Source organism: Micromonospora sp. URMC 103 (genome assembly GCF_051386435.1).
Lineage (GTDB): Bacteria > Actinomycetota > Actinomycetes > Mycobacteriales > Micromonosporaceae > Micromonospora.
In genome coordinates, this window is sequence record NZ_JBPQTR010000004.1 from 624948 (window position 1) to 737561 (window position 112614).

General features: G+C 72.9%; 109 protein-coding genes, 1 tRNA gene, 1 other RNA gene and 3 pseudogenes (2 of these 114 running past the window's edge). 57 read left to right on the plus strand and 57 right to left on the minus strand.

Features of this window, described 5'->3' with window-relative positions; all coding sequences use genetic code 11:
- Positions 1-783, plus strand: partial view of a stage II sporulation protein M gene (locus ACSNOA_RS06480; protein WP_436657015.1) — the 3' portion only. It extends 237 nt beyond the left edge of the window; 783 of the gene's 1020 nt are visible here — the last part of the coding sequence; its start codon lies beyond the left edge, outside the window; the stop codon is at positions 781-783.
- Positions 784-828: 45 nt separating this feature from the next.
- Here ACSNOA_RS06480 and ACSNOA_RS06485 read toward each other — a convergent pair whose 3' ends face one another.
- The 5 genes from ACSNOA_RS06485 to ACSNOA_RS06505 are packed head-to-tail and all read right to left on the minus strand — an operon-like array spanning position 829 to position 6167.
- Positions 829-2139: a DUF58 domain-containing protein gene (locus tag ACSNOA_RS06485; RefSeq protein WP_436657016.1), complete on the minus strand. Its 1311-nt coding sequence runs from the start codon at positions 2137-2139 to the stop codon at positions 829-831.
- On the minus strand, positions 2136-3092 hold the full coding sequence (locus ACSNOA_RS06490) for an AAA family ATPase (protein WP_436658334.1): 957 nt from the start codon (positions 3090-3092) through the stop codon (positions 2136-2138). Before ACSNOA_RS06490 ends, ACSNOA_RS06485 begins: the two co-directional genes overlap by 4 nt.
- A 32-nt stretch (positions 3093-3124) precedes the next feature.
- On the minus strand, positions 3125-4546 hold the full coding sequence (locus ACSNOA_RS06495) for a DUF4350 domain-containing protein (RefSeq protein WP_436657017.1): 1422 nt from the start codon (positions 4544-4546) through the stop codon (positions 3125-3127).
- A complete protein-coding gene (locus tag ACSNOA_RS06500) occupies positions 4543-5328 on the minus strand; it encodes a DUF4129 domain-containing protein (protein ID WP_436657018.1) in 786 nt (261 codons plus the stop codon). Before ACSNOA_RS06500 ends, ACSNOA_RS06495 begins: the two co-directional genes overlap by 4 nt.
- On the minus strand, positions 5325-6167 hold the full coding sequence (locus ACSNOA_RS06505) for a hypothetical protein (protein ID WP_436657019.1): 843 nt from the start codon (positions 6165-6167) through the stop codon (positions 5325-5327). Before ACSNOA_RS06505 ends, ACSNOA_RS06500 begins: the two co-directional genes overlap by 4 nt.
- Positions 6168-6378: 211 nt before the next feature.
- Between ACSNOA_RS06505 and mtrA the strand changes: the two genes are divergently transcribed.
- From mtrA to hpf, 5 genes are all read left to right on the plus strand, one after another.
- Positions 6379-7068: an MtrAB system response regulator MtrA gene (mtrA, locus tag ACSNOA_RS06510; RefSeq protein WP_120330083.1), complete on the plus strand. Its 690-nt coding sequence runs from the start codon at positions 6379-6381 to the stop codon at positions 7066-7068.
- Positions 7069-7081: 13 nt separating this feature from the next.
- On the plus strand, positions 7082-8842 hold the full coding sequence (gene mtrB, locus ACSNOA_RS06515; protein WP_436657020.1) for an MtrAB system histidine kinase MtrB: 1761 nt from the start codon (positions 7082-7084) through the stop codon (positions 8840-8842).
- Positions 8842-10650: an LpqB family beta-propeller domain-containing protein gene (locus tag ACSNOA_RS06520; RefSeq protein ID WP_436657021.1), complete on the plus strand. Its 1809-nt coding sequence runs from the start codon at positions 8842-8844 to the stop codon at positions 10648-10650. Before mtrB ends, ACSNOA_RS06520 begins: the two co-directional genes overlap by 1 nt.
- Positions 10651-10654: 4 nt before the next feature.
- On the plus strand, positions 10655-11368 hold the full coding sequence (locus ACSNOA_RS06525) for a ComF family protein (RefSeq protein ID WP_436657022.1): 714 nt from the start codon (positions 10655-10657) through the stop codon (positions 11366-11368).
- A 249-nt stretch (positions 11369-11617) separates the two neighbouring features.
- Positions 11618-12259 (plus strand): ribosome hibernation-promoting factor, HPF/YfiA family, encoded by a 642-nt coding sequence (gene hpf / locus ACSNOA_RS06530; RefSeq protein ID WP_436657023.1) that lies wholly within the window; start codon positions 11618-11620, stop codon positions 12257-12259.
- Between the two features lie 42 nt (positions 12260-12301).
- Here hpf and ACSNOA_RS06535 read toward each other — a convergent pair whose 3' ends face one another.
- On the minus strand, positions 12302-13411 hold the full coding sequence (locus ACSNOA_RS06535; RefSeq protein WP_436657024.1) for a GNAT family N-acetyltransferase: 1110 nt from the start codon (positions 13409-13411) through the stop codon (positions 12302-12304).
- Positions 13408-14583 (minus strand): GNAT family N-acetyltransferase, encoded by a 1176-nt coding sequence (locus tag ACSNOA_RS06540; RefSeq protein WP_436657025.1) that lies wholly within the window; start codon positions 14581-14583, stop codon positions 13408-13410. The genes ACSNOA_RS06535 and ACSNOA_RS06540 overlap by 4 nt, the downstream gene beginning before the upstream one ends.
- A gap of 168 nt (positions 14584-14751) precedes the next feature.
- Here ACSNOA_RS06540 and secA point away from each other — a divergent pair, with 168 nt between their 5' ends.
- Entirely contained in the window at positions 14752-17676 is a 2925-nt protein-coding gene (gene secA / locus ACSNOA_RS06545; protein WP_436657026.1) for a preprotein translocase subunit SecA, read from the plus strand.
- Positions 17677-17913: 237 nt separating this feature from the next.
- On the opposite strand, the pseudogene ACSNOA_RS06550 reads toward secA, so the two are convergent.
- Both ACSNOA_RS06550 and ACSNOA_RS06555 read right to left on the minus strand, forming a co-directional pair.
- Positions 17914-18522 (minus strand): annotated as a pseudogene (locus tag ACSNOA_RS06550) (Rv3235 family protein).
- A gap of 101 nt (positions 18523-18623) precedes the next feature.
- Complete coding sequence (locus ACSNOA_RS06555) at positions 18624-18851, minus strand: helix-turn-helix domain-containing protein (RefSeq protein WP_436657027.1); 228 nt, start codon at positions 18849-18851, stop codon at positions 18624-18626.
- A gap of 237 nt (positions 18852-19088) precedes the next feature.
- On the opposite strand from ACSNOA_RS06555, the gene ACSNOA_RS06560 reads away from it, so the two are divergent.
- Positions 19089-19598: a DUF6912 family protein gene (locus tag ACSNOA_RS06560; protein ID WP_436657028.1), complete on the plus strand. Its 510-nt coding sequence runs from the start codon at positions 19089-19091 to the stop codon at positions 19596-19598.
- Between the two features lie 21 nt (positions 19599-19619).
- On the opposite strand, the gene ACSNOA_RS06565 is transcribed toward ACSNOA_RS06560, so the two are convergent.
- On the minus strand, positions 19620-20795 hold the full coding sequence (locus ACSNOA_RS06565; RefSeq protein WP_436657029.1) for a hypothetical protein: 1176 nt from the start codon (positions 20793-20795) through the stop codon (positions 19620-19622).
- A gap of 674 nt (positions 20796-21469) precedes the next feature.
- Here ACSNOA_RS06565 and pruA point away from each other — a divergent pair.
- From pruA to ACSNOA_RS06610, 9 genes are all read left to right on the plus strand, one after another.
- Positions 21470-23098, plus strand: coding sequence for an L-glutamate gamma-semialdehyde dehydrogenase (pruA, locus tag ACSNOA_RS06570; protein WP_436657030.1), 1629 nt, complete (start codon positions 21470-21472; stop codon positions 23096-23098).
- A gap of 157 nt (positions 23099-23255) precedes the next feature.
- Positions 23256-23774 (plus strand): PadR family transcriptional regulator, encoded by a 519-nt coding sequence (locus ACSNOA_RS06575; protein ID WP_436657031.1) that lies wholly within the window; start codon positions 23256-23258, stop codon positions 23772-23774.
- Between the two features lie 81 nt (positions 23775-23855).
- On the plus strand, positions 23856-24977 hold the full coding sequence (prfB, locus tag ACSNOA_RS06580) for a peptide chain release factor 2 (RefSeq protein ID WP_436657032.1): 1122 nt from the start codon (positions 23856-23858) through the stop codon (positions 24975-24977).
- A 118-nt stretch (positions 24978-25095) separates the two neighbouring features.
- Entirely contained in the window at positions 25096-25776 is a 681-nt protein-coding gene (ftsE, locus tag ACSNOA_RS06585; RefSeq protein WP_091083937.1) for a cell division ATP-binding protein FtsE, read from the plus strand.
- 71 nt (positions 25777-25847) lie between these two features.
- Entirely contained in the window at positions 25848-26723 is an 876-nt protein-coding gene (gene ftsX, locus ACSNOA_RS06590; protein WP_436657033.1) for a permease-like cell division protein FtsX, read from the plus strand.
- Positions 26724-26873: 150 nt separating this feature from the next.
- Positions 26874-27353, plus strand: coding sequence for an SsrA-binding protein SmpB (smpB, locus tag ACSNOA_RS06595; RefSeq protein WP_436657034.1), 480 nt, complete (start codon positions 26874-26876; stop codon positions 27351-27353).
- Between the two features lie 105 nt (positions 27354-27458).
- Positions 27459-27834, plus strand: a transfer-messenger RNA (tmRNA) gene (gene ssrA / locus ACSNOA_RS06600).
- Positions 27835-28045: 211 nt separating this feature from the next.
- Positions 28046-28516 carry a hypothetical protein gene (locus ACSNOA_RS06605; protein WP_436657035.1) on the plus strand — a complete coding sequence of 157 codons (471 nt, stop codon included), beginning with the start codon at positions 28046-28048 and terminating at the stop codon, positions 28514-28516.
- Positions 28517-28568: 52 nt separating this feature from the next.
- A complete protein-coding gene (locus tag ACSNOA_RS06610; RefSeq protein ID WP_436657036.1) occupies positions 28569-29537 on the plus strand; it encodes a hypothetical protein in 969 nt (322 codons plus the stop codon).
- Positions 29538-29577: 40 nt separating this feature from the next.
- Here the strand turns inward: ACSNOA_RS06610 and mdlC are convergent, their stop codons facing one another.
- Both mdlC and ACSNOA_RS06620 read right to left on the minus strand, forming a co-directional pair.
- Positions 29578-31173, minus strand: coding sequence for a benzoylformate decarboxylase (gene mdlC, locus ACSNOA_RS06615; RefSeq protein ID WP_436657037.1), 1596 nt, complete (start codon positions 31171-31173; stop codon positions 29578-29580).
- 120 nt (positions 31174-31293) lie between these two features.
- Positions 31294-32097, minus strand: coding sequence for an S-methyl-5'-thioadenosine phosphorylase (locus ACSNOA_RS06620; RefSeq protein WP_436657038.1), 804 nt, complete (start codon positions 32095-32097; stop codon positions 31294-31296).
- 159 nt (positions 32098-32256) lie between these two features.
- Between ACSNOA_RS06620 and ACSNOA_RS06625 the strand changes: the two genes are divergently transcribed.
- Both ACSNOA_RS06625 and ACSNOA_RS06630 read left to right on the plus strand, forming a co-directional pair.
- Positions 32257-32847: a YqgE/AlgH family protein gene (locus ACSNOA_RS06625; protein ID WP_120779302.1), complete on the plus strand. Its 591-nt coding sequence runs from the start codon at positions 32257-32259 to the stop codon at positions 32845-32847.
- A 100-nt stretch (positions 32848-32947) separates the two neighbouring features.
- Positions 32948-33020, plus strand: a tRNA-Ala gene (locus ACSNOA_RS06630).
- Positions 33021-33104: 84 nt separating this feature from the next.
- On the opposite strand, the gene ACSNOA_RS06635 is transcribed toward ACSNOA_RS06630, so the two are convergent.
- The 13 genes and pseudogenes from ACSNOA_RS06635 to ACSNOA_RS06695 all read right to left on the minus strand — a co-directional run bounded on the left by ACSNOA_RS06635 (position 33105) and on the right by ACSNOA_RS06695 (position 41461).
- Positions 33105-34301, minus strand: coding sequence for a site-specific integrase (locus tag ACSNOA_RS06635; RefSeq protein ID WP_436657039.1), 1197 nt, complete (start codon positions 34299-34301; stop codon positions 33105-33107).
- A complete protein-coding gene (locus tag ACSNOA_RS06640; protein WP_436657040.1) occupies positions 34298-34480 on the minus strand; it encodes a helix-turn-helix domain-containing protein in 183 nt (60 codons plus the stop codon). The genes ACSNOA_RS06635 and ACSNOA_RS06640 overlap by 4 nt, the downstream gene beginning before the upstream one ends.
- A 36-nt stretch (positions 34481-34516) precedes the next feature.
- Positions 34517-36295, minus strand: coding sequence for a replication initiator (locus ACSNOA_RS06645; protein ID WP_436657041.1), 1779 nt, complete (start codon positions 36293-36295; stop codon positions 34517-34519).
- Positions 36295-36561 (minus strand): hypothetical protein, encoded by a 267-nt coding sequence (locus tag ACSNOA_RS06650; protein ID WP_436657042.1) that lies wholly within the window; start codon positions 36559-36561, stop codon positions 36295-36297. The genes ACSNOA_RS06645 and ACSNOA_RS06650 overlap by 1 nt, the downstream gene beginning before the upstream one ends.
- On the minus strand, positions 36558-37295 hold the full coding sequence (locus tag ACSNOA_RS06655) for a hypothetical protein (RefSeq protein WP_436657043.1): 738 nt from the start codon (positions 37293-37295) through the stop codon (positions 36558-36560). The genes ACSNOA_RS06650 and ACSNOA_RS06655 overlap by 4 nt, the downstream gene beginning before the upstream one ends.
- Entirely contained in the window at positions 37282-37572 is a 291-nt protein-coding gene (locus ACSNOA_RS06660; protein ID WP_436657044.1) for a hypothetical protein, read from the minus strand. The genes ACSNOA_RS06655 and ACSNOA_RS06660 overlap by 14 nt, the downstream gene beginning before the upstream one ends.
- Positions 37569-37927, minus strand: a pseudogene (locus tag ACSNOA_RS06665) (RRQRL motif-containing zinc-binding protein). Before ACSNOA_RS06665 ends, ACSNOA_RS06660 begins: the two are co-directional and overlap by 4 nt.
- A 47-nt stretch (positions 37928-37974) precedes the next feature.
- On the minus strand, positions 37975-38277 hold the full coding sequence (locus tag ACSNOA_RS06670; RefSeq protein WP_436657045.1) for a hypothetical protein: 303 nt from the start codon (positions 38275-38277) through the stop codon (positions 37975-37977).
- Positions 38277-38717 (minus strand): DUF6197 family protein, encoded by a 441-nt coding sequence (locus tag ACSNOA_RS06675; RefSeq protein WP_436657046.1) that lies wholly within the window; start codon positions 38715-38717, stop codon positions 38277-38279. The genes ACSNOA_RS06670 and ACSNOA_RS06675 overlap by 1 nt, the downstream gene beginning before the upstream one ends.
- Positions 38718-38804: 87 nt before the next feature.
- Positions 38805-39014, minus strand: a complete 210-nt coding sequence (locus tag ACSNOA_RS06680) for a hypothetical protein (protein ID WP_436657047.1) — start codon at positions 39012-39014, stop codon at positions 38805-38807.
- The gene (locus ACSNOA_RS06685) at positions 39011-39877 is read right to left on the minus strand and encodes an FtsK/SpoIIIE domain-containing protein (protein WP_436657048.1); all 867 of its coding nucleotides are present in this window, start codon (positions 39875-39877) and stop codon (positions 39011-39013) included. The genes ACSNOA_RS06680 and ACSNOA_RS06685 overlap by 4 nt, the downstream gene beginning before the upstream one ends.
- An 88-nt stretch (positions 39878-39965) precedes the next feature.
- Positions 39966-40904: a hypothetical protein gene (locus ACSNOA_RS06690; RefSeq protein WP_436657049.1), complete on the minus strand. Its 939-nt coding sequence runs from the start codon at positions 40902-40904 to the stop codon at positions 39966-39968.
- 239 nt (positions 40905-41143) lie between these two features.
- Complete coding sequence (locus ACSNOA_RS06695) at positions 41144-41461, minus strand: hypothetical protein (protein WP_436657050.1); 318 nt, start codon at positions 41459-41461, stop codon at positions 41144-41146.
- 324 nt (positions 41462-41785) lie between these two features.
- Between ACSNOA_RS06695 and ACSNOA_RS06700 the strand changes: the two genes are divergently transcribed.
- The gene (locus tag ACSNOA_RS06700; protein WP_436657051.1) at positions 41786-42928 is read left to right on the plus strand and encodes an XRE family transcriptional regulator; all 1143 of its coding nucleotides are present in this window, start codon (positions 41786-41788) and stop codon (positions 42926-42928) included.
- 348 nt (positions 42929-43276) lie between these two features.
- A complete protein-coding gene (locus ACSNOA_RS06705; protein ID WP_436657052.1) occupies positions 43277-43528 on the plus strand; it encodes a hypothetical protein in 252 nt (83 codons plus the stop codon).
- 688 nt (positions 43529-44216) lie between these two features.
- Here ACSNOA_RS06705 and ACSNOA_RS06710 read toward each other — a convergent pair.
- Positions 44217-44936, minus strand: a complete 720-nt coding sequence (locus ACSNOA_RS06710; RefSeq protein ID WP_436657053.1) for a hypothetical protein — start codon at positions 44934-44936, stop codon at positions 44217-44219.
- Between the two features lie 852 nt (positions 44937-45788).
- Here ACSNOA_RS06710 and ACSNOA_RS06715 point away from each other — a divergent pair.
- A complete protein-coding gene (locus ACSNOA_RS06715; protein WP_436657054.1) occupies positions 45789-46724 on the plus strand; it encodes an RNA polymerase sigma-70 factor in 936 nt (311 codons plus the stop codon).
- Positions 46725-46912: 188 nt separating this feature from the next.
- Here ACSNOA_RS06715 and ACSNOA_RS06720 read toward each other — a convergent pair whose 3' ends face one another.
- Both ACSNOA_RS06720 and mgrA read right to left on the minus strand, forming a co-directional pair.
- Positions 46913-47035, minus strand: a complete 123-nt coding sequence (locus ACSNOA_RS06720) for a 50S ribosomal protein L36 (RefSeq protein WP_436657055.1) — start codon at positions 47033-47035, stop codon at positions 46913-46915.
- 78 nt (positions 47036-47113) lie between these two features.
- Complete coding sequence (gene mgrA, locus ACSNOA_RS06725) at positions 47114-48109, minus strand: L-glyceraldehyde 3-phosphate reductase (protein ID WP_436657056.1); 996 nt, start codon at positions 48107-48109, stop codon at positions 47114-47116.
- Between the two features lie 99 nt (positions 48110-48208).
- Here mgrA and ACSNOA_RS06730 point away from each other — a divergent pair, with 99 nt between their 5' ends.
- The 7 genes from ACSNOA_RS06730 (at position 48209) to ACSNOA_RS06760 (ending at position 55877) form a co-directional block, all read left to right on the plus strand.
- Entirely contained in the window at positions 48209-48706 is a 498-nt protein-coding gene (locus ACSNOA_RS06730; RefSeq protein WP_436657057.1) for a hemerythrin domain-containing protein, read from the plus strand.
- A gap of 54 nt (positions 48707-48760) precedes the next feature.
- Complete coding sequence (locus tag ACSNOA_RS06735) at positions 48761-50005, plus strand: sensor histidine kinase (protein WP_436657058.1); 1245 nt, start codon at positions 48761-48763, stop codon at positions 50003-50005.
- Positions 50002-50652: a response regulator transcription factor gene (locus ACSNOA_RS06740; RefSeq protein ID WP_436657059.1), complete on the plus strand. Its 651-nt coding sequence runs from the start codon at positions 50002-50004 to the stop codon at positions 50650-50652. The genes ACSNOA_RS06735 and ACSNOA_RS06740 overlap by 4 nt, the downstream gene beginning before the upstream one ends.
- Positions 50653-50728: 76 nt before the next feature.
- Positions 50729-51805: a hypothetical protein gene (locus ACSNOA_RS06745; RefSeq protein ID WP_436657060.1), complete on the plus strand. Its 1077-nt coding sequence runs from the start codon at positions 50729-50731 to the stop codon at positions 51803-51805.
- Positions 51806-51866: 61 nt separating this feature from the next.
- Positions 51867-53342: a magnesium chelatase gene (locus ACSNOA_RS06750; protein WP_436657061.1), complete on the plus strand. Its 1476-nt coding sequence runs from the start codon at positions 51867-51869 to the stop codon at positions 53340-53342.
- A 2-nt stretch (positions 53343-53344) separates the two neighbouring features.
- Positions 53345-55294: a VWA domain-containing protein gene (locus tag ACSNOA_RS06755; protein ID WP_436657062.1), complete on the plus strand. Its 1950-nt coding sequence runs from the start codon at positions 53345-53347 to the stop codon at positions 55292-55294.
- Positions 55295-55412: 118 nt separating this feature from the next.
- On the plus strand, positions 55413-55877 hold the full coding sequence (locus ACSNOA_RS06760; RefSeq protein ID WP_436657063.1) for a hypothetical protein: 465 nt from the start codon (positions 55413-55415) through the stop codon (positions 55875-55877).
- A 109-nt stretch (positions 55878-55986) separates the two neighbouring features.
- On the opposite strand, the gene ACSNOA_RS06765 is transcribed toward ACSNOA_RS06760, so the two are convergent.
- The gene (locus ACSNOA_RS06765) at positions 55987-56976 is read right to left on the minus strand and encodes a GlxA family transcriptional regulator (RefSeq protein WP_436657064.1); all 990 of its coding nucleotides are present in this window, start codon (positions 56974-56976) and stop codon (positions 55987-55989) included.
- Between the two features lie 52 nt (positions 56977-57028).
- Here ACSNOA_RS06765 and ACSNOA_RS06770 point away from each other — a divergent pair, with 52 nt between their 5' ends.
- Positions 57029-58339 (plus strand): MFS transporter, encoded by a 1311-nt coding sequence (locus ACSNOA_RS06770; protein WP_436657065.1) that lies wholly within the window; start codon positions 57029-57031, stop codon positions 58337-58339.
- Positions 58340-58379: 40 nt separating this feature from the next.
- Here ACSNOA_RS06770 and ACSNOA_RS06775 read toward each other — a convergent pair whose 3' ends face one another.
- Positions 58380-58664, minus strand: coding sequence for a DUF427 domain-containing protein (locus tag ACSNOA_RS06775; protein ID WP_436657066.1), 285 nt, complete (start codon positions 58662-58664; stop codon positions 58380-58382).
- Positions 58665-58800: 136 nt separating this feature from the next.
- On the minus strand, positions 58801-59271 hold the full coding sequence (locus ACSNOA_RS06780; RefSeq protein WP_436657067.1) for an aminoacyl-tRNA deacylase: 471 nt from the start codon (positions 59269-59271) through the stop codon (positions 58801-58803).
- A 95-nt stretch (positions 59272-59366) separates the two neighbouring features.
- Here ACSNOA_RS06780 and ACSNOA_RS06785 point away from each other — a divergent pair, with 95 nt between their 5' ends.
- The 4 genes from ACSNOA_RS06785 to ACSNOA_RS06800 all read left to right on the plus strand — a co-directional run bounded on the left by ACSNOA_RS06785 (position 59367) and on the right by ACSNOA_RS06800 (position 63625).
- A complete protein-coding gene (locus ACSNOA_RS06785) occupies positions 59367-60767 on the plus strand; it encodes an FAD-binding oxidoreductase (protein WP_436657068.1) in 1401 nt (466 codons plus the stop codon).
- Positions 60764-62107 (plus strand): class I SAM-dependent methyltransferase, encoded by a 1344-nt coding sequence (locus tag ACSNOA_RS06790; RefSeq protein ID WP_436657069.1) that lies wholly within the window; start codon positions 60764-60766, stop codon positions 62105-62107. Before ACSNOA_RS06785 ends, ACSNOA_RS06790 begins: the two co-directional genes overlap by 4 nt.
- Before the next feature lie 89 nt (positions 62108-62196).
- Positions 62197-62754 carry a helix-turn-helix domain-containing protein gene (locus ACSNOA_RS06795; protein WP_436657070.1) on the plus strand — a complete coding sequence of 186 codons (558 nt, stop codon included), beginning with the start codon at positions 62197-62199 and terminating at the stop codon, positions 62752-62754.
- The gene (locus ACSNOA_RS06800; protein ID WP_436657071.1) at positions 62747-63625 is read left to right on the plus strand and encodes an SRPBCC family protein; all 879 of its coding nucleotides are present in this window, start codon (positions 62747-62749) and stop codon (positions 63623-63625) included. Before ACSNOA_RS06795 ends, ACSNOA_RS06800 begins: the two co-directional genes overlap by 8 nt.
- 89 nt (positions 63626-63714) lie before the next feature.
- Here the strand turns inward: ACSNOA_RS06800 and ACSNOA_RS06805 are convergent, their stop codons facing one another.
- Both ACSNOA_RS06805 and ACSNOA_RS06810 read right to left on the minus strand, forming a co-directional pair.
- On the minus strand, positions 63715-64032 hold the full coding sequence (locus ACSNOA_RS06805) for a helix-turn-helix domain-containing protein (protein ID WP_436657072.1): 318 nt from the start codon (positions 64030-64032) through the stop codon (positions 63715-63717).
- The gene (locus ACSNOA_RS06810; RefSeq protein ID WP_436657073.1) at positions 64029-64394 is read right to left on the minus strand and encodes a type II toxin-antitoxin system RelE/ParE family toxin; all 366 of its coding nucleotides are present in this window, start codon (positions 64392-64394) and stop codon (positions 64029-64031) included. The genes ACSNOA_RS06805 and ACSNOA_RS06810 overlap by 4 nt, the downstream gene beginning before the upstream one ends.
- A 108-nt stretch (positions 64395-64502) precedes the next feature.
- On the opposite strand from ACSNOA_RS06810, the gene ACSNOA_RS06815 reads away from it, so the two are divergent.
- From ACSNOA_RS06815 to ACSNOA_RS06830, 4 genes are all read left to right on the plus strand, one after another.
- Positions 64503-64736 (plus strand): zinc-ribbon domain-containing protein, encoded by a 234-nt coding sequence (locus ACSNOA_RS06815; protein ID WP_436657074.1) that lies wholly within the window; start codon positions 64503-64505, stop codon positions 64734-64736.
- A 266-nt stretch (positions 64737-65002) separates the two neighbouring features.
- Positions 65003-66403 (plus strand): MFS transporter, encoded by a 1401-nt coding sequence (locus ACSNOA_RS06820; protein WP_436657075.1) that lies wholly within the window; start codon positions 65003-65005, stop codon positions 66401-66403.
- Between the two features lie 89 nt (positions 66404-66492).
- Entirely contained in the window at positions 66493-67593 is a 1101-nt protein-coding gene (locus ACSNOA_RS06825) for a hypothetical protein (protein WP_436657076.1), read from the plus strand.
- Entirely contained in the window at positions 67590-69086 is a 1497-nt protein-coding gene (locus ACSNOA_RS06830) for a hypothetical protein (RefSeq protein WP_436657077.1), read from the plus strand. Before ACSNOA_RS06825 ends, ACSNOA_RS06830 begins: the two co-directional genes overlap by 4 nt.
- Before the next feature lie 77 nt (positions 69087-69163).
- Here ACSNOA_RS06830 and ACSNOA_RS06835 read toward each other — a convergent pair whose 3' ends face one another.
- On the minus strand, positions 69164-70084 hold the full coding sequence (locus ACSNOA_RS06835) for a S41 family peptidase (RefSeq protein ID WP_436657078.1): 921 nt from the start codon (positions 70082-70084) through the stop codon (positions 69164-69166).
- A gap of 87 nt (positions 70085-70171) precedes the next feature.
- Here ACSNOA_RS06835 and ACSNOA_RS06840 point away from each other — a divergent pair, with 87 nt between their 5' ends.
- Entirely contained in the window at positions 70172-70699 is a 528-nt protein-coding gene (locus ACSNOA_RS06840) for an ArsR/SmtB family transcription factor (RefSeq protein WP_436657079.1), read from the plus strand.
- Between the two features lie 83 nt (positions 70700-70782).
- Positions 70783-71541, plus strand: a complete 759-nt coding sequence (locus tag ACSNOA_RS06845) for a MerR family transcriptional regulator (protein ID WP_436657080.1) — start codon at positions 70783-70785, stop codon at positions 71539-71541.
- Between the two features lie 43 nt (positions 71542-71584).
- Here ACSNOA_RS06845 and ACSNOA_RS06850 read toward each other — a convergent pair whose 3' ends face one another.
- Entirely contained in the window at positions 71585-72871 is a 1287-nt protein-coding gene (locus ACSNOA_RS06850; protein WP_436657081.1) for a serine hydrolase, read from the minus strand.
- A gap of 92 nt (positions 72872-72963) precedes the next feature.
- On the opposite strand from ACSNOA_RS06850, the gene ACSNOA_RS06855 reads away from it, so the two are divergent.
- The gene (locus ACSNOA_RS06855; protein ID WP_436657082.1) at positions 72964-73281 is read left to right on the plus strand and encodes a putative quinol monooxygenase; all 318 of its coding nucleotides are present in this window, start codon (positions 72964-72966) and stop codon (positions 73279-73281) included.
- A 19-nt stretch (positions 73282-73300) separates the two neighbouring features.
- Here the strand turns inward: ACSNOA_RS06855 and ACSNOA_RS06860 are convergent, their stop codons facing one another.
- Positions 73301-74854 (minus strand): gluconokinase, encoded by a 1554-nt coding sequence (locus ACSNOA_RS06860; protein WP_436657083.1) that lies wholly within the window; start codon positions 74852-74854, stop codon positions 73301-73303.
- A 220-nt stretch (positions 74855-75074) separates the two neighbouring features.
- Here ACSNOA_RS06860 and ACSNOA_RS06865 point away from each other — a divergent pair, with 220 nt between their 5' ends.
- A complete protein-coding gene (locus ACSNOA_RS06865; protein ID WP_436657084.1) occupies positions 75075-77453 on the plus strand; it encodes an acylase in 2379 nt (792 codons plus the stop codon).
- Between the two features lie 211 nt (positions 77454-77664).
- Positions 77665-78840: a hypothetical protein gene (locus ACSNOA_RS06870; RefSeq protein WP_436657085.1), complete on the plus strand. Its 1176-nt coding sequence runs from the start codon at positions 77665-77667 to the stop codon at positions 78838-78840.
- 36 nt (positions 78841-78876) lie between these two features.
- Here the strand turns inward: ACSNOA_RS06870 and ACSNOA_RS06875 are convergent, their stop codons facing one another.
- Both ACSNOA_RS06875 and ACSNOA_RS06880 read right to left on the minus strand, forming a co-directional pair.
- Positions 78877-79569, minus strand: coding sequence for an alpha/beta fold hydrolase (locus ACSNOA_RS06875; RefSeq protein ID WP_436657086.1), 693 nt, complete (start codon positions 79567-79569; stop codon positions 78877-78879).
- Positions 79570-79690: 121 nt separating this feature from the next.
- The gene (locus tag ACSNOA_RS06880) at positions 79691-80296 is read right to left on the minus strand and encodes a hypothetical protein (RefSeq protein WP_436657087.1); all 606 of its coding nucleotides are present in this window, start codon (positions 80294-80296) and stop codon (positions 79691-79693) included.
- A 233-nt stretch (positions 80297-80529) separates the two neighbouring features.
- On the opposite strand from ACSNOA_RS06880, the gene ACSNOA_RS06885 reads away from it, so the two are divergent.
- Both ACSNOA_RS06885 and ACSNOA_RS06890 read left to right on the plus strand, forming a co-directional pair.
- The gene (locus ACSNOA_RS06885; RefSeq protein WP_436657088.1) at positions 80530-81015 is read left to right on the plus strand and encodes a WapI family immunity protein; all 486 of its coding nucleotides are present in this window, start codon (positions 80530-80532) and stop codon (positions 81013-81015) included.
- A gap of 103 nt (positions 81016-81118) precedes the next feature.
- A complete protein-coding gene (locus tag ACSNOA_RS06890; protein ID WP_436657089.1) occupies positions 81119-82450 on the plus strand; it encodes a hypothetical protein in 1332 nt (443 codons plus the stop codon).
- A gap of 17 nt (positions 82451-82467) precedes the next feature.
- Here ACSNOA_RS06890 and ACSNOA_RS06895 read toward each other — a convergent pair whose 3' ends face one another.
- The gene (locus tag ACSNOA_RS06895) at positions 82468-82905 is read right to left on the minus strand and encodes a VOC family protein (protein WP_436657090.1); all 438 of its coding nucleotides are present in this window, start codon (positions 82903-82905) and stop codon (positions 82468-82470) included.
- Between the two features lie 14 nt (positions 82906-82919).
- Positions 82920-83288, minus strand: a complete 369-nt coding sequence (locus tag ACSNOA_RS06900; protein WP_436657091.1) for a VOC family protein — start codon at positions 83286-83288, stop codon at positions 82920-82922.
- 97 nt (positions 83289-83385) lie between these two features.
- Between ACSNOA_RS06900 and ACSNOA_RS06905 the strand changes: the two genes are divergently transcribed.
- Positions 83386-84159, plus strand: a complete 774-nt coding sequence (locus ACSNOA_RS06905) for a PPOX class F420-dependent oxidoreductase (protein WP_436657092.1) — start codon at positions 83386-83388, stop codon at positions 84157-84159.
- A 138-nt stretch (positions 84160-84297) separates the two neighbouring features.
- On the opposite strand, the gene ACSNOA_RS06910 is transcribed toward ACSNOA_RS06905, so the two are convergent.
- From ACSNOA_RS06910 to ACSNOA_RS06920, 3 genes are all read right to left on the minus strand, one after another.
- Positions 84298-85233 carry a hypothetical protein gene (locus ACSNOA_RS06910; protein WP_436657093.1) on the minus strand — a complete coding sequence of 312 codons (936 nt, stop codon included), beginning with the start codon at positions 85231-85233 and terminating at the stop codon, positions 84298-84300.
- A 344-nt stretch (positions 85234-85577) separates the two neighbouring features.
- The gene (locus ACSNOA_RS06915) at positions 85578-86420 is read right to left on the minus strand and encodes a PhzF family phenazine biosynthesis protein (RefSeq protein WP_436657094.1); all 843 of its coding nucleotides are present in this window, start codon (positions 86418-86420) and stop codon (positions 85578-85580) included.
- A gap of 147 nt (positions 86421-86567) precedes the next feature.
- Positions 86568-88571, minus strand: coding sequence for an FG-GAP-like repeat-containing protein (locus tag ACSNOA_RS06920; RefSeq protein ID WP_436657095.1), 2004 nt, complete (start codon positions 88569-88571; stop codon positions 86568-86570).
- Between the two features lie 157 nt (positions 88572-88728).
- Here ACSNOA_RS06920 and ACSNOA_RS06925 point away from each other — a divergent pair, with 157 nt between their 5' ends.
- Entirely contained in the window at positions 88729-89538 is an 810-nt protein-coding gene (locus tag ACSNOA_RS06925; protein ID WP_436657096.1) for an SAM-dependent methyltransferase, read from the plus strand.
- A 9-nt stretch (positions 89539-89547) separates the two neighbouring features.
- On the opposite strand, the gene ACSNOA_RS06930 is transcribed toward ACSNOA_RS06925, so the two are convergent.
- The 4 genes and pseudogenes from ACSNOA_RS06930 to ACSNOA_RS06945 all read right to left on the minus strand — a co-directional run bounded on the left by ACSNOA_RS06930 (position 89548) and on the right by ACSNOA_RS06945 (position 92463).
- Positions 89548-89985: a hypothetical protein gene (locus tag ACSNOA_RS06930; RefSeq protein WP_436657097.1), complete on the minus strand. Its 438-nt coding sequence runs from the start codon at positions 89983-89985 to the stop codon at positions 89548-89550.
- Between the two features lie 74 nt (positions 89986-90059).
- A pseudogene (locus ACSNOA_RS06935) lies at positions 90060-90347 on the minus strand (DUF3427 domain-containing protein); the annotation flags it as partial.
- Positions 90348-90724: 377 nt separating this feature from the next.
- Entirely contained in the window at positions 90725-91219 is a 495-nt protein-coding gene (locus ACSNOA_RS06940) for a flavoprotein (RefSeq protein ID WP_436657098.1), read from the minus strand.
- Positions 91216-92463: a helix-turn-helix transcriptional regulator gene (locus ACSNOA_RS06945; RefSeq protein ID WP_436657099.1), complete on the minus strand. Its 1248-nt coding sequence runs from the start codon at positions 92461-92463 to the stop codon at positions 91216-91218. Before ACSNOA_RS06945 ends, ACSNOA_RS06940 begins: the two co-directional genes overlap by 4 nt.
- A gap of 290 nt (positions 92464-92753) precedes the next feature.
- Between ACSNOA_RS06945 and ACSNOA_RS06950 the strand changes: the two genes are divergently transcribed.
- From ACSNOA_RS06950 to ACSNOA_RS06960, 3 genes are read left to right on the plus strand one after another with little or no spacing between them, the layout of a single operon-like run.
- Positions 92754-93017: a DivIVA domain-containing protein gene (locus ACSNOA_RS06950; protein ID WP_436657100.1), complete on the plus strand. Its 264-nt coding sequence runs from the start codon at positions 92754-92756 to the stop codon at positions 93015-93017.
- Complete coding sequence (locus ACSNOA_RS06955) at positions 93014-93277, plus strand: hypothetical protein (RefSeq protein WP_436657101.1); 264 nt, start codon at positions 93014-93016, stop codon at positions 93275-93277. Before ACSNOA_RS06950 ends, ACSNOA_RS06955 begins: the two co-directional genes overlap by 4 nt.
- Before the next feature lie 9 nt (positions 93278-93286).
- Complete coding sequence (locus ACSNOA_RS06960) at positions 93287-93676, plus strand: GIY-YIG nuclease family protein (protein ID WP_436657102.1); 390 nt, start codon at positions 93287-93289, stop codon at positions 93674-93676.
- Between the two features lie 122 nt (positions 93677-93798).
- Here the strand turns inward: ACSNOA_RS06960 and ACSNOA_RS06965 are convergent, their stop codons facing one another.
- The 3 genes from ACSNOA_RS06965 to ACSNOA_RS06975 form a co-directional block, all read right to left on the minus strand.
- Positions 93799-95007 carry a hypothetical protein gene (locus tag ACSNOA_RS06965; protein WP_436657103.1) on the minus strand — a complete coding sequence of 403 codons (1209 nt, stop codon included), beginning with the start codon at positions 95005-95007 and terminating at the stop codon, positions 93799-93801.
- On the minus strand, positions 94994-95533 hold the full coding sequence (locus ACSNOA_RS06970) for a SigE family RNA polymerase sigma factor (protein WP_436657104.1): 540 nt from the start codon (positions 95531-95533) through the stop codon (positions 94994-94996). The genes ACSNOA_RS06965 and ACSNOA_RS06970 overlap by 14 nt, the downstream gene beginning before the upstream one ends.
- 243 nt (positions 95534-95776) lie before the next feature.
- On the minus strand, positions 95777-96496 hold the full coding sequence (locus tag ACSNOA_RS06975; protein ID WP_436657105.1) for an SDR family oxidoreductase: 720 nt from the start codon (positions 96494-96496) through the stop codon (positions 95777-95779).
- Between the two features lie 177 nt (positions 96497-96673).
- On the opposite strand from ACSNOA_RS06975, the gene ACSNOA_RS06980 reads away from it, so the two are divergent.
- From ACSNOA_RS06980 to ACSNOA_RS06990, 3 genes are all read left to right on the plus strand, one after another.
- Positions 96674-97570, plus strand: a complete 897-nt coding sequence (locus ACSNOA_RS06980; protein WP_436657106.1) for a LysR family transcriptional regulator — start codon at positions 96674-96676, stop codon at positions 97568-97570.
- A gap of 306 nt (positions 97571-97876) precedes the next feature.
- Positions 97877-99196: a phosphodiester glycosidase family protein gene (locus ACSNOA_RS06985; protein WP_436657107.1), complete on the plus strand. Its 1320-nt coding sequence runs from the start codon at positions 97877-97879 to the stop codon at positions 99194-99196.
- A 161-nt stretch (positions 99197-99357) separates the two neighbouring features.
- Positions 99358-100119, plus strand: coding sequence for a hypothetical protein (locus tag ACSNOA_RS06990; RefSeq protein WP_436657108.1), 762 nt, complete (start codon positions 99358-99360; stop codon positions 100117-100119).
- A 150-nt stretch (positions 100120-100269) separates the two neighbouring features.
- Here ACSNOA_RS06990 and ACSNOA_RS06995 read toward each other — a convergent pair whose 3' ends face one another.
- A complete protein-coding gene (locus tag ACSNOA_RS06995; RefSeq protein ID WP_436657109.1) occupies positions 100270-100590 on the minus strand; it encodes a GYD domain-containing protein in 321 nt (106 codons plus the stop codon).
- Between the two features lie 78 nt (positions 100591-100668).
- The gene (locus ACSNOA_RS07000; RefSeq protein WP_436657110.1) at positions 100669-100887 is read right to left on the minus strand and encodes a hypothetical protein; all 219 of its coding nucleotides are present in this window, start codon (positions 100885-100887) and stop codon (positions 100669-100671) included.
- 116 nt (positions 100888-101003) lie between these two features.
- Here ACSNOA_RS07000 and ACSNOA_RS07005 point away from each other — a divergent pair, with 116 nt between their 5' ends.
- The gene (locus ACSNOA_RS07005) at positions 101004-102329 is read left to right on the plus strand and encodes an AAA domain-containing protein (protein WP_436658335.1); all 1326 of its coding nucleotides are present in this window, start codon (positions 101004-101006) and stop codon (positions 102327-102329) included.
- Between the two features lie 37 nt (positions 102330-102366).
- On the opposite strand, the gene ACSNOA_RS07010 is transcribed toward ACSNOA_RS07005, so the two are convergent.
- Together ACSNOA_RS07010 and ACSNOA_RS07015 are read right to left on the minus strand one after the other, a co-directional pair.
- The gene (locus ACSNOA_RS07010) at positions 102367-103614 is read right to left on the minus strand and encodes a phosphodiester glycosidase family protein (protein ID WP_436657111.1); all 1248 of its coding nucleotides are present in this window, start codon (positions 103612-103614) and stop codon (positions 102367-102369) included.
- Positions 103615-103758: 144 nt separating this feature from the next.
- The gene (locus tag ACSNOA_RS07015) at positions 103759-105492 is read right to left on the minus strand and encodes a DUF6194 family protein (protein WP_436657112.1); all 1734 of its coding nucleotides are present in this window, start codon (positions 105490-105492) and stop codon (positions 103759-103761) included.
- Positions 105493-105557: 65 nt separating this feature from the next.
- Between ACSNOA_RS07015 and ACSNOA_RS07020 the strand changes: the two genes are divergently transcribed.
- On the plus strand, positions 105558-106274 hold the full coding sequence (locus tag ACSNOA_RS07020) for a TioE family transcriptional regulator (protein WP_436658336.1): 717 nt from the start codon (positions 105558-105560) through the stop codon (positions 106272-106274).
- Positions 106275-106468: 194 nt separating this feature from the next.
- On the plus strand, positions 106469-109786 hold the full coding sequence (locus ACSNOA_RS07025) for an ATP-binding protein (RefSeq protein WP_436657113.1): 3318 nt from the start codon (positions 106469-106471) through the stop codon (positions 109784-109786).
- A gap of 59 nt (positions 109787-109845) precedes the next feature.
- Here ACSNOA_RS07025 and ACSNOA_RS07030 read toward each other — a convergent pair whose 3' ends face one another.
- Genes ACSNOA_RS07030 through ACSNOA_RS07040 form a run of 3 tightly spaced genes read right to left on the minus strand, consistent with a single transcriptional unit; the run spans position 109846 to position 112288 of the window.
- A complete protein-coding gene (locus tag ACSNOA_RS07030; protein ID WP_436657114.1) occupies positions 109846-110700 on the minus strand; it encodes an ABC transporter permease in 855 nt (284 codons plus the stop codon).
- The gene (locus tag ACSNOA_RS07035) at positions 110697-111710 is read right to left on the minus strand and encodes an ATP-binding cassette domain-containing protein (RefSeq protein WP_436657115.1); all 1014 of its coding nucleotides are present in this window, start codon (positions 111708-111710) and stop codon (positions 110697-110699) included. The genes ACSNOA_RS07030 and ACSNOA_RS07035 overlap by 4 nt, the downstream gene beginning before the upstream one ends.
- Before the next feature lie 23 nt (positions 111711-111733).
- Positions 111734-112288 (minus strand): NADPH-dependent FMN reductase, encoded by a 555-nt coding sequence (locus tag ACSNOA_RS07040; RefSeq protein WP_436657116.1) that lies wholly within the window; start codon positions 112286-112288, stop codon positions 111734-111736.
- Between the two features lie 160 nt (positions 112289-112448).
- Between ACSNOA_RS07040 and ACSNOA_RS07045 the strand changes: the two genes are divergently transcribed.
- Positions 112449-112614 carry the 5' end (the start) of a GNAT family N-acetyltransferase gene (locus tag ACSNOA_RS07045; protein WP_436657117.1) on the plus strand. 395 nt of this gene lie beyond the right edge of the window, so the window shows 166 of its 561 coding nt (coding positions 1-166); it begins with the start codon at positions 112449-112451; its stop codon lies beyond the right edge, outside the window.

Sequence of the window (112614 nt, forward strand, 5' to 3'; positions counted from 1 at the left end):
CCGTCGTGGGCGGCGGTCACCCGCTTCCTGGTCGCCGATTTCCCGGGCGCTGTCTACCGGGCGTGGCCCTGGTGGTGCGGGGTGGCGACCGGCTTCAGCCTGCTCAGCTTCTTCCTGATCTGGTTCGTCGCCAACAACCCCGACACGGCGGCCGCGTTCGTGGGCGAGGACGCGGCGGCCGACCTTGTCCAGTCCGGTTTCGCCGGGTACTACACGGAGTTCTCCGCGCCGACCTTCGCGTTCCACCTCTGGACGCACAACGCCTGGCTGGCGGCCCAGTGCCTCGCGTCCGGTGTGCTCGTCGTGCCGGTGTTCTACCTGCTCTGGCAGAACGCGCTGAACATCGGCGTCACCGGCGGCGTGATGGTCTCGTACGGCCGCGCGGACGTCTTCTTCGGCCTGATCACCCCGCACGGCCTGCTGGAACTGACCGGGGTCTTCGTGGCCGCCGGGCTGGGGTTGCGGGTCGCCTGGGCGTGGATCTCACCGCCCCCGGAGCTGACGCGGGGGCAGGCCGTGGCCCGGGCCGGCCGGTCGGCCATCCTGGTGGCCGTCGGCCTCGTCGGGGTGTTCGCGCTCTCGGCGCTCGTCGAGGCGTTCGTCACGCCGGCCCCCGTGCCGGTCCCGCTGCGCGTCGCCGTGGGCGCCGCCGTCTGGATCGCCTTCCTGGCGTACGTGTTCGTTCTCGGCCGCCGCGCCACCCACCCGGCGCCGGCGCCGCCCCCGCCGACCCTGGTTGATCATGAAGTTGTTGCCCCGACACGCCGTGCCGGTGGGCAATAACTTCATGATCAACGTGGCGGAAGCGGACGGGCGCCGGGGGTGGGGTCAGAGCTGGCCTTGGGACTTCAGGCGTAGGTAGGTGTCGGCCAGGGTGGTGGCGAGCGCACCAGCGGGGGCGTCCACGACCAGCACGCCGTAGCGGGTGAGCGCCGCGCGGACGCGGTCCCGCTCGGCAAGCGCGCGCCAACCGGCCGCCGCCGCGTAGGCGTCCTCGGGCCGGGACGGCGTGCCTGTGGTCATCGCGGAGAGCACCGGGTCGTGAGTCGCCGCGATCATCACCCGGTGCCGGGCGGCCAGCCGGGGCAGCACCGGCAGGAGGCCCTCGCCCAGCGCGCCCGCCTCCAGCGCCGTGAAGAGCACCACGAGGCTGCGCTGGCGCTGCCGGCGCAGGACCTCGCCGGCCACCAGCTCGAAGTCCGTCTCGACGAGGGCCGGCTGCAACGGGGCGAGCGCGTGCACGAGCCGCGGCAGCAGGGCGGCCCGACCCGTGCCGGTGACCGTGGCCCGCACCGCGGTGTCGGCGGCCAGCAGGTCGACGCGGTCGCCGGCCCGGGAGGCGAGCGCGGTGAGCAGCAGCGCCGCGTCGATGGCGGTGTCCAGGCGAGGCTCGTCACCGATCCGTACGGCCGAGGTGCGGCCGGTGTCGAGCACGCAGACGAGCCGCCGGTCCCGCTCCGGTCGCCAGGTGCGCACCAGCACGTCCGCCTGCCGGGCACTGGCCCGCCAGTCGATCGACCGGACGTCGTCGCCCACCACGTACTCGCGCAGCGTGTCGAACTCGGTGCCCTGGCCGCGTCCCCGGCTGACCTGGGTGCCGTCGATCACCCGCAGCCGGGCCAGCTTCTCGGGCAGGTGCCGGCGGGAGTCGAAGCGGGGCAGCACCCGCAGCGTCCACGGTGGTGTGGCGGGTCGGCCGGACCGCTGGCGGAACGCGAGCCGCAGCGGGCCGAGCGAGCGTACGGTCAGCGCCACCGCGGGCCGGTCGCCGCGGCGGGTCGGGGTGAGCCGGGTGGGCAGCACCGCCGTCTCGCCGGGCGCCACGGTGACGACCCGCCGCGGCGGCACGTCGGGACGCGCCCCGACCGACGGCACCCAGGCGTCGCGGATCTGGGCGCGCAGCGTACGGCCAGAGGTGTTCTCGACCCGGAGCGCGACGGTGGCCGTGCCGCCGAGCCGCACCGTCCGGTCGCCCTCCCGGCGCACGGTGAGCGCGGCGGGAGGGACCGCGAGCAGCCGGTCCACGACGACCAGGAGCAGCACGGCGCCGGTCATGACCGACACACCGACGAACGGCGACGGCCAGAGCGGCAGGGTCGGCGCCCCGGCCGCCAGCAGCAGCGCCGCCCGCCAGGTCATCGCGGCGTCGGCACGGTGGCGAGCACCGTGTCCAGCACCGCGTCGACGGCCACGCCCTCCAGCTCGACCTCCGGGCGCAGCCGCAGCCGGTGCCGCAGGGTGGGCCGGGCCACCGCCTTCACGTCGTCCGGGACGACGTGGTCCCGCCCGCCCAGCCAGGCCCACGCCTTGGCCGTGCTGAGCAGCGCGGTCGCGCCGCGGGGCGAGGCGCCCAGCTCCAGCGCGGGGGTGGTGCGGGTGGCCCGGCAGAGGTCGACGAGGTAGCCGAGGAGCGGATCGGCCACGTGCACCCGACCGACCGCGCTCCGCGCCGCCGCGAGGTCCGCGGCGGTCGCCACGGGCCGTACGCCGGCCGCCGCGAGGTCGCGTGGGTCGAAACCGGCGTGGTGGGCGCGGAGCACCCCCAGCTCCTCCTCCCGGCTGGGCAGGGGCACGGTGAGCTTGAGCAGGAACCGGTCGAGCTGCGCCTCGGGCAGCGGGTAGGTGCCCTCGTACTCGACCGGGTTCTGGGTCGCGGCCACGATGAACGGGTCGGGCAGCGGGCGGCGGGCGCCCTCCACCGAGACCTGCCGCTCCTCCATCACCTCGAGCAGCGCCGACTGGGTCTTCGGCGGCGTCCGGTTGATCTCGTCGGCGAGCAGCAGGTTGGTGAAGACCGGTCCCTCGCGGAAGGTGAACGCCGCGGTGTGCGGGTCGAAGATCAGGGAGCCGGTGACGTCGCCGGGCATCAGGTCGGGCGTGAACTGCACGCGCTTGGAATCCAGGTCGAGCGCGGTGGCCACGGTGCGGATGAGCAGCGTCTTGGCCACACCCGGTACGCCCTCGAGCAGCACGTGCCCCCGGCAGAGCAGGGCGATCACCAAGCCGGTGACGACCGCGTCCTGGCCGACGACCGCCTTGGCCACCTCGGCGCGCAGCCGGTGCAGGGCGGCGCGGGCGTCGTCGGGGCCGATGGTCGGCGGCTCGGCGGTTCCGGCGGGTCGGGTCACCGGGGTCCTCCTTCGGTGGGGTCGGGGCCGGTCGGGTCGGCGGGGCGTGCGCGATCGGGCGGGACGGCCGCGACGGTACGCGTGAGGTCGTCCAGCGACCGCGCGAGGTCCAGCAGGTCCGCGTCGGTGGCCGGGTCGTCGCCGTACAGCAGCTCCTCGACCTGCTCCGGGTCGTGGCCGGTGCGCGCGGCGACGGCCGCGGACACCCGCTCCGGCGGCACGCCCGCCGGAAGGTTCAGCCAGGGCAGCAGGCGGGCGAGGGCGGCGGTCCGCAGTGTGCGTCCCGCCGGGCCCCGGGCGCCGGCCCGCTGGTACAGCCGGGCGCGCCCGAGGGTCGTCTCGGCGGAGCGTACGGTCACCGGCAGCGGCTCGGGTGCCGGCGGCCCGAGGCGGCGGGCCCGCCAGAGCGCGACGAGCAGCAGCGCCAGCGCGAGCTGCACCAGCAGTGCCCAGAACCAGACGGGGAAGGCGTCCCACAGCGGGTTGCCGGCGTCCTGGCGGTCGTCGGCCGAACTCTGCGGGCGCCCTCCCCTCGGGGAGCCGTCGCCGCCGGGCATCGGGCCGGGCCGGCCGTCGGCCGTGCCGTGTGGACCGTCGGAACCGTCGCCGCCGGGCTCCTCGGAGTAGGGAACGGTGTCCGGATGCGGCGGGCTGCTGCTGGACGGCGGGGGCGGCTCGGGACGGCGCAGGTCGAGCCAGACGACCCGGCCCCGCAGCCCGAGCAGGCCGGTGGCCAGCGCCTGGTTGTCCCACTCGGCGATCCGGTCGTTGCGGAACGGGTCGTCGGCCCCCACCACCACGACCTCCGTCGCTCCGGGCAGCCGGGCCAGGCCGGCCGAGAAGCAGAGGTCGGCGACGTCGTCGGCCTCGTACCGCTGGAGCTGCGCGGCGGCCCGGCGTACCGGGCCGAGCTCGGGCAAGGGGCAGGGCCGGCCGTCGGACCGCGGGTCCCCGACCTTCGCGGCCCAGCGCCGGTCCCTTGGTGTGAGCGGCAGGCCGGCGTCCACGAGCGAGCGGCGGGACGGGTCGACCAGCACGAGCCGGCTGCCGGGGGCCAGGCGGGTGATCCGGGCCAGGGTGTCCGGCTGGAGCAGGTCGGGCGCCGGCACGAAGACGGTGGCCGGTCCGGTGCGGGCGGCGCGCAGGGCCGGTGCCGGCTCGGTCTCCCGCTGCACGGTCACACCGCCGCGGCGCAGGGCCTCGGCGAGCCGGCTCCCGCCGTGTCCGCCGGTCTCCACCGGGGAGAGGAAACCCGGGTCGGTGGGGTCGGGACGGTCCACCGCGTACGTGACGAGGGTGGTGGTCACGAGCGCCGCGGCCAGCCCGAGAGGGACGGCCAGGCGGTGCCAGCGGCGCCGGGGCGGCCGCTTCGCCGTCTCGTCACGGGCCGGGGCCGGGATCGGTGGGGCGGCGGTCACGGTCGCTCCTCCCGTGCGGCGGCCGGCTCGTCACCCGGTCCGGCCGGCGCGGGTACGACCCGCTCGGGAGCGACGCCGGTCGGCGACGGGACGGTCCCGGCGGGAGCCGGTCCGCCGGCGTCGACCGGCGCGGGTACGACGCCACCGGCCATCGCGCCGGGGGACGGCGGGGTGGTGAGCACCCGGTGCAGCTCGGCCGCGAGATCGCGCATTCGCCGGTCGTGCTCGGGCGAGGCGGGCCGCTGCGCGTACCAGACCTCGGAGAAGATCGCCCCGGCCGCCACCACCGCGGGGCCGGCGGGTGGCCGGTTCCGGGCGGCCGTGGCACCGACCTCGAGCACGGTCAGGCCGGGCTGCGGGGGCACCACCCGCCGGAACACCAGCTCGCCGACCATGTCGCGGAGCCGTTCGCGGACGGCCTCGGCGTACCGGCCCTCGGCCGCGAGCCGGTCGGCGAGCGAGAGCTGCCCGGTGGCCGGCGCGACCGGTTCCTCCGGCGGCGCGGGTGTGGCGTCGATCGCGGGGGCGGCCTCGTCGGCCCGTCGACGGCGCCGCAGCCGCAGCCGGGGCCACCGCAGGCGGGGCCACCGGAGCCGGGGCCGCCGGAGCCGGGGAAGGCGCAGCCGCACCCGCGGCAGGCGGCGGGGCACCCACGCGGGAAACGTGTACCAGCCCAGAGCCACCAGCGCCGCCACGACGACGAGCAGCAACGCGGCCAGCGGCAGCGGCACGTGGTCGCCGAGCGCCGCGACGGTCTCCGTCCACCACCGGCTGAAGCTCATCGGTCCGCCGCCAGGAGGACCCGTTCCGGCATGCCGGCCGGCGACCGGGCGAGCAGGATGTCCAGGCCCTCGCTGCGCATCCGGGTCTCGAGGTGGAGCACGGCGTCCAGGCAGGCCAGCGCCGGGTACGCCACGGTGTTCACGGCGGCCCACACCACCAGCGCGACCGGCACCGCCCACTCGGCGGGGACGAGGCCGAGCCCCGGAAGCGTGAGGAGGATCCCGGACGCGAGGCCGACCCGGAGGATCCACCAGCCGAGGTAGCCGAGCAGCCGGACGAGACCGGCCCGCAGCCCACCGCGGGCGGCCAGCGCGACGGCGCGGGGGAGTGCGCGCAGCAGGGGCGTCCGGTCGGTGACGAGCACCGGCGTGAGGGCGCCGAGCAGTGCGAACCCGACGAACCAGCCCGGTCCGCACAGCGCGGCCACGAACATCACGGCGCCGGCGACGAGCGCGAGCAGCAGGGTGGCGCCCCACCGCGCGCCGGCGGGGCGGAGCAGCTCGCCGGCGCGCGCGGTACGGCCGAGCAGCGCGGGCCCGGCGGCCCGGGCGGCCGGGCTGCCGAGCAGGGCGATGACCACCCCTTCGGTGGCGGCGCCGACGGCCAGCAGCAGCCAGTACGCGGACACCCGGCCGTCGGCGTACCACCAGATCGGGGGCACGCTGCCGGCCAGGGTTCGCAGCGGAGCCAGGAGGAGCTGCTCGCCCGCGGCGAGCAGGGCCGCGAACGGCAGGAGCACGGAGGCGTGGTCGCGCAGCAGCAGGACCGCCGAGTCCAGCAGCTCGCCCACGGTGAGGGGTCGGCGCGGGAGGACGGCGGTAGGGCCGGCGTCGGGCACGCGGACTCCTGGGGGACGGGCGACGGTGGCGCGCGGCGGCGCACGCAGGGATCATGGTGACACGCCCGGCCCGAACCGGTGGACCCGCAGGTCGCGCGACGCGCGCGGTCGACCGCCGGCGCGGATCTCTGTGGCAAGCTTGCCGGCGGCGGTACCGTGCCGGGTGACGCCGGTCCCACCGACATTGGAACGGGGATGGAAAATTAACCCCATGAGAGCCCGGGTACTGGTGGTCGACGACGACCCCGCGCTCGCCGAGATGCTCGGCATCGTGCTGCGCAGCGAAGGTTTCCTGCCTTCCTTCGTGGCCGACGGGGAACGCGCCCTGGCCGCGTTCCGCGACAACCGGCCCGACATCGTCCTGCTCGACCTCATGCTGCCCGGGATGAGCGGCATCGACGTGGCGCGGGCGATCCGGGCAGAATCCGGCGTGCCAATCGTCATGCTGACCGCGAAGAGCGACACGGTCGACGTGGTGCTCGGGCTGGAGTCCGGCGCCGACGACTACGTGGTCAAGCCGTTCAAGCCCAAGGAGCTGGTGGCCCGCATGCGGGCCCGGCTGCGCCGCGGCGAGGACGTGGCCCCGGAGATGCTGACGATCGGGCCGCCCGGCAACCAGATCAGCATCGACGTGCCGGCGCACACCGTGAGCCGCAACGGCGAGGAGGTGAAGCTGACGCCGCTGGAGTTCGACCTGCTGGTCGCGCTCGCCCGCAAGCCGCGGCAGGTCTTCACCCGCGAGGTGCTGCTCGAGCAGGTCTGGGGCTACCGGCACGCCGCGGACACCCGGCTGGTGAACGTGCACGTGCAGCGGCTGCGCGCCAAGATCGAGCCGGATCCGGAGCGGCCGGAAATCATCCTCACCGTGCGGGGCGTGGGCTACAAGGCGGGCACCGGATAGCCTGGGGCGCACTGTGGCCTCCTCCGCGCTTCCGCCCCCCGACACCGCGACCGCCCGGCGGCTCGGCGCCGTCGGCGAGCTGTGGCGTGGGCTCGTCGCGCGGGGTGCGCGGCTGGTCGCCGGGGCGCACCGCACGTGGCGGCGGTCGTTGCACGTCCGGGTGGTCACCATCACGCTCGTCGCGTCCAGCCTGCTCGTCGGCGGGTTCGCGTATCTGATCGCTGACAAGATCACAAACATCCTGCTGGAGAACGCCGAGACCGACGTCCGCCAGCGGTTGGAGAGCGGCGCGGACTACGCGGCCAAGCAGGTCTACCTCTACGGCCAGCCGCAGGAGGCCCAGCTCCAGGAGACCATCGAGGGCACTGTCAACTACCTGGCCGGCGCCGACCCGCAGCAGACCAGCGGGATGGTCGTGACGATCACCGCGGACGGCTTCCCGGGCGCGATCCAGAGCCGGACGGCCCCGGCCGTCAACGTGCAGCCGCTGATCAGCCCGGAGCTGCGGGCCGCCGTCGCCTCCGGCAACGTGGCCAGCCAGATCGGCACGGGCGTGCTCACCGGGGACCGGACGAAGTACCTGGCGTACGGCTCGCCGGTGCCGACCCGGTTCGGCCAGATCGAGCTGTACTACCTGATGCCGCTGGACCGGCAGGACGCCACGGCGGCCGACGCCCGTGCCACCGTGGTGGCCACCGGCGCCGCCCTCGTGGTGCTGCTCGGGCTGCTCGCGGCGCTGGTCACCCGTCTCGTGGTCAACCCGGTACGGGTGGCCGCGCGCACGGCCCAGCGGCTCTCCGCGGGTCTGCTCGACCAGCGGATGGTGGTCAACGGGGAGGACGACCTGGCGTTGCTCGCCGCCTCGTTCAACCAGATGGCCACCAACCTCCAACGGCAGATCCTGCGGCTGGAGGAGATGTCGCGGTTGCAGCGCCGGTTCACCTCCGACGTGTCGCACGAGCTGCGCACGCCGCTCACCACGGTCCGGATGGCGGCCGACCTGATCTTCGCCGAGCGCGACGGCTTCGACCCGGCGGTGGCCCGCAGCGCCGAGCTGCTCCAGGCCGAGCTGGACCGGTTCGAGGAGTTGCTCACCGACCTGCTGGAGATCAGCCGCTTCGACGCCGGCTTCGCGATGCTGGACGCCGAGCCCACCGACCTCGTGCCGATCGTGCACCGGGTGGTGGAACGGCTGACCGGCCTGGCCGAGCGGGTCGGCGTACCGATCGAGCTGGACCTGCCGGAGACCGAGGTGATCGCCGAGGTGGATCCACGCCGGGTCGAGCGGGTGCTGCGCAACCTCGTCGGCAACGCGGTCGAGCACGGGGAGGGCCGGCCGGTGCTGATCCGGCTCGGCATGGACGACACGGCGGTGGCGATCACCGTCCGGGACCACGGGGTGGGGTTGAAACCGGGCGAGGAGAAGCTGGTGTTCAACCGCTTCTGGCGGGCCGACCCGTCGCGGGCGCGGCAGACCGGCGGCACCGGCCTCGGCCTGTCGATCAGCCTGGAGGACGCGCGCCTGCACGGCGGCTGGCTGGAGGCGTGGGGCGCGCCGGGGCAGGGCGCCCAGTTCCGGCTCACCCTGCCGTCCCGCGCCGGGGACCGGCTCACCACCTCGCCGCTGCGTCTGGTGCCTGAGGACGCCCGGCTGCCGTTCGGCGGGCCGCGCGACGGCAACCAACTGGCCATCGGCCCGGGCACCGGCGGGACGCTGGCGATCGGCCCGGCGCCGGCCGGCGATCCGGCGACGGCACGGGCGGAGGTGCGGTAGTGAGAAACCGTCTCGTGGCCGGGGCGCTCTGCGGCACCCTGGCGGTCGCCGGGTTCACCGGCTGCGGCATTCCGGAGCGCTCGGAGGTGCGGGTCGACGGGCGGCGGCAGCCGGCCACGGAGTCCGGCGCGGTCAACGCCTGGCGCAAGGAACCGCCGCCCCGGTCGATGAGCGGCACGGACCCGGAGGAGTTCGTCCGCAACTTCCTCTCGGCCGCGGCCGGTGAGCCGGACCGGGCGTACTACCGGGTCAAGCAGTTCATCGCCCAGGAGGACGACCACCGCCTCCAGGAGAAGCAGGGCAGCGAGGTCGAGCTCACCGTCGTCCGGCTGGTCGACAAGCCGGTGATCACGCCGGACATCGACAGCACCCGGGTCACCATCGCGGTGCAGCAGGTCGGTGTCCTCCGCACCGACGGCAAGCTCGCCCCGCCGGTCTCCACCGACACGCGGTACGAGTTCGGGCTGCGCAGCGCGTCCCCGGCCGGCTCGGTGGACGACGGGGCCGGGTTCTACGTGATCGACCCGCCGAACGTGCTGCTGCTGAGCGACGTCGCGTTGCGGGACTACTACGAGAGCCAGACGATCTACTTCTGGAACTCGGAGCGGACGCGGCTCGTGCCGGACCTGCGGTACCTCCCGCTCACCGTGCCCAACGAGCGGCGCCTCAACGAGGTGGTGAAGTGGCTGGTCGGCGGCCCGTCCGACTGGCTGCGCCCGGGCGTGGTGGGCCTGCCCGACCGCACCGAGCTGATCAACAATGCCACCGGTGGCAACGGCCGCTGGGAGGTCAACCTGGACATGTCCGGCGACGACCGGACCCGGGCCGACCAGCTCCTCACGCAGATCGCGTGGTCGCTGCCCGAGTTCGACGGCCAGCTCGAGCTGAAGGTCCGCAACAACTCGGTGCTCACCGAGGACCTGGGCGAGCGCCGGTCGGCCCGGGCGCTCTACCAGGGCCTCGACGCGCCGGTGCGGTACTGCGTGTACGAGGGGTCGATCCACCCGCTCGGCATCGCGGGCGAGTCCCCCGGCGCCGTGCCGCTGGACCCCGGGGCGAACCGGAACGTCGTGTCGGCCGGGTTCACCCGCGCCGACAAGCAGGTGTTCGCGGCCCTCGTGACCGCGTCCGCGGGGCGGCAACGGCTCAGCGTGGGCACGGGGCCGGCCCCGGTGACGACCTTCACGAAGGGCCCGGAGCACACCGCGATCGGCCGGCCGGTCTGGCTGCGCGCCACCGATCCGCACCAGCCGCAGGGGCTCGTGGTCGCCGACGGCCGGCTCTACCGGTTCGACCAGAACGCGCGGATGTCCCAGATCGTGCTCAACCTGCCCCCGGGCTCGGTGACCGCGGTCGCCGCCTCCCTGGACGGGCGGCGGATCGCCCTGATCGCCGGCGGCGCCCTCTACGTGGCGGCGCTCAACCTGGACGGCGGCACCGTGGCCGTCGGGCCGCCGCGACGGGTGGCCACCTCGCTGACCAGCCTCTCCGCGGTCGACTGGGGCGACGAGGAACGGCTCATCGTGGCCGGTGCGGCCGGCCGCCCGGCGATCTACGAGATCAGCGTGGACGGCGCGTTGCAGACCCCGCTCAAGGACGACACGGGCGCGCGGGTGACGCACCTGACCGCGTTCCCCACCAACCCCGCCACGAAGCTGCCCTCCGGGGCCTTCATGTACGAGGCGAACAACGTGTCGTACCGCAGCAGCCCGGTCGAGCGGATCCAGCGGGAGCAGGTGCTCGACGTGACGCCGCCCCCGACCGGGGTCCGCCCCGGCTCCCCGTCCGCCCCGTTCTTCCTGTTCTGACGCCGTGCGCGGCCTCGGCGGGCTCTGGGCGGACCTCGGCGACCTCGTGCTGCCCACGGACTGCGCGGGCTGCCGGCAGCGCCGGCCGGGCCTGCGGCACGGCGTCTGCCCGCAGTGCGTGGCGGCGCTGGAGGCGTTGCGTCCCCGGTCGGTACGCCCCACACCCGCCCCGGCCGGCCTGCCGCCGTGCGTCGCCCTCGGTCCGTACGCGGGACCGCTGCGCGAGGCGCTCCTCGCGTACAAGGAACACGGGCGGCACGGGCTGGCCCGGCCGCTGGGCGCCCTGCTCGCCGAGGTGGTCGCCGCGGCCGTGGGCGCGGCCCGCCCGGTGGCCCTGGTCCCGGTGCCGGACACCGCGGCGGCCGCCCGCGCACGCTACGGCGACCACCTGGACCGGCTCACCCGGCACTGCGCCGACCGGCTGGGCCGGGCCGGGTGGCCGGTGCGGGTCCTGCGGCCGCTGCGGGCGCTGCCGCGACCGGATTCGGTGACGCTCGACAGCGCCGGCCGTGCCGCCGCCGCGGAGGCCGCGTTCCGGGCCCGCCCGCCGCGTCCGGGCAGCCGGGACGGGTCCGCCGCGGCGACGCTCGTGGTGCTCGACGACATCCTCACCACCGGGGCGACGCTCGCCGCCGTGAGTCGGACGCTCACCGCGACCGGCCGGGTACCCGCCGTCGCCGCGGTGCTCGCGGCGACCGAGAAACGGCAACAGTCGTAACCCTTCGTGTTCCCGTTTCACCCGATGGTGTATGAGCTGTGAAAAATCATGGCGGTCTTGGCAACCAGGGGTGACTGCCCGAAGAACAGGAGTTAGCGTCATCGTGTCGGGGGTAGGAGGTTTTCCCACCCGCCCCCGGCGGTGAAAGGAGGCGTAGCCGCACTGACCGGTCGACGCCGAACAGGGCCTCATCCCTAGGGGCGAACGACCGGGTTACCGATCGAAGACCGTCCGAGCCAGGGAGGTCACGTGGACATCGTGGTCAAGGGCCGTAACGTCGAAGTGCCGGACCATTACCGGGTACACGTAGCTGAGAAACTCGCCAAGATCGAACGCTACGATCACAAACTCATTCGCGTGGACGTGGAACTGTTCCACGAGCGCAATCCCCGTCAGGCGGACCACTGCCAGCGGGTGGAGATCACCTGCGTGTCGCGGGGCCCGGTGATCCGTGCCGAGGCCTGCACGAACGACTTCTACAGCGCCCTCGACGCCGCCATCGCCAAGCTCGACACCCGGCTGCGCCGGGCAGCCGACCGCCGCCGGGTGCACCGCGGCCGGCACGCGCCGCTCTCCGTGGCGGCCGCCACCGCGGGCCTGCCGGTGGCCGACCTGGGCGCCGACCCACTCGGCGCGCTGAGCGACAACGGACGCACCGCCACCGCCCTCGCGGAGCGAATCGGCGTCGAGGAGCAGCACGACGACCAGCCGTGGCACATCGCGCGGGAGAAGGTGCACCCCGCCGAGCCCATGACCATCGACGACGCCCTGTTCCAGATGGAACTGGTCGGGCACGACTTCTACCTGTTCCTCGACAAGGAGTCCGGCCGGCCCAGCGTGGTCTACCGGCGCCGCGCCTACGACTACGGCATCATCTCGCTGGCCACCTGACCACGGCGGTGCGATCGGGGAGCCGTGACGGCTCCCTGATCGTCAGCGGAGTTCGCCGGGCAGCAGCCCCAACACCAGGTCGTCGACCCGGGTGCCGGCGAGGCCGGGCAGCCGGCCGCGGAGGAGTCCCTCCCGGCGGAAGCCGACCTTCTCCAGCACCCGATGCGACGCGACGTTGTCGGGCATCGTGCCCGCGGCGAGCCGCGCGAGGCGGGCCGGCCCGAAGGCCCAGCCGGCGAGGAGCCGGACGGCCCGGGTGGCGCGCCCTCCGCCGCGCCAGCGGGGGAGCAGCGCGTACCCGAGGGTGCCCTCCCCGGCGCCGGGATCGCTCACGGAGAGCCCGCAGCTGCCGACCGGTGCGCCGCTGTCCGCGTCCAGGATCAGCATCCGCGCGATGTCACCGGTGAGCCACTGGGTCTCCGCGAGCCGGCACCGCCGCTCGATCGCGGCGCGCTCCGGCGGCACCGGCGGCGCCTGGTTCGCCACCACCTCCGGCAGGGTGTGCAGCCCGTACATCAGGTCCGCGTCGTCCGGGCCCAGTCGGCGCAGCGTCACCACACCGTCGGTGAGGTGGCCCTCGGGCAGGTCGGGCAGGGGGCGAGGAGCGGGCCCGGGCGGGTCGTCGGCGAGGCGTACCCAGGCCAGCAGATCCTGTCGCCCGCCGCCCCGCGACGGGTTGGCCGCGCGGCGTACGCCCTCGAACTGGAAGCCGGCGGCCAGCGCCACCCGCTGGCTCGCCGTGTTCTCCTCGTGGGTGAGCAGTTCGACGCGGGCGGTGCCGGTGGCGAAGGCGCGCTCGGTCAGCGCGCGGGTGGCCGCCAGGGCCACCCCGCGCCCGCGCGCCCGCGGCGTCACCCAGTAGCCGATCTCCGCCTGGCCGCGGTAGGGCACCACCTGGCTGAGCCCTACGGCGCCGAGCAGCCGGTCGGTGGCCGGGTCGGCGACCGCGTACGCGGCACCGCCGCCGGCCCACGCCGCGGGAGCGCCCTCGGTGATCCACCAGTGCGCGTCCGCCTCGGTGTACGGCGCGGGCAGGCCGGAGATGAAGCGCCCGGTCAGCGGGTCGGCGCAGCCGTCGACCACGTCGGCCGAGTCGTCGAGCCGGAACGGCCGCAGCCGCACGCCGTACGCCTCGACGACCTCGGGAGTCACGCCAGGTCCCCGGCGAGCAGGGCGCCCACCCAGACGTCCACGCGCTGACCGCGGTGTGTGAGCCCGCCGCGGGCCGTGCCCTCGACGGTGAAGCCGGCCTTCTCGGCGGCCCGCCGGGAGGCCGTGTTGCCGACGTTCGCCCGCCACTCGATGCGGGCCAGGCCCAGCGTCGTGAAGCCCCAGGCGCAGAGCGCGGCCAGCGCCGCCGGCAGGAAGCCGCGGCCCCGGGCGGCCGGGGCGGTCATGAAGCCGACGTCGGCCAGCAGCGGGTCGACGGGGGAGAGCCGCAGGTCGATGGAGCCGGCGTACCGGTCGTCGGGGCCGGCGAAGACGTAGCAGGCGCTCGTGCCGGCCGCCCAGGTGCCCTGCGTGACGTCGAGGAAGGACTCCGCGTCCGCCCGCTCGTACGGGTCGGGGACGCTGGTCCAGCGGATGGTCTCCGGGTCGCGGCAGGTGGCCACGATCGCGTCCAGGTCCCGTTCCTCCATGGGGCGCAGTCGCAACTCGGTGGCGCCGGCGCCGCCCGCGGTGGCCGCCGTGGTGGCGAACAGGACGGGCTGCGGCCGGCCGAAGACGGCGGCGCGGCGGGCCTCGATGGTGCCGGGGCCGGCCGGGCCCGGCGCGCCCGGCGCGGGCACCTCGCCGGGCAGGAGCGAGCCGATCCAGGCGTCCGGCCGACCGCCCGGGGCCGGGTCGGCGAGCCGGAGGCGGCCCTCGATCCGGAAACCGGCCCGGAGCGCGACCAGCCGGGACGCGTGGTTGCCCACCGCCGCGTGCCAGAGGAGCCGGCGCAGCTTCAGCGCGTCGAACGCCCAGCGGGCCACCGCCCGGACGGCCCGGACCATGACGCCGCGGCCACGCGCCCAGGGCGCCGTCCAGTAGCCGACCTCGCCGGAGCCGAGGCGGGTGTCGAGGGCCACCAGCCCGCAGGAGCCGAGCAGTTCGCCGGTCGCCGCGTCGCAGACCGCGAACGGGGCGCCCGTGCCCCCCGCCCAGGCCCCGGCCGCGAACTCCGTGACGAACCCGCGGGCGTGTTCGGGCAGGTACGGGCGGGGTACGGTGGTCCAGCGCTGGATGTCCGGGTCCTGGCAGGCGCGGTACACGGCCTCGGCGTCGTCGGCCCGCCACGGGCGCAGCAGCAGGCCGTCCTCGATGATCTCCACTGGCTCCACCCGAGCATGGTGCCGGATCGTTCGCCCACGGCGTAACCGGATATCCGCCCCGTCCCGCACCTGCGACGCGTTATGTCGGTTTTGCTGCTGCGGTCCACCGCCACCAGTGACCATCGGCCCGATGGAGCGCCTACGATGGTTCGAGACCGTCTAGGGGAGCGTAGATCCGTGTCGATTCTGGAAAGGGTCCTCCGCGCTGGCGAGGGCCGCATGGTGCGTCGGCTCAAGGCCATCGCGGCCGCCGTCAACTCGATCGAGGACGACTACGTCAACCTCACCGACGCCGAGCTGCGCGACATGACCGAGCAGTTCAGGGAGCGGCTGGCCGACGGCGAGACCCTCGACGACCTGCTGCCGGAGGCGTTCGCGGTGTGCCGCGAGGCGGCCGCCCGCGTGCTCGGCCAGCGCCCGTACGACGTCCAGGTGATGGGTGGCGCGGCGCTGCACTTCGGCAACATCGCCGAGATGAAGACCGGTGAGGGCAAGACGCTGACCTCGGTCATGCCCGTCTACCTGAACGCGCTCGCCGGCAAGGGCGTGCACGTGGTCACCGTCAACGACTACCTGGCCCAGCGCGACGCCGCCTGGATGGGCCGGGTGCACGAGTTCCTCGGGCTCACCGTGGGCGTCGTCCTGCCCAACCGGCCGGCCGACGAGCACCGCACCGCGTACGAGTGCGACATCACCTACGGCACCAACAACGAGTTCGGCTTCGACTACCTGCGCGACAACATGGCGTGGTCGAAGGAGGAGCTGGTCCAGCGCGGCCACTTCTTCGCGGTGGTCGACGAGGTCGACTCCATCCTCATCGACGAGGCCCGGACGCCGCTGATCATCTCCGGCCCGGCCGAGCACTCCGCCCGCTGGTACCAGGAGTTCGCCGCCGTGGTGGCCCGGCTCCAGGCCGGCAAGGACGGCGAGGGCGACTACGAGGTCGACTACGCCAAGCGGACGATCGCCGTCACCGAGCGGGGCGTGGCCAAGGTCGAGGACCGGCTCGGCATCGACAACCTGTACGAGTCGGTGAACACCCCGCTGGTCGGCTACCTGAACAACGCGATCAAGGCCAAGGAGCTCTACAAGCGCGACAAGGACTACATCGTCAACGAGGGCGAGGTCCTGATCGTCGACGAGTTCACGGGCCGCATCCTGCACGGCCGCCGCTACAACGAGGGCATGCACCAGGCGATCGAGGCCAAGGAGGGGGTGGAGATCAAGCAGGAGAACCAGACCCTCGCCACCATCACCCTCCAGAACTACTTCCGCCTCTACGAGAAGCTCGCCGGCATGACCGGTACCGCCCAGACCGAGGCGGGCGAGTTCAACAAGGTCTACAAGGTCGGCGTGGTCACCATCCCGACGCACCGGCCGATGGTCCGGGCCGACCGGCCCGACGTGATCTACAAGACCGAGAAGGCCAAGTTCAACGCCGTGGTGGAGGACATCGCCGAGCGGCACGAGCAGGGCCAGCCGGTGCTCGTCGGCACCGTCTCGGTGGAAAACTCCGAGATCCTCTCCCAGCTACTCCGCCGCCGGGGCATCCCGCACTCGGTGCTGAACGCGAAGTTCCACGCCCGCGAGGCGGAGATCGTCGCCCAGGCCGGGCGCAAGGGTGCCGTCACCGTGGCCACCAACATGGCCGGCCGTGGCACGGACATCCTGCTCGGTGGCAACCCCGAGTTCCTCGCCGCCAACGAGCTGCGCCAGCGCGGCCTCGACCCGGAGGAGAACGAGGAGGAGTACGCCAAGGCGATGGAGGAGGTCCTGCCCAAGTGGAAGCAGGCCTGCGACGCCGAGGCGGAGGAGGTGGCCGCCGCGGGCGGGCTCTACGTGCTCGGCACCGAGCGGCACGAGTCGCGCCGCATCGACAACCAGCTGCGCGGTCGCGCCGGCCGGCAGGGTGACCCGGGCGAGTCCCGCTTCTACCTGTCGCTCCAGGACGAGCTGATGCGGCGCTTCCGGGCCGGCGCGGTCGAGGCGGTCATGGAGCGCTTCAACATCCCGGAGGACGTGCCCATCGAGTCGAAGATGGTCACCCGGCAGATCAAGAGCGCCCAGGCCCAGATCGAGGGCCAGAACGCCGAGATCCGCAAGAACGTCCTCAAGTACGACGAGGTGCTCAACAAGCAGCGCCAGGTGATCTACGCCGAGCGGCTCCGGGTGCTCAACGGCGAGGACCTCTCCGAGCAGGTCCGCAACATGATCGACGACGTGGTCGAGGCGTACGTGCGGGGCGCCACCTCCGAGGGCTACGGCGAGGAGTGGGACCTCGAGCAGCTCTGGTCCAGCCTCAAGCAGCTCTACCCGGTGGGGATCACCATCGACGAGCTCGAGGAGGAGGTCGGCTCCCGGGCCGGCATCGACGCCGACTTCCTGGTCGCCCGGCTCAAGGAGGACGCGCACGCCGCGTACGACCGGCGTGAGGAGCAGCTCGGCGAGGAGGGCGTGCGGCAGCTCGAGCGGATGGTCCTGCTCCAGGTGATCGACCGGAAGTGGCGCGAGCACCTCTACGAGATGGACTACCTCCAGGAGGGCATCAGCCTCCGGGCGTACGCCCAGCGCGACCCGGTCGTGGAGTACCAGCGCGAGGGCTTCGACATGTTCGCCACCATGATGGACGGCATCAAGGAGGAGACGGTCGGCTTCCTCTACAACCTGGAGGTCCAGGTCGCCGAGCCGGAGCCGGAGGCCGAGGAGGTCCAGCTGCTGGACAAGCCGGTGGAGCTGCGGGCTAAGGGCCTCAACCGCACGCCGCAGCAGCAGGGCTTCCAGTACTCCTCGCCCACCATCGACGGCGAAGCCGGCGCCGGTAGCGTCGCCGTGGAGCAGGCCGAGCAGCAGGCGCCCGCGCTCGGCGTCGGGCGGGCCGCCGCGAAGGCGGCGCCCCCGGCCGCCCCGGGCACCCACGCGCCGTCCGCGCCGCAGCGGCCGGCCAGCGGGATGAGTGGCCCGGCCGTCGCGGGCAGCACGGCCCGTCGCGCGGCGACCGGCCAGGCCGAGGGCAGTGGCGGCCCGTCGCGGAACGCGCCCTGCCCGTGCGGCTCCGGCCGCAAGTACAAGCGGTGCCACGGCGCGCCCGGCGGCGCCGCCTGACGAGCACGTGAGCCGAGCCGGGTCGTGATCCGACCCGGCCTCGGTCAGCCCGGGTCATCTGCCGGGCTCATGGTCGACTCCATTTCGCCGATGTGGCGGTATCCCGCAGACAGGGACTCCGCCACATCGGCGATCTGCATAGGCGATTCGTGAAGTCGCGCCACCGGTGACGTGGAGACCCGGGGCGCCCGCCGACCGCGCCAGACGGACGCCCCGGGAGTTCGCCGCCTCCGGTGGTCAGAGGACGTGCAGGGCCGTGCACAGCCAGCGGCCCCGGCGGTGTTCGAGGCGGAGCGCCAGGGCCCAGCTGCGCCCAGCCGTGCCGGTGAGCACCGCGGCGACCTCCACGGCCCCGGCACGCGGCTAGCCGGCCCGTAACCGCAGCAGCCGTACGGTCGGCCGGGTGGGCCGGGCCGTCCGCCGGCGGGACGCGCCCACGCGGGCGCCGCCCCGGGCGAGCTCGGGCAGCAACTCGTGCGCCCGGGCGGGGTCGAGCAGGGGGCGGAGCTGCCCCGGCGGCCGGTAGCCGTTGAGCACCTCGACGCAGGTGGCGACGAACCGGTGGGCGGCCCGGGTCGCCTCCGGCGTGGCGCTGACGAGCGCGGCGGGCGGCATGGAGGCGGCTCGGCCCCGCCCCGGGTGGGTGGGTGCCGGACGGAACCCGGCCCGCCGGTCGGAGGGACGCCGGGCATCCGGGCGGGACGCCGCGAAGAGGTCGAGCGCGAGTTGCCCGTGGGTGGGCGGCGGCCAGCCGACGTCCTCGTCGGCGTACGGGGGGTCGAGCGGCGGCGCGGGCCGGAGGCGAATGGGCGGTCGGGACGGCCCCGGACGGCGGACGTCGGTCATCGGACTGCTCCCAAACCTTGCGTTTGCCTTCGTTTGCCTTCGACTGCCTCCGATTTTCGGGCAAGCAGAGCCATCCGTCAATGCCCAGGGATGCGGCGAAACTACTCCGCGTCGCGGTCGAGGAGGGGGTTGCCCCGGATCCAGTCGGCCGTCTCCTCGTACTTGCGCTGGATGTACTCCTCCAGCCGGGCGCGCTCGACACGCCACTGCCCCCGGCCGCCGATCTTGATGGCGGGCAGTTCGCCGCTGCGCACCATGTGGTAGACCTGCGAATCCGACACGTTCAGCTCGGCGGCCACGTCGGACAGGAGCAGGAACCTCGGCTCCACGGGAACTCCCTCGGTTGGTTTCGGTAGCGTCAGTTTGCCACCACTCGCCGACGCGCCCCAGCGCCCCGCGTCTTGGCGCCGGCACGCCCCCGCCGCCTGGCCGCTCGGAAGCGGCCGGACACACCGACGGGGAACTTCCACCGGCCGGACGCGAGGTGTATGACGGTCACGGCGTACGGCATGATCGGCGCCCGGACCGGTGACCGCCGGTTCACGATCCGAGCGGGGAGACGACCGGTGACCGACGAGCTTGTCCGGGTGTACGTCCCGGCGACCGTTCCGATGCTGGCCCGGCTGCGCGAGCACGGGCTCACCGCCGCCGAGGCGCACGCGGTCACGCCGGCGCTGCGGGAGTGGTACGCCGAGGGCGACGAGGAGGAACTGGAGTACGTCGCCTTCACCCGCGCCGCACAGGACGCGTTGCAACTGCTCCGGGCCGACGCCGCCGCGCCCCGACGCCGGGTCGTGGTCTCCGCCGACCTGCCGCGCGCCGCCGTGGGACGCCCCGAGGGTGAGCTGGGGTCGAGCGTGCTCGGGCTGGTCGGCGCAGTGCCCATGAGCGCCGTCGCGGCGATCCACGTGGACGGCGCGGACGCGGCGGAGGACGTGGCCGCGGCGGCCGAGGTGGTGACGGAGGCGCTCGCCGGGGACCCGGACGCGCAGTTCACCGTCGACAGCGCCGAGGACCACGAGCTGGAGTGGTACGACGTGACCGAGCTGGACCTGCTTCTGCGTACCGTCTCCTGACCCCGCCGGAGCGGGGCCGGGTCAGCGGCCGGCGCCGGCCGCCACGGCCTCGTCGTCGGGCTCGTCCTCGGTGACGCTCGGGCCGAGCGTGCGGCCGAACGCGATGAGCGCGGTCAGCGCGCCCACGAAGAGCACCCAGATGCCGTTGTCGACCCGCGAGGTGCCGAGCATCGTCTGGGCCACCGAGTCCGCCTCGCTGAGCGCGCCGGCCAGGTCGAGCAGCGTGTGCCCGCCGACCCGGATGATCACCTCGGACAGCAGCAGGAACAGACCCGGTCCGGCCCCGGCGAGCAGGTACGCGGGCCAGCGGAGCGCGGGGGCGGCCGGGTCCCGGCGGGCGGCGCGGCGGCGGGCCCAGGCGAGGTACGCGAAGGCGAGCAGCCCGGCCACCAGCCCGGCCAGCAGGGACTCGGTGCGGGACACCCACTTGGCCGCGTTGACCAGCGACTCCTGCGTGTCGCCCGCGCCGAAGAGGTCGAAGAGGGGGTCCCGCGCGCGGCTGAACGCGACCACGAAGATCAGGACGCCCAGCGCGGAGGCCACCACCGCGCCGACCACCGGGGCGGACCGGGCGCCCGCCACCGCCCCACCGATGATCGCGGCGGCGACCGTGGTGCCGGCGATGACGTTGGTGGTGGCGGTGTCGAGGTAGGTGAGGTTCACGGCCACCGCGGCGGCGAGCCCGATCAGCAGGCCGGTGCCCGTCGCCGCGAGGAAACGCAGCGTGGAGCGGTCGCTCACCCGGTGGCCCAGCAGGTCGACCCCGAACAGGGCGAACGCGGCGCCCGCCACGAGCGCCGCCGAGATCACCCCGGGCAGCGCGAAGGCGGAGAGGCTGATCGCCGTGATGCCGGCCTCCGCGGAGTGGATCGCCTCCCGGGTCGACCAGAGCATGGCGGCCAGCCAGACCAGCGACAGCAGCGCGAGCACGGGAGCAGCCGGCACCGACGCGGTGGCGGGCGCCTCGGAGGTCGGGTCGGACCCGTCAGCCCCCACCGTGGCGTCGGCCGCAGCGTCGTCGGCCTCCGAATCGTCGCCGGCCCCGTCGCGACCGCCGGCGGCCGCAGCGCCGTCGTCGGCCGGGAGTGCGCCGTCGGCCGCTCGGGGCGCGGCCTCGGTCGCGGTGCTCGCCGCGGTGTCGCCGGCCGTAGGCCGGTCCGGCTCCGCGGCGTCGGGGCCGCCGGGCTGCTTGGTCATCGTCTTCCCTTCGCGGGGTCGGCAGGTCACCGACCATCCAGGGTAGCCGCCGCCCGTTCGCCTTCCCCGCGCCCGCCGTCGTGGGCGTGCCCGCCGTGATGCTCGCCGTTCGCAGGCACCCCAAGCGCGACGCCCGCCGTTTGCGGGCACCTTCCTCGCCGCGATGACGCTGTCGGAGCCGTGATCGACTCCGGTTCGCCGATGTGGCGGTGTCCGGAGGCGTTGGTCACCGCCAGATCGGCAATCTGGTGTCGATCACGTCGAACGCGGACCCCCCGTCACCTGGCGGCGTCACCCGGGGGGCGTCACCTGGCGGCGTGGCCGCAACTTCCGGGTTGTTGTGGCTTCGCGGCTCCCGGAGGCCACAACAACCGGGTAGATGCGCGGATCTTGGGCGCCTCGCGAGCCCGCGCGCCTCGCGAGCCCGCGCTCCCCGCGAGCCCGCGCCCCTTGCGACCCCCGCAGCCGTCACGGGGATGCCGCCCGGGCAGCCGCCGTGGCGCCCGGCGTCACAGCGCGGCGACGGGGAAGCCGGACGGCCACCGGAGCGTGGAAGAATCGCGGCAGGTCCCGCCGCCGTGGCCGGTCAACCCGGGTGGCGTGCGGCTCCGGCCGTCCGGTCGGTGCCCGCGGGTCCGGTTCCGCCACCGCTGTCGAAATCGCCAGGAGCCTTCATGGACGCCGTGTTCTCCGTACCCGAACCGCGCAACGAGCCGGTACGCACCTACGAGCCGGGCAGTGCCGACCGGGAGCGGCTCCAGCGGCGGCTCACCGAGCTGGCCGCCGAGCGCATCGACCTGCCGATGACCATCGCCGGTGAGCAGCGGATGGCCGGCGGCGAGTCGATCAACGTGGTCCAGCCGCACAAGCACGCCCACGTGCTCGGCGTCACCGGGCACGCCACCCACGAGGACGCCCGCGCGGCGGTCAAGGCCGCCAAGGACGCCGCCCCGATGTGGAGGGCGCTGCCGTTCGAGGAGCGGGCCGCCATCTTCCTGCGCGCCGCCGAGCTGCTCTCCGGCCCGTGGCGCGACACGCTGAACGCGGCCACCATGCTCGGCCAGTCGAAGACGGTCGTGCAGGCGGAGATCGACTCGGCTTGCGAGTTCATCGACTTCCTCCGGTTCAACGTCCATTTCGCCCGCCGGCTCCTCGCCGAGCAGCCGCTCTCCTCGGCGGGCACCTGGAACCGGTTCGACCACCGGCCGCTCGAGGGCTTCGTCTACGCGGTCACCCCGTTCAACTTCACGGCGATCGCCGGCAACCTGCCCTCGGCGCCCGCCCTGCTGGGCAACACGGTGGTCTGGAAGCCGGGCCCGACCCAGCAGTTCGCCGCGCACTTCACCATGCGTCTCTTCGAGGCGGCCGGCCTCCCGCCCGGCGTGATCAACATGGTCACCGGGCGCGGTGAGGAGGTCTCCGACGTGGTCCTCAGCGACCCGGACCTGGCGGGCATCCACTTCACCGGCTCCACGAAGGTGTTCCAGCACCTGTGGCGCACGGTCGGCGAGAACATCGCCCGCTACCGCGGCTACCCCCGGCTCGTGGGTGAGACCGGCGGCAAGGACTTCGTGGTGGCGCACGCCAGCGCCGACGTGGACGCGCTGCACACGGCGCTGATCCGCGGCGCCTACGAGTACCAGGGCCAGAAGTGCTCGGCGGCGTCCCGGGCGTACATCCCGCGGTCGATCTGGGAGGGCGGGCTGCGCGACCGGCTGGCCGCCACCGCCGACTCGCTGGCGTACGGCGACGTCACCGACTTCGCCAACTTCGGCGGCGCGGTGATCGACGACAAGGCGTTCGCCCGGCACACCGCCGCGCTGGAGCTGATCTCCGGTGACGACACCTGCCGGATCCTCGCGGGCGGCACCGCCGACGACTCGGTGGGCTACTTCGTCCGGCCGACGCTGTTCGAGTGCACGGACGCCGCCCACGAGACCTTCACCACCGAGTACTTCGGCCCGATCCTCGGGGTGCACGTCTTCGACGACGCCCGCTTCGACGACGTGGTGGCGCAGGCCGAGGCGATCGCCCCGTACGCGCTGACCGGGTCGATCTTCGCGACCGACCGCCAGGTGGTCGACCGGGTGGCGGAGAAGATGCGGTACGCGGCCGGCAACTTCTACATCAACGACAAGCCGACCGGCGCGGTGGTGGGGCAGCAGCCGTTCGGCGGCGCCCGGGCCAGCGGCACCAACGACAAGGCGGGCTCCTGGCACAACCTGGTCCGCTGGATGTCCCCGCGGACGATCAAGGAGACGTTCGTGCCGCCGACCGACCACACCTACCCGCACATGGGCTGACCGACGCGTCCGAGGGGCCTCCTGCCGGGCAGGAGGCCCCTCGCGCGTCACCGCCTCAACGGACTGTCGTCGGCCGACAGTGCACATTGGAAGTCCTGATGGGTGGCAAACCGCCAAATCCTGGACGGCGCGACGGCAAAGTGGCAGCGTAATGGCCATGGCGGATTCCGGAGTCAACCCCACGGCGGCTGCCCTGCTCGGGCTGCTGCACGAGGGCCCGATGACAGGCGGTCAGCTGATGGCCGCCGCTGAGCGCCGTCTGGCGCCGTACTGGTCGATGACCCGCAGCCAGGTCTACCGCGAGTTGCCGGTGCTGGCCGAGCGGGGCCTGGTGCGGTTGGGTAAGCCCGGCCCGCGGTTGAGTCAGCCGTACGCGCTCACGGCCGCCGGAAAACGGACATTCTCCAAGTGGTTGGCCGAGAACCCGGGGCGGGACACGATCCGCAACCCGATCGCCCTGCGGATGGCCTTCGGCAACCTGCACTCGGCGAGTCAGCTCAAGAACCTCTACGCGCAGGCCAACGAATACCACACCGAGGCGCTGGCCCAGGTCCGCGAGCAGGTCAAGAACGCGAAGAAGGAGGGCGAGACGTACGACGCGAGCGCGCTGGAGTTCGCCGTCGCGTACCACCGGGCGGCGCTGTCCTGGCTGAAGACCGCCCCCTCCGGCGGGTGATCTCGCCCGCGTCGGATCTTTTTGCCCGGTACCGCGGGGCTCGCAGGCCCAGTCCTCGCCCTCGCAGTACGCTTGTCTGTCGTGACCGCTGCCGACTTCGCCGAACAGCTCAAGGAACTCGACGCCACCCTGCGCAACATCGAGGCCGTCCTCGATATTGACCGGCTGCGCGAGGACAAGGCCCGCCTCGAAGAGGAGGCCTCCGCGCCGGATCTCTGGGACGACCAGGCCAAGGCGCAGGACGTTACCTCCCGGCTGTCGTACGTCAACGGCGAGATCAGCAAGCTCTCCAGCCTGCGCTCCCGGCTCGACGACGCCCAGGTGCTGCTGGAGCTGGCCGAGGCGGAGTCCGACCCGGGGGTGCTCGGCGAGGTCGAGAGCGAGATCACCGGGCTCACCAAGTCCATCCAGGAGATGGAGGTCCGCACCCTGCTCTCCGGCGAGTACGACTCCCGGGAGGCGCTGGTGGCGATCCGGGCCGGCGCCGGTGGCGTGGACGCCGCGGACTTCGCCGAGATGCTGCTGCGGATGTACCTGCGGTGGGCGGAGCGGCACGGCTACCCGACGGAGGTCTACGAGACCTCGTACGCCGAGGAGGCCGGCCTCAAGTCGGCGACGTTCACGGTCAAGGTCCCCTACGCCTACGGCACGCTCAGCGTGGAGTCGGGCACCCACCGGCTGGTCCGGATCAGCCCGTTCGACAACCAGGGCCGGCGGCAGACCAGCTTCGCGGGCGTCGAGGTGCTCCCGGTCGTCGAGCAGACCGACCACATCGACATTCCCGAGAACGAGATGCGGATCGACGTCTACCGCTCCTCGGGGCCGGGCGGGCAGAGCGTCAACACGACCGACTCGGCGGTGCGGATCACCCACATCCCGACGGGCATCGTGGTGACCTGCCAGAACGAGAAGTCCCAGCTGCAGAACAAGGCCTCCGCGCTGCGGGTGCTCCAGGCCCGGCTGCTGGAGCGCAAGCGGCAGGAGGAGCAGGCGAAGCTCCAGGGCCTCAAGACCGAGGCGGCCGGCTCGTGGGGCGACCAGATGCGCTCGTACGTCCTGCACCCGTATCAGATGGTGAAGGATCTCCGAACCGAGCAGGAGACCGGCAATCCGAGCGCGGTCTTCGACGGTGACCTGGACGGCTTCATCGAGGCCGGAATCCGTTGGCGTAAGCAGCGGGAGCTTGCCGGCGACAATGCGTGACGGCCCGCGGGCGCAGCGCGTCTTCGATCTCCGCACAACCGTCTAAATCGATGACGCGCTCCGCATCGGCGGGGCGTGGGGCTTGGCTCTCCGGTTACACCGCGTAGACTCACCACCCGTGATTCAGCTTGAGCAAGTGACGAAGACGTACCCGAAGGCGTCCCGGCCTTCGCTCGACAACGTGTCCGTCTCGATCGAGAAGGGCGAGTTCGTCTTCTTCATCGGTCCATCAGGCTCCGGCAAGTCCACCATCATCAAGATGCTGTTGCACGAGGTCAGCCCCAACAAGGGCCGCGTCGTGGTGAACGGCAAGGACGTCACGTCGATGCGGTCCTGGAAGCGACCACACTTCCGGCGCTCCATCGGCTGCGTGTTCCAGGACTTCCGGCTGCTGCCCAACCGCACCGCGTACGAGAACGTCGCGTTCGCCCTCGAGGTCATCGGCAAGACGAAGGCGGTCGCCCGCCGGGTCGTGCCGGAGGTTCTCGAGCTGGTCGGTCTGGGCGGCAAGGAGCACCGGTACCCGCACGAGCTCTCCGGTGGTGAGCAGCAGCGGGTCGCGGTGGCGCGGGCGTTCGTGAACCGTCCGCTCATCCTGCTCGCCGACGAGCCGACGGGAAACCTGGACCCGGACACCTCGATCGAGATCATGCGCCTGCTGGACCGGATCAACCGCACCGGCACGACCGTCGTGATGGTCACCCACGACTCCAACATCGTGAACCAGATGCGCCGCCGGGTCATCGAGATCGAGAGCGGCCGCATCGTGCGTGACCAGGCCCGCGGCGTCTACGGGTGAGCCGAACCTCCCACCCCTGCCGTACGACCTGACGACGAACACCTCACGCCGGAGACCCGGAGGAATTCCCGATGCGGATGAAGTACGTCCTGTCCGAGGTACTGGTCGGACTGTGGCGCAACGTGACCATGACCATCGCGATGATCATCACGATGGCGGTCTCCCTGACCATGCTCGGCGCCAGCGGTCTCATGTACCGCCAGGTCGACGACATGAAGGACCTGTACTACAAGAACATCCAGGTCTCGATCTTCCTGTCCCAGGAGGTGAGCGAGCAGCAGCGCAACGACCTGGACGCCAAGCTGAAGAGCGACCCCCTGGTGAAGGAGGTCCTGTACGTCAACAAGGACGAGGCGTACAAGCGCTTCAAGGAGATGTACCAGGACGCGCCGGACCTGGTGAACGCCGTGAAGCCGGACCAGCTGCCCGAGTCGTTCCGGATCAAGCTGAACAACCCGGAGCAGTACAAGAACATCTACGACCAGTACAAGGACACGGAGGGCGTCGACGAGATCGTCGACCAGAGCCGTCTGCTCGACAAGATCTTCGACATCCTCACGGCGATCCAGAACATCGCGCTCGCCGCCGCGATCGTGATGGCAATCGCCGCCCTGTTGCTGGTCGCGAACACCATCCAGGTGGCCGCGTACAGCAAACGGCGTGAGGTCGCGGTCATGAAGCTGGTCGGCGCGTCGAACTGGTTCATCCAGGCGCCGTTCGTGCTGGAGGCGGTGGTCGCCGGTCTCATCGGCGCGTTGCTGGGCCTGGTCGCCCTCATCCTGGCGAAGTATCTGCTCTTCGACGGGTCGCTGGAGGCGCTGCAGGGTCTGCTGTCGCCGGTCAGCTGGGGCGACATCCTCTTCGTCTTCCCCTTCATGGCCATCGTCGGCGGGTTGGTCAGCGCCGTCACCGCCTGGGTGACGCTCCGCTTCTACCTGCGGGTCTAGTCGCCGTACGGGTCGTCCCGGGGTCGTCGTCGGGGCCCTCCCGCGCCGGAATAATCGGCGCGGGAGGGCCCTTGTGCATCCAGTAGCATGATCTCCGCCGCCCGGCCGGAAAGCCGGGCCGACGGCGGGAACGGAAGGGAGGTGGCGCCGATGCCACGGGAGAAGGGGCGCAAGGTCGTCGCCTCCAACCGCAGGGCGCGGCACGACTACGCCATCCTCGACACGTACGAGGCGGGCATGGCACTGACCGGCACCGAGGTCAAGTCGCTGCGGGCCGGGCGTGCCTCGCTGGTCGACGCGTTCGCGCAGGAGCGCAACGGCGAGTTGTACCTGCACGGCATGCACATCCCGGAGTACACGCAGGGCACGTGGACCAACCACGAGCCCCGGCGCACCCGGAAACTGCTGCTCAAGCGGCTGGAGATCGACCGGCTGATCGGCAAGACCCGCGAGGGTGGCCACACGCTGGTGCCGTTGCAGGTCTACTTCTCGGACGGCTGGGCCAAGGTGGAGATCGCCCTGGCCAAGGGTAAGAAGTCGTACGACAAGCGGCAGGACCTCGCCAAGCGGGACGCGGACCGGGAGATCGCCCGGGTCTCGGGCCGGCGTGGTAAGGGCATGGATGACTGACCTGTCCGCTTCGTCCCGGTCGGCGTGCCGGCCCGGGGCTCGGGATGAAACCCGTTGCGGCAGGCGTTAGGCTTGACGGTGCTGCCAACAGCGGCAGCCTGTCGAGGGGGTGACTGGTTTCGACTTCGTGCGTTGCGGCAGGGGAAGCGAGCCGAGGAAGCCGACGTCGTCTCGTGAATCGGTCGTCGGAAACCAATAAGCGCCAAGAACAATCGCGCTGACTTCGCTCTCGCCGCCTGAGGCGAGTAGCAAGTCTGTCGGCCTGGGAGCGCCTTCGACCCAGTTAGCCGGCATCAGCTAGGAGGCTGGCCAATCGGACCCGGTCGCGGGGTCCGTGCGGCGAGATCAATCAGCGACTGGGCCCGTCACACCGACTCGCTCGCGTGATCGGAGGGGCCGAGTAGAGGCACAGCGAGCTGCGCTCGGAGAAGCCCTGACAAGGCGGCGAAGGACCCGGGTTCGATTCCCGGCACCTCCACCACCGGCCTGTGCGCCCCGGTCCACCGGACCGGGGCGCACAGTCGTATCCGGCCGCCGTCCAGACCTTCCTCGGCGCGTGATGAGCGTGGCCGTTGTGACTTGCGGGGGTGCTGGTGCCGGCGGGACTGGTGAGACTTGCTCTGCCTCTGGACAGGCGGCACGGACGGGTTCACCATCGGCGTACGCGTCAGACGCAGCGCGGGAGGTGCCCGATGGTCACCCAACCGATCCGGCAACCGTCAGCCTTCGCCTGGGCGCCCCGGCCGTCCGCCGACCGCCCACACCATCCCGTCCGCCCCGGCGACCCGCACGGCCTCGCCCGGGCGCTGGCTGTCCCGCCCGGCGAACGGCGGTGGCGGGAGCGTGTCGTGGTCCGGCTGGCGCCGATCCGCGAGGATTTCGCGGCGCACGTGCGGGCCACCGAGGGACCCTGCGGCCTCTACGCCGAGCTGCTCGCCCAGGCGCCACGGTTGGAGCGGAAAGTGCGCCTGCTGACCCGGGAACACGCCGCGATAGCGGGGGTGCTCACGGCCCTCGAGTACGCCGCCGAGGCGCCGGGTGCGTCCGCGGACGAGCTGCGTGGCCTGGCCGAGCACCTGCTGCGGGCGCTCTCCCGGCACCGGCAGCGCGGCGCCGACCTGCTCTGGCAGGCGTACCAGACGGATCTCGGCGGCGAGACCTGACGGCGGCGTCGCTACCGGGAACCGGCGGCTCCGGCCGCCCGTCGAACCCGGTATGCGTCGATCATTCGTCCTCCTGGGTCTGCCGCTGCTGATGCTGGCCGCCGGCTGCGCGGCGGCGGGACCCGAGCCCGCCGTCGCGCCCACCGGGCCCGGCAGCAGCCCCGACCACCGCTATGAGGGCTTCCACCAGCGGGCCACCGAGGTGGCGGAGGCGTGGCGGCCCGATCCGGGGTGGACCAGCGGTTACGTACCGCTGGAGGGGCCGACCGTGCTGACCGGTGACCCGGGCTTCACTCCGGACACCGAGATGGCGTTCCGCGCGGGCTGGTACCGGGAGCAGATCGACCTGCCCGGCGCCCGGCCCGCCGACGGCGTCATCCGCTTCCCGGACGGCACGCTGACAGTTCCGCTCGTCAGCGCCGGCGAGGCGTACCGGCAGCTCGACCAGGGCGACCCGCCGGTGTGCGAGGGGCGGCCGCAGGTGCCACCGCTGCCGAAGCACGGTCCCACCATCGAGCCCGGCCCGGACGGGTGGGCCACCAGCGCGCCGCGGAACGCGTGCATCCCGCTCACGGTGACCGCCGTACGCCTCGGCACCGCGTCCGTGCTCACCAGCCGCGGCGAGGCGCAGGTGCCGGCCTGGCTGTTCACCGTGGACGAACTCACCAGCCCGGTGGCCCGCCTCGCGGTCGCCGCGGACGCGGTCACCGCCGTGCCGGAACCCGCCGCCCCGGGCCGGCCGGCCCCGGACGGGTTCGTGGGGGCGCAGGACATCGAGTCGGTGGACGGCACGCGGCTCACGTACCGGCTCGGGGTCGGCGCCTGCGACACGGACATCACCCCGCTCGTGCAGGAGCACGACGGGGCCGTGGTGGTCGGCGGCTGGGTCACCCAGGCCACGGACGTCTGCACCGAGCAGCTGAAGCTCGAGCCGGTCACCGTCACGCTCACGGCGCCGCTCGGCGCGCGACCGGTGCTCGACGTGCTCACCGGCACGCCGCTGCGGGTCGCCCCGCGCTGACCGTCGCCCGGTACGCGCCGGGCGACGCCGGCGCCGGGCCCTAGATGATCCGCGGCAGGTCGGTGGTGATCGGCACCGGCAGGACGGTCGGGCCCTCCCGGCGCAGCCCCGTGGCGAGCGCCTCGGCGAGCTCCTCCGGCGTCTCCACCACCGCCGTGGCGCAGCCGTAGCCGGCGGCCACCGCCGTGATGTCGAGGCCGGGCAGGTCGAGCCCGGGCACACCGGGCGTCTCCTTGAGTTCGGCGAACGCCTTGAGGATCGCGTACTGCTGGTTGACCGGCACCACGACGACGAGCGGCAGCCGCAGCCGGGCGGCGGTCCAGAGCGCCTGCACCGAGTAGTGGAACGAGCCGTCGCCGATCACCGCGATCACCGGCCGGCCGCGACCGGTGTCCCGCTCGCCCAACGCGACCCCGACCGCCGCCGGCAGGCCGTATCCCAGCCCGCCGCTGGCCATCGTGAAGTACGACCACGGTCGGGTGATCCGCAGTTGGCGGCGCAGCGCGGGAAGGTTGGACGGCGTCTCCTGGACGAGCACCCCGTCCTCCGGCCAGTGCCGTGCGAGCGTGGCGAAGAGCGCGTCGGCGGTGAGCGGCCGGGTGATCTCCGGCGGCGTCGGCGCCGGCCGTGGCTCCGGCGGTGGCCGGTCCGCCGCGGGGAGCAGGTCGACGAGCGCGGACAGCGCCAGCCCGGCGTCGGCGAGCAGGCTGTCGCCCACGGGGGCGCGGGCGGCCTCGTCCGGGTCGTCGGTGACGTGCAGCAGCCGGGCCCCGTCGGGCAGGTACGACCCCGGGACGTACGGGTAGTAGCGGAAGACCGGGGCTCCGACCACGAGCACGGTGTCGTGCCCGTGCAGCGCCTCGGCGAGCGGACCGATGGCGAACGGGAGCACCCCCCGGAAGTGCGAGTGGTCCTCGGGAAAGCCGGCCCGCTCCGGGGCGGGGGCCGACCAGGCGGGGGCGGCCAACCGCTCGGCCAGCGCCGCCGCGAGCGGCCAGCCGTCGGCGCGGTCCACGGCGGCGCCGAAGACCAGCGCGGGGGCGCGGCTGGCGGCCAGCACGGCGGCGAAGTGCCCCAGCTGTTCGGGGTCGGGCGCGTACCGGGTCGCCACCGAGCGCAGCGGCGGCGGCGGGTCGGCGGGCTGCGCCCAGTCGTCGAGCGGCAGCGAGAGGAACACCGGCCCGGCGGGCGGCTGCACCGCGGTCGCGTACGCCCGCAGCAGCGCGGCCGGGATGTCCTGGGCGCGTACGGGCTCGTAGGCCCACTTCACGTACGGCTGGGTCAGCTCGGCCGCGCGGCGGTTGGTCAGCCGGGGTTCGAGCAGCAGCATCTCCCGGGTCTGCTGGCCGGCGGTGACGATCAGCGGTGTCTTGTTGTGCCACGCCGTCACGAGGTTGCCCATGCCGTTGCCGGTGCCCGGCGCCGTGTGCAGGTTGACGTGCGCCGGCCGGCCGGTGGCCTGCGCGTACCCGTCGGCGATGCCGACCGCGGACGCCTCGTGCAGGGCCAGCACGTAGTGGAAGTCGCCCGGGAACTCCTGCAGGAACGGCTCCTCGGTCGACCCCGGGTTGCCGAAGACGGTGGTCATGCCGAGGTCCCGCAGCAGGTCGTACGTCGTGTCCCGGACCGTTGCCATCGCCACCTGCCTCCGTGTCCGGCGCGTGCTGCGGCTCGCCGGAGGTGGCGCCCCCGACCTCCCGAATCTATCGGGACAGGCCAGGCAGTTCGGGTGTTTCGCCGCTGTGTGCCGAGTGCCTCAGGGCAGCGCGATCGGCAGCGGGATGCCGTCCACCGCGTGGCCGCACGCGCATTCCCGCTCGGCCGGCAGTGCCGCCAGCGCGTCCAACAGCACCCCGCGCAGCCGGTCGGTGTTCTCGCCGAAGACCCGGAACACCTCCTCCTGGGTCACCGACTCGCCGACCGTCAGGCCGGCGTCCAGGTCAGTGACGAGCGCGATGGAGGAGTAGCAGAGAGCCAGCTCGCGGGCGAGGACCGCCTCCGGGTGGCCGGTCATGTTGACCACGGCGCCGCCGATCGAGGCGTACCAGCGGGACTCGGCGCGGGTCGAGAAGCGGGGACCCTCGACCACCACCACCGTGCCACCGTCCACCGCCGGGATCCCGCGGCCGGCCGCGGCGGCCAGCAGCGTACGGCGGCCGTCGGGGCAGTACGGGTCGGCGAACGGGACGTGGACGGCCCCCCGGTCGTAGTAGGTCTGGGCACGGCCGCTGGTCCGGTCGACGAGCTGGTCGGGCACGACGAAGGTGCCGGGGCCCAGGTCCGGGCGCAACCCGCCCACGGCGCACGGCGCCAACACCTGCCGTACGCCCAGCGACCGCAGCGCCCAGAGGTTGGCACGGTAGGGGATCAGATGCGGCGGGTACCGGTGGTCCCGGCCGTGGCGGGGCAGGAACGCCACCGTCCGGCCGCCCACCTCGGCGATGGTCACCACGTCCGACGGCGACCCGTACGGCGTCTCCACCGCGTGCTCCGTGGCGCCGTCGAGGAGCGCGTAGAGACCGGACCCGCCGATCACCGCGAGTTCGGCCCTGGGACCCATCACCGCTCCCTCTTCCGCGCTCGATGACCGCCCGTCAGACCTTAACCACCACCGCAGCCGCAGGCTATGGTGCCAGGCATGGCGTTGACAGCGCGGGCGCTTGGCGGCGGAAAGGCCGACCGTCTCTCTGCCGCCGTGCACGGATGACGGGTGCGTGACATGCAGGGAGAGGGCCAGGCGATCGGCGGGCGGGCGATGGAGTCGATGACCGGGAGGCTGCTGGTCGCGACTCCGGCACTGAAGGACCCGAACTTCGACCGGACGGTGGTGCTGCTCGTGGCGCACGAGCCGGGCGGAGCGCTCGGCGTCGTGCTGAACCGGGCCACCGAGGTGCCGGTGGCCGACGTGCTCGGCGACTGGAGCGACCTGGCCCGCCACCCCGCCGTGCTCTTCGAGGGCGGCCCGGTGCAGCCCGACTCGGCCATCTGCCTGGCCCGGATGCGCCATCCCGTGAAGCGGCTCAAGGGCTTCCACCAGGTCTCCGGCGCCGTGGGCACGATCGACCTGTCGGTCGACCCGGAACGCCTGCGGGAGAGCATCGGTGGCATCCGGGTCTTCGCCGGCTACTCGGGCTGGGGCTCGGGCCAGCTCGAGCAGGAGATCGAGGAGGGCTCCTGGTTCGTGCTCGACGCGCTGCCCGGTGACGCCTTCGTCGACCGGCCCGACGACCTGTGGCCCATGGTGCTGCGGCGGCAGGGCGGCATGATGGCCGCCGTGGCACATTTCCCACCGGACGTGGCGCTCAACTGAGCCGGCGCGCCACGCTCTTCCGGGGGACCCCCGCGAGATGACCACCGGGGCCGGCATGTGTATAGTTTCGCAAGTGCCCGGGCGACCGGGCGAACACCAAGGGGCCGTGGCGCAGCTGGTAGCGCACCACACTGGCAGTGTGGGGGTCAGGGGTTCGAGTCCCCTCGGCTCCACCCTTCGGGATCAGGGCGTTCGTCGGACATGGCGGACGCCCTTCATCATTCCGGACCTCGAAAGTAGCCAAGCGAGTAGGCACGCTACTGCCCCTCGTCCCACAAGACGTTCTTCATGGCGTCGGCGGCCTGGACGAGCTGTGTGGGCATGACGTGGCTGTAGATGTTCATGGTGATGCCGATCTGCGAGTGGCCCAGGAGTTCCATGAGCACTCGCGCCGGCACACCCTGAGCCAGCAGCAGCGTGGCAGCCGTGTGCCGCAGGTCATGAAGCCGGACCTTTGGCACAAGACGAGCTGATCCATCCGGGGCCGCTACTTCCTCGCATCGAACGTTGGCCGCTATCAGGAGCGCCTTGAAGGCCCGGGTGTCGTTTCGGTGGTCGACCGGGCTGCCGATCGTTGATGTGAAGACGAGCCGGGGGTCTGCCCACGTCTCACCGAGAGCGTTCCGCTCCTGGCGCTGCCGCTGCTGGTGCTCGCGTAGTGCGGCGACCAGCGGTGCTGGCAGCGGTAGTACCCGCATGGACCTGGCCGACTTCAACGGCCCGAAGGACATCTTTTCGCCGGCCACACGGGCGCGGGTGAGCTGCCGGCGTACCCGTAGGGTCGCGGCGTCGAGGTCGATGTCCTCCCACCACAGCCCGAGTACCTCGCTCTGGCGAAGTCCAAGAGAAAGACCGATGATCCACCGGGCTTCCATCCGGTCACCGCGTGCGGCTGCGAGGAGTTGCCTTGCTTCCTCCACGGTGAGCGGGCTTACCTCTTTGTGAGGCAGGCTCGGCGGTTGCACCGAGACGGCGACGTTCCGTGCGACCAGCCCCCAGGTGACGGCCACGGCCAACGCGCGGCGGATCTGGGCGTGTAGATAGCGCAGCGAGTAGGCGGACAGCCCTGCATGAAGCTTGGTCGCGTAGAACCGTGAGATGTGCTCGGGCCGTAAGGCATCCAGTCGGTGACGCCCCAGCCCGGGACGGATGTGCCGTTCAAAGTCGCGTCGATAGTTCGACAACGTCGAGGATCGAACACGGCCGGCGGCGACTTCGCTGAGGTAGGTATCGAACCATTCAGCCACGGTCGGAGTGCGAGAGACCAGCCCACCGGCTTCCTTGGCTCGTTTGGCCTCAGTAAGCCACTGGGCGCACTCCCGATGAGTCGAGCGGGTAGCGGTTTTGCGGCGACGCTTGCCGTCAACCCAGCCCAGGTCAAGCTCCGCACGCCATTTCCCGTTCGGAAGCTGAAAGATGGTGCCCTCACCCTGAGCGCGTCGGCGCTTGCTCACGCTGCCACACCTTTCTCCTGAGCCGATACGAACCGTCGCAATTCATCGGCTGGGATTCGCCGAGACCTGCCGATGCGAATGGAACACAGCTCGCCGGCGGCGAGCAGCTCGTAGACCTTCGTGCGACTGACGCTCAGTAGCGTTGCCGCCTCGCGAGGGGTGTAGCAGAGCTTGTCCAACTCTTGTCCTTCCGTCCGGGGAGCGGGTTTGTGGGATCAAGCGGCGACCGGCGCGGTACCGGCCGGGGGGCTGCCGAGTTCGTGGGCGAGTTCTTCGCGGCCGGTGGCGTGTCGCTCGCGGGCGAGGGCGGCGGCGGTGTTGGCGAGGAGTGCGTCACCGGTGGTGTGCCAGCCGACTCCGGCGAAGGTGAGGGTGCCGACGATGAGGGTGGTGTCGTCGAGGTGGTCGACGGCCTTGACCGGGTCGTTGGCGCCCTGGTCGTGGTCGGCGTTGCGGCGGTAGGTGACGCGGGTGTCGCGTAGGAGTTGGAAGGTGACGGAGTAGCGGCGGGCTTTGGTGAGGAAGTGGCCGCCGAAGCCGAGCATGTGCGCCCACCGCCGCAGCCGGGCGTAAGGGCTGGCGCTGGCCGAGTTCGGCGGTTGGGCGTCAAGGTTGGCTTGACGGTCGGCGACGCAGGTGGGGCAGGCGGCGTAGCGGGTGTGGGTGCCGCAGTCGGGGCACTGCCACGGCTGGACGAAGCCGGGCGTGGGCCGGTGGCCACGGGGCCGCTCGGACAGGGGGGCCGGGTTGCCGGTGGGTCGGCCGAGTCGCCAGCAGGCGTCGATGAGGCGGGCGGTGTGGTCGCCGTCGGGGTCGGCGTAGTCGCCGATGGTGTCGGTGTCGAGTCGGACGGAGGTGTGCCCGGTTACCTCGGTGCTTTTGGTGGCGTACTTGGCAAGGTAGCCGGCGACCATGCTGTCGGTGACCTCACCACGACCGGTCAGCGAGATGGGACGAACGTCGACCTGCTCGCCCCAGGCGATCGGCCAGCCCTCGGGCCGGTCGGGGTGGCCGGGGGTGGTGAACGCGACCTGTGTGGCGGCGGCGCGGATGGCGTCTTCCAGGTCGGCGACGGTGAACCCGGCCGGCGGCGGGACGATGGCCGCTGGGTCGGTTGGGTGGACGCCGTCGAGGCGGACCAGGGCGTGAAAGTGGACCGCGCCGCGTGCCTGAAACTCGGCCGCCTTGCCGTGAGAGAGCCGGACCGGGGCGACCTTGCGGACCTTGCCGGAGGCGGTGACGACGTCGACGCGGGGGATGCCGCGGCGGCGGGCGAGCTTCGCTAGGTAGCGTTCCGCGGCTTGCTTGGTGCGGTGCCACAACTCGCCCGCGTAGAGGTTCCAGACGACCTGGTGGTCGTGGTCGTAGCAGTCCAGGCACAACGGCTGCCCGAGCACCACGTCAGTCGGCTCATGCCGAGCCCAGCAGACAGAGGGCCGGCCGTGCTCGCACAGGCCGATGCCACGGCGGGCGTGGCAGGGCTCGGGCCGGCAGTCACAGCGCTTCCGGTCGCGGCAGGTGTGCCGCTTCACCACCCGGACGTGAACCGGCCCGAACGACGGGGCGGTGAAAGTCGGGAACACCGCCGGATGCCGGGACACCGTCTCGGGAACGCCCTTGCCGCCGACGAGGCCGGCGCGCAGAAGCTGGTAGGCGTCGCGTTGGTAGGTGCGGGCGCAGGCGGGGCAGACCCTCTCCCGGCGGTTGCCGCACGCGGTGTAGATGGCGGCGTCGGGCATGGCGTCGGTGTGCCGGGCGTCGAGGATCCGGCCGGTGCCCGGCTCGACGGTGTAGAGGCTGCCCGCGAGACGGATCGGGCGGGTGCAGCCGGCGGCGGCGCGGACGTGCTCAAGCCAGCCGAAGTAGTCCGACTGGGTGGCACGGATGAAGGCGGAGCCGGCGGCGGTGTAGGCGTAAACGGGCGTGGTGTCGGCGTTCGAGCCCACACCCCGGGCCAGGGAGGTCCGGGGTGTGAGGTCCAGCGTCGACGCCATCAGGCAGCCACCTCGACGAGGGGCCGGTTGGTGATGGAGTGCTGAGTGACGATGGTCCGGCAGGCGCCGCACTGGCGGTCGGCCGGTTCGTGCCGGTAGCACGCGATGGTGGTGGTCGTCTGGCCGCAGCGGATGGTGACCGGGGTCCGGCAAGGACCGCCGGGGATGACGTGGATGACCGTGCGTCGGGTGTCGAACGGGTGCGGCTCGACGTGGGCGGGGCAGGTGTGGGTGACCTGCTCGATGTCGACGACGTGAATGGTCATCGGGCACCACCGGCAACCGGGGTGCCGTTCACGGCCGGGGTATGGCCGGTCAGGGTGTGCAGCAGTTCCCGGGCAATGTCCGGGCCAACCGACAGCAGCGCGGCCAGCTCGTCGGCGGTGATGGGTCGGCCGGTGCTCTGCTCGTGCCGTCCGATGACGAAACGGGCGGTGGGCACCAGGTGCGCCGGCACTTCCGGCCGGACGATCGGTGCCGGGTTGACGGGTGCGGTGATAGCGGCCGGCGGGTTGTCGACGACGTCCGGCGCAGCGGCCGGGGTGTCGTCGCCAGCGGTGGCCGGTTCGTCGGCCGGGTCCTCAGTGTCGGTCTTGACGGGGGCGAGGACGAGTTTGACCAGGGCCATGAAGGCCAGGGCGGGGACGGCGGACAGGAGCCACCCGGACGGGCCGACCTTGCCGACCGCGACGCCGAGCTGAGCGGCGAGAGAGAATCCGGCGAAGCCGACGAGCAGGACCAGGGGGTAGCGGATGGGGCCGCCGTGGCGCTTGCGTCGCCGGATGACGAGCAGGCAGGCGACGGGGACGAGTTCGGAGATGATCGCGTTGGCCCAGCCGAACCACCCGGGGGTGTTGTCGGGGCTGTTGGCCATCGTCCAGTCGTGAACGTGGGTGAAGGACGCGGCCCCGGCGGCGAGGCCGACGAAGATGACGATGAGGACCAGGACGCCGCCTTCCAGGCGAGCGGCCAAGGTGGTCGGCGCGCTAGTGGTCGACATGGGGAGTCACCTCCGGTGTCGTGTCGGTGGGGATGAGGTCGACGACGCCGGAGCAGTGGGCGCACATGATGGGGGCCAGGCCGAGGGCGGCCATTTTCTGGCGGAAGCAGGGCAGGCAGGTGAAGTCGGCGGGGAACAGGCCCTCGCCCTCACAGAGGACGCAGCGGCCGAGGCAGGCCGGGCAGGGCTTGTAGACGGGGCCGAACAGGTCGTGGACGCCGGCGGGGCTGCTGCCCTCGATGCACCACAGGCACGGGTCGGACAGGTGGAAGCTCACGACTGGCTCCTTTCGTGGCAGTCGAAGCACTCGCCGTAGCGGCGGGGGATGTAGTACGGCTTGAGGTCGCCGCAGACTCGGCAGGTCCGCCGAGCACGCAGCGCTTTGGCGATGGCCTCCCGTTGAGCCGCCGTGGCGGTGCGCTTGGGTGCGGCGAGGTCGGGCGGTAGAGGTAGGCGATCCGGCGCTGCCGGCGGTGCCGCCACAGGATCTGGGCGACCGGCTCATGGCCGCCGGGGCGAAGGCCGGCGGCGCGGAGCTGCCGGCGGGTGGCGAGCCCACCAGGGGCGGAGTGGTAGGGGAAGGTGGGGAACCCGTAGCGGGTGCCGGTCGGGTCGTAGAACTCGACCCGGATGCCCGTGCGGTCGGCGAGGGTGTCGAGGTCGGGACTGCGGAGGTCGGTCACGGCTTTTCACCGCCCCAGCGCTGTTGGGCGGCCTGCTTGGAGATGCCGAGCCGCTGCCCGATCTCGGACCAGGAGTAGCCGAAGGCCCGAAGGCCGATCACGGCCTCGCCGATGGCGTCGTCGAGGTTGGCGGAGAGTGCGACGAGGTCGCGGAGTGCTTCCACGTCACCGGCGGCGACGCGGCGGCCGTGGGCGCGGATGATGCGGCGGGCGAACGCGGCGAACTCGTCGTTCTCGACGACATCGCGACGTCGCTGGCGGGGAGCGGATCGCGTCAAGGACGCCTTGACGGTGAACATCAGTTCTCGCCTCCCTCGGTGTGGAGGCGGTCCCACTCCTTCGCGGCACCTTCCAGGGCCGCGATGACCTTCTCTGCCGTGCAGAGCGGGTCGTCGTTCCAGGAGTAGGGGGAGGTGTGTTCGTCGATGCAGAGGCCGTCGTCGTCGAACAGGTGGATGGGGTAGTGGTCGTCGAGGTAGTCGACCAGGACGGCGATGGCGTCGAGGTAGGCGTGTCGATCGTCGGGGTCGAGGTCGGAGAAGTGCTCGACGCGGTGTCCGGCGCAGGCGATTCCGATCGCGCCGACCAGGCAGGCCGGTGGGGTGGGGTTGTCGGCGGAGGCGTCGGCGTAGTAGGTGCCCTGGTGCCAGCCGTGCCGGCGCAGGTAAAGGGCGGCCATCCGGAGCAGGTCAGCGGGTGTGACCTGGACGTCGGTGGGCGGGTTTTGGGTAGCCTTCATGGCAGCCACGTCCTTTCGAATGGGCTGTTGGTGGGAGGTCGGCAGGACCGGGTTTGCTGCCAGGCGTGGTCCGGTCCTGTCGGCCGATCAGTAGGCGCGCAGCCGCAGGTAGCGGCGCTGTCGGGTGTCGTCCCCGCCCATCTGATGTGGTGCGGAGACGTAGACGAGTCGGCCGCTGGCGCTGGCGACCTGGACCATGGCGGCGATGTCCTCGGGACGGCCGATGATCCACAGTTCGGTGTATTGGGCGGCCCGCTGCTGGTTGGCGCGGGCGTAGGTGCGCTCCCGGGTGGTCATGCCGCCAACCCGAGATCAGTAGGGACGCCCGCCGGAGCGGTGGTGTCGGGTCGGCGGATCCAAGCGGCGTAGTCAGCGATGCCCGAGATCTGGGCGTCGGACAGGTAGGCGACCTTGATGCGGCGGGGGACGCCGCCTTCGGCGATGAGGTAGGCCGCGCCCTGGTTGGTAGGGGCGATGTCGGTGGCGGAGTAGCCCTGCTCCGCCCAGCCGTGCCCAAGCACGATGTTGGAGCTGTTCGGGGTAGTGCAGCGGAACGCGGCGCGGTAGCCGAACAGGTCCCGCAGCGAGGTGGGGATGATGTCGAAGCTGGGTCGCTGCGTCGCGGCCACGACCGGGATACCGGCGGCCCGACCCCGGGCGACCAGGTCCCGCAGGAGCGCGACGAACTCCTCTTGCTCCTGCTTGCTGCCGACGGTCGCCGAGTAGAAGGCGATCTCGTCAACGAGGACGGTGATGACCGACAGCCGGTCAGCCTTGGTGAGCTTGCGGCGCCCGTGGGCACGGAGCCACGCGTAGCGGTTGTTCATCACGACCTGAAGCCGCCGCAGCACGGTGAGGGCGTCGGAGATGTCGGGGCCGATGAACGCGTCGGCGGAGTCTTCCCACTGGCCCAGCTCGACGAGCTTGCCGTCGAGCAACACGAGCCGGGAATCCACAGACAGGGCGGCGTGGGCGGCGATGCAGTTCAGCAGGCCGGACTTACCTCCGCCGGGCTCACCGCCGGCGAGGAGGTTGCGGTAGGCGAGGGTGATGTAGACGGGCTGACCGAACTCGTCGATCCCGACGAAGATGGGGTCGAACATCGACAGGCCAGGCCCCACCGGAACCCCGGAGGTCGGGGCGGGTGCCGTGGTGGTCATGAGGTGTGCCCTCCTTGGGCGATTGGTGGGCGCGAGGAGCCACACGAACGAGCCGAAGAGGCTCCTCGCGACCTGGTGCGGGTAAGGGTCAGATCCAGTCGGAGACGTCGTCCTCGGGCGTCGAGGACGAAGCCGCGGGCTTGCTGCCGTTGGCGGTGGTGGCCGGCTTCTTCGCGGCCGGCTTGCCCTGTACCGGGAGGGTGATCGTCGGGACATCGACGTCCGGGAGGTCCAGGGCAGTCGGCACCGCAAGCGGTGCCTGCTCGACCGTCGGAACGGTCGGGTCGATGACGTCGACCAGCGGCGAAGCCACGTTGGCGGTCAGCACCTCGCGGCGCTTGATGTCGAACCGCAGATAGGCGGCGGTCCGGTCGGAGGCGCGCTCGACGAGCGCGGTGGAGGCGTGGCAGGCCACGGCAATCTTGTCGAGGCGGCCTTCCAGGTCCTTGCCGGACAGGCCAGGCCGCAGGTAGATCCAGACCCGCTCACCGACGGGGGTGGGCTTGGCCCACAGGATCAGCGGCAACGAGCCGGACTGGTTGGCGATGATGAACTGCGCGAAGCACACGCGCAGCCGGTGCCGCACGAACAGGCACATGGCCCAGGCGAAGATGAACCGGCGTGACGCCGGGATGGCGGCGGGGACGCCGACGACCAGGGCGACCACCACGGCGGTTACCGGGCCGGTGGTGTGGTTGGCGAGCTGCGTCCATCCGGAGCCGAGCAGGATGGTGATGGTGATTTCGGGGAGCCACCACCACAGCAGCCGCAGCACCGGCCAGATCCGCACGAGGACCCACACGATCCCGCCGACCGGTACGCCGATGAGCGCACCGAGGAACAGGGCGAGGATGGGGTGCATGTAGGAAGCGGCCACCACGGCCGAGAGCAGGCCGACGATGACCGCCGAGAGGATGAACGCCAGGCGAGCTTTCCTGGCCGAGGAACGGTGAACCTTGGCCTCGATGACCGTCACCGTTCCGCTGGACTTCCCGCCGAAGGGGCGGCGGGGGCTAGACTTGGACACGACGAGTCCTCCCTGATGAGGGTGGATGAGTTGGAGGGCACGGGGTCGGCAGATGTAGGAGTCGGACCGACCCCGCGCCAGCTCTTGCGGGGATGCCATCACCACTGGTGATGACCAGGCCGGGAATGTAGGAGTCGGATCCATTCCCGGACCGATGTGGAGTTGGGTCAGCGGACCAGTCAGGCCGCTTCGCGAACCACGGACACCAGTGGCTCACACAACACGTCGTGCGAAGTGACCTACTTGGCCGCAGTACCAGTCTTCGGCTTCAGCGACACCGCCCGGAACGCGACGCCGTTACGCCCGTTGGTCGCCCACGGAATGGCCTCCAACTGCTCGACCGCGAGGAAGTCCCCCACCTTCACGTTCGGCTTCTCACCCGCCGTCGTGATGGTGATGACCTCACCGCCCGTCTCGTCGAGAACGAAGACCTGGGTGGACCACATGGGCCGGCCCGTGTTCTTCTCGGACTTCTGGTTGCCGTTCTGGTCGTTCTTCGGCTCCGGGTCCTTCGACGCCGTGACCTGCTTGCTCGTGGTGTCCACGTACAGCTTCACAACAGACCTCCTGTGTCTAGGCGCATCCCTTGTTGGATGACTGCCTCACTGTCAAAGTACCAACTCAGTTGGTACTACGCCAGACTCTCGCCAGATTCGTTGGCCGACGATTCGCTGACACCCACAACGATGACCTTGACTGCGCTACAACGACAGGTGTCACTACGGGGACAGGTCCAAGTCCCCTCGCAATGTCCCCTCGATCGGCGCGATACTGGCGACATGGCCGATGTAGCTGCTGACCTGGACCGACCGGTCTGGGCAACCAGGTTGAGGGCTGAGCGCACTGCCCGAGGGTGGTCTCAGGGCGAGGCCGTACGCGCGATGCGAGCACATGCCACCGAGCGGCTACCGGCCGACAGCACGCTGTTGCGGAACTGGAAGCGGTGGGAGTCGGGAAGCTCCGAGCCAGACGGCTTCTACAGGTCGCTCATTGCGAAGACGTTCGGCACCGTCACCGCCGCATTCTTCCCGCCCGCGACACCGCATGAGGCTGACGCGCAACTGATCGCGGGCACGGGGATGGAGACAGTCGAGATCCTCGCCCGTTTGCGTAGCTCCGATGTCTCAGCCGCGACTCTTGAAGCGCTGCGGATCACTGCCGATCGCCTTTGCTGCGAGTACCCCTACATGGCGTCTGATCAGCTACGGGTGGAGGGTCGCGCGTGGCTGCGCCGAATCACTGCTCTGATGGATCGTCGGCTCACCCTCGCTCAGCACCAGGAGGTGTTGACCCTGGCAGGCTGGGTTGCGCTGCTGGTTGGCTGCGTGGAGTACGACATGGGGCTACGTCGAATCGCGGAGGGCACCCGCAAGGCTGCGTTGACACTCGGTGAGGAAGCCGGCAACGCCGCTATTTCAGGTTGGGCGTACGAGATGCGGGCGTGGTACGCGCTGACCCAGGGTGACTACCGAGGCGTCATCGCAGCCGCCGAGGCCGGCGAGGCAGCGGCCGCCCACGACGGCGCAGCAGTGCAGTTGGCGGCGCAGCGCGCCAAGGCATGGGCGCGGCTCGGCGACAGACGACAGGTAGAGATGGCACTGGACAAAGGCCGCACGCTGCTTGAGTCGTTGCCCTATCCCGAGGACACCGACCACCACTTCGTGGTGGACCCGGCCAAGTTCGACTTCTACGCCATGGACTGCTACCGCATCGCGGGCGAAGACCGCCTCGCAGAGATGTACGCCCGCGAGGTCATCCGCTCATCGACGGAACCTGACGGGACCGAACGAAAGCCGATGCGTAACGCCGAGGCTCGGATCACCCTCGGCGTGGTGGCTGCCCGAGCTGGCGACCTCGAACAGGCGGTTTCCTACGGCCGACGGGCACTTCAAGGCGACCGCAAGTCGTTGCCGTCTCTGCTGATGTGTTCGCAGGAACTCGCTACGGCGCTGCGGGAGCGGTACCCGAAAGAGCCCGATGCCGTCTCGTACCTGGACGAGGTTCGAGCTCTCAGCGGGAGCTGAGGCCTTCCGTGCTTTCATCCGAACCCGCTCGACTCGGACGGCCGCCGACGCCAGGCCGAGGCCGACTCTCGTGCCAGGACACCACGCGGCTTGGGCGCCATACGTGGGTGCGTCCGATCGTTGCGTCTGGCTCTGGCATCTGGCCCCGCTTCCGGTAGTTCGTCACCGTCGCAACCTTGACGCCGAGGTACACAGCTACGTCGGAGGTTGTCCACCACTCCGCGGTCGGGTCTGGGCCAGCTTCCACCGCCTCATTCTCGCATTACCGACCGATCGAAGCCGCTCAGAGCCTCGTCGGATTCTGGGTCTCCCGCACGGCAAGCGTTAGAACGCTTGTACGATCACCTGGTGGGGCGGGAACTGGTCGGGCGCTGGTGGAACGGAGTATGGGGACGGCTCACCCGCCGTGACGTGTGGCTTGCCCGCGAGGTCCGCTGGCATGTTGTCGCCAGGGCCGGTGACTCCGAGACGGGCAAGGTGCTCCGATGGGAGTTCGACACCGAAGACGAGGCCCGCGCGATGGTGCGGCGTCTGGTTCAGGCCGACGGGGGCCGGTGGCGCGAGCAGACCGGCAATGCTGCCACCCAGCCGCCGAGGTGAGGCCGCCGGCTGCCGGCGAATTGGTTCAAAGTTTCTGTACGTCTTCAAGGCGGCCCGCAACGGGCCGCACGCGCCGCCGCCTGGGCGCGCGCCGGCCGCTTAGCTGTCGCACGCGGCCGCCACGCCTACGCCCGGCGGCTGGCGCGGAAGCGTGAAGCCCAAGGGGCCGCCGCAGAACGACAGACCGTCGACCGGTGACGGGTTGGGCCGGCAGCCAGCCGGGGCCGCGCGGCCACGAGACCGCGCGGCGTAGGGGAGCGCACGCCGGCCGCGTCGGCGAGCCGGCGGCGGTCGCGGGGTTGCGGTTACTGCGCCTCCGGCGGGGGCGCTCCGGCTCCAGGATGGCCGGGGCTCGTCGGCGAGTCGCGGTTCCGTGGGTGGTTGCGGTAGGCCATCCCGTCTGCCATCGACCCGGGCAAGCCGAGCAGACCGCCGCCCGGCCCGCCAGCGTCCGAACCTGTGTCAAGGTCCGCTTGACGTGGCGGGCCGGGCGGCGGCCAGCTCCCCGGAGGGACGGGTCGACGGCAGACGGGATGGCATCAGCCCTCGTGAAATATCTCGCTGGTAGACGTTAGATCTAGCAAGTTGCTAAAGAATCTGTTTATGCTGCTGTCGGCGAAGGCGGCCGTCCCTCGCAACGAAGAAGTTTCTTGGCAGAACGATTCTCCGAGGGACGGCCGCCAGCTCATCACTGACGCTTGGTCAGCGAAGCAACGGTGCCAACCGCCTCGAACAGCGCCCGGATCTGATCCGGACTGAGGGCAGCCAAGTCCTCGCCGGTCAGACGAAGGTCGGTGCTGAACGCGATGACCACGTCACCCGAGCCGTTCATCCGGCTGCTCGCCGCCCGTCGCTCGTCGGGCTTGTCCGGGCTGCCCTGCCCATGCTTCGGGTTCAGGTCCGTGTCTCCTTCCACATCGGCCTGCGCGGGCTCACTCTCGTCCGCGTCAGGCGCCGCCTCGGTGGCGACCAGGTACTCCCCATCCGTCCTGATCAGGTTGAGGAACTGCAACCACTGGAGGATGTTCTCCAGCTGGGGCCGGTGCTCCTCGATCGTGTTCGCCTCGTCGGCGAGGATGACCAAGACCTCGTTCTTCGACAACCGGCTGCCGGTGAGGGCGGGCTCCAGCGCCTGCCAGTACCACGCCGACCGGGCGGGCTCGGCCAGCAGCTCGACAGCCGCAGCCGGCGCGCCGAACTCCATGCGCCGGTTGTAGGCAACCGCCTGCTCCGTGGCGACATACTGGCCCCGGCCGACCCGGGCAAGCCAGCCCGACTCAACGAAGAAGCCGTTGCTGAGCGCGGCGGAGTTGGTGCTGATCTTGAGGGCGTTCGCGATCTGCTCGCTGTTCACCGGCCGCTTCCCGCCGCTCAGCCGGGCGAAGGTCCGCAGGATATCGATCTGCATCTCGAACTTCACCCGGTCGGTCGGCAGGACCCGGGTCGGACGGGAGCGCTGAGCAGCCCGGCTCGGACCAGCAGGGGCCGGGGGCTCAGTGGAACCCGCGGAGCCCTCAGCGAGCTCGGGGACAGGACGGAGGTGGGGCTGACCCATGTGTCACCTTCCACGATTCTCTGGGCTGCCCTGTCAGCAGGGCAGCCACAACTAGGACACACCCGCACGGGTGAGCCCGAAGTTCCTTGGCAGGAAGAACCGTACATGAGGCGATCGACGGGATGCAAGCGATGGTGCGCATGAAACCTGATGTGCCGCACGCGGCGGCTTGGATGTAACAAATTCATCTGAGGCCCGCGTGAGGTAACTCGGCGTGTCGGGTTGACGTGCTTTCACGTTCTGCGGTCTCGGGGTCGTGTCAACCTAGGGATGCCGCCGAAGGCGAGGGTAGACCGCCGCCCCGACAACTCGGAGGCGTCAAGGCGTTCAGTTCCCCTGGCTGACTACGCATACTTGGGCCGGCGTGCGCGGTGCCACGTCGAGGAAGAGGCACCGCAAGGAGTAGCCACGCGAGTAGCCAAGGCCACGGAATCACCCGGACCCTTGCGGACGCCACCGGACCGCTCTAGCGGCGCAGGACCACCGTGACCAAGCCGTGCCTGCTCCTGGCAGTGTGGGGGTCAGGGGTTCGAGTCCCCTCGGCTCCACCCTTCGTGGTCAGGGCGTTCGTCGGCAGACGGACGCCCTTCGTCGTTCAGGCCGCTGGCGCGATCACTGCTCCGGGGGCTGTGCCGAGGGTCACCGGACGGGCGGGCGTGGGTGCCCTGCCGGACGCCCCGCCCGGTTCGTGGCTACGGTTGCGGGGTGGCGAGGAAACCGACGGATGAGCTGGGCCGGCTGTCGGAGACCGACGACCTCCGCGCGGAGGATGTGACCGACTTCGAGGCGGTCCGGGGGCAGCTGTTCGGGGTCGCGTACCGGATCCTGGGCAGCGTCGGCGACGCGGAGGACGTCGTGCAGGAAGCCTGGGTGCGCTGGCAGCGGGCGGACCGCCGGGTGATCCGCAACCCGGCCGCATTCCTCACGACCACGGTCACGCGGCTCGCGATCAGCGCCGCCACGTCGGCCCGCGCCCGCCGGGAGACGTACGTCGGCCCGTGGCTTCCGGAACCGGTCGACACCACCGCCGATCCGACGCTCGGCGCGGAGCGGGCGGAGGCGCTGGACCTCGCGGTGCTGATGCTGCTGGAGAAGCTTCCGCCCACGGAACGGGCCGCCTACGTCCTGCGGGAGGCGTTCGACTACTCGCACCGGCGGATCGCGGAGGTGCTCGAGACCTCCGAGGTCAACGCCCGGCAACTCGTCACCCGGGCGCGCAAGCACCTCGCGTCGGAGCGGTCGGCCACCGTCGATCGCAGCGAGCACCGGCGGCTCGTGGAGGCGTTCCTGGCGGCGTCCCGTCGCGGCGACCTCGCGTCTCTCGAACGGCTCCTCGCGGCCGACGTGGTGGCGCGGTCCGACGGCGGGGGTCGTGTGCACGCCTCGCGCAAGGACCTCGTGGGCGCGGCCCGGGTCACGACCCTGCTGGACAACGTCTTCCGGAAGTACTGGCACGCGTCGACGATCCGGGCCGTCGAGGTCAACGGCGCGACGGGCCTGCTCGTGGCGGCGCCGGACGGCACGCCCGAGGCCCTCATCGCCCTGGACGCCTCCGAGCGGGGGATCGAACGACTGCTCCTCGTGTTGAACCCCGACAAACTGGGGCAATTCGCCGAGCTGGCCGCGTCGCCCCCGGGTTGAAGGGGGCTCGGGACCGGGCGAGGGCCGGGAGACGGACATCGCCGTGAGTGTGATGCCTGTGAGTCATAAATATGCCTCTGAGGCATCAACTCCGTTCACACCACCGGCCCGTGCCACGGCCGGCCGGTCGTCCGGCCGTACGCAAAACGGCGCCGTCGCGAGAGCGACGGCGCCGTTTTCAGCCAGTTTCAGCCCTGGCGGCCCTTCCAGCGGGGGTTCGTGCGGTTCACCACGACCACCCGGCCGCGGCGGCGAACCACCACGGAACCCGGCTTCTGCTTGAGCGACCGCAGGGAGCTGCGTACCTTCATGTCTGCCTCTCCTCGGCTCGGGTCCTGCCTCTGCCGTACGTCAGGACAACGCCGCCCCGGCCGCCGGGATTCCCACGCTCAGCCGAGCTGCCGGTCGATCTCGGCCAGCTCCTCGGGCGTGAAGTCGAGGTTGTCCAGCGCCGCGATGTTGGCCTCCAGTTGGGGCACGCTGCTCGCCCCGATGATCAGGCTCGTCATTCGCGGGTCGCGCAGCGCCCAGGCGAGCGCGAGCTGGGCGAGGGACTGGCCCCGCCGCTCCGCGATCGCGTTGAGCCCGCGGATGGCGGTCATCCGCTCGTCGCTCAGGTCGGTCTCGTTGAGGAACACGCTGGTGCGCACCCGGGAGTCGGCCGGGATGCCGCCGAGGTAGCGGTCGGTGAGCAGCCCCTGCGCCAGCGGGCTGTACGCGATGCAGCCGGCGCCGGCCTCCTCGAGCGTGTCCAGCAGGCCGTCGGCCTCCGTCCAGCGGTTGAACATCGAGTACGCGGGCTGGTTGATGAGCAGCGGCGTGCCCAGGTCGCGCAGGATGGCCGCGGCCCGTGCGCTCTGCTCCGAGTTGTAGTTGGAGATGCCGACGTAGAGAGCCTTGCCGGAGCGGACGATGGCGTCCAGGGCGCCCATCGTCTCCTCCAGCGGGGTGTCCGGGTCGAACCGGTGCGAGTAGAAGATGTCGACGTAGTCCAGGCCCATCCGGCGCAGCGACTGGTCGAGCGAGGACACCAGGTACTTGCGGGAGCCCCACTCGCCGTAGGGGCCGGGCCACATGAGGTAGCCGGCCTTGCTGGAGATGACCAGCTCGTCCCGGTAGGGCTTCAGGTCGGTGGCGAGCATCCGGCCGAAGTTCTCCTCGGCGGCGCCCGGCGGCGGGCCGTAGTTGTTGGCCAGGTCGAAGTGGGTGACCCCGAGGTCGAACGCGCGGCGCACGATGTCCCGCTGCCGCTCGAAGGGGCGGTCCGGGCCGAAGTTGTGCCACAGGCCGAGGGAGATGGCGGGCAGGCGCAGGCCACTGCGTCCGCTGCGCCGGTAGGTCATGGTGTCGTAGCGGTCTTCCGCGGCAAGGTAGGTCACGATCATGAGCCTACGCGCGGGCGCCGACAGGTGGCCGGGCCCGGCGTCACCCCTGCGGTCGCCCGGGAGTTGACCACCACGGCCGGCATCCGAACGGGGGACCGAATGGACGACATCACCGCAATGATCATGGACGACCACGCCGCGTTCCGGCGCGGGTTCGCCCGGCTCGACGACGCCAGGGACGAGCAGGAGATGCTCGCCGTCTGGGAGGCGCTCGCCCTGCACCTCGACATCCACGCCGAGGCCGAGGAGGCCATCCTCTACCCGCACCTGGTCCGTCACGGCGACGACGGCGAGGCCGAGACCACCGACGCGGTGGGCGACCACAACAAGATCCGCGATGCGATCGCCGAGGCGAAGAAGTATCCGGTGGGCACGGACCAGTGGTGGGCGGCGGTCTGGCGGGCCCGCCGGGAGAACAGCGAGCACCTCGCCGAGGAGGAGGACGAGGCGCTGCCGGACTTCCGCCGTCACGCGAGCGCGGAGCTGCGGGCCGAGCTGGGCCACCGCTGGCTCACCTTCTACGGCGAGCACAAGAACGGCCGCAACCTCACGTTCCACGACAAGGACCCGCAGCGGTACGTGCAGGAACACCGCTGACATCTCCCCGACGCGGGGGAGTCGCGGGCCCGTGCGCGGCGCGAGAATGTGCCGGTGAGCCCCCGAGCCGTCCTCGCACCGCTGGTCGCCGCCAGCACCTGGCGGCGCGGGGTGTTCCTGCTGCTGGGCGGGGTGCTGGTGCTGCCGTACGTGCTGCTCGCGGTGGCGTTCGGGCAGATCTTCACCGGCCCGGCCATCGCCCGGCCGCTGGTGCTCGTCCTGCTCCTGGTGGCCATCGTGATCGCCGGGGTGCCGCTGCTGCTCGACGGCAGTCGGGCGCTGGAGATCGCGGCGTCTCGCGCCCTGCTCGGCGTGGACCTGCCCGATCCGGTGCCCGGGCACCGCGCCGACCGGGAGACCCGGCTGCGTGCCGCACTGTGGATCGTCACCCACCTGGTCGTCGGCGGGCTGCTCATGTTCGCGCTGCTCAGCACCGTGCCGATGGCGCTGGCCTTCCTCGCCCAACAGGTCGGTGTCGGCGCGGAGCTGCTCCGCGACGAACGGTTCGGGCCGTTCGACGGGAACGACACCGGCTGGCTGACCCTCGCCGGCGTGCTGCTGCTGGCCGGCCTCGGCTACGCGGTCGCGGGGCTCGGCGCGCTCGCGGCGTCGATGGCGCCGGTGCTGCTCGGGCCGGCGCAGGCGGAACGGATCGCCGCGCTGGAGGCCCGGGCCGCGCGGCTCGCCGAGCGCAACCGGCTGGCCCGGGAGCTGCACGACTCGGTCGGTCACGCGCTCACCGTGGCCACGCTCCAGGCCGGCGCGGCCCGCGCCGTGCTGGACAGCGATCCGGCATTCGTCCGCCGGGCGCTGGCCGCCATCGAGGAGGCCGGTCGCACCGCCATGGACGAGTTGGACCACGTTCTCGGGCTGCTGCGGGAGCGGGAGGGCGGCGGCTCCGCCACGGCGCCGCAGCGTACGCTCGCCGACCTGGACCGGCTGGTGGCCGACACCCGCGCCACCGGCCTCGCCGTGGACGCGCACCGCGCCGGCGACCCGGCGGCCCTGCCGGCGGCGGTCTCCCGCGAGGGTTACCGGATCGTCCAGGAGGGACTCACCAATGCGGCCCGCCACGGGCGGGGCCCCGTCATCCTGCGCCTCGACGTCGGCCCGGAGGCGCTGGACCTCGAACTCGTCAACGCGCTCCCCGCGCCGCGCCGCGCCGCCCACGGCGGGGGTGGGCGGGGGCTGGACGGGATGCGGGAACGGGTGCTGCTGCTCGGCGGCCGGCTGACGGCCGGGCCCGACGGCGACCGGTGGCGCATCCGGGCGCGGCTGCCGTACCGGGAGGCGCCGTGACCATCGGCGTGCTCGTCGTCGACGACGAGGAGCTGATCCGGGTCGGGCTGCGGGCGATCATCGACGCCCAGCCCGACCTGCGGGTGGTCGCCGAGGCCACCGACGGCGCCGAGGTGCTGCCGCTGGTCGCCCGGCACCGGCCGGCCGTGGTGCTCATGGACGTCCGCATGCCCGGCATCGACGGCATCCAGGCCACCCGGCACCTGCTCGCGGCCTCCGGCGACCCGCCCCGCGTGCTGGTCGTCACCACCTTCGCCAACGACGAGTACGTCTACGACGCGCTGCGGGCCGGCGCGAGCGGCTTCCTGCTCAAGCGCGCCCGGCCCGCCGAGGTGGTGGAGGCGGTGCGCGTGGTGGCGGCCGGCGAGTCACTGCTCTTCCCGGCGGCGATCCGCCGGCTCGTGGGCGCGTACGGGCGGCCGGGAGGCGACCGACTGCGCGCCGCCCGGCTGACCGAGCGGGAGGCCGAGGTGCTGCGGCTCATGGCGGCCGGACTGTCCAACCCGGAAATCGCCGCGCACCTGGTGGTGGGGGTGGAGACGGTGAAGACGCACGTCGGCAACGTGCTCGCGAAGCTGGGGGTGCGGGACCGCACCCAGGCCGTGATCGCCGCGTACGAGTCGGGCTTCGTCACCCCGGCGGCCTGACGTCTCCCTCGCCCAGGGGAGCGGGTTCACCGGCGCCCGGGAGGGTTTCCGGCGCTCGCCGGCCGAGGCTGGGGGTATGACGATCACCGATGCGCCACCTCGTACGGCCACCCGCTGGCCCGACCGACTCGCCCCGCTCGCGGCCGGCTGGCTCGGTCTCTGGGGCGTCCTCGCCCTGCTCGCCACCGTCACCGGCGCCGGCTACCCGTTCGGCGCGAACGACCCGGACGGCGACGTGAACCTGCTCCGGCTGCTGCCCGTCCGGCTCGGGCCGCCGCTGTTCGCCGCCCTCCTGCTGACCGCTGCGGTGGCGGCGCTGGCCATGACCCGCCCGGTCGGCCGGCCGTCCGGTGTGCCGCGGATGCTGCTCGCCGGTTACGCCTGGGCGGTCGCGGCCGTCCTGGCCCTGGTGGTCCCGGACGCCCGGGTGCTGGTCATCCTCGGCTACGCCCCGATGTTGATCATCGGCGCGCCGTTCGGCTGGCCTCCTGTCGACTACGCCGACGTCTTCACCTGGGCCCTCTTCGCCCGCTTCGCGGCCGTGATCGGTGGCCTGCTGCTCGCCGGCGCGGTGCTGGCCTGGCAACGACGTACCACCGGGGCATGCGTGGCCTGCGGTCGCGGCGACGGCGAGCGGGGCTGGACCACACCGGCCGCCGCCGCGCGCTGGGGCCGGTGGGCCGCCGGGATCGCCGCCGTCATCCCGCTCGCGTACGCGGTGACCCGCTTCGCCTGGGCGGCCGGCATCCCGCTCGGCATCTCGCGCGAGTTCCTCACCGAGATGCAGGAGACCGGTCTGGTCTGGGCCGGACTCGGGCTGGGCGCGTTCGCCACCGTCGGCGCGGTCCTCACTCTCGGCCTGGTGCAGCGGTGGGGCGAGCGGTTCCCCCGCTGGATGGTCGGCCTGGCCGGCCGCCGGGTGCCGGTGAAGCTCGCCGTGATCCCGGCCACTCTCGTGGCGGTGGCGGTCACTGCTGCCGTCCTGGGGCTGATGTCCCACCCGCGGTTCTGGGAGCTGGCCGGGGGCCACGATTTCGACCTGGCCTCCGCGCCGATGCTGCTCTGGCCGGCCTGGGGGCCGGCGCTGGGCCTGTCCACGTACGCGTACCACCTGCGCCGGCGTGGGGCCTGCCGCCGCTGTGGCCGCGGCTGAACGAGGGTGGGAGCGGGGGTACCCGGCAACGCGCCGGCACCCCCGCTCGTACCGCGCTAGCGTGGGTCGGGTGACTGCGCCCAACCCGGTAATCCCGGTTCCACCGGCCGACCTGCCCCGCACGCTCGGCGAGCTGCGGGCGGCCGGCCACCGCTACCGCACCGTCAAGCAGGAACTCCGCGACAACCTCATCGCCCGGATGCGGGCCGGCGCCGACCGGTTCCCCGGCATCGTCGGCTACGAGGACACCGTCCTGCCCGAGGTCGAGCGGGCGCTGCTCGCGGGCCACGACATGGTGCTGCTCGGCGAGCGCGGCCAGGGCAAGACCCGCCTGATCCGCTCGCTGGGCGCGCTGCTCGACGAGTGGACCCCGGTCATCCCCGGCTCGGTGCTCAACGAGCACCCGCTGCACCCGCTCACCCCCGCCTCCCGCGCCCAGGTGGCCGAGGCCGGTGACGACCTGCCCGTCGGCTGGCTGCACCGCTCGATGCGCTACGGCGAGAAGCTCGCCACGCCCGACACCAGCGTCGGCGACCTGATCGGTGACGTCGACCCGATCCGCATCGCCGAGGGCCGCACCCTGGGCGACCCGGAGACCATTCACTTCGGCCTCGTGCCACGTACCAACCGGGGCATCTTCGCCGTCAACGAGCTGCCCGACCTGGCCGAGCGGATCCAGGTGGCGCTGCTCAACGTGCTCGAGGAGCGCGACATCCAGGTCCGCGGCTACCAGCTGCGGCTCCCGCTCGACCTGCTCCTGGTGGCGAGCGCCAACCCGGAGGACTACACGAACCGGGGCCGCATCATCACGCCGCTGAAGGACCGGTTCGGCGCGGAGATCCGCACCCACTACCCGGTCGACCTGGAGCTGGAGCTGGCCCTGATCCGGCAGGAGGCCGACCTCGTCGCCGAGGTGCCGGAGCACGTGCTGGAGGTGCTCGCCCGGTTCGCCCGCGCCGTCCGCGAGTCGCCGTCGGTCGACCCGCGCTCCGGCGTCTCCGCCCGCTTCGCCATCGCCGCCGCCGAGACGGTGGCCGGCGCCGCGCTGCGCCGGGCCGCCCTGCTCGCCGCCGAGCCCGCCTCGGGTTCCGGCGACCAGGGCGTACGCCCCGAGACCCCCGTGGCCCGGGTGGGCGACGCGGTGTCGGTGACCTCGACGCTGCGCGGGAAGGTGGAGTTCGAAAGCGGCGAGGAGGGGCGCGAGATCGAGGTCCTGGCCCACCTGCTGCGCACGGCCACGGCCGAGACGTTCCGGGCCCGGCTGGCCGGGCTGGACCTCTCCGGCTTCACCGACCTCGTCGCCGAGGGCACCGTCATCGAGACCGGCGAGCTGGTCGGCTCGGCGGACCTGCTGCGCCAGGTGGGCACGGTTCCGGGGCTCGCCAAGGTGCTGGACCGCCTCGGCATGGGCGACGCGCCCACGCCGGAGGAGGCCGCGGCCGGGGTGGAGTTCGTGCTGGAAGGGCTGCACCTGACCCGCCGGCTCGGCAAGGACGTGACCGACACCGGCCGCACCGTCTACGGCGGCCGGGGCTAAGCATGGCCGGCAACCGGTTCCGGTACGGGCAGTGGCGCGGCGGGCCGGACCCGCTCGCGCCCCCGTACGACGTACGCGAGGCGGTCGACGCCGTCGGCGCCGAGGTGCTGGCCGGCGGCAGCCTGCGGGAGGCGCTGCGCGACCTGCTGCGGCGCGGCCCGAACGGGCGTGGCGGCCTCGACGACCTGGCCGCCCGGGCCCGCCGCCTGCGCCGGGAGGCGCTGCGCCGGGGCGACCTGGACGGTGCCGTGACGCGGGCACGGGCGCTGCTCGACCAGGCGCTCGCCGCCGAGCGGGACGAGCTGCGCGGCCGCGACGACGACGGCGCGCGGTTCGCCGAGGCGGTCCTGGACAACCTGCCCCGCTCCACGGCCCGTGCCGTGCAGGAGCTGTCCGGCTACGAGTGGGCCAGCGACGAGGCGCGCCGGTCGTACCGGCAGATCCTCGACGGGCTCCGCGACGACGTGCTGGGCCAGCGCTTCGCCGGGCTGCGCGACGCGGTGCGCGCCTCGGCCGACCCGGCCGCGCAGCAGCGCATGGCCGAGATGATGCACGACCTGAACGACCTGCTTGCCCGGCACGCCCGGTCGGAGGACACCACCGACGCGTTCGCCGAGTTCATGCGCCGCCACGGGGAGTTCTTCCCGGAGCAGCCGAAGGACGTCGACGAGCTGGTCGACGTGCTGGCGCGCCGGGCCGCGGCCGGCGAACGCCTGATGCGCTCCCTGTCCGACCGGCAGCGCGAGGAGCTGGCCGGGCTCATGCGGCAGTCGCTGGGCGACCGGCTGGCCGGGGAGCTCTCCGCGCTCGACGAGCACCTGCGCGCGCTCCGCCCCGACCTGCGGTGGGGGCGCGGCGAGCGGGTACGCGGCGAGCAGCCCCTCGGCTACGGCGAGGCGGCCGGCGCGCTCGACGAGATCGGCGAGCTGGACGACCTGCTCGACCAGCTCGACCAGGAGCACCCCGGGGCGACGCTGGACGACGTGGACGTGGACGCCGTGGCGCGCACGCTGGGGCGGGACGCGGCCGACGACGTACGCCGGTTGCGGGAGCTGGAGCGGGAGCTGCGCCGGCAGGGCTGGGTGAGCCGGGACGCCGACGGCCTCACGCTGAGCCCCAAGGCGCTGCGGCGGCTGGGCGGCACGGCGCTGCGGCGGGTCTTCGCCGACCTGACGGCGGGGCCGCGCGGCCAGCACGACCTGCGTACGGCGGGCGCCGCCGGCGAGGTGAGCGGGGCGTCGCGGCCCTGGGAGTACGGCGACGAGCAGCCGCTGGACGTGGTACGCACGCTGACCCGGGCGGTCCGGCGGGCCGGCCCGCGGGTGCCGGTGCAGCTCGCGGTCGACGACTTCGAGGTCGTGGAGACGGAGCGGCGGGCGTCCGCAGCGGTGGCGCTCTGCGTCGACCTGTCGTACTCGATGATCTCCCAGGGGCGGTGGGGGCCGATGAAGCAGACGGCGCTGGCCCTGTCGCACCTGATGGCGACCCGGTTCCCGCAGGACGCGCTCCAGATCGTCGGCTTCGGCCGGCAGGCGATGCCGCTGACGCAGCAGGAGCTGGCCGCCATCGACCCGGACTTCGAGCAGGGCACCAACCTCCAGCACGCGCTGCGGCTGGCGGGCCGGCACCTGCGCCGCCACCCGGACGCGGAGCCCGTGGTGCTGGTGGTCACCGACGGTGAACCGACGGCCCACCTCGACCCGGATGACGGGGAGGCGCTGTTCCACTGGCCGCCGTTGCCGGAGACGATCGAGGCGACCATCCGCGAGGTCGACCGGCTGTCCCGGTACGGGGCCACGCTCAACCTGTTCATGCTGGGCGACGACCCGGGGTTGCGCCGTTTCGTGGACGCGGTGGCCCGCCGGTCGAAGGGGCGGATGTTCACCCCCGACCCGGACGACCTGGGCGAGTATGTGGTCTCCGACTACCTCCGCTCACGCCAGTCCCGCTGATTCCCGCCTCAGCGCTCGCCGATCATGCAGTTGTGGTGGGTGACAAAGGCCGCCCATCCGGGTGAACCGGGCACCCCAACTGCGTGATCGACAGGGCTGGGCGGGGTTGACTGGGGGGATGGTGGAGAGCGAGAGGCTGCGGCGGGCGTACGACGAGCTGCTCGTGGAGATCGACGCGGGCGGGTTCGGGCCGCCGCCGGAGGGCCAGCTGAGCGCGGAGCAGATCGTCGCCCACCTCGCGGCCAACGACGAGCTGATGAGCGAGGCGACCGAGGCGGTGCTCGCCGGGTCACCGTTCGCGTACTACGACCTGGAGACCATCCACCGCCCTCAGGTGGACGCGCTGGTCGCCGAGTGCGGCGGCCTGGACGCACTGGCGACGCTGTTCCGCGCGACGAGCCAGAAGCTGTGCGCGCTGACCGAGCGGCTCGGCCCGGCCGCGGAGACCCCGGTCGAGACCCACCTGCGGGAGGGCTACGACCTGAACGTCGACGACTCGCTGCCCTGGGGCCGGACCGTCGACCTGCACACCCGGGTGCACCTGCCCAAGCACCTGGCGCAGCTGCGCATGCTGCGTGCCTGACCCTGACCCGCCGGACATCTCCCGCGATCTTGCACTTTGGGCCCGGACGAACCGGTCATCAAGCCCGAAACGAGGGCCGGAAGTGCAAGATCGCGGAGGTGGTGGCGGGCTACGGGTGGCGGAACGTGCGGCGGTACGTGCTTGGGGCCACCCCCAGGCGCTGGTGGAGTTGTTGGCGGAGGGCCGCGGCCGTGCCGAACCCGGCCCGGTGGGCCACCTGGTCGATGCTCAGGTCCGTCGTCTCCAGCAGCAGCCGGGCATGGTCGGTGCGCTGCTGGAGCAGCCACTGCGCGGGGCTGAGCCCGGTCTCGGAGCGGAACCGGCGGGTGAACGTGCGGACGCTCATCCGCGACTGTTCGGCCATGTCGCGCAGGGTCACCGGCTCGTGCAGCCGCAGCCGGGCCCACTCGCGCGCCGCCGCCGTGCTCGTGTCAGTCACCTTCGGCACCGGGCGCTCGATGTACTGCGCCTGACCGCCCTCCCGCCACGGCGGCACGACGCAGCGCCGCGCCGCCCGGTTGGCCACCTCGGTGCCGTGGTCGGTGCGGATCACGTGCAGGCAGAGGTCGATGCCGGCGGCCACCCCGGCCGAGGTGAGCACCTGACCGTCGTCGATGAAGAGCACGTCGGGGTCGAGGTCGACGCGGGGGTGCAGGCGGCGGAACCGCGCGGCGTACGCCCAGTGGGTGGTGGCGGGGCGGCCGTCGAGCAGTCGGGCGGCGGCCAGCACGAAGGCGCCCGTGCAGATCGACATGATCCGCGTGCCCCGGTCGTATGCGCGGCGCAGTGCGTCGTACACCTGCGGGTCGAGCGTGCCGTCGGTGAGCGCGGGGTTCTCGTGGACACCGGGGACGACCACCGTGTCGGCGCTGTCCAGCAGGTCGAGGCCGTGGTCGGGCACCACCTGGTAGCCGGCGGTGCTGCGGACGGGCCGGCCGCCCGCGGTGCACACCTCGACGGCGTACATCGGCGTGCCGTCGGCGTCGCGGGCCGTGCTGAAGACCTGGGCCGGTGTGCCGAGGTCGAGGCCGACCACCCCGTCGAGGGCGAGCACCGCGATCCGGTGCGGGAAAGCGGTCATGGCCCGATTATTGCGCATGATGGCTTTCGGGCCACTCGTCGGAGGCCACGCTGCTCCCGAGACTCGTACCGTGACCAATCGCCGCCTGCATCCCGCCTGGGTCGTGGCCGCCGTCGCCTTCGTGGCGCTGGTCGGCGCGGCCAGCTTCCGCGCCACGCCGTCGGTGCTGCTGCACCCGCTGCACGCCGAGTTCCGGTGGCCGCTGGCCACCATCTCGTCCGCCGTCTCGGTGAACCTCCTGCTGTACGGGGTCACCGCGCCGTTCGCGGCCGCGCTCATGGACCGCTTCGGCATCCGGCGGGTGGTGGCCGTCGCGCTGCTGCTCGTGGCCGCCGGCAGCGGCCTGACCGTGTTCATGACGGCGAGCTGGCAGCTCGTGCTCTGCTGGGGCGTGCTCGTGGGGCTCGGCACCGGCTCGATGGCCCTGGCGTTCGTGGCCACCGTGACCGGCCGCTGGTTCGTCCGGCGGCGCGGCCTCGTCACGGGGGTGCTCACGGCCGGCGGGGCGGCCGGGCAGCTCGTCTTCCTGCCGCTGCTCGCCGTCCTGGTACGCGACCACGGCTGGCGCGCGGCGGCGCTCGTCGTGGCCGGGGCCGCGCTCGCCGTCGTGCCGCTGGTGGTCTGGCTGCTGCGCGAGCACCCGGCGGACCTCGGCCTGCCCGCCTACGGCGCCAGCGAGGTGACCCCCGCGCCCGCGGCGGCCGGAGGGGCCGCGGCCCGGGCGGTCGGCGCGCTGGCCCAGGCGGCCCGGACCCGCGCGTTCTGGCTGCTCGCCGGCGGCTTCGCGATCTGCGGCGCGACCACCAACGGCCTGGTCGGTACGCATTTCGTGCCGGCCGCCCACGACCACGGCATGGCGGAGACCACGGCGGCCGGCCTGCTGGCGCTGGTCGGGCTCTTCGACATCGTGGGCACCGTCGCCTCCGGCTGGCTCACCGACCGGGTGGACAGCCGGCTGCTGCTCGGGGCGTACTACGCCCTGCGGGGCGCGTCGCTGCTGGTGCTGCCCAGCCTCTTCGACGGCAGCACCGGGCCCAGCATGCTGGTCTTCATCATCTTCTACGGGCTGGACTGGGTGGCCACCGTGCCGCCGACCGTGGCGCTCTGCCGGGAGTACTTCGGCGGCGCCGGTGCCGTCGTCTTCGGCTGGGTGTTCGCCTCACACCAGCTCGGCGCGGCCCTCGCCGCGACCGCGGCCGGGCTCGTCCGGGACCGGCTCGGCGACTACGCGCTCGCCTGGTACGTGGCCGGGGCGCTCGCGATCGCCGCGGCCGGGCTGTCGCTGCTGCTGCTGCGCCGCCGCGGCGCCGCGGTCGCGCCCACGCCGGTGCTGGTCACGGCGGCCCCGGCCGGCGCCAGGGCCTGGCGCTACCGGGGCTGACCGGCGGACGGCCTCCTCCTCCGGGCGCGGACCGGCGGGCTCAGTCGACGACCTGGACGTCCTTCCAGAAGGCCACCCGGTCACGGACCATCTCCGCCTCCGGCTTGGGGTCCGGGTAGTACCAGACGGCGTCGGCGCTGGTCCGCCCCTCGTGCTCCAGGCTGTAGTACGAGGCCGTGCCCTTCCACGGGCAGACCGTGTGGGTGTCGGACTCGCGGATCAGGTCGTCGCGGAGGGCGGACCGGGGGAAGTAGTGGTTGCCCTCCACGAGCACGGTGTCGGCGCTCTCGGCGAGGACCAGGTCGTTCCAGACGGCTTTCGGCATGACTCCCACGCTATGCCGCCCGGCCGGCCGCGACCACCGCGCCCGGCCGGGCCGTGGTCGCCGCTCCCGGCCCGTCGGGCGGCGACCACCGCGCCCGGCCGGGCCGGCCAGCGGGTCTGCGGGCCACCCCACCGGGTCAGCGGGTCGGCTCCGGGTCGGTGACGTCCGCGACGGTCGCGCCCAGCGCGTCGATCGCCGCGTCGGCGTCCACCGCGACGGCCACCCCGTGCTCGCCGGCGCCGAGCGTGATGGTGCGGCCACGCACGCGCTCGTCGGCGATCACCGGCCAGGCGGTGGTCGCCCCGAACGGGGTGATGGTGCCCCGTTCGTAACCGGTGACGGCCTTCGCGGTGGCCGCGTCCGGCATCGAGATGCGGTTGACGCCGAGCAGGGCGCGCAGCTTCGGCCAGGACACGACCCGGCCGCCGGGGGCCAGGACGAAGAGGTGGTCGTCCGGCCCCCGCCGCACCACGATCGTCTTCACCACGTCGGGCACCTCGACGCCGCGGACGGCGGCGGCCTCGCCGAGGCTGGTGACCGGCCCGTGGCGGATCACCCGGTAGGGCAGTCCGGCGGCGTCGAGGGCGGCGAGTGCGGGCGACGGCATGCCGTGCACGGTAACCGGTCATGAGCAGGCCGAAGTGTGAAAAGGCCAACGTGGACTTCAGGTGCCGCAGGCAACAACCGGCGTACAGTGATCACATGTGCGCCGTCCGTGTGGATCATCAACCGGTCGATCACGACAGTGCGGTGGAGCAGTTGCGGCGTTCGTACGCGGCGGTTCCCCCGGGGGAGACGGTGCGGCTCGCGAAGCGCACCTCCAACCTGTTCCGTCCCCGCACCACCGTGCACAGCCCCGGTCTCGACGTCAGCGGCCTGAACGGCGTCATCGGGGTGGACCCCGCGGCGCGGACCGCCGACGTGCAGGGCATGTGCACCTATGAGGACCTCGTCGACGCGACCCTGCCGCACGGGCTGATGCCGCTGGTGGTGCCGCAGTTGCGCACCATCACGCTCGGCGGGGCCGTCACCGGCCTGGGCATCGAGTCGACCTCGTTCCGCAACGGGCTGCCGCACGAGTCGGTGACCGAGATGGACGTGCTCACCGGCTCCGGCGAGATCGTCACGGCGCGGCCGGACGGCGAGCACGCCGACCTCTACGCCGCCTTCCCGAACTCGATGGGCAGCCTCGGCTACGCGACCCGGTTGCGCATCGAACTCCAGCCGATCCGCCGGTACGTGGCCACGCGCAACGTCCGGTTCACGCGGCTGGAGGCGCTCACCGACGCGATCGCCGAGGTCACGGCCACCCGGTCGTGGGCGGGCACGCCGGTCGACGCCATGGACGGGGTGATGTTCAGCCCCGGCGAGGCGTACCTGGTGCTGGCCACGTTCACCGACGAGGTCGAGCGGCCCAGCGACTACACGGGGCAGGACATCTACTACCGGTCCCTGCGCCGGCGCACCCGCGACACCCTCACCACGTACGACTATCTCTGGCGCTGGGACACCGACTGGTTCTGGTGTTCCGCGGCGTTCGGGGTGCAGCACCCCGTGGTGCGCCGGCTCTGGCCGGCGCGCCTGCGGCGCAGCGACGTCTACCACCGGCTGGTCCGCCTGGAGCACCGGCACGGCGTCGCCGCCCGCATCGAGCGGCTGCGCGGCCGGCCCGCCCGGGAACGGGTGGTGCAGGACGTGGAGATCCCACTGGAGCGGACGGCCGACTTCCTGCGCTGGTTCGCGCGGGACGTCGGGATGACCCCGGTCTGGCTCTGCCCACTGCGACTACGCGAGCCGGCGGGTCCCGGCTCGGCCCGGTCCTGGCCGCTGTATCCGCTGCGGCCGGGGCAGGACTACGTCAACATCGGTTTTTGGGGGAGCGTGCCGATCGCCGAGGGCGCCGCCGACGGTGACGTCAACCGGTCGATCGAACGCGTGGTGTCGGAGATGGGCGGGCACAAGTCGCTCTACTCCGACGCGTACTACGACCGGGACTCGTTCGAGCGCCTCTACGGCGGGCCGACGTGGCACGCCGTGCGGGACCGCTACGACCCGGATCACCGGCTCACGGGACTGTACGAGAAGGCGGTAGCACGAGCATGAGCCTGACCGACCGAGACCAGGGGGCGACGAGCGTCCCCGGAACACCGCCGGCGGGGGGCCGGCGTCCGCGTACGACCGTTGCGGACGTTGTCCGCGCGGTGACCACCGGTGACCTGCCGGTGCGCATCACGGCCTACGACGGCAGCGCACTCGGCCCGGCCGACGCCGGGATCACCCTATCCGTCCGTTCCGAGCGGGGATTGTCGTACCTGCTCACCGCGCCGGGTGACCTGGGCATGGCGCGCGCCTACGTGAGCGGGGACCTGACGCTCGAGGGTGTGCACCCGGGCGACCCGTACGAGGCGTTCCGTGTGCTGAAGGACGACCTGAGGCTGCGCCTGCCGTCGGTGGGCGAGGCGCTGGCCCTGGTACGCGGGCTCGGCTGGGAGCGGCTGCGCCCGCCGCCGGCCCCGCCGCAGGAGTCGCAGCCCCGCTGGAAGCGTGTGATGGGCGGCCTGCGGCACTCGCGGTCGCGGGACAGCTCCGCGATCTCGCACCACTACGACGTCTCGAACGCCTTCTACGAGAAGGTGCTCGGCCCGTCGATGACGTACACCTGCGCGGTGTTCCGGTCTCCGGACGACACCCTCGAGCAGGCCCAGGCGTCCAAGTACGACCTGGTCGCCGGCAAGCTGGCGCTCAAGCCGGGGATGCGGCTGCTCGACGTGGGGTGCGGCTGGGGCGGCATGGTCCGGCACGCGGCCCGCGAGTACGGCGTGAAGGCGCTCGGGGTGACGTTGTCGAAGGCGCAGGCCGAGTGGGCGCAGGCGGCCATCGAGCGGGAAGGCCTCGGCGAGCTCGCCGAGGTGCGGCACATGGACTACCGGGACGCCCCGCGCGAGCAGTTCGACGCCATCTCGTCCATTGGGCTGACCGAGCACATCGGAGTGCGCAACTATCCGGCCTACTTCGGGGCGCTGCGGGAGCGGCTGCGTCCGGGCGGGCGCCTGCTCAACCACTGCATCACGCGGGCGAACAACCGGGCGCCGCACCGCTCCGGCGCGTTCATCGACCGGTACGTCTTTCCGGACGGCGAGCTGGCCGGTCCGGGACGGCTGATCAGCGAGGTGCACGACGCCGGGTTCGAGGTGCACCACGAGGAGAACCTGCGTCAGCACTACGCGCTGACGCTGGCCGGATGGTGCCGCAACCTGGTGGAGCACTGGGACTTCTGCGTCTCGGAGGTCGGTGCGGGCACCGCGCGCGTGTGGGGGCTCTACATGGCCGGCTCGCGGCTGGCCTTCGAGCGCAACGACATCGAACTGCACCAGGTGCTGGCCACCCGCAACAACCCGGACGGCAGCAACGGCTACCCGTTGCGTCCGGACTGGCTGCCCTGACCGTGAGCTGACGAAAGCCGCGCCGCGCCGGCGCGGCTTTCGTCGAACCCATTGACAAAGAAGTTTTGTACGTACAAACTGATTTTGCCATGAGAGACGTCCTGTACCTGGAGCAGATCGAGCAGGCCGAGGCCCTGCTCAAGCCGCAACGCGTGGAGGTGTTGCGGCAACTGGCCGAGCCGCGCACCTGCACCGAGGTGGCGGCCCGGCTGGAGCAGACGCCGCAGCGCGTCTACTACCACGTCAAGCAACTCGTCGCGGCCGGCCTCGTCGACCTGGTCGCCGAGCGCAAGGTCCGCGGCATCACCGAGGGCATCTACCAGGCCGCCGCCCGGTCCTACTGGCTGTCGCCGCGCCTGGTGGGCCGCATCGGGCTGCGCCGGGCCCGCGACGAGCTCAGCCTGGGCTACCTGCTCGACCTCATGGAGGAGGTCCAGGCCGACATCGCCGCGCTCGACCGGAGCGAGCCCGAGCTGCCCTCGATCGGGGTGTCCGGCGAGATCCGGGTGCCGGCGGAGCAACGCCAGCAGTTCCTGCACGACCTGCAGACCACTCTGCAGGACCTGTTCACGCGCTACGGCGGCGCCGAGGGAGACGCCTTCAAGCTCGCCGTGGCCTGCTACCCGAAGGGGAAAGACCGTGAGTGAATTGTTGAAGCTGCACGCCCGCCTCGCCGCCCCGGTCGAGGCCGTCCGCCGGGCCCTCACCGACGCCGCCGAGCTGCGCGTCTGGCTGGCCGAGCACGCCGAGGTCGAGCTGCCCGGGCGGTACGAGTTCTGGGGCCGCTACACGCCCGAGGGGGACGCGCCGCACCAGCGTCCGCTGCACGTCGACGACGACACCCTGCGCTTCGCGTGGGTGCTCGACGGTGTCGAGACCACCACCGAGTTCCGGTGGCGGGCCGAGGGCGACTCGACGGTGCTCACGCTGAGCCAGAGTCACTTCAGCTTCGCGGAGGCGATGAGCGGCAGCAGCATCCGCGGAGTCCTCCAGACGTTCTGGTCCCTGGCGATCGCCAACCTCGCGGCCCACCTGGAGGGCGCGGAACTGCTGCCGAAGACCGACTTCACCTCCGCCGAGATGCGCGGCGAGATGCTCATCGACGCGCCGGTGGCCAAGGTGTACGAGTCGCTGACCGACTCGGAGCAGGCCAGCGCCTGGTTCGGCTACCCGATCGGGATCGAGCCGTGGGTCGGTGGGCGCTACGCCATGGGTGGCTTCGACGCCGGCGAGGCGGCCAAGGTCGTCGACCTCGACCCGGGCCGGAGGATGTCGGTGGACTGGGGCCCCGTCGGTGTGACCACCTGGGAGCTGGCCGAGTCCGGCGGGAAGACCAAGCTCACGTTCGTGCAGAGCGGCTTCGACGAGAGCAACCCGCCGTACGCGGCGTGGAGCGGGTCGGTGGCGGGCCTCGCCGAGCTGCGCCGCTACCACGAGATGAAGGACTGGCAGCCCATCTGGCTCGGCGTCGAGATGCCGGGCGCCGACCAGCCCGAGACGGCCGCCGCGGCCGGCTGACCGGCAACACCGGAAGCGCCTGACCGCTGAGTGAGCGGTCAGGCGCTTCCGGCGCGTGGCGGCCAGGGGCCACGTCAGGGCACGCCGGGTCAGGCGATGGCGGCGATGTCTCCGTCGTCGAAGTAGATGGCCTGGTGCAGTCGGCCGCCGAGCGCGGTGGCGTAACGGGCCACCACGTCCTGGCCGGAGATCTTGCCCTGCTCGATCTGGGAAACCCGGCCCTTGGTGACCCCCATCCGTTCGGCGATCTGCTGCTGGGTGAAACCACGGGCCCGGCGTACCTCGGCCAGCCGGTGGCCGACCACCTGCGCGAGGAGTTCCTCCTTGCCCGCCTCCACCGCGTCCTCGCCACCGGCACGCCGCACATAGTCCGGTCGGATGTCCCTCCAGCGAACGTGACCGGTCATGTCTCGTCCCCCTCTTGCTGCGCGCGTTCCTTCAGGTAGATCTCGTAGCGTTGCTCGGCCAGCGGGATGGCGTGTCGATACCAGGCGTTCCATTGTCCCGCCTTGTCTCCCGCGACGAGCAGGATGCTCGAACGCCACGGGTCGAACGCGAAGAGGATACGGACGGTCCCCGGTCGCAGCTCCTTGAGATTGGCGATCGATGAACCGGTGATCGTGTCGACGAGCGGCCGGCCGAGCCCGGGCCCGGCCTCGGCGAGGGCGTCGATGGCTTGGACCACGCGGGCCAACGTGGCGTCGTCCAGGCTGTCGATCCAGGCCCGTACCTCGTCCACCACGAAGACTTCCCATTCCTGGTGCGCCACCGTGGAAGTATAGTAATTAGTATACCAGCGTTGGGTCCGCTGGCCAGTTGGACATCTCCGACGCGGATCGGTGGTGATGAACGGTGCCGTACGGGGTACTGCGCGGCGATGTTCTTCATCTTCGGGCTCCGCACCAAGGTCGACCAGTCCGGCGTGGTGCAGCAGGTCTGCCGCCACTGCGGCAACCAGGCGGCGCAGGTGATCACCCGCCGGTCCACGAAATTCACCCTGTTCTTCGTCCCGCTGATCCCGGTGCGCACCCGGTACGTGCAGCAGTGCACGTTCTGCGGCGCGCAGTACCAGATCGACAAGGCCGACGCCCGCCGCCTCGCGGTCGGCTGACCCGGTGAGCCGTTTCCTCTGCTGGCTCATCGGCCGGCGACCGCTTCCCCCACCGCCGGCGGCGGTCGTCCGGCCGCCGTGCACCCCGGGCCGCCGACCGCGTCGCCGGGGCCGCCGCCCGCTCGCCGGCACCGCCCTGCCCCGCTCGCCGCGAAACCGGTCCGCGAGCCGGTAGGCGTACCACCGCCTGTGATCTTCGACCCCGACCGGGCGCCGGTCCCTCCGGGCGCAACTACGCTGAGGCGGCCGTCCGAACGGGGAGAACCGTGCGCAACCACCCGGCCGTCGTGCTGGTCGCCGTCCTGCTGTCCACCCTCCTGCTGCCGGTGTCCCTGACCGGCGCCTCGGTCGCGCTGCCGGACATCGGCCGTGACCTCGACGCCGGGCTCGCCGGGGTGCAGTGGGTCGTCAACGGCTACAACGCCACCTTCGCGAGCTTCATGCTGGCCACCGGAGCGCTCGCCGACCTGGTGGGCCGCCGCCGGGTCTTCGCCGCCGGTGTCGCCATCTTCGCCGGCGCCGGGCTGCTCGCCTCGCTTGCCGGTGACATCGTGCTGCTCAACGTGGCCCGGGCGGTGGCCGGTGTGGGCGCGGCCGCCGCCGCGACGAGCGCCTCGGCGCTGCTCGCCGGCGCCTTCCACGGCCGGGCCCGGGCCCGCGTGTTCGGCCTCTTCGGTACGGCCCTCGGCGTCGGTCTCGCCTTCGGTCCCTCCGTCGCGGGGCTGCTCATCGACAGCCTGGGCTGGCGGGCCGTCTTCGCCGTGCCGGCGCTGGCCGAGGTCGTGGTGCTCGCCCTGGTGCCGTTGCTGCCCGAGTCCCGCGCCGCCGCGGCGGGACGGATCGACTGGCCCGGCACCGTCTCGTTCACCTCGGCGCTGCTCCTGCTGATCTTCGGGTTCGTGCAGGGCCCGGAGTTCGGCTGGGCCGACCCGCGGATCGTCGCCGCGTTCGTCGCCGCCGTCGCGTTGCTGGCGGTCTTCGTCCGGGTGGAGCGCCGCCGCGCCGACCCGATGTTCGACCTGGCGCTGCTGGCCAGCCACCGGTTCCTCGCCATCTGCCTGTCGGCGGCCACCATCGTCGCGGTCCTGGTGCCGTTGCTGGTCTACCTGCCCTCGTACCTCACGACGGTGGTCGGGCTGAGCCCCCGCGCGGCCGGGGCCACGCTCATCCTGCTCACCGCGCCCACACTGGTCCTCCCGCTGCTGGGCGGGGCGCTGTCCCGGCAGGTGCCACCCGTGGTGGTGGTCGTCGTGTCGGTCGCCGTGGTGGCCGTGGGCGCCGCCTGGGCAACCGTTCTCGCCCCGGACAGCGGCACCGGCCTGCTGGCCGGGCCGCTGCTCACCATCGGCGTCGGCGTCGGGCTCTCCATGGGGCTGCTCGACCAGATGGCCATCGCGAGCGTGGCGCCCGAGCGGGCGGCCACCGGCGCCGGCATGATCAATACGGCCCGGCTGGCCAGCGAGACGGTCGCGATCGCGGTGGTCGGCGCGGTCCTGGCGAGCACCACGGGCGGCCGGCTGGCCGACCCCGGGTTCACCGGCGGGTTGCGGGCCGTGCTGTGGACGATGGCCGGGACGGCTCTCGTGGCCACCGCGACCGTCGCGCTGCTCGTCCGCCGCGCCGCCGTCGCGCCGGTCCGGCAGCTCGACGAGATCCCGGTCGGCTGAGGCCGGCGAGCCGGCGAGCCGTCGAGCCGGCGACCGCTTCGGCGCGGACCCGTCACACACGTGCGCGCCGCGCCTATCCTGGCGGGATCATGACGAGCAGCGAGCAGCGACTGGCCGCGATCCGGGGCGGCGCCCCGGCCCGGCGGCACAACGCCCGGACGATCGCCGCGTTGACCGGGAACCCGGGCTGCACCCGGCGGGCCGTGCTCGACGGGGCCGGGGTCGACAAGCCGAAGCTGGCCGAGCGGATCGGGTTTCCCGCCCGGTTCGGGCAGTCCCGCTTCGCCATCACCCGTGGCAACGCGTTCGAGGCGCAGGTCAAGGCCGACGGCGGCGGTGAGCTCCTCCGGCTGGTAACCGAGCGGCTCGGGATCGAGGCCGGCGGCGGGGCCGACTGGACCGATCTCGGCGCCGACGACGACCTGCCCGAGCGGCACGCGCGGTCGCGGGAGCTGCTGACCGCCGCCGCACCCACGGGTGCGGACCAGCCGGCCGCGCTCTTCGACCACCCGCTGCTCAGCCTGGAGGTCGCCGGGCGTCGGGTGCACCTGGAACCGGACCTCGTGGCCGCCCGGCTGGCGGGCCGCTACCACGTCGTGGAGGTCAAGTCCTTCCCGGTGATCGACGGGCAGGCCGACCCGGCGAAGGTGTCCGCCGCGGCGACCCAGTCCGCCGTGTACGTGCTGGCGCTGCGCGAGCTGCTCGCCGCGGCCGGCCACGATCCGGAGCTGGTGTCGCACGAGGTGGTGCTCATCTGCCCGCGTGACTTCGCGAACCGGCCGATGGCCAGCCTCCTCGACGTACGCAAGCAGTTGCTGGTGCTGCGTCGCCAGCTCGACCGGATGGCCCGGCTCGACGACCTGCTGACCGCCGTGCCGGAGTCGTTCACGGCCGACCTCGCCGCCGATCCGGCGGCCCTGACCGCCGCACTGGCCACCGTGGAGGCCCGGTACGCGCCGGAGTGCCTGGCGAGCTGCGAGCTGGCGTACTTCTGCCGGCACGAGGCGCGCGGGCACACGGCCGCGCTGGGCCGGCCGGTCCGGGAGGCGCTCGGTGGCCTCGGCACGGTGGCGGAGGTGGTGGCGCTCGCGACCGCCGGCGGCACGCCCGAGCCGGAGCAGGCCGAGGCGGCCGCTCTGCTGCGCTCCGCGGCCCGGTTGCGCGCCGACGCCCTCGGCGTCGCATCGTGAGTACGCTGCGCGCCCTCGCCGCGGCCCAGGCGGTCGCCGCCGGGGTGGCCCAGCCGGTGGCCACTGTCCGGCACCTGCACCTGCACGAGCGACCGCTGGTGGTGGTGCCGCTCGCCCTGGCCGGCGAGGCGAACGCCCCGCTCGCGGCGCTTGTCGGCGCGGCGCCGGACGACGCGCGCCTGCTGGTCGTGCCGCAGCCCCGCAACCGCGACCAGCGGTTCGCGTTCGCGGCCGAGCTGGCCGGGATCCTGCTGCCCTACCTGGACGGGCACCGGGCCGCGAGCGAGGCCGTGGCGGTGGACCGGGGCCGGGACGTCCGGCACCGGTACGTCGAGGCGCCGCAGCTGCTGGTGCCGAACCCGGCCGGGATCACGTTCCTGCGGCTGCTCGGCCGCGCCACCCGGTTCCGCCGGCCGGACGGGGAGTACCCGGTCGACCCGTCGGTGCCGCTGCTCGGGCGTTGGTTGACCTTCTTCGCCGAGCGGGCCGAGCACCCCGGCTCGTCGGCGCTGCTCGCGATGACCGAAGCGCTGACCCTGCACTGGGCGACCGGGCAGAGCAGGGTGGAGGACCTGCACCTGCCCGCCCTGCTCGGGTGGATCGACCCGCCGGCCGGGCTCACCGGCGCCGAGGCGGCCGCCCGGGCCGAGGACCCGGCCACCCATCCACCGGCCGGCCCGGCGACCGACCCGGACTTCGACAACCACCGGCTCGCCCCGGCCATCGAGGCGTACGCCGAGGCGGCCGACGATCCGGACGCCCGCGCCGAGGCGTACGCGTCGCTGGAAGGGCTGCTGCGCGACCAGCTCGCGCCCACGTGGGAGCTGATGTGGCGCGGCGTCGGGTTGCTGCGCGCCCTGCCGCCCGGCGCGCGGGTCGAGGGCCGCTGGGCCGGCGACCGGGACGCGTTCACGGCGTACGCCGAGCACGTCGACGCCGATGGCGCGCCGCAGCCCCGCCGTGACGGCGCGGTGGCCGCCGCGGCCCGGCTGCACCGGCTGGAGCGGGCGCTCACCTCGTACGCGGTGCAGCGCGCCTACGACGATCCGCTCGTGATGGCCGAGCACCGGCTCACCGGCGAGGCGTTCGTGGGCGAGGTGACGCTGGCCGATCCGGGGCGGATCGACGACACGGGGAAGCGGCCCGTGCTGCGTCCCCGGATCCAGCTCGTCACCACCGAGCCGGTGCTCGTGCCGGTCGGCGCGACGCTGTACTCGCCGGCCCGGCCCGCGCAGAAGGCGAAGGTGGTCTTCCTGACCCCGGCCGCGGACGGGAAGACGGAGGTGGTGCTGGAGCTGTCCGGCGGCATGGGACGCGGCCGGACGGCGCCGCCGGGCAGCGTGCCGGAGGTGGGGGAACGGCTCTGCTACACGACGCTCTCCGACGGGTTCCTGCCGGCCGGCTCCTTCCCGCCCCCGGAGGAGACACCGTGGACCCACGGCGGCCCACCAGCGACCGCTGCCGATGGGGGCGGCACGGAGGACTGGGCCTGACCCGCGTGAAACGGTGACGGCTGGGCGAGCCGACACGCCGTGTCTCCGAACGCCGGGGCGTCAACGATCGCCAACGTTCAGGCTGCGGCCCGCTCGGGGGACGTGCCCAGGCGGGCCAGCACGGCGCGGTGCGCCACGTCGAGCGCCTCGGCGGCCGGTGTCTCGACGTCGGGCGTGACGCCCGTGCCCTCCCAGTTGGTCCCGGTCACGGGGTGCACGGGCCGGGCCACGGGGACGGTGACCTCCAGGTGGGGGTGCGCCCGGAAGCCGATCCGGGGGTGCGCGCCGCCGCCGGTGCGCTCACCGACGACGGTGGCGAGGCCCAGGTGCTGGAGGTTGTAGGCCAGCTCCTCGCCGCCGGAGAAGGTACGGGCGCTGGTGAGCACGGCGATCGGCTTGCCGGCGCCGTAGGCCGGCACGGGCAGCCAGGCCGCGCTCCAGGACTGGCGGACCGGCTCGCCGGTGCGGTCGTACATGGTGTGCAGCAGGGTGGGCTCGTCGAGCAGCCAGCCGCAGACCAGGGCCACCATGTCGGGGCTGCCGCCGAGGTTGTCGCGCAGGTCGAGCAGGAGCGCGTCGGTGCCGCCGAGCAGCCGGAGCGCCGCGGTCATCGCGTCGCCGGCGAGCTGCGGCGGGAACAGGTAAGGCCGGATCTCCAGCACGCCCACGTTGCCGTCGAGGCGCGCCACGCGGCTGATCCCGCCCATGGTGCTGGCCGCGAGGTGGACCATCCGGTCGTCGTCGGGGTCCCGGTCGCGGTCGGCCAGCTCCTCCTCGTGGTGCTTGAGTCGCAGGTGCAGGTCGCCGTTGAGGGACTGGAGGTCGGCGGTGACCAGGGCGCCGAGCGTACGCGGGTCGGGCGCGGCGGCGTAGCGACCGGCCGCGAGGTTGTCGGTGAGCAGGGCGGCCAGCCGCGCGGCGACGTCGGGGAAGACGTAGTGCTCGTCGACGACGACGGCGGTCCGTTCGACGGCCGCGGTGATGTCGGCCTGGCGCATGGCGGTCTCCTGCCTGTCGGAGGATCGGTGCCGAGCAGTAGAGCAGCTCGATTGACAAAGCGTCAAGAGGACTAGACACTTTCTGTCGTGGCCGACACCCTTCCCGAACGCCCGCTCGACGACCTTCTCGAGGTCACCACGCCCGAGCAGTTCAAGGCGCTCGGGCACCCGTTCCGCCAGCGGCTGCTGTTCTCGCTCGGCCAGCGCCCCGCCACCATCAGCCAGCTCGCGGCGGCGCTCGGCACGGCCAAGGGCAACGTGGCCCACCACCTGAAGGTGCTCCGCGACGCCGGCATGGTCCGGGTGGTGCACACCCGGCCGGTGCGCGGTGGCACCGAGCAGTACTACCAGCGTTCCGCCCGGCGGCTCCACGTGGCGCCCGGCCACGCGGGGGCCACCGCCGCGATGCTCGGGGCCGTCGCCGAGGAGATCGCGGCGGCAGCCGACGAACCGCTGCTGGAGCTGCGACACCTGCGGCTGACCGCCGCCCAGGCCCAGCGGCTCGGCGCCGCGCTCAGCGAGCTCGTCCACGAGGCCGAGGACGCCGGTGACGCGGAGCCGCGGTACGGCGTGCTCGTGAGCCTCTACCGGCAGGGCGACCCGCCAACGGCCTGACGGCCCGTGAGCGAGGCCGCAGAATCGGGCTTGACCCTCACGTAACGGCAGGCGGGAGCCTGGTTTCCGGAAGGGAGGGGACCATGGCGTACACGGTGGGTCAGGTGGCGAAGCTCGCCGGCGTGACGGTGCGGACGCTGCACCACTACGACGAGATCGGCGTGCTCTCACCGAGCGGGCGCAGCGCGGCCGGTTACCGCCGCTACGACGACGCGGACCTGGAGCGGTTGCAACTCGTCCGCTACTACCGCGAGCTGGGGTTCCCGTTGGAGGAGATCGCCGCGATCCTCGACGACCCGGCGGCTGATCCGGCGGCGCACCTGCGCCGCCAGCACGAGCTGCTGACCGTACGGATCAAGCGGTTGCAGGAGATGGTCACGGCGATCGAGTTCGCGATGGAGGCGAAGAAGATGGACATCCGGCTGACCCCGGAGGAGCGGTTCGAGGTCTTCGGGGACTTCGACCCGGACGCGCACGCCGAGGAGGCGGAGCAACGGTGGGGCGGCAGCGAGGCGTACCGGGAGTCGAACCGGCGCGTGTCCCGGTACGGCCGGGACGACTGGCTGCGGTTCCGGCAGGAGAACGACGACTGGGCCAGACGGATGGTCGCCGTCCTGGCCTCCGGCGCCCCGGCGGACAGCCCGGAGGCGAGGGACCTGGCCGAGGAGCACCGGCAGATCATCAGCCGGTGGTTCTACGAGTGCTCGTACGAGATCCACACCGGCCTGGCCGACATGTACCTGGCCGACGAGCGGTTCACGGCGCACTACGAGAGCCTCGCCCCCGGCCTGACCGCGTACCTGAGCGAGGCGATCCACGCCAACGCGATCAGCCGGGCCTGAGAAGGGGCCGGGGGTGCGACCGGTGTCGGGCCGCACCCCCGCCTCACTCCTCGACCGCGCCGGGCGGTGGCTCGACGAGGTAGTCGAAGACGGTGCGGGCGAGCCGCCGCACCGTCTCGTCGCCGCCGGCCATCGGGCCGGAGGTGAGGAAGGCGACGGCCACCTGCGAGCCGGGGATCAGGTAGTAGCCGACGTCGTGCGAGGCGTCCGGCAGGTCGCCGGTCTTGTGCGCCACCGGCACGCCGGGCGGCAGCGCGGCGGGGATCTTCGTGTTGAGGGTCTGCTCGGCCATGAAGCCGATCATCAGATCCCGGGAGTCCGGGCTGAGGATCTGCGCGTCCCACACCGCACCGAGCAGGGCGACCACGTCGTCCGGGCTCGTGTAGTTCTCCTCGCCACGCATGGCGGCCTCGGTGTCGAGCATCTTGCGGGCGAGGATCGTCTCCCGCTGGTTCATCGAGTCGATGAGCGCGTTGACCGGGGCGAAGCCACCCAGGTAGTCGATCAGCACGTTGGCCGCCGTGTTGTCACTGAACTCGACCATGTACTCGGCGAGCCGGTGGAGGGTGACCACCTGCGGGAAGGTCTCGTGCTGCAACTCGCCGGTGCCGTCGACCACGTCGGCCGGGGTGACCAGCACGCCGTCGTCCAGCGACGCCTGGCCGCAGTCCACCCGGCGCAGCAGCTCCACGAGGATCCACAGCTTGATCACGCTGGCCGCCTTCGGGCGGAAGGCGCCGTTCACCGCGATCTGCTGGTCGCCGTACCGGCCGGAGAGGTCCCGAACGGTCACCCCGGCCGGGTTGGCGGTCGAGGCGTCCACCACCTGCCGGAGCTGCCCGGTGAGCGGCAGCAGCCGCCGACCGGCGACCGGGTCGGTGGGCGGCTGTGGCTCAGTGACCACGTCGCCGACCAGCCCCACCGGCTCGGCGTCCGGCCGGGTCACCTCCACGATGCCCCGACTGCGGCCGACCAGGGGGACGTCGTAGGCGTACGTCGTGTCGCCGACCGTGACCTCGCCGCTCGCCACCCGGCCGTCCACCCGCATGTCCGGGTCGGGCACCCGGCCGGTGTCGCCGTCGCAGGCCCGGTAGCGCACCGTGCGCGCCTCGCTGTCGACCGAGAACGCGCCGCCCGGAACCGCCAGCCAGGCGAGGGCGCTGGCCGGCGGCCGCCACGACTCGGACGCCGGGCCCGGCCCGCCGCCGTCGGCGACCGCCGGCTCGCCGGGCAGCAGGGTGAGCGCGAGGCCCGCGGCGACCAGCCTCCGCAGCGGTACGCGGGACGCCGCCCGCCGGGAAGATGAGGCCTGCTTGTCTGTTTTCTTCACGTTCGTACGATAAGAAGCCCCCGAGGTTGGCGGTGCGGACGGCGACGGCATCACCCGTCCGGGGCGGCGGACCACCGTGGACGTGGGAGATGATGGGCAGGTCCCCGAGTGGCCGGGAGGTCCACGTGCTCATCGTCGCCGGCAGCCTCTACGTCGACCCGGCCGGGCGGGACGACTACCTGGCCTCCTGCCTGGACGCCGTCCGGCAGGCCCGCTCGGCGCCCGGCTGTGTCGACTTCGCGATCAGCCCCGACCTGGTGGAGCCCGGGCGGATTAACGTCTACGAGCGGTGGGAGTCCGCCGAGCAGCTGCTCGCGTTCCGTGGCTCGGGGCCGTCGGAGGAACAGACGACGGCCATCCGCGGCGCCGAGGTGCACCGTTACCTGATCTCCGCGGTCGAGGCGCCCTGATCCCGGCCGGGCCGGACGCTCACATCGGGGGTGGCTCCGGTATCGGCTCCGGGGGCAGGCCCGGCGCCAACCGGCGCAGTGAGGTGAACGTGGGGACCAGCGCGTCGTACAGCTCGGCGAAGAGTGGCAGCAGCGTCGCGTACGTGGCGGCGGCGGCCGGGTCCGGCCGGATGATCTCCTCGATCCGCACCAGGTCGGCGGCCACGTCGATGGAGGGGATCAGGCCCAGCGCCTGCATGCCGAGCAGCGCCGCGCCGAAGGCCGAGCCCTCGTGCCCGGCCGGGAAGCCCACCGGCACCCCGAGCGCGTCGGCGAGCATCTGCCGCCACAGCCCGCTGCGGGCGAACCCGCCGCTGGCCCGGATCTCGCGGACCTCGTTGCCGGCCGACCGCACCGAGGCGAGCACCAGCGCGAGCTGCTGGCACACCCCCTCCATGGCGGAGCGGACCAGGTGCTCGCGGCGGTGCCCGTGGGTCAGCCCCACGTACGCGCCCCGGGGCAGCGCGCTCCAGTGCGGCGCCCGCTCGCTGAGCAGGTACGGCAGCATGATGAGCCCGCCGGAACCGACCGGCGCGCGAGCGGCCAGGGCCACCAGCTCGTCCTCGGCGTGCCCGCCCAGATCGGGGGCGAGCGCGTCGCCCGCCCACTGGAGCACGATGCCGCCGTTGTTGACGGCGCCGCCGACCGCCCAGCGCTGCTCGGTGAGCGCGTAGCAGAACACCCCGCCGAGCGGGTCGACGCCGGGGCGCTCCACCATGACACGCATGGCCCCGCTCGTGCCGATCGAGCAGGCCACCATGCCGGGGTGCACGGCGCCGAGGCCGAGGTTGGCCAGCGGACCGTCGCCGGCGCCGACCACCACCGGGGTGCGCTCGGGCAGGCCGGTGGCCGCCGCGGCCCCGGCGGTGAGCCGCGGGAGCACCGCGGTCGTCGAGACCAGCTGCGGCAGCCGCTCCTCGCTGATGCCGGCGATGGCCAGCGCCTCGGCGTCCCAGGCGAGCGTGTGGATGTTCAGAAGACCGGTGCCCGAGGCCAGCGAGTGGTCGGTGACCAGCAGCCCGCAGAGCCGCAGCAGCACCCAGTCCTTGATGCCCACCCAGTGCACGACACGGTCGTGGAGGGCGGGCTCCTGCTCGGCGAACCAGAGCAGCTTCGGCAGCGGGGCCATCGGGTGCACCGGCGTGCCGGTGCGCCGGTGCAGGGCGAGCCCGGAGGGCACCGCGCGGAGCCGCTCGGCCTGCCGGCTGGCACGCGAGTCGGCCCACGTGAGCGACGGGGTGAGCGGGTTGCCGTCGGCGTCCAGCCCGATGAGGCTGTGCATGGCGCTCGCGAACGACAGCCCGGCCACCGGCCCGTCCAGGTCGGCGACCGCCGCGCGGACCGTGTCGCGTACCGCGTCGAGGATGCGCCGCGGGTCCTGCTCGGCGTACCCGGGTTGCGGCTCGTCGAGCGGATAGCCGGCCGAGGCGCTGGCGAGCAGCCGGCCGCCCGTGTCGTACGCGACCGCCTTGGTGCTGGTGGTGCCGATGTCGACGCCGATCACCACCGCGGGTGGGCGTCCCGTGCCGGTCACGACGCCCCCTCCGATCCGGGGTGGCGGGCGGCGCCACCCGCCTGGGGCCGACGTTACCCAGACACCGGCGGCCCCGTAGTGGGATCGCCCTGCTCGGGAGCCGTGGTGGAGCGCATCCCGGCGGTCCGGGCGTGCGCACGACCGCTCCATCGACGAGAATGCATCGACGTGAATGCCTCTCGGGCATCGGTGTCCGGGGGCGCCGACGGGGGAGGGTGCCATGAGAACCCAGACGAGACGCCTCGGTGCCGCGCTGGTCGCGATGGGGCTGGTGGCCACGGGGCTCGCCGCCACCCCGGCCGGGGCCCACCAGCGCGACCGCGGCTACTCCGCCGAGATCCGCCGCGCCTCGTACGGGGTGCCGCACATCACCGCCCGGACCTTCGCCGACCTGGGCTTCGGCGCCGGCTACGTGCAGGCCGAGGACAATCTCTGCGTCATCGCCGAGACCGCCGTGACGGTCAACGGCGAGCGGTCCCGCTGGTTCGGGGCGAGCGGCCCCACCGACGCGAACGTGCGCAGCGACCTGTTCTTCCGCAAGGCGATCGAGGACCGGGCCGTCGAGCGGCTGCTCGACGGCCGCCGCGACGGCGTCCACGCCCCCTCCGACGACGTCCGCGACCTGGTCCGCGGCTTCGCGGCCGGCTACAACTCGTACCTGCGGCGGACCGGCGTGGCGAGGCTGACCGACCCGGCGTGCCGGGGCCGGGGCTGGGTGCGCCCGCTCACCGAACTGGACGTCTGGCGTACCACCTGGGCCAGCATGGTCCGGGCCGGCTCGGCGGCCGTGCTCGACGGGATCGTCGCCGCGGCCCCGCCCACGGCCACCGGCGAGGCCGCCGTGCAGGACGCGCCCGGCGCGGCCGCGGTGGTCGCCGCCGCCGACGGCACCCCCGCCGGGGTGGGCAGCAACGCGTACGGCCTGGGCGAGGCGGCCACCGCGAACCGGGGCGGCATGGTGCTCGCCAACCCGCACTTCCCCTGGGACGGCGCCGAACGCTTCTACCGGATGCACCTCAAGGTGCCCGGCCGCTACGACGTGGAGGGCGCCGCGCTCATCGGCGACCCGATCGTCGAGATCGGGCACAACGGCACGCTCGCCTGGAGCCACACCGTCTCCACGGCCCGCCGCTTCGTCTGGCACCGGCTCGCGCTGGTCCCCGGTGACCCCACCTCGTACTACGTCGACGGCCGGCCGCGGAGGATGACCACCCGCACGGTCACCGTGCAGGCGCCCGGCCCGGACGGCCGCCTCGCCCCGGTGCGCCGCACCTTCCACGACACCCACTACGGGCCCGTCGTCGTGGTGCCCGGCACGTTCGACTGGACGGCCACCACCGCGTACGCCATCACCGACGTCAACGCCACCAACAACCGGGCCCTCGACGGCTGGCTCCAGATGGGCCGGGCCTCGACGGTACGCGAGCTGAAGAGCGTGCTCGACCGCTACCAGTTCCTGCCCTGGGTCAACGTGATCGCCGCCGACGCCCGGGGCGAGGCCCTCTACGCCGACCACTCGGTGGTGCCCCGGGTGACCGACGCGCTCGCCGCGACCTGCATCCCGGCCGCCTTCCGCCCGATGTACGCGAGCAGCGGCCAGGCCGTGCTGGACGGCTCCCGGTCGGCGTGCGGGCTCGGCGCCGACCCGGACGCCGCCGTACCCGGGATCTTCGGCCCGGCCGACCTGCCGGTCCGCTTCCGGGGCGACTACGTGACAAACTCCAACGACAGCTACTGGCTCGCCAACCCGGAGGCGCCGCTCGAGGGCTACCCGCGGATCATGGGCGACGAGGGCACGCCGCGCAGTCTGCGCACCCGGCTCGGCCTCGACCAGGTGCAACGGCGGCTCGCCGGCACCGACGGGCTCCCCGGACGGGGGTTCACCGCCGAGCGCCTGTGGCAGACCGTCTTCGGCAACCGCGTGTACGGCGGCGAGCTGGTCCGCGACGACCTGGTGCGACTGTGCACCGCCCGGCCCACCGCCACCGCCTCCGACGGGGCCACCGTCGACCTGCGCGACGCCTGCGCCGCGCTCCGGCGCTGGGACCTGCACGCCGACCTCGGCAGCCGGGGCGCGCACGTGTTCGTCGAGTTCGCGGTCGAGGGCGGGCTGCGCTTCGCCGACGCCTTCTCCGCGGCCGACCCGGTGCGCACCCCCCGACGGCTCGACACCGCCGACCCCCGGGTGCTCACCGCGCTCGCCGACGCCGTACGGAACCTCGCCGGCGTACCGCTCGACGCCCGACTCGGCGACATCCAGACCGAGCCGCGCGGCGACCGGCGCATCCCCATCCACGGCGGCCGCGCCGAGGCCGGCATCTTCAACATGATCGTCAGCACCCGGGTGCCGGGTGTCGGCTACCCGAAGGTGGTGCACGGGTCGTCGTTCGTGATGGCCGTCGAACTGGGCTCGCACGGCCCGTCCGGCCGGCAGATCCTCACGTACTCCCAGTCGACGAACCCGAACTCCCCCTGGTACGGCGACCAGACCGCGCTCTACTCCCGCAAGGGCTGGGACACGATCAAGTACACCGAGGCGCAGATCAAGGCCGACCTGCACTTGCGCACCTACCGGGTGGGGGAGGGCCGCCGCCACTGAGACCCTCGCCCGGCGGGCGCGGTGCGCGTCCGCCGGGCGGTGTGTGCGCGACACGCCCGACGGACATGAATCGACGCGGCAGTACCGGCCTATCGTCCATGTTGCTCCGCCGATCGGATATTTCGTCCGTTCTGGCGGGTCCGCGCCGGCCCCCGTGGAAGTTGTCCCGGGTGACACCCCGATTGGTGGCCTGCGCGGCGAAGGAGTCGGCATGGCAAGGACTGATTCGACGGGTTCCACATGGCGGTACCGGTGGGCGCACCGGCAGAACGAGCGCCGGCACCGGACGTACCGCAGCGCCGACGCGGCATGGCGGCGGCGCGACGACGAGCTGCGGCGGCTGCGCGCGCTCGCCGCCGACTTCCAGGGCTCCGCGGCGGCCGGCGCCGGCCTCCCGCTGGAACTGGCGCCCGACGAGGTGGTGCTCTGGGTGTGGCCCGCGGCGCAGCTCGTCGAGGTCCGGCACCACGCGGTGCTGCCCGCTCCCGACCTGGCCGTCATCCCGGAGTCGGCGCCGCTGCGGCCCCGCCGACCCGACGGCGTCCGCGTCGCCGACGCGGGGATGGCCGTGATCACCAGCCGTCGGCTGGTGCTGCTCGGACGCGGCCGGCGCGACTGGGCGTACGGAAAGATGACCGGCCTGGCCCACGACCCGTCCGCCCCCGTCACCCTGATCCAGGTGCTCGACCGCCGGCGCACCTCCGGTCTCCTGCTGCCCGTCGAGGCGGCGGCCGACTTCCGGTTCAAGCTGACCCTCGCCTTCGCCGACGCCATCGAACAGCGCGCCGCAGTGATCGCCCAGCTCGACGAGATGATCGCCGAACACGAGCAGCTCAAGCCGTTCCGGCCGGCCGTCGCGACCCCGGGGCAGGCGCGGCTGTCCGGGCTGGTCCCCGGCGGCCGCCGTACGGTGGCGATCGCCGCGGCCGTCGCCGTGCTGGTGCCCGCGGCGCTCATCGAGTCCAACCCGTCCGACCCGGCCGGGGAGCGGGCCGTGGCCGCCACGCCGGCCGCCAGCCCGAGCGCCGTGCCGGCGCTGGGCCGGCCGGCGGACTCCGCCCCGGCCCCCTCGGCCTCGGGTCGTGCGTCCTCGGTTGGCGCTTCGTCAGCTGGCACGTCCGCCCCGAAGCCGAAGCGCGCGACGCCGTCGCCGAGCGGCGAACGGCTCTGCGGCGCACCCGCCAACCCCATGGGGTACGACTTCTGCGGCGGCAACCGGATCCGCAAGCCCGCCGCGGCGACCTGCGACTACTTCGACTGCGCCCAGGAGTTCTGGGCCGGCCGGGGCTACCTCGTGCAGTGCCGCGACGGTGTGGTCAGCCTGAACGGTGGTCGCCGCGACGCCTGCACCGCACACCGAGGCGTCCGCCGGACGGTCTGGACCTGACGCTCGCCGGAAGCCGGGGCGCCGGGGCCCGCCCGTCTACTCGGTGGCGGCGTCGAGCAGCACCTGCGCCAGCTCGTGGGGCTGCGAGAACATCGGCCAGTGCCCGGTGTCCATCTCGACCAGTCGCCACCGGTCGTTCTTGAGCAGCGCCGCGACGTCGGGGCTGGGCTCGTCGCCGTCGAGCAGGCACTTGACGTACGTCGCCGGCAGCTCGCCGAGCGGACGCGTCAGCACGGCCGGCTCGGTGAGCGTGGCGCCCGGGTGCGGCGTCGAGCCGCCCACGATGCGGGCGATCTGCTCGCCGTTGAGCCCCTGGCCGGCGTAGTCGTCGGCGGTCAGCGGGGGCCAGAACCCGCCGTTGTCGTCGATGGCGGCCCGCACCCGCTCCCCGAAGGGCGGCCGTACGAACGACTCGCCGTCGTGGGGCACGTTCGAGTCGACGAAGACCACTCGCCGCAGCCGGTCGCCGATGCGCTCCGCGGCCTGACCCACCGGGATGCCCGAGTAGCTGTGGCCCACGAGCACCACGTCGCGCAGATCCTGCCGCTCGATCTCGTCGACGATGTCCTGCACGTGGGTCTGCTGGCCGGCCGGCAGACCCTGACGCTCGGCGAGACCGGAGAGCGTCACGGGGTGAGCGCCGTGCCCGGCCGCGCGCAGCTTCGGCACGACCTCGTCCCATGCCCACGCTCCGAGCCACGCGCCCGCCACCAGTACGAATTCCGCCATGTCCCGCACGGTAGTACCGCGGCCCGACAATGTCCGCCCCGGGTCGCAGGCCCTTCGCCGCTCCGCTCGCAGGCCCTTCGCCGCCTCGCTCGCCGGCTCCGCGCCGCCCCCGTCCGACGCGTCAGGTATCGGCGGTGCCCAGCCGGAGCGGGAGCAGGGCCGCGAAGATGAGCGCGCCGCCGACCGGCAGCAGGTCGAGGTTCGCCGCGATGCCGACGAATCCGAGCAGTACGAGCGGCGGCGCCCAGAGCGGCAGCCGGCGTGGCCGGGTGGTGGCGGTCTGGATGAGCAGCGCCAGCACGCCCAGTTGGAACAGCAGCGGCCCGACCGCGAACAGCGGGTCCGGCAGCGGGGCGGCGTCGGCCAACCCGGCGAACAGGTCACCGAGGATCACCCAGACGAAGCTCGCGGCGCCGACCAGGGCCGCTACGGCGGCGGTGTTGGTGAGTGGCCGCAGGCGGGGCGCGTCGGACAGCAGCACGCGCCGCAGGCCCACGGCCAGTCCGGCGAAGAGGACGATCGAAACGAGGAACAGGCTGTGGCCGGTGTTCCACGCCCAGCCCGGCCCGTGATCGCCGTCCAGACCGTCGGCCAGCCGGAAGATCCCGTAGAGCAGGAGCAGGACCGGCGCCGCGACGGCGGCCAGCCGCAGTGGGGAGATCGCGCGTACGGTGACGCGGGGCGGCGGGGCACCGCGGGCCGGGCGGGCGGCACTGGTGGCAGTCATCCTCCAAGCTTGGCGGCGCGGCACCGGCCACACCATGGGGGTCTCCCCGCACCCACCCCGGAACCCGCATCCCCGACCCCCTCAGGGCCGCCCAGTCCGTCGATCTTGCACTTTGTGCCCGGGTACAAGGGGCGAATGCCGCAGATCGAGGGCACAATCTGCAAGATCGCGGAAACGAAGGGGTCTGTCTGGTTTGGGTATTTTTGGGCTAATTATGAGGGATCATGGCTGGTATGGAAGTGCGCTCGGATGATGGTGCGCGGCTGCGGATCCGGCCGGTCGGCTACCAGCCGGGTGTCGAGCCGCCCGTCGAGCCCGAGGAGATGGAGGGGTGGGACGACTGGCTGCTCATCGAGGTGGACGCCCGGACGGCCGACGGCCAGGCCTGGTCACACAGCGAGCCGTGTCTCACCGTGGCCGAGGCCGGAGTCCTCGCCGACTGGCTGTCGCTGCAGGCGAGGCTGGCCACCCAACCGTCGACGCTGCCGGCGGTGCTGCGCTTCACCGAGCCCAACCTGACGTTCCGCACCCGGGTCATTCGCCGGCGCCGGATGGAACTCGTCGTCGAGTTCTCCTACGAGTCGCTGCCGCCGTGGATGCGCCGCCCGCTCAGCGCCGTGTACCCGCTGCCCCTCACCGTCTCGGCCGACGCCCTGGCCGTGGCCGCCGAGCAGTGGTCGCGGGAGATCGAGGCGTACCCGCAGCGGGTGATCTCGTAGGGTCGGCCGCATCGGCGCGTACCAATCCGCTCTTATCGGGAACAAAGGGAAGCTTCGATCCCTCGAGCGTGACCTGACTCGTACGCGAGCGGTTGTACCGCGCGTGACCACCACATCACCCGGCACGGTCGTCGCGGCCACCCCGTCACCCACATGGCGGACAGCCTGGGCCGAACGCGAGAACGAGCGGCGGCGGAGCGCGCACCGCCGCGAGCTCGCGGCGTGGCGCCGCCGCGCCGACGAACTCACCCGGCAGCGGATCGAAGCGGCCACCTTCCTCGGCTGCACCGAGCCCCGCACCGGCCTGCCCGTGGACCTCGACGACGACGAACTCGTCTACCGGATCCTGCCCACCACCGAACTGGTCGAGGCCACCGCCCGGCACGTACCCGGTCTGCCGCAGGCCGCGCTCAGCGTCGGGCCTCCGGCGCCGTCGAGCCGTATGCTGCCGAAGGGTCTGCGGGTCGCGGGCGCCGGCCTGGCCGTCGTGACCAACCACCGCGTCGCCTTTGCCGGCCGCGCGCTGCGCCGGGAGTGGAGGTACGCGGACCTCACGGCGCCGGCCCACCACCCCGACGTGCCGCTGACCCTGCTGCACACCACCGACGGGGGGCGGCTCGCCGGGCTGCTCGTGCCGGCGACCACCGTGGCGAACGCCCGGTTCTACCTCACCCTCGCCGTCGCCGCGGCCCGTGGGGAGCGTGCCGCCGTGGTCGCGGAACTCGACGCCCTCGCCGAGATCCACGAGCGGTGCCGTCCCGCGCTGCCGGCGCCGGCCGACCCGTGGCACGCTCCGCTGGTCGCGCGCCGCCCCGACCGGCGGGCCGCCGTCGCGGCGGCCACCGTGGCGTTCGTGGCGTTCGCGGCCAGCGCGTACGGGTCCGACGAGGACATCCCGCGCTACCGCGCCGAGGCGGGCGGGATCGTCCTGGACGTCGAGCCGCCCCCGGCGATCGGCGCGGTCGTGCCGACCCTCGCCCCGGCCCCGCCTGCCGCGGGCGGTGCGACGGCCCCGCCCACGACCGGCCCCACGGCGCCCGCCACGCACGACGGGACACCGGCCGGCGGCGTCGCCGTCACGACGGCTGGCGGGGCAGCCGGACCCGGCGCGCGTGAGCGGGCAGCGGATCCCGGCGCGGGCGGTGGGTCCGGCCGGGGCTCGGTCGGCGCCCCGGAGGCACCCGCACCGTCGGCACCGACCACCGCGCCGGCGCCGCCCAAGCCGACCAGGCCCCCGACCAGCCCCGCGCCGGCGCCGAGCACGCCCCCGACCACGAGCCCGCCCGCGTCCCCGCCGCCGTCGAAGCCGACCCCCGCCCCGACGACGTCACCACCGTCGTCGCCGGACTCGCGCCTGCTCACGGTCTGCCTGGACCCGCTCCGGCTTCCCCTGCTCGACCCGCTGCTCTGCCCCCGGGACGACTCCGGCTCCTGACGCGATGACGCTTCGTCTCAGGCGGTGGTGCCGAAGTCGGGGAGGGTCAGTGTGCCGTCGGCCGCGAGCGGGAAGCCCGGGTTCCAGGCGATCTCCCAGACGTGCCCGTCCGGGTCGGCGAAGCAGCCCGCGTAACCGCCGTAGAAGGTCTCCCGGGCCGGCTGGGTCACCTCGGCGCCGGCTGCGGCCGCGTCCGCGAGCAGCGCGTCGACCTCGGCGCGGGACCGGACGTTCTGCGCCAGCGTGATCCCGCCGAAGCCGCCCCCGCCCGGGTCGTCGATGCCCGCGTCGGCGGCCACCTTGTCGCGGCCCCAGAGCACCAGCGCCAACCCGCCGGCCTGGAAGAAGACGGTCTCCTCGGCCTCCTGGCCGCGCCAGCCCAGCCGCTCGTAGAAGGCCCGGGCGCGCGGCAGGTCGGTGACGCCGAGGGTGACCAGGCTGATCCGCTGCTCCATCGTCGGGGCCCCACTCATTCCGGGTTGTGGCAGACGGCCTCGACGTTGTTGCCGTCCGGGTCGCGGACGAACGCGCCGAAGTAGGTGGCGTGGTATTCCGGCCAGAGGCGCGGCTCGTGCAGCACCTCGGCGCCGGCGGCGACCGCCGCGTCGCGGAACGCCTGCACGGCGGCGCGGCTGTCGGCCGCGAACGCCAGATGCACCTCCCGGGCGGTGCCGGGCGACTCGGTCGGGCCGAGCCAGAAGTCCGGCCGCTCGCGGCCGTAGCCGATGACGCCGGGAAACTCCAGCAGCCGCCGGCCGCCGAGCGGCGCGAGCACGGCGTCGTAGAAGGCGGCACTGGCCGCCACGTCGCGGACCTGAACGGACAGATGGTCGATCATCACGCTCCTCCGGGCTGTCGTCGGCCCGACCCTAGGCGCCGGGTGTGACATGTGCCGCCGTCGGTCACGCCCGCGTCGGCTGCCGCGTCCGCAGGGCATGAGACGAATCATCACACCCGCCACCGTGCTGCTCGCCCTGTTCGCCGTCGTGGTCGGGGTGTGGGCGATGGGCGCGCCCGCATCGTTCGCCGACTCGGTGAACTTCCCGCCGAGCGAGCACTTCGTGCACGACGTCGGCGCCTTCCAACTCGGCATCGGCGTGTCGCTCCTGCTCGCCACCGTGTGGGCCGACGGGTTCACCGTCGCCCTCGGCGGATACCTGGTCGGGAGCGTCACCCACACGGTCGGGCACGTCGTGGACCGGGACCTCGGCGGCGGCACCGGTCAGACCGTCATCATCGGTGTGTCGTCGCTGCTCGCGGCCGTGGCGCTCGTCGAGCGGTGGCGCGAGCTGGGCTGGGTGCTCGGCCGGGTCGAGCCGGCCACGGCCGGCGAGTGGGCACCGTACGTCCGGCAGAAGACCGTCGCCCTCACCACGTACCGCCGTGACGGCACCCCCGTCGCCACGCCCGTGAGCATCGCCGTATCGGGCGGACGCGCGTACGTGCGCAGCTACCAGCGGGCCGGGAAGACACGCCGGATCCGCAACAACCCGACCGTTACGGTCGCCGCGTCCACCGGCCGCGGCGTGCCGACCGGTCCCGCCGTCCAGGCCACCGCCCACCGGCTCACCGAGCAGGAGTACGCGCAGGCGCGGCGGGCGCTGCGCCGCAAGTACCCGCTGCTGCACGGGGTGGTCGTGCCGCTCACGCACCGGCTCGGGCGGGGCAGGACGGGCCGTACGGTGCACTTCGAGTTGCGCACCGAGTGACCGTCGGGCCGTACTCGGCCGCGGCCTGCCCCCGCGGGATGCCCGGGGCGGGTCGAGGGCCGCACCAGTCCACTAACCGGGTCCGGCAAACACGAACGCCCCCGCTGCCTGAAGACAGCGGGGCGTTCCGGTAGAAGATCAGGCGTCGAAGCGGACCCGGCGGCGGCGTGCCACCGTCAGCGCCACGCCAGCCAGCACCGCGATCACACCGACGGCGCCGAGCGCAGTGGCGTTGACACCCGTGACGGGAAGGCCGCCGCCCGCTCCCGGCGCGGGACTGTCGGACGTAGACGCGGTCGGGTCGGCCGTCGGCTCCTCGGTCGACCCGGTCGTCGGCTTGAGGGGGTTGGACTCGCAGCCAATCCCCGGCGTGCCCCTGTTGCCGTCCAGGCCCCACGGGTCGTTGTTCACGTCCACCAACGTGACCCGGTACTTCACGTCAGAGCAGTTGACCGTGCCGGAAGGGTTGGAGAAGTCGGCGCATAGGTTCTGCGTGGTGCCGGTGTAGACGTACGCCTCGCAGTCGCGCGGCTCCGCGGGCTGGCTGGTCGGCGGGGTGGTCGGCGTACCCGTCGGTTCGGTGCCCGGCTCCACAGCCTGGAAATCGACCAGGTCACCGGCAATCCGCAGGTCCGACACGACCACCGTGCCGTCCGTGCCGTTGTCGTACACCACGCCGGCCTGGCCGATCGTGCCAGCCGCCGGAGCCGTGAACGAGATCGTGCCCTCCTCGCCACACTGTTTGCCGGCGGCGACGTTCTGGTCCCACGAGTTCGTGTTGGTGCCGTTCACGACCACGAAGACACGGGGAGCGCCCGCGCTGCACGCCGCCCCGTCCGAGAGAGCGATGGAGAAGGTGACCTCATCGCCGGCCTCGACCTCGACGCCGAGGTTCGCCGCCTCGACGGAGGTGTTGCCGCCGACCAGCTCGACCGTGTGCGGACCCGTGATGGACGACTCACCGTTGGCGGTCCACACCGGGTCGCCGGGCGCGGCCTGGGCGGGGCCCGTCAGTGCCAGGGTTGTGAGGACGAACGCGCCGACCGCGGCGCCGACAATCTTGAGCGTACGCATAGAGCTCCTTGGTTGAGTGTCGGTTCCCGCTCGTGCGGGAACTGGGCAGTCCGACTGGATCAACGACCGTCGGGACCAGCAATAACCCGAGGAACACTACTATCAGTGGTCGATTCGCGACGGTCATCTTTTCGGGTCGGGAGCGGTCGGTCGCGCGGCCCGCGCCGTGCACGCCGGACGACAGGGGCGATCGGTTGATCGGCCCACGTCCAGCCGTCCAGACGGGCCGCAGCCGGGCAACCCGCCCGGCCCTGTGCCGGCATCGGTTGTGATCAACCTCGCTGCCGCAGAGGAACTTCCCGAAGCCGAGCGGAGCTGCTACCTGCCGGGGGCCCCGCTCCGGCTCACCCGGCGAGGACGACCGCCGTGCCCGTGACCGCGATGCCGGTGCCCGCCTCGGCCGGGATCCCGACCCGGAGCAGGCTGGGCCGACCGAGGTCGTGTCCCTGGTGCACGGTGACGGTCACCGGCGGGTCGACCAGGCGCAGCTCTCGCAGGTAGCCGCCGAGCGCGGCAGCCGCCGCTCCGGTCGCCGGGTCCTCCACCACTCCGCCCGGCGGGAAGGGGTTACGCGCGTGGAACACGGTCGGTGACTCGCGCCAGACCAGGTCGACGGTGGTCCAGTCGCGTCGTGCCATCAACGCCCCGAGACGCGCGAAGTCGTAGTCCAGGTCGGCCAGCCGCTGCCGGGTGGCGGCGGCGACGATCGGGTGCCACGCGCCCGCGAACGCCACCCGCGGCGGCAGCGCCGGGTCGAGGTCGTGCCGGTCCCAGCCCAGCGCCGAGAGCAGCGCGGCCAGGTCGTCGTCGGCGAGCGGCTCGGTGCGCGGCCGTGGGCTGACCAGGGTCGCCGTGGTGGTGCCGTCCGGCGCGGCCTCCGTGGACACGTCGACCGGCCCGGACCGGGTGTCGAAGCGCAACAGCCCCGGGCCGTGCCGCTCGGCGTACGCGGTCGCGGACGCGATGGTCGCGTGGCCGCAGAACGGCACCTCGGCCAGCGGGCTGAAATACCGCACCTCGAACCGGCCGTCCTTTTTGGGGATCAGGAAGGCCGATTCCGAGTAACCCAGGTCGGCGGCGATCCTCAGCATCTCTGCGTCATCGGCGCCCGTGGCGTCGAGGACCACTCCCGCCGGGTTGCCGCCGGCCGGGTCGGTCGTGAACGCCGCGTAGCGCAGGATCTCCATGGCCCCACCCTAGGCACCGGGGGACCGGCCGGGCCAGCCGTAGGGCGCCGGCGCCCCTGGTGGCTGGCCTATCGGGCCGGATACACGGGACGGGTGGTGCCGGCGCATCCCGTGGCGCCGGCACCACCCGTCGTGGAACGAACGCCGCTACGCGCCCGGGACCACCACGAGCCCGTTGTTGTAGTCGGCGAGCAGCACGTCCTTGTGCCCGTCGTCGTCGATGTCCCCGACCGCGAGACCCCGGTGGCCGTAGTGCGAGGCGTAGTAGGGGTTGTAGCCCAACTGTTCCCGGCCCAGCCGGCCGTCGGGACGCTGGAGCAGGACGCCCACCTCGTACCAGCCGCCGTGGGCCACCACCACGTCCAGCCGCGTGTCGCCGTCCATGTCCTCGAGGGCGACCGGCTCCGGCATGTCGTACGCCACGTAGACCTGCCAGGCGCCGAGGGTGCCGTCGGCCCGGTGGGTCAGCACGGAGACCCGCGGGTCGGGCATGTTGCCGGTGACGGTGACGACCACGTCGGCCCGGCCGTCGCCGGTGACGTCGCCGACCGCGAACGACTGTGCGGAGATCTCCTGCCCCTCGGGTACGGGGATGCCGGCGGGCGCCGCGAAGGTACGCGCCCCGGTCTGCTCCACGACGATGACCCGGCGGCCGTCGAGGCGTACCAGATCCAACCCGGGGCCGCCGGTCACGTCGGCGACGCCCAGGAGCGGGGCGGAGGTCGGCGTGGCCACCGACGCCGGCGGCGCGAACTCGCCCGGGCCGGTGCCGTAGCGCACGAGGACCGACTCGTTCGTGGTCGCCACGAGGTCGAGGCGGCCGTCGCCGTCGAGGTCGACCACCCGGACGTCACCGAGGGCCGCGCCGAACGGCAGCGCCACGGGAGCGGACAGTCCGCCCGCCGACTGCCGGTAGAGGTCCAGCCCGGTCCCGGAGGCGACCAGCAGTTCGTTGCGCCCGTCGCCGTCGACGTCGGCGACGACCGGGACCATGCTGCCGGCCGTCGGCACCGTGGTCGCGTACCGGACGGGCGCGCCGAGCCGGTGCTCGGGCAGCTGGACGAACAGGTACACCGAGTGGTTGAGGTCACCGGCGTCCGCCTCGTCCGCCGTGGTGAGCACCACGTCGGTGAGCCCGTCGCCGGTCAGGTCACCGGCCGCGACGGCCGTCTCCTGCGAGCCCACACGAGCCGCCTCGGCGGGGCCAAAGGACACCTCGCCGTACGCCGGGTCGACCTGCACGGTCAGGTCCTTCGAGGCGCTGGCGCCGTACGCGGGATCGCCGCCGGTGCCCTCGAAGCGGGCGTGGTAGGTCGCCGTGGCCGTCGGGGTGACGACCACGGCGGCGTACCCCTGCCACGCGTCGGTCTGGCCGACGACCTCGCTGCCGGACAGGAAGATCACCCTGCCCCGCAGTTCGGCGCCGTCGGCGGTCGTGACGCGTGCCGACAGCGCCACCTTCTGGCCCTGTTCCGACCGGACCGGGTCGGCGGCGATCGTGGTGGTGGTCGCCGTGCCGGTGTAGCCGGCCGCTGAGGCGAACGGGCCGGCGGCGCCGCTCGCGGTCACCGCGCGCACCCGGTACTGGTAGTAGTAGGTGTCGGACCGCTCGGTCTCCCGGAACGAGGTCTGCGTGGTCGTGGCGAGCAGGGTGTCGCCGTCGATCACGTGGTGGCGGTACACCTCGTAGCGGGCGGCCCCCGCCACCGGCTCCCAGGTCAGGTCCATGACGGTTGGCGTGCCGGTCAGCCGCAGGCCGCCGGGTGCCGGCAGGACCGGGTCGGTGCTGGCGCTGGCCTGCGGGGAGTAGCCGGAGACCTTGTTCCGGTACTCCGCCTGGACCACGTAGTAGTAGGTGGTGGCCGGGGCGAGACCGGAGTCGGAGAAGTCCAGGCCGGTGCTCCGGCCGACCTCGGTGTAGGGGCCGCTCGACCCGGTGGAGCGCGAGATCCGGTACGCGGACGCCTGCGACGCCGCCTGCCAGCTGACCCGGATCTGGGTCGACGAGACGGCCACGGCGCTGGTTGCCGGCGGCGGGGTGACCGCCGGGGCGGCCTGGGCGGGTGTCGCGGTGAGCTGCGTCAACGCGACGAGCGCCGCCACCAGGGCGATGCCGATCCGTCGTAGGTGGGTGGGTCCGTGGGCGGTCAAGCGTCCTCCATCCCCCGTTCGAAGATCATTCCGTGTGTACGGCGTCCGCCGGCGTCCTCGCATCACACGGCGACCGCCGGGGTCACGATTGTCGCCGGCGCTGTGGGAACATGGTCCGTCCGTTGTGTACGGTCCACGCCCGTCGGAAGGTGGCCTCGTGGCAGACAGCGCCTCGCACTCCGTGACCGAGCAGCTCTCGAAGATCGACACCAGCGTGCCGCACTCCGCCCGCATCTGGAACTACTGGCTGGGTGGCAAGGACAACTTCGAGGTCGACCGGATGGCGGGCGACCAGGTACGTGCCATCTTCCCCGCGATGGTCGAGACCGCCCGCGAGTCGCGTGCCTTCCTGTCCCGCGCCGTGCGCTACCTCGCCGGGGAGGCCGGCATCCGGCAGTTCCTCGACCTCGGCACGGGCCTGCCCACCGCCGACAACACCCACGAGGTCGCGCAGCGGGTCCGCCCGGAGAGCCGGATCGTGTACGTCGACAACGACCCCATGGTGCTCGCGCACGCCCGTGCGCTGCTCGTGAGCACGCCCGAGGGTATGACCCAATACCTGCACGCCGACCTGCGCGACCCCGACGCGGTCCTGCGCCAGGCCGCCGAGCACCTCGACTTCGCCCAGCCCGTCGCGGTGCTGCTGTTCGGCGTGATGGGCCACGTCGCCGACGACGACCAGGTGGTCGCCATCATCCGTACGCTGCTCGCCGCGGTCCCGTCCGGCAGCTACCTCGCCATGTCCGACGGCACCGACACCAGCGAGGGTGTCGTCGAGTCGCACCGGCAGTACAACGAGAGCGGCGCCATGCCGTACCACCTGCGCAGCCCGGAGCGGATCGCGCGGTTCTTCGAGGGGTTGGAGCTGGTCGAGCCCGGTCTCGTGCCGTTCACGCAGTGGCGGCCGGAGGGCGACGGCACGCCTGCCCGGGTGGACGGGTACTGCGCGGTGGGCCGCAAGCCCTGACGTTGCTCACTAGCGGGGTGGCCGATCCGACCAGGCGACGAGGACGGCCATCCCGCCGATCAGCATCATCGGCAGACCGAGCAGATACGCGAGGCTCCCGGGCGACCACCAGGTCCGGTCAGCCGCCTCGTCGGGGTCACCGTTCGCCGCGCCGATGGAGTCGACCAGTTCCTCGACCTGCTGGCGGTCAGCGTCGGAGAGGCCGTCACCGTCGGCGCCCAGCCTCTCGGCCACCGCGAACACATGGTCCCGCTCGGAACGGGTGAACGGAGAGGAATTCCGCTCGTCCGTCGCGCCAAAGCAGGTCAGACGTTCACCGGTGTCCGCGTCTATGAAGACCTCGGTGCCGTAACACTTGTCCCCGGCGTCGGCGAAGTGCACCTCGTAGTCGCTGCCCGCTGTCGCGCCGTCGATGAACCCGTATCCCGTTAGGGCGACGCCCAGCACGAGAAGGAGCCACCGTACGCGTCTTGGCATGAACCCATTCTTCCCGAACGGATGGTGGCCGAGCTACGCCGATCTCACGCTGCTATGGCACGGGCGGCGCCGTAGACGTCGGCGGGTAGCGGATGCGCCAAACGCCAAACGACGCGCATCGGCCGGTCGCCGGTGTGCGACTCGTACGTCATCGGTCCGGCGTACAGGTAGGCGGGCGCGCCGAGATCGCGGTCGGCGGCCTTGGTCTCCCGCAGGAACAGGTGAACCGTCGTGCCCAACTTCTCATGGTTGATGTACCGCTGGCCGGTCGGTGTGACTGACGAGATGAAGCTCTGCGACTCCCACTGGAAGAGGCGGTCAGTGATGGCCCGAGGTTTCGGCCGTCGACGACCTGGTCGTCCGTCCCGACGGCGCGAGGCTCTGCCTCGGCGATGGCATCGGCGATCCGGTTGGCTAGCGCGACTTGGCGGACCGTCCTGTCGTCGCCAGCGGGGACGGAGAGCAGCGCCCGACGCGCCAGCTTCGCGATATGACGGGCCAGAACGTCGGGCGCGTCGGCTGGGTCGAGCTTGCCGTGCTGCAAGAGAGATGGGTCGAGGCGATGGAGATCTGTGGCGAGCTGATGGGTGATCAGGTGCTCGTAGATGCCCCGCTCAAGATCCGTCACGTAGAGCAAACTAGCCGAATTTTTGCCTCCTTCTCCGCACGGGAAGACCTCCTGTCGGGTGCTCGACACTTGTTAACGCTGCTATCCGTGCGTCCGAAGTCCATCCGCCACGAACTGCCATGTGAGCTCGACAGGTAACGGCGTTACGACCACGCCAGCGTCCCGTAGTAGAGCCACGTGTCGGCCGTAACTTGGGTGAGCGGCAAGTTGTGCCTTGACGTTCGGGAACGCGTAGACCGGGATTTCAGCGCCGAGCGCCTCGTTCAGAAGGCCGAGCGCGGGCGTGTCGTTGATCCCCTGTGCCCACTTGTTGATGACGTTGAAGGTGGCCGGCACCACGGCAATGGCCGCCGCCGGGGGATGCGGTTCGGGATCACCCGGCATCCGCCACTCCACCCGCACCGGATAGCCGGTCTGCCGTTCTAGTGCGGGACGGTCGATCCATGTCGCCGCGATTGGTGTAGCGGTGAGGCACACCGTCCAACCGGCGTCCTGTAGGAGCTCGACCAACTCGCCGATCCGCAGCACCGGGGGCGCGGCGCAGACGACCAGAGCGATGACGCCTCGTCCGGTCACGCGAGCAACCCGGCTCGTCCGGCCAACGGCCGCAGGCCCGGCGTCGCTACTCGGCGCTCCTTCGCCAACAGATCGAGCAGTAGAGCGCGCGCCTGGAGGTTGGCGTAGACCGTCTCGGCGGCTATCCGCTCGGCTTCTAACAGGTGTAACACCGAGAAACTTCTGTCACCGGACGACATCAAAGCGGCAGCAGCCAGGTCGACATGCACCTGTGCCCGTCGGCCAATCAGCACCGGAGGCAGCCGCGAGGTGTCGAGCCGCGCACCCAGTTCCAGGGCTTGGTTCGCGTTCCCAGCCTGAACGGCAGCCGAAACCGCATGGATCATGACGTTTGTCGGACCGAAGCCGGTCCAGAGTCGGTTACGGTCGGCGCCCAAAGCGGTTGCGAGCCCTTCCGCCTGTGTCAGCAGGTGCGCCGCCTCCTTCTGGTTGCCGCGCGCAGCAGTCATCAGGGCAGCCAGGAGCAGCAGCGCTCCCCGAGCGGAGAGCAGATCCGGATTGGCGTTTCGTCCGGTGAGGGCCAGACGATCAATGCTGGTCCGAATAATCTGCTCGGCGTCGGCCGTTCTCCCCGGAAGCCGCATGAGGCCGCAGGCCGCCTGGTACGCCGCCACCGCCGTCAACGCCTGGTCGTCCGCGAGCCTAGCGGCGGTGGAAGCCCGGTCTGCCGCCAGTAGGGCACTTTCGCCGTCACCGACCTTCGCGGCAAGTTTCGCGGCCGCGACGTACGCGGCGGCGAGTAGCCGGAAGGCGCCACGGCGAGGCGTTCCGACGGCCCGACTGGCTAGCTCTGTCGACTGGCTGAGGACGTCCGGCAGCAGCCGAGCGGCCGACGTGTAGCTCGCGCGCTGGTAGTGGCTGTGCACCCGACCCACCGAGCGCCGCACCTCGACGAGCGACCGGGCCGGACGACCGGTAGGCGTCAGATAGCTTGTTAGGAACGCCCGCAGGTCGCTCAGGAGGTCCGACCGGGCGGCGCAGGAAGCGGGACTGCGAGTTTCGTCTCCCATGATCTGCCCTCGATGCGCTGCCACCGATACGTCCACAAGCATCTCGTCGAGCTGTTCGAGGGTAACCCCCAACGCGGAGGCGATTCGGGATCGGTGCCATGGCTGAGGGTCGGTCTCGGCGTTCTCCCAGCGCACCACCGTCGACCGCTCTACGCCGAGGATGTCGGCCAGACGCTCCTGGCTGTGCCCGAGGGCTTTACGTCGCTGGCAGAGCCGGTGTCGCTTCAACGCCACGCCTGACCTCCATCCGTTCCGCTGCCACCCTAGTAACAGCCCGTCGACCAGGCGCGTACGCAGATGCCTCATTTCTGCGTCACACGAGCGACTTGGACGCTGTGGTTCCTGGTCAACGCCTCGTCGAAGCTGAAATCCATGGCCCGGGGCGGGTGCCGGGCTCCGGCAAATCCGTGTTCCCCCGACCGCGGATCCGTCGTCCCCGCCCGTCCCGGTGCCACGTCGCCCATTGCGATAACGGAGGCGCGTCGCGCGAGATCGGAGTCGCGCGCGACAGGAAGTGAGCGAGCATGATCTACCTGACCGGCAGGCGTCTCCAGGCATACCAGGTGCGGGTCGCCACCTTCGACACCCGGTGGCGGGGCCTCGACGCCGAGCAGGTCCACGCCTATCTCCACCAGCTCGCCGACGAGCTCGACCGCTTGCACCGCGAGCTGATTACCGCGAATACCGAAGCCGAACGCATCCGCCAGGCCCTGCGTCAGTGGCAGTCCCGCCACGCCACCTGCCGTCACGGCGATGCAGGCTCTCCCAACAGTCGGTGGCCGCGATGACCGCACCCCGCTGGATCATCCACCTGCCGACCGCGCTGACCAGCCCCGACGGCGCTCGCATCCTGGCCGTGGCGCTCCGCGACTCTCTCAGTCACGTGACCGCCATCGACTTCGGTGAGACCACGCTCAGCGAGGAGGACCAGCAGTTCCTGCGTACCCGAGTCTGGTGTGATGCTCGGCTCGACGGCGCCGGCCGCTGCCGACGCCGCGACGACCACGACGGCCCGTGTGGGGCCACGGACGAGGACTCACCCGGGTAACCTCCGGCAATGCCCGACCCCATGATCGACAACCTGCTGGCCGGATTCACACCTCCTCGCCTGTACACGCGGGAGGCCGCCGAGGAGGCGCCACCCGCGCCCGGCGTGCACGTGGTCGTCGACCGTGACACCGTCGTCTACGTCGGCCGGACCGGTAACCTGCGCAACCGGCTCCGCCAGCACCTGACCGGCAACCGGGACTCGTCCGTGCTGCACGATCAGGTCGGCCAGCTCCTCGACACACCGGGTCAAGCGGCGACACGCGAGGACATCGCCGGCTGGTTGGGCCGGTGCGACGTCCGCTGGCAGGAGACCGACAACCCGGAGGGTACGAAGGAAGCCTTGGTCCTGGCCCTGAAGCCCCGCTTCAACCGGCAGGTGCCCAAGCAACGCCCCTGAGAATGACAGCAACCAAACGCCCCGACCCTCGACGGCGAGCGTGTCGCTGTCGAGGGCCGGGGCGGACGGCCGTCCCGGCCGAGGGGTGCCGGGGAGGGCGGGAACGGCCTGCGGAAGAGCGGTCAGCCGGCCCGGAGGGCGGTGGCGGCCTTCGGCCAGGTGCTGTCGTCGGTGACGTCGGCGAGCGTGATGCCCTTCAGGATCCGGGTCATCTCCGCCTCGGAGAGCCGGCCCCCGCTGGCCACCTGGATGGTGGTCTTGCCGTCGGCGGTCCAGGCGTTGCAGAAGCCGTTGCCGCACCGGGGCTCGGCCGGCGGCTTCGCGCCGTCCTTCAGCGCCTGGTTCGACTTGTCGTTGGGCAGGACGAAGATGGTGAAGCTGCCGGCCGGGTCCGCGCCTTCCGCGCCGCCGTAGGGCTCGACCAGCCCGGTGCTGGGCAGGGCCGGGGAGGCGAAGATGGCGCCGCCGTAGTTGCCGTCGCCGGCGCTGGCGATGCCGTTCAGACCGGAGAAGGTGTGCTGGCCGAGTTCGGCGGCGTGGTAGCCGGCGGGCAGGTACCCGACGGTGAACGGCACCCGCGCGGGCAGTGGCACGCTGGGTCGCAACCCGTCCACCAGGCCGTGGAGGTCGGCCGCGCTGACGTCGGTCGGCTCCGCGAAGGTCTCCGCGACGGCCCAGGCGCCGGGGGCGTACTCCCAGGCGAACGCCCGGCGCAGGTTCGCGCCGTAGCGGGGTCCTTCCTGTTCGATGGCCTGGTGCCCGGCGACCGTGACCCGGGTTCCGGTGAACTTCGCCGCGGCGAAGGCGCCAGGGCGGTACACGGTCAGGTAGGCGTAGAGCTGCCCCGGGTCGTCGCCGCGGGACTCCGTCTTCTTCGCGGAGCCGCCCTTCTTCGCGGCAATCGCCGCGGGGTCGACGGCGCGGTCGTTGGTGACCAGGCCGTCGATCCGCAGCGGAGCGATCTGGTACGCGCGGGACACGACGATCGGGTTTCCCACGTGGAGCCTGCCAGCGTCGAAGCCCTCGAAGACGTAGGTGAACGGGTCGTCCGGGAACTCCCAGCCGGCGGCCAGGCGCGACGGCGACGCGACCGGCACGGCGGACGTCATGGCGGCGGCCTGCTCCTCGACGGTCGGGCGTTCCGCGGCCGTGGGCAGGCCGACGCTGATCGCCGCGACCACGCCGGTGACGGCGACCGCGGCGGAGGCCACGCTCCACCCCGTCCGGCGGCGCCGCTGCACCCGCCGGCCGGCGGCCACGATGTCGTCGACGGTGTACCGCGGCGACGGCGCGTCCGACGTCGCCGTCTCCACCAGGTCATGCACGTGCACTGGCTCTCTCCCGTTCTGGTTCGGTTTTTTCGTCACGGTCTCTCCGGTCGGCGCTCAGCACCTCACGCAGCCGGGCCAGGCCCCGCGAGGTCTGGCTCTTCGCGGTGCCGATGTGCCAGCCGAGCACGCCGGCCGTCTCCTCGAGGGTCATGCCGAGGTAGTGCCGGCAGACCACGGCCGCGCGCTGCCGGGGCGGGATCGCCCGCAGGGCGGCACGGACCCGCAACTGCTCGTCGACCACCGTCGCCGGGTCGCGCTGCGTCACCTCGGGCAGTGCGTCGCCGGCTGCGCGTTCCCGTCGCCAGGGCCGGCGCTTCTCGTCGATGGCGGCGCGGACCACCATCGTCTTCGCGTACAGGTCGGGGCGATCCAGGCGCGGCCACCGCGGGTACAGCTTGGCCAGGGCGTTCGCCACCGCGTCCTCCGCGGTGTGCCAGTCACCGCAGGTCACGTACGCCAGTTTCCGGAGCACCGGCAGCTGGACGGCCACGAACTCCCGGAAGGCTTCCTCGTCCTCGGCTCTCACGCGGTTAGGACGGCGGCGGCCCGGGCGAATGTTGCCGCGTACCCGGAGATTTCTTCGACCTCGGCGGGACCGCCTCCCGTGGACGCACCCCGAGGTGCCCCCCGGGGCTGGGTCGCATCGAGATTTTCGACCTTCCGGGCCGGTGGGGGACCGCCGAGGCCCTGGGCCGTAGCCGGGTGGTCTGACCTCACCCGCGGCCCGGCCCGCGTGGACCCCCGGGACCGGTCGGTCCACCGCCGGTGCTCAGGCGATCAGCGTGCCGCCGTCGACGGTCACCACCGTGCCGGTGGCGTACGTCGAGCGCAGTAGGTAGACGAACGCCTCGGCGACCTCCTCCGGCTCGCCCACCCGGCCGAGCGGCAGCGATGCGCTGAGCTGGGCGTACATCTGCTCGCGGGTCTCCTCGGGCAACGAATCCCACAGGGGCGAACGGATGACGCCGGCGGACACGGCATTGACGCGGAGCGGGGCCAGCTCGACGGCGAGCGCGCGGACCAGCGCGTCGATCGCGCCGGTGATGCTGGCCGCCACCGACCAGCCCGCGCTCGGGCGGTGGTTGGCGGTGCCGGTGGTGAGGGTGATCGACCCTCCCGGGCGCAGGTACGGCACGGCCGCGTTGACGGCCGACAGAGAGCCGAAGTAGCGCAGTTCGAACGCGGCGCGGGCGGTGGCGAGGTCGAGGGCGTCGACGGACATCAGCGCCAGCGGCTCACCGGCCGTGTAGATCAGATGGTCGAACGGGCCAAGGTCCTCAAACAGCCGGGACACGTCCCCGGTGTCGGTGAGGTTGGCGACGTGCCCGGTGACGCCTGGCGGCAGGGTCGACAGGGCGCGATCCACGCTGCGCCGGTTGCTGGAGGCGACCACGACCTGGGCACGCTCGCGGGCGGCCAGGGTGGCGGTGGCGAGACCGATCCCGGAGGTTCCGCCAAGTACCACGACGCGTTGGTCGGTGAGGGCCATGATCTTGTCCTTCGGGGTGCGATGGGAAGGTGTCGTAGTGACGGTTCCACCCTGCGCCGGTCGGGGAGGCGGCGTCCAAGACCTCTTCCACCTCCTGTGATGCCCGCCGGGTATCGTTCCATGCAGGCGCCGCCGCGGATACCGAGAGGGGCGCCGTACGCCGGAACGAGGGGCCGGATGGACGTCGATCTGCGCAAGCTCCGCTACTTCGTGGCGGTCGCCGAGGAGCTGCACTTCGGCCGGGCCGCCGCGCGCCTGCACATCGCCCAGCCGGTCCTGTCCCGCCAGATCCGGGCCCTGGAGCACGAACTCCAGGCCGAACTCTTCGTCCGGGACCGCCGCTCCACCGTCCTGACCGACGCCGGCCGCCAACTGCTGGCCGACGCCCACCCGCTGCTCGACTCGGCCGAGGCGCTGCGTCGGCGGGTCCGGCGGGCCGCGCACGGCAGGGCGACGTTCACCATCGCCTTCATGCCCGGCATCATCGTCACCGCCGAGGCTCGCGCTCTCGCCGAGCGCCACCCGGACCTGTCCGTCGGCGTCATCCGCACCTCCTGGAACGATCAGGTCGAGGTGGTACGCGACGGGCGCGCCGACGTCAGCTATGTACGGCTGCCCGTCGACCAGCGGGGCCTGCGCCTGCTCCCACTGTTCAGCGAACCGCGCGTCGTGGTCCTGCCGGGTGACCACCGCCTGGCCGGCAAGGCGTCGGTCGACCTCGCCGAGCTGGGGGAGGAGCGTCTGCTCCAGGACCCGCAGGCGGTGCCGGAGTGGCGCGACCTGCCGTACCGGCCGGCCGATTCCGACTTCCGCCCTCGTCCCGTGCTCACCTCGGTCGAGGAGAAGCTGGAGCACGTCGCCGCGTACGGCGGGGTGGTGATCCTGCCCCTGTCGACCGCGATGTTTTACACCCGGCCCGACGTCGTCCACGTGCTCGTCGACGGCCTCCGGCCCAATCAGGTCTGTCTGGCCTGGGTCGAGAACAACCGGTCACCGCTGGTGCGCGAGTTCGTCGACCTGGCCGAGCGGCAGGCCCGGTCGGCGGAGGCCCCACCCCCGCCGACCGACGGCTAGCCCGACGCGGCGGGGAAGCCTCGGATCACTCGGCACCCATCACCAGGCCCTCGATGGTGTGCTTCTGGCGGATCGGCGTCAGCGTCTTCATCACCGGGCACGGCAGGTGCGCGCACCGACGCGGGGAGGTTCTCCCAGTACTCCCAAGTGACGGCCATGTCGTGGGGCGAGCGCGTCAGCCGGCCGAGGCGAACGGCGAGCGGCTCCCTCGACCGAAGACGCACTTCTCGTGACCTGTCGCGCCGTTTCGCCACAGTTCGGCTCGACGTCAGGTGCTGGTTCCGTGGCTTCGCGAGGGTGGCAGGCATGACTGCTTCCACTTCCGGCCTGTCCGGCCTGCGCCGCGCCGGCGCGGTCGCGGCGGCCGCCCTGGCCGCGATCAGCCTCGGTGTCGCGCCGGGCGCCCGCGCCGAGGCCGCCGCCGGCGCACCCGCCGAGGCCGCCACGGGCGCCCTGCCGCTCGGCGACGCGGACCTCACCGAGGTCACCACCAGCCGTACCCTCGCCAAGGGTGTCACCCTGACCCGCATCGTGCGGGGCACCGAGCCGGCGCCGGCCGACCAGATCAACACCACGACCCGCGGCCCGTGGGTGGTCAACGTGCTCACCATCGACCCGCGCACGGCGCGGGGGCACCTGAAGGCGACGTACGGCCCGGACCTCGCCAAGGTCGAGAAGACCACCGACCTCGTACGCCTCTCCGGCGCCCTGGCCGGCGTGAACGCCTCGTTCTTCACCTTCACGGCGAGCCAGCTCTACCCGGGTGACCCGGTGGGCCTGGGGCTGTTCGGCGGGAAGCTGCTCAGCGAGCCCGTCACCGACCCGGCCGAGGCCAACTTCGTGGTCGACGCCAACAGCAACCGCGCCCTCACCGGGAAGCTGAGCTGGTCGGGCAGCGTGCGGAACCGGCAGACCCGGGCGACCCTGCCGCTGGAGTTCATCAACCACCCGCCGGTCGTCCCCGCGGGCTGCGAGGCGCTCGCCGACCAGACGCAGTGCACCGTGCCCGGCGACGTCGTGCGGTTCACCCCCGAGTTCGCGGCGGCCACCCCGGCGGGCGCCGGCGTCGAGATCGTGCTCGACCGGCGCGGCTGCGTGGTGCGCACCGCGACCACGCGTGGCACCGCGCTCGCCGCGGACCAGACGTCGCTCCAGGCCACCGGCCAGGACACAGTGGCGCTGCTGGCTGTGGCCGGCCGGGGCTGCGTCGAGCAGACGTCGACCCTGACCGACCAGGACGGCGAGAAGCTGCCCCTGCGGCGCGGGCTGTTCGGGGTCACCGGGCGGTACCAGCTCACGAGGGACGGCCAGGTCGTCGTGCCCGACGGCGCCCCCGGTGACAGCTTCTTCGCCCGCAACCCCCGCACGATCGCCGGCACCACGCGCGACGGGAAGATCGTGCTCGCCACCATCGACGGCCGCCAGACCACGAGCGTCGGCACCACGATGGACGAGACGGCCGCCGTGGCGCAGGCCCTCGGCATGACCGACGCCATCAACCTCGACGGCGGCGGCTCCACCGCGATGGCCGTCGACGGCGCGCTGGTCAGCCATCCGAGCGGCTCGGAGCGGGCCGTCGGCGACGCGCTCGTCTACGTGGACGGCCCGTACCGCAGCGGCAACTGAGCCACACACCCTGCGTGGGGTGCGGCCGGCTTCGGGTGCCGGCCGCATCCCACGCGCGTCGATACCGCGATATGGCGTTCCGGGTCCGCGCGACGGCCGGGCGCGCGGAAGGCTTCCTGGCAGTGGCGGCCGGCGGTGGCCGCCCGGGCGAGGGAGGCGCCATGACCCAGTCGACGAACCCCGCGTTGCCGAGAGAGCCAGCGCCGGTGACGGTCCGGATCGACCGGTGGCTCACGGTGCTGCCGCCCGACGCCTGGCCGGTCGGGTTTCCGAAGACGGGCGCGGTGTGGCGGCGGGACGTGTTCGCGGTCGCCGACGCGTGGCGCGCCGGGGAGGCCAGCCCGCGCCAACTGCTGAGCGCGGTGCTGATGTGGGGATACGGTCCCATCGGCTACGGGCCTTGGCGCGCCGCCCGCTCGCTGGAGGCCGATCCCGAGGGCAAGCGGGTGGCGTACGCGCTGGCGGATCTGCGCGTACCCGAGCTGGACGAGGATGTGCTGCGGACCGCCTACCGGCGGTTGCGTGACCCGAAGGAGTCGCGGCTGCCCCGGCTCGGGCCGGCGATGGTCACCAAGCTGCTCTACTTCGCGGGCTACCGCCGGGGCGGTGCCCCCGGGTCGGCGGCGGGCGCGGTGGCGGCGGGGACGGTGGCGGCGGCGGCCGCGGTGGCGCCCGGCGCCGCGGTGGCGGGCCACCTGCAACCGCTGATCCTCGACAGCGTGGTGGCGCGCCGCCTGCCCGCCGAGGCCGGTGTCCGGCGGGAGTCCGGCTGGGTGTCCGAGGAGTGGCTCGCCTACCTGCGCTGGGCCGCCGACCAGGCCCACCGCCGGGGCGTCGAGCCGGACGAGGTGGAGATGGCGGTGGCCCAGGGGCAGCAGCCCGCGGGGGACGCCCCCGCCCGCGTCGTCGCCGACACCCGCTGACCCGGCCTAGATCAACACCAGATCGCCGATGTGGCGGCATCCGGCACGTCGGGACACCGCCACATCGGCGAAACGGAGTCGATCAAGCCCGAGCCGCTCGCCGAGCCCCGGCCCCGGGCCAGGAGCCCCGAGCCCCGAGCCTGGTCGCGCTCAGGCGCCGGGCGGCTGGTAGGACATCTGCTTCCGCACCGCCTCGTCGACCTCCTGCGGCGTCAGCAGCGGGACGACCCGGGTGTCGACGCCGCCGGCCGCCCGGATGGCGATGGCCAGCGCGGCGGCAGTCTTGTGGTCCGGCAGGTCGCACACCACGTACGTGTCGTACTCACCGAGGCCGAAGCACAGCGACTCCACCCGCCCACCGGCAGCCTCGATGGCCCGGGTGGCGACCTCGGCACGCTTGCTGCCGCCGTCCTTGACCAGGCCCTTGACCCCCTCCGGGGTGAAGGTCGACTTGAGCAGGAACTTCGCCACCTCGACGTCACCTCTCAGGCACGCCGACACCACAGGGGCGCCGGCACGGCTCCGCTTTCCGACGTACCACGGCCGTGGTCAGGTCCCCTGGCGTTGAACCCGTTCGCCGCCCTCGACCTTCGCCCGGCCCTGGTCCCGCTCCGAGCCGGACGTGCCGGTCGCGGAGCGCAGGTGCCGGCGGTCCGGCGAGCGCTCCATGCCCGAGCCCTGGCGCCCCCGGGCGCCGCTGCCCGGATGCTGCCGCCCGCGCGCCGACTCGCCGCCCGGATCATGCTTGTTCGGCTTCTGGCTACCCATGGCCGGCGCGTACCCGGTCCCCGCGCGGCTAGTCCTCCACCCGCCCGGCGGGCAGGGACCCGACCACAACGGTGCCGTAGGGTTCCGGCAGCGTGAGTGAGGGGTGAGGGCCGGTGCTGGCTGGGCTGGAGGTGCCGCCCGCCGTCGAGGCGGAACGAGTGGTCGCGGCCGTGCTGGCCGACCTGCGCTCCGGCGACCACCGCGGCGTGGTCGTCGACTCGCCGCCGGGGGCCGGCAAGTCGACCCTCGTGGTCCGCGCCGCTGTCGAGCTGGCCGGGACGGGCGAGCCGCTGATCATCGTGGCGCAGACCAACGAGCAGGTCGACGACCTCGTCGACCGGTTGGCCCGCAAGGCGCCCGAGCTGCGGATCGGCCGGCTCTCCGCCGCCGACTATCAGCCGTCCGAGCGGGTGCGGGCGCACGGGACGGTTCGGGTCGCCGCGAAGGTCGCCGACCTCGGCGGTCCGGCCGTCGTCGTCGGTACGGCCGCCAAGTGGGCCACGGTCGCCGAGGGCTGCTGGCCGTGGGCGATCGTCGACGAGGCGTACCAGATGCGGTCGGACGCCCTGCTGCGCGTGGCCGGCCGGTTCGAGCGGGCCCTGTTCGTGGGCGATCCCGGCCAGCTCGACCCGTTCTCCACTGTGGACACCGCGCGGTGGACGGGCCTCACCTGGGACCCGATGCAGTCGGCCGTGGCGGTGCTGCTGCGGCACAACCCGGAACTGCCCGTGCACCGGCTGCCGGTCTCCTGGCGGCTGCCGGCCTCGGCCGCGCCGGTGGTCGCCGAGGCGTTCTACCCGTTCACCGGGTTCCGCGCCGGCACCGGTCCGGGCGACCGGGCGTTGTCGCTGACCGGCCCGGGGCCGGGTGACGCGGTCGACGCCGCGATCGAGTTGGCCGCCACGACCGGCTGGGGGCTGTACGAGCTGCCGGAGCGGCACACGCTGCGCACCGACGTGGAGGCGGCGTCGGCGTGCGCGGCGCTCGCGGTGCGGCTGCTGGAGCGCGGCGCGGTCGCCGTCTCCGAGCAGCACCCGGCGGGGGCGCCGGTGACCGCCGACCGGATCGCGATCGGCGCAGCCCACCGCGACCAAGCCGCGGCGATCCGCACCCGGCTCGGCGCCGCCGGCGCGGGCGTCACCGTCGACACGGCCAACCGGCTGCAGGGGCGGGAGTACGACGTGACGATCGTGCTGCACCCGCTGTCCGGAAGGCGGGACGCCACGGCGTTCCACCTGGAATCCGGGCGGCTGTGCGTGCTGGCGTCCCGCCACCGGCACGCGTGCGTCGTGGTGGCGCGGGACGGCATCGCCGAGCTGCTCGACGCCCACCCGTCGACCGAGCCGGTGCACCTCGACGTGCCGGTGCGGTTCCCGGACGGCTGGGCGGCCAACCACACGATGATCAGCTACCTGAAGGGGCAGCGCCCCGCCCGGAGGTGACTCCCCGGGCGGGGCGCTGCTCCAAGAGCCAGCCCCGTCAGCGGTGACCCACGAAGACGCCGACGCCGTTGGCGACCGCGCGCTCCGTACCGTCGGAGGGGTTGTTGCGGGCGGTGGCCGCCGCCTGGCCGGGCTCCCGCACGGCGATCGTGGTCGAGCCGCCGCCGTCGAGGTTCACGGCGGCGTCCGCCCCGAACGAGCGCATGAGATCGGCCAGTTCGGCGATCGTGAAGCCCGCGCTGGCGGGGGCGCGCCCGGCCAGCGCCACGAGGTACACGGTCTTTCCGTCGGCGCTCACGCCGGCCGCGCTGCGTACGGCGGCCGTCTTGGTGTCCAGGCCGGCCAGCGGCTGGCCGTCCCGCAGGATGGGGGCGCCGCCGACCGCGAACGTCAGCTTCGGCTCGCCGGCGGAGACGAGCTTCTCGTCCACCGTCACCCGGTCGCCGACCACGAGGTCGTCGAGTTCGTCGGCGCCGCCCTCGCGGCCGACCAGCACCTCCGTCCCGGCGGGGATCGGGCCCGTGCCCGGCGTCGTGCTCACCGAGGTCACGACGCCGTCGCGGACGACCACCTCGTACGTGTGGGTGCTGCACGGGTCGAGGCGGCTCGTGTCGCTGCCGCAGGTCGACCGCACCCGGTTCGCGGCGCCCCAGGCGGACGTGAACACGCCGACGCCGCCCACCGGGAGGGCGTACTGGTTGAGGCCCTCGAGCGTGATCGTGCCCTTGGCGCTGCGCACCTCGCCGGCCAGGCTCAGGGTGTCGACGCGCGCCTTGCCGTTCACGCCCACGCCGAACACGTCCCGGGTGGAGGTGCCGGGGGCGAGCCCCGGGCCGAAGCGCTGGGCGTTCGGCACGGCGAACTTCAGCGCCTCGCCGTCGGCGATCTCCGGGCCGGACGCCGAGCCGGTCGCCGCGACCCCGGCGTGGGTCTCGCTGATGTTGAAGAAGTCCCCGTTCACGCCGGCCACGGCACCCTGGGCGTTCGCCATGGCCGAGACGACCTGACGCTGCGCGACGGCGTCGGGGTGCAGCAGGTCCAGGGAGACCTTGTTCTTGCTCAGGTCGGCGGTGAGCAGGTAGCCGACGGTGACGCCGCGGGGTGTGTCCACCTGGAAGGAGCCGTAGGTCACGCCGGGCGCGAGCTGCTCGGTCGAGGTGACGGTGACCGGGGCGACCGCCGTGGGCGCGGTCTCCGCCTGGGCGGCGCCGGGCGCCACGAGCGTGCTCAGCCCTGCGGCGAGCAGCAGCGCCAGACCGGGGCGTACGAGGGTCGATGACCTCATCGCCGCTCCTCTCTTCTCGGGTTCCGGGCCGGTGCCCGGGAGGTTCGGGCCGGCCCGGCGAACGGCCGGACCAGCGGAAAGTCCCGATGAGCCGATCACGCGGGGGTGAACGGGTGAGATGACCGAGCTGAACCGTGGGTGCCGTCAGGACGAGCGGTCGGACGTCCGGCGGTGACGCTCCCGCGCGCGGGTGTGCGCGTACGCGATCAGTCGCTCGACCTCGGCGAGGCTGCGCGGGCCCGGGTTGAGCACGGACGCCCACGCGGCCGCGCCGTACAGCGGGTTGGGCAGCACCTCGTCGAGGACGCTGAAGTCGATGGTCGCGCGGTGGTCCGCGAACTCGGCGGGTGGGTAGCCGAAGAGGCGTGTGAACTCGCGCTGGCCGAGGTCGAGGTTGAGCCGGAAGACGCCGGGCCGGTCGAGCCGGGACTCCTCGTCGAAGCCGGCCATGTCGCTGTCGCCGAGGGTGGCGAACGGCCGGCGGCGGTCCGGGCCGACGTAGAAGAACCGCCAGCCCCACGCGACCGCCGGGGCGCCCGACTCCTCGGTCGCCACGACCATGTCGACCTCGGGAAGGGCGAGGATCCGCGCGGCGACCTCGTCGAGGTCGAGCCTCACCCCGGGCGCCCTGGTCGTCGACGGGGAAGCCGGCCCGGCGACGCCGACGTGCAGGACGGCGTCGCAGTGCGCGAGCGTCTCCGTGTCCAGCGGGAAGTACCCCTGCTCGGGCGTGACGTCGCTCCGCGACCGCAGCCCGTCCGCATTGGGCACGGCCGCCGGGGAGACCAGCGCGGTCCGCCCGCCCAGCGCCGCCTCGAACGTGCCGGCGGGCGGCTCCGCCAGCCCCACCGCGTCGCTCGCGCCGAGGCTGCCCACGACGACCGCGTACCGCGGGCCCAGCAGGGTCGACACGATGGCGCCCGCACTCGACCAGCCCAGGTCCATGTCGGCCAGTCGCCAGGTGCTGCGGTGCCGCTGGAGGTGACGGTTGTGGGCGAACACCAGCGTGGGCCCGCGGTGCCGTTCCCGGGAGCGGATGTCCAGCAGGTTCTGCGCCATCCAGGCGTCCCGGACGGCGAGCATCCGCGACGTGCGTACGGCCGGTGGGGCCGGCTCGGCGGCCTGGGCGTGGTAGCGGAGCAGGCCGGCCGCCGCGCTCGCGTGCACCCGGGCCCGGTGCCACTCGTCGGCGGAGGACGCGGCCACCAGGGCGGGGGCCTCGGCGTACAGGATGGTCGACAGATCGTCGGCGATCAGCCGCAGGGCGCCGGCCTCGGGCGAAGCTCCCACCGACCGGTGCGGGTCGAAGATGGCGGCGGCGTCGCTCCACCGCTCGTCGTCGCCGAGCAGCGCGTCCAGGTCGGCCCGGCCGTGCCGGAACGTGTCCGGGCCCAGGTGCCGGGACAGGTAGGCGTGCACGTGGTGGAGGTGGCGGCGGGGGCTGGGCGCGCTCGTCATCTCCAACGGCGCGTCGAAGCCGTGGAAGGTGACCCGCTCGTCCGGTGGCCGCCGCTCGTTGTACGCACGTAGCCAGGTCACCAGCTCGCGGTTCGCGTCGAGCCGGCCCATGCCGTGGCTGAAACCGGCGTCGAGGACCGCGTCGGGGGAGGCGTCGCCGCCCTGGACGTACGCGTCGACGTCGAGACCGGCCACGCGGTCGGACTCGACGGCGACCGACCGGAAGCCGTGCGCCACGAGCGACTCCAGGAGGCGGTTGCGCAGCCGGGGGAACGCCGGCTCGCCGTGGGTGGGCTCGCCGACGGCCAGGATCTCCGCGGCAGAGGGCAGCGCCGCCAGCAGCGCGGCGGCGGCGCCGTCGAGGTGTGGGTCGCCGAGGTCGTACGACCAGCCGGCGGGGGGTACGGGTCCAGCAGCCATGACCTTCACCGTATCGTTGAACCAGCTTTTGAAGCTTTGCCCGACATTCGACGGGGGAGCCTGCCCTGAAGTCTCAAACAGCTGCTCACCATCGGCCGGTGGACCTCGCCCGCGAGCACGGGATCTCCACCCAGGCGGTCCGCAACTACGAGCGCGACGGCGTCCTCCCCGCGGCCGAACGCACCGCCAGCGGCTACCGGGTGTACACCGGGCTGCACGCCGCCGCGCTCCGCGCCTACCTGGCGCTCGTTCCCGCGTACGGCTACGGGCTGGCCGCCGAGATCATGCGCGCCGCGACGCGCGGCGACGTCGACGCGGCGCTGCGTGCCGTGGACGGCGGCCACGCCCAGCTCCTGCGCGACCGGGAGACTCTCGACGCCGTCGAGGCGACCGTCGCCGTGCTCACCTCCGTGCCGACCGGCACCCGCCCCGAGCGGCCGCTCACCGTGGGCGCGCTCGCCCACCGGATCGGGGTGACCCCCGCGACGCTGCGCAAGTGGGAACGCGCCGGCGTCCTGGCCCCGGCCCGCGACCGGGGCAGCCGGCAGCGCCGGTACGACGCCGACGACGTACGCGACGCCGAGCTGGCCCACCTGCTGCGCCGCGGCGGCTACCTGCTGGACCACATCGCCACTGTCATACGGCAGGTCCGCGCCGCCGAGGGCCCCGGGCCGCTGGCCGCGTCGCTCGACGGGTGGCGGCAACGGCTCACGGCACGGGGACGCGCCATGCTGGTGGCCTCCGGCCGGCTCGCCGACTACCTGGAGGCCGCCGGTCTCTGACCGGCTGCCGCTCGGCCCCGCCGGACCCGGTTGGGCCGTGCGGGCGATGCCGCAGAGTCATCAATATGCCTCTGAGTCATATCGCTGATCGCGACACCGGACCCCCGGCGGCGCCGCGTGGTGCCGGATCGCGCGGCGGCGGCAGCGCGACGGTCCCCGGGCTGTCGGATGGTTCGGCTACCGTCGGGGAGGTCATGGACGCGCAGGTCGGCGACGGCATCATCGGGCGGGACCACCCCGCCGGTCTGCTGCGCGCCGAGTTCGAGCGGGCCACCAGCAGCCACGGCGGCCTCGTCCTCGTGACGGGCGAGCCGGGCATCGGCAAGACGACGCTGGTCACGGCCGCCGCGCGGGAGGCCCGGAGGCAGGGCGCGCTGGTGCTCGGCGCGGCCTGCTGGGATTCGGCGAGCGCGCCCGGCTACTGGCCGTGGGTTCAGGTGTTGCGCGCCCTTCGACGCTCGGCCGACGACTGGGCGGTGGCGCGGCAGGTCGCCGAACCAGCCCTCGCGGTCCTGCTCGGCGAACCCGCGGGCGCCGACGCGCGGCCCGGCGGCGACGTAATGACCGCCGGCCCGGCGGGCACGGGTGAGAGCGGTGACGACGCCGAGCGCGAGGAGTTCACCCTCCACGACGCGGTGACCACCGCCCTCGTCGCGATCTCCCAGCACCGGCCCGTCGTGGTGGTCCTCGACGACCTGCACTGGGCCGACCCCGCGTCGCTGCGGCTGCTCGGGTTCGCCGCCCGGCACACCTGGTTCGAACGGCTGCTGCTCGTGGGCACCTACCGGGACGCCGAGGTCGAGTCGGGCGACCACCCGCTGCGACCGCTGCTCCTGCCGCTGCTCGCCAAGGCGACCACCCTCACCCTCACCGGCCTGTCCCGCGACGAGGTGGGCGCGCTCATGACGCGTACGGCCGGGCGGGAGCCGGCCCCCGACCTCGTCGACGAGGTGCACCGGCGCACCGGCGGGAACCCGTTCTTCGTCGAGCAGACCGCCCGGCTGTGGCGGGCCGGCGGCGCCGTCGGCACCATCGCCCCCGGCGTACGGGAGGCGGTGCGCGGCCGGCTCGCCCAACTCCCGGCGGCGGTGGTGGAGGCGCTCACCGTCGCCGCCGTCCTGGGTCGCGAGTTCCACCGGCAGGTCCTCGCCGCGTGCGCGGCGGCCCCGGCGGCGCAGGTCGACCGGCTCCTGGACCACGCGTCGAGCGCCCGCCTCGTGGTGGCCCGCGGCGGCGGCCGCTTCTCGTTCGCCCACGACCTGGTGCGGGAGACCCTCTACGACGGGCTCGCCGAGGACGACCGGCGGGCGCGGCACGCGGCCGTGGTGCGGGCGGTGGACGGCGCGCCCGACCTCCTCGACCGGCTGGTCCCCGCCGACCTGGCCCGCCACGCGTACCTCGCCGGCGCCGCCCTCGATCCCGCGCAGGTCACCGAGCTGCTGGTCGCGGCCGCGCGGGACGCCGGCGGAAGGCTCGCCACCGACGAGTCGGTGCTCCACTTCCGCCGTGCCCTCGAGGTGGTGCGGGCCCCGGCCCACCGGGTGCGGATCACCGTCGAGCTGGCCCAGTTGCTGTTCCACTGCGGCGGGACGGAGGCGGCCCGGCAGTTGCTCGACGAGGCGGCGGCGCTCGCCGTGACGCTCGACGAGCCGGCGGTGCTGGCCCGCGTCGCGCTCAGCGTCGAGCGGCACCGGCAGGCCGGCGACGTACGCCCCGGCGACTCGCCGGAGCTGCTGCGGGAGGCATACCGGCGGCTGATCGGCGAACCTCCCGAGGGGGCGCCGGTCGCCACACTCGTGACCGACCTCATCACCGCGACCGAGACGCTCGCCCGCCGCGGGCAGGACGACGAGGCGCTCACCTTCAGCCTCTGGGCCCGCCACGACACCACCTGGGGGCTCGGCACCGCGGCCGACCGGGCGGCGATCACCGCCGAGATCCGGCAGGTCGCCCGCCGGACGGGTGACCGGGAGACCGAGCTCTGGGCGACGTCGCTGCGCTGGGTCGCCCTCCTCGAACTGGGCGACCCGCGCTACCTGGAGGAGTTGACCGCCTTCGTCACCGGCTGCCAGGCCAGCGAGGCGGCCCGGCACCGCATGGCCAGCGCCATCGACGCCGGCATCATCGCCGGCTTCCGCGGTGAGTTCGCCGAGGCGGATCGGCACTTCGCCGCCCTCGACGAGGTCGGCGAACAGGCGCCGTCCGACTTCGCGTTCATGGGCCACCACCTGCGCTGGTCGCGGCTGCTGCTCCAGGGCCTCTTCGCCGAGATCGACGCGCTCCTCGACGGGCTGGTCGCCGCCGACTACCCGTACCTCGACCTGGCCCGCGCCATCACGGCGGCCGAGCGTGGCGACCACGCGACCGCGGTGCGGCTCACCGCCGGGATCGAGGCCGCCGGCACCACGTACGCGCGAGCCGTGTCACCGCTGTGGCTGCGGCTGCGCGCGCAGGCCGCCGCGGCCTCGGGTGATCCGCGGCGGTGCGAGGCGGTGCGGAAGGCGCTCGCGCCGCACCGTGGACAGTGGACGGTGGCGCTGTTCGGGTGCGAGGTCAGCGGCCCCGTCGACCACTGGTTGGGCCTGCTCGACGCTGCCCAGGGCCGGTGGGACGACGCGGTGGCCAACCTCGCCGCGGCCCGGGACGCCGCCGACCGGATGGGTTCCCGGCCCTGGTCCGTGCTGGCGCGCGCCGCCCTCGCCGAGGCGCTCGCCCGACGCGGCCGCCCGGGTGACGCGACCGCCGCGTCGGCGCTGCGCGCCGGCGCCGAACGCGACGCGGCCGTCCTCGGCATGTGTCAGGTGCGCGACCGCCTCACCGCCGCGCCCGCGGCCATGGCCGTCGATCAGGTCTTGGTGGGTGTCGGCGCGGCCGGTCGACGGCAGGGTGACGACGAGCCGCACCACGACGGCACGGCCGGCGTCGCGCCGGAGCGGGACGACCGATCGAACGCGCCCGCGCCGGCGCGGTACGAGTTCCGCCGCGACGGCCCGGTCTGGCAGCTCGCCTACGCCGGCACGGTGGTCCACCTGCCCGACGCCAAGGGCCTGCACGACCTGCACCTGCTGCTCAGCCGGCCGGGCACCGACGTGCCCGCCGTGGAGCTGCTCGACCCGGCCGCCGGGCCGGACCTCGTGGCCGCCCGCCGGCTCGGCGGCGACCCGGTGCTGGACGACGAGGCGAAGGCCCGCTACCGGAGTCACCTGGAGCGCCTCGACGACGAGATCGACCGGGCCGCCGTCCGCGACGACGCGGGAAGGGTCGGCCGGCTGGAGGCCGAGCGGTCGGCGCTCCTCGCGGAGTTGCGCGCCGCGGCCGGGCTCGCGGGGCGCAGTCGCCGGCTGGGTGACGAGGCGGAACGGGCCCGCAAGACGGTGACCGCCCGGATCCGGGACACGCTGCGCAAGCTCGACGACCGGCACCCCGCGCTCGCCCTGCACCTGCGCGACGCGGTCTCGACGGGCGGCACCTGCCGGTACCTCCCGCCCGAGCCGCTGCCCTGGCGGCTCTGACCTCCGAACGCGCCGGGCGCCGCCACCCGAGGTGGCGACGCCCGGCGGAGCGGCCGGTTTCAGCGGCGGTTGTAGCGGTACATGGTCAGCGTCCCGAAGACGGCCACGAAACCCGCGCTCCACAGCAGCAGCCACATCGTGTTCGCCGCGTCGGACGAGCCGGCCATCGCGGCGCGGACGGCCGCCACGAGGTGGGTGATCGGGTTGGCCTTCACGAACGCCTGGAGCCAGCCCGGCATGGTGGCCGGGTCGACGAAGACGTTGCTGAGGAAGGTCAGCGGGAACAGCACCATCATGCTCACGCCCATCACCGACTTCTCGCTGCGCAGGACCAGGCCGAAGAACGTCCAGACCCACGAGAACGCGAACGAGAAGACCACGAGCAGGCCGATCCCGACGGCCACGCCGAGCAGGCCGCCGTCCGGCCGGAAGCCGAGCACCAGGCCCACGCCGAGGATCACCACGGCCGCCAGGACGTACCGAAGCACGTCGCCGAAGATCATGCCGACGAGGGCGGCCGGCCGCCAGACGGGCAGCGTACGGAAGCGGTCGAAGATGCCCTTCTCGATGTCGGTGTTGAGCCCGACCCCGGTGTACATGGTGATCATCACGACGCTGGTGACCATGATGCCCGGCAGGAAGAACTGCAGGTAGTCACGGGGGCTGTCGGCGAGGGCGCCGCCGAACAGGTACGTGAACATCAGCACCATGATGATCGGGAACGCGGTCACGTCGAAGAGCTGCTCCGGCACGTGCTTGATCTTCAGCAGCGCCCGCCAGCCGAAGGTGAGCGACGCCGACAGCGCGCTCGGTCTGACCGGGCGCTCGCCGGGCGCGAGGACGGTCGCCAGCGCCTCGGCGGACGGTACGTAGACGGACGGCGCGCGGTCGGTCGTGGTCGCGGTGTCGCTCATCGAGCTGCCTCCAGCTGCTCGTCCCGCTCGTCGGTCGGCGTGGCGGGGTGGTCGGTCAGGGCCAGGAAGACCTCGTCCAGGCTGGGCTGGCCGAGGGAGAAGTCGTCGACGACGATGCCGGCGCGGGACAGGTCGCCCAGCGCGCGGGCGGCCTGCTCGCTGGCGGCCAGGTCGCTGCCCTCACCGCCGACCCGGGCCGTGAGCGCCAGCGGGTCGGCCTCGAGCTGCACGGGTACGCCCAGCGCCGACTGCAGCACCTTCTCCGCCTCGGGCCGCTGCGAGGCGTCGCGCAGCCGCAGGTGGACGGTGCCGGAGCCGACCGACGACTTCAGCTCGCCCGGGGTGCCCTCCGCGATCACCCGGCCGTGGTCGACGACGGCGATCCGGCCGGCGAGCTGGTCGGCCTCGTCGAGGTACTGCGTGGTGAGCAGCACCGTGGTGCCGTGCGCCACCACCGCCCGGACGATCTCCCACACCTGGTTGCGGCTGCGCGGGTCCAGACCCGTCGTGGGCTCGTCGAGGAAGAGCAGATCGGGCGTGTTGAGGATGCTGGCCGCGATGTCGATGCGCCGCCGCATGCCGCCGGAGTACTTCTTCACTTGCCGGCTCCCCGCCTCGGTGAGCCCGAACGCGGCGAGCAACCGGTCGGCCCGCTGTCGGGCGGCCGGTTTCCGCAGCCCCAGCAGCCGGCCGAGCAGCACGAGGTTCTCGATGCCGGTCAGGTCCTCGTCGATCGAGGCGTACTGGCCGGTGAGGCTGACGCGGGCGCGGACCCTGTCGGCCTGGGCCACCACGTCGTGGCCGAAGACCCGGGCCCGGCCGCCGTCCGGACGCAGCAGCGTGGCGAGCACCCGTACCGCCGTGGTCTTGCCGGCCCCGTTCGGGCCGAGCAGGCCGTAGACGGTGCCGGCGGGCACCTGGAGATCCATCCCGGCGAGCGCCCGTGTCGCTCCGAACGACCGGGTCAGGCCCTCGGCCTCGATGGCCAGGCCGGTCGTGCGCTTACTCATGATCCGTACCTTCCTTCAGGAGTTCAGGAGACGTAGGGGCGCGCCGCGCGGGCGTCGCGCAACGCGAGGCCCCACCAGGCGAGCTCGTCGAGCAGGACGCGGGCGTCCTGGCCGAGCTGGTCCGCGTGCAGCGGCGACGGCTCCCCGCAGAGCAGGTCGACGCCGACGACGTCACGCACCGTCGTGGCGTGCAGCGCGGTGAAGACCGTGCGGAGCTGGTCCACCGCGTGCAGGCCGGTCGAGCGGCAGCCGTACGCCACGAAGCCGACCGGTTTGGCCTGCCACTCGTCGTACGCGTAGTCGATCGCCTGTTTCAACGAGGCCGGGAAGCTGTGGTTGTACTCGGGGGTGACCACGGCGAACGCCTCCGCCCGGCCCACCGCCCGGACGAACGACCGGATCGGTCCGGTCGGTTCGGTCGGGTAGCCGGCCGGGAAGTCGTAGTCGGCGAGGTCGAGGACGTCCACCGTCATGTCGTCCCGGTGGTCGGCCTGCTCGACGAACCAGCGGGCGACCGTCTCGCCCATCCGTCCCTCGCGGGTGCTGCCGATGATCACGGCGAGTCGCAGCGGTGTCATGCGTCCCCCTCCCGGCCTCCCGGTCTCACCCCTTCGGCGCGAGACGGCGTCCGGCGCCCGCTAGATCGGATCTAGCGGACGCCGGACGGGGCTCGGCGTGTGTCGCGAGGCTGTCGGTGGGGTCGGGTTGAATGACGACCGGGAACGAGGGGGTGGCAGGGTGCAGGTGCGCATCGCGCCGTGGAGCGAGGACGATCTCGACCTGCTGCGGCGGCTCAACGCGCCGGAGATCCGGGCGCACACCGGTGGCCCGGAGACGGACGAGCAGGTGGTGGCGCGACACGAGCGGTACGTGCGGTTCGGCGGCACGGGCCAGGGCTGCATGT

Coding starts and splice junctions, on each gene's coding strand:
- ACSNOA_RS06485 (WP_436657016.1), bottom strand. CDS start 2,139: ATGACCTGGCGGGCGGCGCTGCTGCTGGCGGCCGGGGCGCCGACCCTG.
- ACSNOA_RS06500 (WP_436657018.1), bottom strand. CDS start 5,328: ATGAGCTTCAGCCGGTGGTGGACGGAGACCGTCGCGGCGCTCGGCGAC.
- mtrA (WP_120330083.1), top strand. CDS start 6,379: ATGAGAGCCCGGGTACTGGTGGTCGACGACGACCCCGCGCTCGCCGAG.
- ACSNOA_RS06565 (WP_436657029.1), bottom strand. CDS start 20,795: ATGACCAAGCAGCCCGGCGGCCCCGACGCCGCGGAGCCGGACCGGCCT.
- pruA (WP_436657030.1), top strand. CDS start 21,470: ATGGACGCCGTGTTCTCCGTACCCGAACCGCGCAACGAGCCGGTACGC.
- ACSNOA_RS06575 (WP_436657031.1), top strand. CDS start 23,256: ATGGCGGATTCCGGAGTCAACCCCACGGCGGCTGCCCTGCTCGGGCTG.
- ftsX (WP_436657033.1), top strand. CDS start 25,848: ATGCGGATGAAGTACGTCCTGTCCGAGGTACTGGTCGGACTGTGGCGC.
- smpB (WP_436657034.1), top strand. CDS start 26,874: ATGCCACGGGAGAAGGGGCGCAAGGTCGTCGCCTCCAACCGCAGGGCG.
- ACSNOA_RS06605 (WP_436657035.1), top strand. CDS start 28,046: ATGGTCACCCAACCGATCCGGCAACCGTCAGCCTTCGCCTGGGCGCCC.
- ACSNOA_RS06610 (WP_436657036.1), top strand. CDS start 28,569: ATGCGTCGATCATTCGTCCTCCTGGGTCTGCCGCTGCTGATGCTGGCC.
- mdlC (WP_436657037.1), bottom strand. CDS start 31,173: ATGGCAACGGTCCGGGACACGACGTACGACCTGCTGCGGGACCTCGGC.
- ACSNOA_RS06620 (WP_436657038.1), bottom strand. CDS start 32,097: ATGGGTCCCAGGGCCGAACTCGCGGTGATCGGCGGGTCCGGTCTCTAC.
- ACSNOA_RS06625 (WP_120779302.1), top strand. CDS start 32,257: ATGCAGGGAGAGGGCCAGGCGATCGGCGGGCGGGCGATGGAGTCGATG.
- ACSNOA_RS06645 (WP_436657041.1), bottom strand. CDS start 36,295: ATGGCGTCGACGCTGGACCTCACACCCCGGACCTCCCTGGCCCGGGGT.
- ACSNOA_RS06650 (WP_436657042.1), bottom strand. CDS start 36,561: ATGACCATTCACGTCGTCGACATCGAGCAGGTCACCCACACCTGCCCC.
- ACSNOA_RS06655 (WP_436657043.1), bottom strand. CDS start 37,295: ATGTCGACCACTAGCGCGCCGACCACCTTGGCCGCTCGCCTGGAAGGC.
- ACSNOA_RS06670 (WP_436657045.1), bottom strand. CDS start 38,277: ATGTTCACCGTCAAGGCGTCCTTGACGCGATCCGCTCCCCGCCAGCGA.
- ACSNOA_RS06675 (WP_436657046.1), bottom strand. CDS start 38,717: ATGAAGGCTACCCAAAACCCGCCCACCGACGTCCAGGTCACACCCGCT.
- ACSNOA_RS06680 (WP_436657047.1), bottom strand. CDS start 39,014: ATGACCACCCGGGAGCGCACCTACGCCCGCGCCAACCAGCAGCGGGCC.
- ACSNOA_RS06685 (WP_436657048.1), bottom strand. CDS start 39,877: ATGACCACCACGGCACCCGCCCCGACCTCCGGGGTTCCGGTGGGGCCT.
- ACSNOA_RS06700 (WP_436657051.1), top strand. CDS start 41,786: ATGCGAGCACATGCCACCGAGCGGCTACCGGCCGACAGCACGCTGTTG.
- ACSNOA_RS06710 (WP_436657053.1), bottom strand. CDS start 44,936: ATGCAGATCGATATCCTGCGGACCTTCGCCCGGCTGAGCGGCGGGAAG.
- ACSNOA_RS06720 (WP_436657055.1), bottom strand. CDS start 47,035: ATGAAGGTACGCAGCTCCCTGCGGTCGCTCAAGCAGAAGCCGGGTTCC.
- mgrA (WP_436657056.1), bottom strand. CDS start 48,109: ATGATCGTGACCTACCTTGCCGCGGAAGACCGCTACGACACCATGACC.
- ACSNOA_RS06730 (WP_436657057.1), top strand. CDS start 48,209: ATGGACGACATCACCGCAATGATCATGGACGACCACGCCGCGTTCCGG.
- ACSNOA_RS06745 (WP_436657060.1), top strand. CDS start 50,729: ATGACGATCACCGATGCGCCACCTCGTACGGCCACCCGCTGGCCCGAC.
- ACSNOA_RS06755 (WP_436657062.1), top strand. CDS start 53,345: ATGGCCGGCAACCGGTTCCGGTACGGGCAGTGGCGCGGCGGGCCGGAC.
- ACSNOA_RS06760 (WP_436657063.1), top strand. CDS start 55,413: ATGGTGGAGAGCGAGAGGCTGCGGCGGGCGTACGACGAGCTGCTCGTG.
- ACSNOA_RS06765 (WP_436657064.1), bottom strand. CDS start 56,976: ATGCGCAATAATCGGGCCATGACCGCTTTCCCGCACCGGATCGCGGTG.
- ACSNOA_RS06775 (WP_436657066.1), bottom strand. CDS start 58,664: ATGCCGAAAGCCGTCTGGAACGACCTGGTCCTCGCCGAGAGCGCCGAC.
- ACSNOA_RS06780 (WP_436657067.1), bottom strand. CDS start 59,271: ATGCCGTCGCCCGCACTCGCCGCCCTCGACGCCGCCGGACTGCCCTAC.
- ACSNOA_RS06785 (WP_436657068.1), top strand. CDS start 59,367: ATGTGCGCCGTCCGTGTGGATCATCAACCGGTCGATCACGACAGTGCG.
- ACSNOA_RS06790 (WP_436657069.1), top strand. CDS start 60,764: ATGAGCCTGACCGACCGAGACCAGGGGGCGACGAGCGTCCCCGGAACA.
- ACSNOA_RS06795 (WP_436657070.1), top strand. CDS start 62,197: ATGAGAGACGTCCTGTACCTGGAGCAGATCGAGCAGGCCGAGGCCCTG.
- ACSNOA_RS06805 (WP_436657072.1), bottom strand. CDS start 64,032: ATGACCGGTCACGTTCGCTGGAGGGACATCCGACCGGACTATGTGCGG.
- ACSNOA_RS06815 (WP_436657074.1), top strand. CDS start 64,503: ATGTTCTTCATCTTCGGGCTCCGCACCAAGGTCGACCAGTCCGGCGTG.
- ACSNOA_RS06825 (WP_436657076.1), top strand. CDS start 66,493: ATGACGAGCAGCGAGCAGCGACTGGCCGCGATCCGGGGCGGCGCCCCG.
- ACSNOA_RS06835 (WP_436657078.1), bottom strand. CDS start 70,084: ATGCGCCAGGCCGACATCACCGCGGCCGTCGAACGGACCGCCGTCGTC.
- ACSNOA_RS06845 (WP_436657080.1), top strand. CDS start 70,783: ATGGCGTACACGGTGGGTCAGGTGGCGAAGCTCGCCGGCGTGACGGTG.
- ACSNOA_RS06855 (WP_436657082.1), top strand. CDS start 72,964: ATGGGCAGGTCCCCGAGTGGCCGGGAGGTCCACGTGCTCATCGTCGCC.
- ACSNOA_RS06865 (WP_436657084.1), top strand. CDS start 75,075: ATGAGAACCCAGACGAGACGCCTCGGTGCCGCGCTGGTCGCGATGGGG.
- ACSNOA_RS06870 (WP_436657085.1), top strand. CDS start 77,665: ATGGCAAGGACTGATTCGACGGGTTCCACATGGCGGTACCGGTGGGCG.
- ACSNOA_RS06875 (WP_436657086.1), bottom strand. CDS start 79,569: ATGGCGGAATTCGTACTGGTGGCGGGCGCGTGGCTCGGAGCGTGGGCA.
- ACSNOA_RS06880 (WP_436657087.1), bottom strand. CDS start 80,296: ATGACTGCCACCAGTGCCGCCCGCCCGGCCCGCGGTGCCCCGCCGCCC.
- ACSNOA_RS06885 (WP_436657088.1), top strand. CDS start 80,530: ATGGAAGTGCGCTCGGATGATGGTGCGCGGCTGCGGATCCGGCCGGTC.
- ACSNOA_RS06895 (WP_436657090.1), bottom strand. CDS start 82,905: ATGGAGCAGCGGATCAGCCTGGTCACCCTCGGCGTCACCGACCTGCCG.
- ACSNOA_RS06900 (WP_436657091.1), bottom strand. CDS start 83,288: ATGATCGACCATCTGTCCGTTCAGGTCCGCGACGTGGCGGCCAGTGCC.
- ACSNOA_RS06905 (WP_436657092.1), top strand. CDS start 83,386: ATGAGACGAATCATCACACCCGCCACCGTGCTGCTCGCCCTGTTCGCC.
- ACSNOA_RS06910 (WP_436657093.1), bottom strand. CDS start 85,233: ATGCGTACGCTCAAGATTGTCGGCGCCGCGGTCGGCGCGTTCGTCCTC.
- ACSNOA_RS06915 (WP_436657094.1), bottom strand. CDS start 86,420: ATGGAGATCCTGCGCTACGCGGCGTTCACGACCGACCCGGCCGGCGGC.
- ACSNOA_RS06950 (WP_436657100.1), top strand. CDS start 92,754: ATGATCTACCTGACCGGCAGGCGTCTCCAGGCATACCAGGTGCGGGTC.
- ACSNOA_RS06955 (WP_436657101.1), top strand. CDS start 93,014: ATGACCGCACCCCGCTGGATCATCCACCTGCCGACCGCGCTGACCAGC.
- ACSNOA_RS06960 (WP_436657102.1), top strand. CDS start 93,287: ATGCCCGACCCCATGATCGACAACCTGCTGGCCGGATTCACACCTCCT.
- ACSNOA_RS06975 (WP_436657105.1), bottom strand. CDS start 96,496: ATGGCCCTCACCGACCAACGCGTCGTGGTACTTGGCGGAACCTCCGGG.
- ACSNOA_RS06980 (WP_436657106.1), top strand. CDS start 96,674: ATGGACGTCGATCTGCGCAAGCTCCGCTACTTCGTGGCGGTCGCCGAG.
- ACSNOA_RS06985 (WP_436657107.1), top strand. CDS start 97,877: ATGACTGCTTCCACTTCCGGCCTGTCCGGCCTGCGCCGCGCCGGCGCG.
- ACSNOA_RS06990 (WP_436657108.1), top strand. CDS start 99,358: ATGACCCAGTCGACGAACCCCGCGTTGCCGAGAGAGCCAGCGCCGGTG.
- ACSNOA_RS07000 (WP_436657110.1), bottom strand. CDS start 100,887: ATGGGTAGCCAGAAGCCGAACAAGCATGATCCGGGCGGCGAGTCGGCG.
- ACSNOA_RS07010 (WP_436657111.1), bottom strand. CDS start 103,614: ATGAGGTCATCGACCCTCGTACGCCCCGGTCTGGCGCTGCTGCTCGCC.
- ACSNOA_RS07015 (WP_436657112.1), bottom strand. CDS start 105,492: ATGGCTGCTGGACCCGTACCCCCCGCCGGCTGGTCGTACGACCTCGGC.
- ACSNOA_RS07025 (WP_436657113.1), top strand. CDS start 106,469: ATGGACGCGCAGGTCGGCGACGGCATCATCGGGCGGGACCACCCCGCC.
- ACSNOA_RS07030 (WP_436657114.1), bottom strand. CDS start 110,700: ATGAGCGACACCGCGACCACGACCGACCGCGCGCCGTCCGTCTACGTA.
- ACSNOA_RS07035 (WP_436657115.1), bottom strand. CDS start 111,710: ATGAGTAAGCGCACGACCGGCCTGGCCATCGAGGCCGAGGGCCTGACC.
- ACSNOA_RS07040 (WP_436657116.1), bottom strand. CDS start 112,288: ATGACACCGCTGCGACTCGCCGTGATCATCGGCAGCACCCGCGAGGGA.